100 protein-coding genes, 2 tRNA genes and 1 pseudogene (1 of these 103 running past the window's edge) are annotated in these 115,343 nt (G+C 67.3%); 68 read left to right on the top strand and 35 right to left on the bottom strand.

The features are described 5' to 3' along the window. From G154_RS04485 to G154_RS04470, 4 genes are all read left to right on the top strand, one after another. On the top strand, positions 1 to 1,309 hold the 3' portion of the coding sequence (locus tag G154_RS04485; RefSeq protein WP_031601576.1) for an NAD(P)/FAD-dependent oxidoreductase. The gene continues 449 nt to the left of window position 1, outside the view; only the last 1,309 of its 1,758 coding nucleotides appear in the window; its start codon lies off the left edge, out of view; it ends in the stop codon at positions 1,307 to 1,309. A 100-nt stretch (positions 1,310 to 1,409) separates the two neighbouring features. Beyond that, the gene (locus G154_RS04480; protein ID WP_031601575.1) at positions 1,410 to 6,884 is read left to right on the top strand and encodes a type I polyketide synthase; all 5,475 of its coding nucleotides are present in this window, start codon (positions 1,410 to 1,412) and stop codon (positions 6,882 to 6,884) included. Further along, positions 6,881 to 7,732 (top strand): ABC transporter ATP-binding protein, encoded by an 852-nt coding sequence (locus tag G154_RS04475; RefSeq protein WP_019511459.1) that lies wholly within the window; start codon positions 6,881 to 6,883, stop codon positions 7,730 to 7,732. Before G154_RS04480 ends, G154_RS04475 begins: the two co-directional genes overlap by 4 nt. Then, entirely contained in the window at positions 7,729 to 8,547 is an 819-nt protein-coding gene (locus tag G154_RS04470; protein WP_019511460.1) for an ABC transporter permease, read from the top strand. Before G154_RS04475 ends, G154_RS04470 begins: the two co-directional genes overlap by 4 nt. Before the next feature lie 7 nt (positions 8,548 to 8,554). On the opposite strand, the gene G154_RS04465 is transcribed toward G154_RS04470, so the two are convergent. After that, positions 8,555 to 9,436 (bottom strand): LysR family transcriptional regulator, encoded by an 882-nt coding sequence (locus tag G154_RS04465; protein ID WP_019511461.1) that lies wholly within the window; start codon positions 9,434 to 9,436, stop codon positions 8,555 to 8,557. 65 nt (positions 9,437 to 9,501) lie between these two features. Between G154_RS04465 and G154_RS04460 the strand changes: the two genes are divergently transcribed. From G154_RS04460 to G154_RS04430, 7 genes are all read left to right on the top strand, one after another. Continuing rightward, complete coding sequence (locus tag G154_RS04460) at positions 9,502 to 10,866, top strand: malate:quinone oxidoreductase (protein ID WP_019511462.1); 1,365 nt, start codon at positions 9,502 to 9,504, stop codon at positions 10,864 to 10,866. A 4-nt stretch (positions 10,867 to 10,870) separates the two neighbouring features. Then, a complete protein-coding gene (locus G154_RS04455) occupies positions 10,871 to 11,296 on the top strand; it encodes an NINE protein (RefSeq protein WP_019511463.1) in 426 nt (141 codons plus the stop codon). Further along, complete coding sequence (locus G154_RS04450; RefSeq protein WP_019511464.1) at positions 11,286 to 11,687, top strand: DUF2752 domain-containing protein; 402 nt, start codon at positions 11,286 to 11,288, stop codon at positions 11,685 to 11,687. Before G154_RS04455 ends, G154_RS04450 begins: the two co-directional genes overlap by 11 nt. Positions 11,688 to 11,767: 80 nt before the next feature. After that, entirely contained in the window at positions 11,768 to 16,306 is a 4,539-nt protein-coding gene (gene gltB / locus G154_RS04445) for a glutamate synthase large subunit (RefSeq protein WP_023985958.1), read from the top strand. Further along, the gene (locus tag G154_RS04440; RefSeq protein WP_019511466.1) at positions 16,299 to 17,801 is read left to right on the top strand and encodes a glutamate synthase subunit beta; all 1,503 of its coding nucleotides are present in this window, start codon (positions 16,299 to 16,301) and stop codon (positions 17,799 to 17,801) included. Before gltB ends, G154_RS04440 begins: the two co-directional genes overlap by 8 nt. Positions 17,802 to 17,852: 51 nt before the next feature. Beyond that, entirely contained in the window at positions 17,853 to 19,271 is a 1,419-nt protein-coding gene (gene pyk / locus G154_RS04435; protein ID WP_019511467.1) for a pyruvate kinase, read from the top strand. Between the two features lie 9 nt (positions 19,272 to 19,280). Then, positions 19,281 to 20,147, top strand: coding sequence for an acyl-CoA thioesterase II (locus tag G154_RS04430; RefSeq protein ID WP_019511468.1), 867 nt, complete (start codon positions 19,281 to 19,283; stop codon positions 20,145 to 20,147). On the opposite strand, the gene G154_RS04425 is transcribed toward G154_RS04430, so the two are convergent. The 6 genes from G154_RS04425 to G154_RS04400 form a co-directional block, all read right to left on the bottom strand. After that, positions 20,144 to 20,590, bottom strand: coding sequence for a hypothetical protein (locus G154_RS04425; protein ID WP_019511469.1), 447 nt, complete (start codon positions 20,588 to 20,590; stop codon positions 20,144 to 20,146). The genes G154_RS04430 and G154_RS04425 overlap by 4 nt on opposite strands. A gap of 11 nt (positions 20,591 to 20,601) precedes the next feature. Next, a complete protein-coding gene (locus G154_RS04420) occupies positions 20,602 to 22,107 on the bottom strand; it encodes an ATP-binding cassette domain-containing protein (protein ID WP_023985957.1) in 1,506 nt (501 codons plus the stop codon). Then, entirely contained in the window at positions 22,094 to 23,698 is a 1,605-nt protein-coding gene (gene cydD / locus G154_RS04415) for a thiol reductant ABC exporter subunit CydD (protein ID WP_023985956.1), read from the bottom strand. Before cydD ends, G154_RS04420 begins: the two co-directional genes overlap by 14 nt. 50 nt (positions 23,699 to 23,748) lie before the next feature. After that, the gene (cydB, locus tag G154_RS04410; protein ID WP_019511472.1) at positions 23,749 to 24,798 is read right to left on the bottom strand and encodes a cytochrome d ubiquinol oxidase subunit II; all 1,050 of its coding nucleotides are present in this window, start codon (positions 24,796 to 24,798) and stop codon (positions 23,749 to 23,751) included. Between the two features lie 10 nt (positions 24,799 to 24,808). Next, positions 24,809 to 26,257, bottom strand: a complete 1,449-nt coding sequence (locus tag G154_RS04405; protein ID WP_019511473.1) for a cytochrome ubiquinol oxidase subunit I — start codon at positions 26,255 to 26,257, stop codon at positions 24,809 to 24,811. Between the two features lie 100 nt (positions 26,258 to 26,357). Then, positions 26,358 to 27,011: an HdeD family acid-resistance protein gene (locus tag G154_RS04400; RefSeq protein WP_023985955.1), complete on the bottom strand. Its 654-nt coding sequence runs from the start codon at positions 27,009 to 27,011 to the stop codon at positions 26,358 to 26,360. Positions 27,012 to 27,258: 247 nt separating this feature from the next. On the opposite strand from G154_RS04400, the gene G154_RS04395 reads away from it, so the two are divergent. From G154_RS04395 to G154_RS04365, 7 genes are read left to right on the top strand one after another with little or no spacing between them, the layout of a single operon-like run. Continuing rightward, on the top strand, positions 27,259 to 28,176 hold the full coding sequence (locus tag G154_RS04395; protein WP_023985954.1) for an ABC transporter substrate-binding protein: 918 nt from the start codon (positions 27,259 to 27,261) through the stop codon (positions 28,174 to 28,176). A gap of 30 nt (positions 28,177 to 28,206) precedes the next feature. After that, complete coding sequence (locus G154_RS04390) at positions 28,207 to 29,133, top strand: amino acid ABC transporter permease (protein ID WP_019511476.1); 927 nt, start codon at positions 28,207 to 28,209, stop codon at positions 29,131 to 29,133. A 32-nt stretch (positions 29,134 to 29,165) separates the two neighbouring features. After that, positions 29,166 to 29,918 carry an amino acid ABC transporter ATP-binding protein gene (locus G154_RS04385; RefSeq protein ID WP_019511477.1) on the top strand — a complete coding sequence of 251 codons (753 nt, stop codon included), beginning with the start codon at positions 29,166 to 29,168 and terminating at the stop codon, positions 29,916 to 29,918. 5 nt (positions 29,919 to 29,923) lie between these two features. Further along, a complete protein-coding gene (macS, locus tag G154_RS04380) occupies positions 29,924 to 31,072 on the top strand; it encodes a MacS family sensor histidine kinase (RefSeq protein WP_019511478.1) in 1,149 nt (382 codons plus the stop codon). Then, entirely contained in the window at positions 31,072 to 31,722 is a 651-nt protein-coding gene (locus G154_RS04375; protein WP_019511479.1) for a response regulator transcription factor, read from the top strand. Before macS ends, G154_RS04375 begins: the two co-directional genes overlap by 1 nt. Positions 31,723 to 31,775: 53 nt before the next feature. Further along, positions 31,776 to 33,623, top strand: a complete 1,848-nt coding sequence (locus tag G154_RS04370; RefSeq protein ID WP_019511480.1) for a DUF2339 domain-containing protein — start codon at positions 31,776 to 31,778, stop codon at positions 33,621 to 33,623. Positions 33,624 to 33,651: 28 nt separating this feature from the next. Beyond that, on the top strand, positions 33,652 to 34,140 hold the full coding sequence (locus tag G154_RS04365) for a Dps family protein (RefSeq protein ID WP_019511481.1): 489 nt from the start codon (positions 33,652 to 33,654) through the stop codon (positions 34,138 to 34,140). Here the strand turns inward: G154_RS04365 and G154_RS04360 are convergent. After that, positions 34,112 to 35,407 carry an adenylate/guanylate cyclase domain-containing protein gene (locus G154_RS04360; RefSeq protein ID WP_045546653.1) on the bottom strand — a complete coding sequence of 432 codons (1,296 nt, stop codon included), beginning with the start codon at positions 35,405 to 35,407 and terminating at the stop codon, positions 34,112 to 34,114. The two genes, G154_RS04365 and G154_RS04360, sit on opposite strands and share 29 nt — an antisense overlap. 624 nt (positions 35,408 to 36,031) lie before the next feature. On the opposite strand from G154_RS04360, the gene G154_RS25465 reads away from it, so the two are divergent. Further along, complete coding sequence (locus tag G154_RS25465; RefSeq protein ID WP_162181529.1) at positions 36,032 to 37,927, top strand: cellulase family glycosylhydrolase; 1,896 nt, start codon at positions 36,032 to 36,034, stop codon at positions 37,925 to 37,927. An 82-nt stretch (positions 37,928 to 38,009) separates the two neighbouring features. On the opposite strand, the gene G154_RS04345 is transcribed toward G154_RS25465, so the two are convergent. Both G154_RS04345 and G154_RS04340 read right to left on the bottom strand, forming a co-directional pair. Then, entirely contained in the window at positions 38,010 to 38,675 is a 666-nt protein-coding gene (locus G154_RS04345) for a trimeric intracellular cation channel family protein (protein ID WP_019511484.1), read from the bottom strand. A gap of 51 nt (positions 38,676 to 38,726) precedes the next feature. Beyond that, positions 38,727 to 38,803: transfer RNA gene (locus G154_RS04340), tRNA-Leu, on the bottom strand. 120 nt (positions 38,804 to 38,923) lie between these two features. On the opposite strand from G154_RS04340, the gene G154_RS04335 reads away from it, so the two are divergent. The 6 genes from G154_RS04335 to G154_RS04310 all read left to right on the top strand — a co-directional run bounded on the left by G154_RS04335 (position 38,924) and on the right by G154_RS04310 (position 44,828). Then, positions 38,924 to 39,553, top strand: a complete 630-nt coding sequence (locus tag G154_RS04335) for an ANTAR domain-containing response regulator (protein ID WP_192817325.1) — start codon at positions 38,924 to 38,926, stop codon at positions 39,551 to 39,553. Positions 39,554 to 39,758: 205 nt separating this feature from the next. Beyond that, the gene (locus G154_RS04330) at positions 39,759 to 40,970 is read left to right on the top strand and encodes a branched-chain amino acid ABC transporter substrate-binding protein (RefSeq protein WP_023985949.1); all 1,212 of its coding nucleotides are present in this window, start codon (positions 39,759 to 39,761) and stop codon (positions 40,968 to 40,970) included. A 100-nt stretch (positions 40,971 to 41,070) separates the two neighbouring features. Next, the gene (locus tag G154_RS04325; RefSeq protein WP_019511487.1) at positions 41,071 to 42,081 is read left to right on the top strand and encodes a branched-chain amino acid ABC transporter permease; all 1,011 of its coding nucleotides are present in this window, start codon (positions 41,071 to 41,073) and stop codon (positions 42,079 to 42,081) included. After that, on the top strand, positions 42,078 to 43,247 hold the full coding sequence (locus G154_RS04320) for a branched-chain amino acid ABC transporter permease (protein ID WP_023985948.1): 1,170 nt from the start codon (positions 42,078 to 42,080) through the stop codon (positions 43,245 to 43,247). The genes G154_RS04325 and G154_RS04320 overlap by 4 nt, the downstream gene beginning before the upstream one ends. After that, a complete protein-coding gene (locus G154_RS04315) occupies positions 43,244 to 44,095 on the top strand; it encodes an ABC transporter ATP-binding protein (RefSeq protein ID WP_019511489.1) in 852 nt (283 codons plus the stop codon). The genes G154_RS04320 and G154_RS04315 overlap by 4 nt, the downstream gene beginning before the upstream one ends. Next, the gene (locus G154_RS04310; protein WP_019511490.1) at positions 44,079 to 44,828 is read left to right on the top strand and encodes an ABC transporter ATP-binding protein; all 750 of its coding nucleotides are present in this window, start codon (positions 44,079 to 44,081) and stop codon (positions 44,826 to 44,828) included. The genes G154_RS04315 and G154_RS04310 overlap by 17 nt, the downstream gene beginning before the upstream one ends. A gap of 84 nt (positions 44,829 to 44,912) precedes the next feature. Here G154_RS04310 and G154_RS04305 read toward each other — a convergent pair whose 3' ends face one another. Genes G154_RS04305 through G154_RS04285 form a run of 5 tightly spaced genes read right to left on the bottom strand, consistent with a single transcriptional unit; the run spans position 44,913 to position 48,697 of the window. Beyond that, entirely contained in the window at positions 44,913 to 45,140 is a 228-nt protein-coding gene (locus G154_RS04305; protein ID WP_019511491.1) for a DUF167 domain-containing protein, read from the bottom strand. Between the two features lie 59 nt (positions 45,141 to 45,199). Next, positions 45,200 to 46,399 carry a lipid-transfer protein gene (locus G154_RS04300; protein WP_019511492.1) on the bottom strand — a complete coding sequence of 400 codons (1,200 nt, stop codon included), beginning with the start codon at positions 46,397 to 46,399 and terminating at the stop codon, positions 45,200 to 45,202. Continuing rightward, complete coding sequence (locus tag G154_RS04295; protein ID WP_023985947.1) at positions 46,399 to 46,839, bottom strand: Zn-ribbon domain-containing OB-fold protein; 441 nt, start codon at positions 46,837 to 46,839, stop codon at positions 46,399 to 46,401. The genes G154_RS04300 and G154_RS04295 overlap by 1 nt, the downstream gene beginning before the upstream one ends. 50 nt (positions 46,840 to 46,889) lie before the next feature. Beyond that, on the bottom strand, positions 46,890 to 47,561 hold the full coding sequence (locus G154_RS04290) for an alpha/beta fold hydrolase (protein ID WP_019511494.1): 672 nt from the start codon (positions 47,559 to 47,561) through the stop codon (positions 46,890 to 46,892). Continuing rightward, entirely contained in the window at positions 47,561 to 48,697 is a 1,137-nt protein-coding gene (locus tag G154_RS04285) for an FAD-dependent monooxygenase (RefSeq protein WP_031601572.1), read from the bottom strand. Before G154_RS04285 ends, G154_RS04290 begins: the two co-directional genes overlap by 1 nt. A gap of 70 nt (positions 48,698 to 48,767) precedes the next feature. On the opposite strand from G154_RS04285, the gene G154_RS04280 reads away from it, so the two are divergent. From G154_RS04280 to G154_RS04270, 3 genes are all read left to right on the top strand, one after another. Then, positions 48,768 to 49,649 (top strand): LysR family transcriptional regulator, encoded by an 882-nt coding sequence (locus G154_RS04280; RefSeq protein WP_019511496.1) that lies wholly within the window; start codon positions 48,768 to 48,770, stop codon positions 49,647 to 49,649. A gap of 118 nt (positions 49,650 to 49,767) precedes the next feature. Further along, positions 49,768 to 52,428: a DNA polymerase I gene (gene polA / locus G154_RS04275; protein WP_162269057.1), complete on the top strand. Its 2,661-nt coding sequence runs from the start codon at positions 49,768 to 49,770 to the stop codon at positions 52,426 to 52,428. Between the two features lie 26 nt (positions 52,429 to 52,454). Then, positions 52,455 to 53,699 carry a threonine/serine exporter ThrE family protein gene (locus tag G154_RS04270; RefSeq protein ID WP_019511498.1) on the top strand — a complete coding sequence of 415 codons (1,245 nt, stop codon included), beginning with the start codon at positions 52,455 to 52,457 and terminating at the stop codon, positions 53,697 to 53,699. Here the strand turns inward: G154_RS04270 and G154_RS04265 are convergent. Beyond that, positions 53,678 to 54,832 carry a PrsW family intramembrane metalloprotease gene (locus G154_RS04265; protein WP_019511499.1) on the bottom strand — a complete coding sequence of 385 codons (1,155 nt, stop codon included), beginning with the start codon at positions 54,830 to 54,832 and terminating at the stop codon, positions 53,678 to 53,680. The genes G154_RS04270 and G154_RS04265 overlap by 22 nt on opposite strands. A gap of 235 nt (positions 54,833 to 55,067) precedes the next feature. Between G154_RS04265 and rpsA the strand changes: the two genes are divergently transcribed. Both rpsA and coaE read left to right on the top strand, forming a co-directional pair. Continuing rightward, positions 55,068 to 56,513, top strand: a complete 1,446-nt coding sequence (gene rpsA, locus G154_RS04260) for a 30S ribosomal protein S1 (protein WP_019511500.1) — start codon at positions 55,068 to 55,070, stop codon at positions 56,511 to 56,513. A 146-nt stretch (positions 56,514 to 56,659) separates the two neighbouring features. Next, the gene (coaE, locus tag G154_RS04255) at positions 56,660 to 57,835 is read left to right on the top strand and encodes a dephospho-CoA kinase (protein WP_019511501.1); all 1,176 of its coding nucleotides are present in this window, start codon (positions 56,660 to 56,662) and stop codon (positions 57,833 to 57,835) included. A gap of 4 nt (positions 57,836 to 57,839) precedes the next feature. Here the strand turns inward: coaE and G154_RS04250 are convergent, their stop codons facing one another. From G154_RS04250 to G154_RS04240, 3 genes are read right to left on the bottom strand one after another with little or no spacing between them, the layout of a single operon-like run. Further along, positions 57,840 to 58,394: a hypothetical protein gene (locus G154_RS04250; protein WP_023985945.1), complete on the bottom strand. Its 555-nt coding sequence runs from the start codon at positions 58,392 to 58,394 to the stop codon at positions 57,840 to 57,842. A gap of 10 nt (positions 58,395 to 58,404) precedes the next feature. Next, entirely contained in the window at positions 58,405 to 58,908 is a 504-nt protein-coding gene (locus G154_RS04245; protein WP_019511503.1) for a DUF402 domain-containing protein, read from the bottom strand. A 1-nt stretch (position 58,909) separates the two neighbouring features. Then, positions 58,910 to 59,212: a hypothetical protein gene (locus G154_RS04240; RefSeq protein WP_019511504.1), complete on the bottom strand. Its 303-nt coding sequence runs from the start codon at positions 59,210 to 59,212 to the stop codon at positions 58,910 to 58,912. Between the two features lie 71 nt (positions 59,213 to 59,283). Here G154_RS04240 and uvrB point away from each other — a divergent pair, with 71 nt between their 5' ends. Continuing rightward, positions 59,284 to 61,455, top strand: a complete 2,172-nt coding sequence (uvrB, locus tag G154_RS04235) for an excinuclease ABC subunit UvrB (RefSeq protein WP_023985943.1) — start codon at positions 59,284 to 59,286, stop codon at positions 61,453 to 61,455. Positions 61,456 to 61,521: 66 nt separating this feature from the next. Next, the gene (locus G154_RS04230; protein ID WP_023985942.1) at positions 61,522 to 62,955 is read left to right on the top strand and encodes an MFS transporter; all 1,434 of its coding nucleotides are present in this window, start codon (positions 61,522 to 61,524) and stop codon (positions 62,953 to 62,955) included. A 366-nt stretch (positions 62,956 to 63,321) separates the two neighbouring features. Here the strand turns inward: G154_RS04230 and G154_RS26720 are convergent, their stop codons facing one another. Next, a complete protein-coding gene (locus G154_RS26720; RefSeq protein WP_165589076.1) occupies positions 63,322 to 63,561 on the bottom strand; it encodes a hypothetical protein in 240 nt (79 codons plus the stop codon). On the opposite strand from G154_RS26720, the gene G154_RS25460 reads away from it, so the two are divergent. Both G154_RS25460 and G154_RS04220 read left to right on the top strand, forming a co-directional pair. Next, entirely contained in the window at positions 63,550 to 65,559 is a 2,010-nt protein-coding gene (locus G154_RS25460) for a cellulase family glycosylhydrolase (RefSeq protein WP_019511507.1), read from the top strand. The two genes, G154_RS26720 and G154_RS25460, sit on opposite strands and share 12 nt — an antisense overlap. An 8-nt stretch (positions 65,560 to 65,567) precedes the next feature. Further along, a tRNA-Cys gene (locus G154_RS04220) sits at positions 65,568 to 65,638 on the top strand. Positions 65,639 to 65,680: 42 nt separating this feature from the next. Here G154_RS04220 and G154_RS04215 read toward each other — a convergent pair. From G154_RS04215 to G154_RS04205, 3 genes and pseudogenes are all read right to left on the bottom strand, one after another. Continuing rightward, positions 65,681 to 66,031, bottom strand: coding sequence for a phosphotyrosine protein phosphatase (locus G154_RS04215; protein WP_237742483.1), 351 nt, complete (start codon positions 66,029 to 66,031; stop codon positions 65,681 to 65,683). Further along, positions 66,032 to 67,128: pseudogene (gene arsB / locus G154_RS04210) on the bottom strand (ACR3 family arsenite efflux transporter); the annotation flags it as partial. It abuts the gene before it with no gap. A gap of 50 nt (positions 67,129 to 67,178) precedes the next feature. After that, positions 67,179 to 67,622: an ArsI/CadI family heavy metal resistance metalloenzyme gene (locus tag G154_RS04205; protein ID WP_019511510.1), complete on the bottom strand. Its 444-nt coding sequence runs from the start codon at positions 67,620 to 67,622 to the stop codon at positions 67,179 to 67,181. A 97-nt stretch (positions 67,623 to 67,719) separates the two neighbouring features. Here G154_RS04205 and G154_RS04200 point away from each other — a divergent pair, with 97 nt between their 5' ends. Further along, complete coding sequence (locus G154_RS04200) at positions 67,720 to 68,079, top strand: Rv2640c family ArsR-like transcriptional regulator (protein ID WP_023985941.1); 360 nt, start codon at positions 67,720 to 67,722, stop codon at positions 68,077 to 68,079. A gap of 48 nt (positions 68,080 to 68,127) precedes the next feature. Here G154_RS04200 and G154_RS04195 read toward each other — a convergent pair whose 3' ends face one another. Together G154_RS04195 and G154_RS04190 are read right to left on the bottom strand one after the other, a co-directional pair. Then, positions 68,128 to 68,640: a hypothetical protein gene (locus tag G154_RS04195; protein ID WP_023985940.1), complete on the bottom strand. Its 513-nt coding sequence runs from the start codon at positions 68,638 to 68,640 to the stop codon at positions 68,128 to 68,130. 53 nt (positions 68,641 to 68,693) lie between these two features. Next, positions 68,694 to 69,239, bottom strand: coding sequence for an RNA polymerase sigma factor (locus tag G154_RS04190; RefSeq protein WP_019511513.1), 546 nt, complete (start codon positions 69,237 to 69,239; stop codon positions 68,694 to 68,696). Positions 69,240 to 69,384: 145 nt separating this feature from the next. Here G154_RS04190 and G154_RS04185 point away from each other — a divergent pair, with 145 nt between their 5' ends. The 7 genes from G154_RS04185 (at position 69,385) to G154_RS04155 (ending at position 72,723) form a co-directional block, all read left to right on the top strand. After that, positions 69,385 to 69,861, top strand: coding sequence for an Asp23/Gls24 family envelope stress response protein (locus G154_RS04185; protein ID WP_023985939.1), 477 nt, complete (start codon positions 69,385 to 69,387; stop codon positions 69,859 to 69,861). After that, positions 69,858 to 70,133 (top strand): hypothetical protein, encoded by a 276-nt coding sequence (locus G154_RS04180; protein ID WP_019511515.1) that lies wholly within the window; start codon positions 69,858 to 69,860, stop codon positions 70,131 to 70,133. The genes G154_RS04185 and G154_RS04180 overlap by 4 nt, the downstream gene beginning before the upstream one ends. A 37-nt stretch (positions 70,134 to 70,170) precedes the next feature. After that, positions 70,171 to 70,353 carry a hypothetical protein gene (locus G154_RS04175; protein ID WP_023985938.1) on the top strand — a complete coding sequence of 61 codons (183 nt, stop codon included), beginning with the start codon at positions 70,171 to 70,173 and terminating at the stop codon, positions 70,351 to 70,353. Positions 70,354 to 70,355: 2 nt separating this feature from the next. Beyond that, complete coding sequence (locus G154_RS04170) at positions 70,356 to 71,114, top strand: hypothetical protein (protein WP_019511517.1); 759 nt, start codon at positions 70,356 to 70,358, stop codon at positions 71,112 to 71,114. Then, positions 71,111 to 71,644 (top strand): hypothetical protein, encoded by a 534-nt coding sequence (locus G154_RS04165; protein ID WP_019511518.1) that lies wholly within the window; start codon positions 71,111 to 71,113, stop codon positions 71,642 to 71,644. Before G154_RS04170 ends, G154_RS04165 begins: the two co-directional genes overlap by 4 nt. 48 nt (positions 71,645 to 71,692) lie before the next feature. Continuing rightward, positions 71,693 to 71,902, top strand: a complete 210-nt coding sequence (locus tag G154_RS04160; RefSeq protein WP_019511519.1) for a CsbD family protein — start codon at positions 71,693 to 71,695, stop codon at positions 71,900 to 71,902. Positions 71,903 to 72,279: 377 nt separating this feature from the next. After that, positions 72,280 to 72,723: a universal stress protein gene (locus G154_RS04155; RefSeq protein WP_019511520.1), complete on the top strand. Its 444-nt coding sequence runs from the start codon at positions 72,280 to 72,282 to the stop codon at positions 72,721 to 72,723. Positions 72,724 to 72,812: 89 nt separating this feature from the next. On the opposite strand, the gene G154_RS04150 is transcribed toward G154_RS04155, so the two are convergent. Together G154_RS04150 and G154_RS04145 are read right to left on the bottom strand one after the other, a co-directional pair. Further along, positions 72,813 to 73,307 (bottom strand): DUF427 domain-containing protein, encoded by a 495-nt coding sequence (locus tag G154_RS04150; RefSeq protein ID WP_234713162.1) that lies wholly within the window; start codon positions 73,305 to 73,307, stop codon positions 72,813 to 72,815. Then, positions 73,304 to 73,990: an MBL fold metallo-hydrolase gene (locus G154_RS04145; RefSeq protein WP_019511522.1), complete on the bottom strand. Its 687-nt coding sequence runs from the start codon at positions 73,988 to 73,990 to the stop codon at positions 73,304 to 73,306. Before G154_RS04145 ends, G154_RS04150 begins: the two co-directional genes overlap by 4 nt. Before the next feature lie 85 nt (positions 73,991 to 74,075). Between G154_RS04145 and uvrA the strand changes: the two genes are divergently transcribed. Beyond that, positions 74,076 to 76,994 carry an excinuclease ABC subunit UvrA gene (gene uvrA, locus G154_RS04140; RefSeq protein ID WP_019511523.1) on the top strand — a complete coding sequence of 973 codons (2,919 nt, stop codon included), beginning with the start codon at positions 74,076 to 74,078 and terminating at the stop codon, positions 76,992 to 76,994. A gap of 136 nt (positions 76,995 to 77,130) precedes the next feature. On the opposite strand, the gene G154_RS04135 is transcribed toward uvrA, so the two are convergent. Beyond that, positions 77,131 to 77,436, bottom strand: a complete 306-nt coding sequence (locus G154_RS04135) for a hypothetical protein (RefSeq protein WP_019511524.1) — start codon at positions 77,434 to 77,436, stop codon at positions 77,131 to 77,133. A gap of 107 nt (positions 77,437 to 77,543) precedes the next feature. On the opposite strand from G154_RS04135, the gene G154_RS04130 reads away from it, so the two are divergent. From G154_RS04130 to G154_RS04120, 3 genes are all read left to right on the top strand, one after another. Further along, on the top strand, positions 77,544 to 78,041 hold the full coding sequence (locus G154_RS04130) for a lipoprotein LpqH (protein ID WP_031601570.1): 498 nt from the start codon (positions 77,544 to 77,546) through the stop codon (positions 78,039 to 78,041). 65 nt (positions 78,042 to 78,106) lie between these two features. After that, the gene (locus G154_RS04125; RefSeq protein WP_019511526.1) at positions 78,107 to 79,804 is read left to right on the top strand and encodes a hypothetical protein; all 1,698 of its coding nucleotides are present in this window, start codon (positions 78,107 to 78,109) and stop codon (positions 79,802 to 79,804) included. Beyond that, positions 79,795 to 81,210, top strand: coding sequence for a CHAT domain-containing protein (locus tag G154_RS04120; protein WP_023985935.1), 1,416 nt, complete (start codon positions 79,795 to 79,797; stop codon positions 81,208 to 81,210). Before G154_RS04125 ends, G154_RS04120 begins: the two co-directional genes overlap by 10 nt. Here the strand turns inward: G154_RS04120 and G154_RS25455 are convergent. Continuing rightward, positions 81,159 to 81,797, bottom strand: a complete 639-nt coding sequence (locus G154_RS25455) for a hypothetical protein (RefSeq protein ID WP_019511528.1) — start codon at positions 81,795 to 81,797, stop codon at positions 81,159 to 81,161. The genes G154_RS04120 and G154_RS25455 overlap by 52 nt on opposite strands. A gap of 67 nt (positions 81,798 to 81,864) precedes the next feature. Here G154_RS25455 and G154_RS04110 point away from each other — a divergent pair, with 67 nt between their 5' ends. Both G154_RS04110 and G154_RS04105 read left to right on the top strand, forming a co-directional pair. After that, positions 81,865 to 83,193, top strand: a complete 1,329-nt coding sequence (locus G154_RS04110) for a hypothetical protein (protein ID WP_019511529.1) — start codon at positions 81,865 to 81,867, stop codon at positions 83,191 to 83,193. Next, a complete protein-coding gene (locus G154_RS04105) occupies positions 83,190 to 84,248 on the top strand; it encodes a hypothetical protein (RefSeq protein ID WP_019511530.1) in 1,059 nt (352 codons plus the stop codon). The genes G154_RS04110 and G154_RS04105 overlap by 4 nt, the downstream gene beginning before the upstream one ends. On the opposite strand, the gene G154_RS04100 is transcribed toward G154_RS04105, so the two are convergent. From G154_RS04100 to G154_RS04090, 3 genes are all read right to left on the bottom strand, one after another. Continuing rightward, positions 84,242 to 85,714, bottom strand: coding sequence for an alpha/beta hydrolase family protein (locus G154_RS04100; RefSeq protein WP_234713161.1), 1,473 nt, complete (start codon positions 85,712 to 85,714; stop codon positions 84,242 to 84,244). The two genes, G154_RS04105 and G154_RS04100, sit on opposite strands and share 7 nt — an antisense overlap. A 45-nt stretch (positions 85,715 to 85,759) precedes the next feature. After that, complete coding sequence (gene lysX / locus G154_RS04095) at positions 85,760 to 89,104, bottom strand: bifunctional lysylphosphatidylglycerol synthetase/lysine--tRNA ligase LysX (RefSeq protein ID WP_023985934.1); 3,345 nt, start codon at positions 89,102 to 89,104, stop codon at positions 85,760 to 85,762. Positions 89,105 to 89,177: 73 nt separating this feature from the next. Further along, positions 89,178 to 89,537 (bottom strand): DUF1844 domain-containing protein, encoded by a 360-nt coding sequence (locus tag G154_RS04090; protein ID WP_019511533.1) that lies wholly within the window; start codon positions 89,535 to 89,537, stop codon positions 89,178 to 89,180. 270 nt (positions 89,538 to 89,807) lie between these two features. On the opposite strand from G154_RS04090, the gene infC reads away from it, so the two are divergent. From infC to G154_RS04070, 4 genes are read left to right on the top strand one after another with little or no spacing between them, the layout of a single operon-like run. Further along, positions 89,808 to 90,419: a translation initiation factor IF-3 gene (gene infC, locus G154_RS04085; RefSeq protein WP_023985933.1), complete on the top strand. Its 612-nt coding sequence runs from the start codon at positions 89,808 to 89,810 to the stop codon at positions 90,417 to 90,419. Between the two features lie 23 nt (positions 90,420 to 90,442). Beyond that, on the top strand, positions 90,443 to 90,637 hold the full coding sequence (gene rpmI, locus G154_RS04080) for a 50S ribosomal protein L35 (protein ID WP_019511535.1): 195 nt from the start codon (positions 90,443 to 90,445) through the stop codon (positions 90,635 to 90,637). 48 nt (positions 90,638 to 90,685) lie between these two features. Further along, complete coding sequence (rplT, locus tag G154_RS04075) at positions 90,686 to 91,075, top strand: 50S ribosomal protein L20 (protein ID WP_011560372.1); 390 nt, start codon at positions 90,686 to 90,688, stop codon at positions 91,073 to 91,075. Between the two features lie 11 nt (positions 91,076 to 91,086). Continuing rightward, a complete protein-coding gene (locus G154_RS04070; RefSeq protein ID WP_019511536.1) occupies positions 91,087 to 91,869 on the top strand; it encodes an RNA methyltransferase in 783 nt (260 codons plus the stop codon). Between the two features lie 81 nt (positions 91,870 to 91,950). On the opposite strand, the gene G154_RS04065 is transcribed toward G154_RS04070, so the two are convergent. Both G154_RS04065 and G154_RS04060 read right to left on the bottom strand, forming a co-directional pair. Next, positions 91,951 to 93,189, bottom strand: a complete 1,239-nt coding sequence (locus G154_RS04065; RefSeq protein WP_019511537.1) for an acyl-CoA dehydrogenase family protein — start codon at positions 93,187 to 93,189, stop codon at positions 91,951 to 91,953. Between the two features lie 4 nt (positions 93,190 to 93,193). Beyond that, a complete protein-coding gene (locus G154_RS04060) occupies positions 93,194 to 94,231 on the bottom strand; it encodes an oxygenase MpaB family protein (protein ID WP_019511538.1) in 1,038 nt (345 codons plus the stop codon). Positions 94,232 to 94,580: 349 nt separating this feature from the next. On the opposite strand from G154_RS04060, the gene G154_RS04055 reads away from it, so the two are divergent. From G154_RS04055 to argH, 11 genes are all read left to right on the top strand, one after another. Next, positions 94,581 to 95,357, top strand: a complete 777-nt coding sequence (locus G154_RS04055) for an adenylate/guanylate cyclase domain-containing protein (RefSeq protein WP_081649927.1) — start codon at positions 94,581 to 94,583, stop codon at positions 95,355 to 95,357. Positions 95,358 to 95,393: 36 nt separating this feature from the next. Continuing rightward, the gene (gene pheS / locus G154_RS04050; protein WP_019511540.1) at positions 95,394 to 96,425 is read left to right on the top strand and encodes a phenylalanine--tRNA ligase subunit alpha; all 1,032 of its coding nucleotides are present in this window, start codon (positions 95,394 to 95,396) and stop codon (positions 96,423 to 96,425) included. After that, positions 96,425 to 98,911, top strand: a complete 2,487-nt coding sequence (gene pheT, locus G154_RS04045) for a phenylalanine--tRNA ligase subunit beta (protein WP_019511541.1) — start codon at positions 96,425 to 96,427, stop codon at positions 98,909 to 98,911. The genes pheS and pheT overlap by 1 nt, the downstream gene beginning before the upstream one ends. Positions 98,912 to 98,965: 54 nt before the next feature. Next, complete coding sequence (argC, locus tag G154_RS04040; RefSeq protein ID WP_019511542.1) at positions 98,966 to 99,997, top strand: N-acetyl-gamma-glutamyl-phosphate reductase; 1,032 nt, start codon at positions 98,966 to 98,968, stop codon at positions 99,995 to 99,997. Next, the gene (gene argJ / locus G154_RS04035; RefSeq protein WP_081649924.1) at positions 99,952 to 101,199 is read left to right on the top strand and encodes a bifunctional glutamate N-acetyltransferase/amino-acid acetyltransferase ArgJ; all 1,248 of its coding nucleotides are present in this window, start codon (positions 99,952 to 99,954) and stop codon (positions 101,197 to 101,199) included. Before argC ends, argJ begins: the two co-directional genes overlap by 46 nt. Then, positions 101,196 to 102,083, top strand: a complete 888-nt coding sequence (argB, locus tag G154_RS04030) for an acetylglutamate kinase (protein WP_019511544.1) — start codon at positions 101,196 to 101,198, stop codon at positions 102,081 to 102,083. Before argJ ends, argB begins: the two co-directional genes overlap by 4 nt. Continuing rightward, entirely contained in the window at positions 102,080 to 103,279 is a 1,200-nt protein-coding gene (locus G154_RS04025) for an acetylornithine transaminase (RefSeq protein WP_019511545.1), read from the top strand. Before argB ends, G154_RS04025 begins: the two co-directional genes overlap by 4 nt. A gap of 3 nt (positions 103,280 to 103,282) precedes the next feature. Next, positions 103,283 to 104,206, top strand: a complete 924-nt coding sequence (argF, locus tag G154_RS04020; RefSeq protein ID WP_019511546.1) for an ornithine carbamoyltransferase — start codon at positions 103,283 to 103,285, stop codon at positions 104,204 to 104,206. Between the two features lie 69 nt (positions 104,207 to 104,275). Beyond that, entirely contained in the window at positions 104,276 to 104,752 is a 477-nt protein-coding gene (locus G154_RS04015) for an arginine repressor (RefSeq protein ID WP_019511547.1), read from the top strand. Between the two features lie 27 nt (positions 104,753 to 104,779). Further along, on the top strand, positions 104,780 to 105,979 hold the full coding sequence (locus tag G154_RS04010; RefSeq protein ID WP_019511548.1) for an argininosuccinate synthase: 1,200 nt from the start codon (positions 104,780 to 104,782) through the stop codon (positions 105,977 to 105,979). Between the two features lie 85 nt (positions 105,980 to 106,064). Next, entirely contained in the window at positions 106,065 to 107,474 is a 1,410-nt protein-coding gene (gene argH, locus G154_RS04005) for an argininosuccinate lyase (RefSeq protein ID WP_019511549.1), read from the top strand. 18 nt (positions 107,475 to 107,492) lie between these two features. On the opposite strand, the gene G154_RS04000 is transcribed toward argH, so the two are convergent. Next, on the bottom strand, positions 107,493 to 109,280 hold the full coding sequence (locus tag G154_RS04000; RefSeq protein WP_019511550.1) for an ABC-F family ATP-binding cassette domain-containing protein: 1,788 nt from the start codon (positions 109,278 to 109,280) through the stop codon (positions 107,493 to 107,495). A gap of 127 nt (positions 109,281 to 109,407) precedes the next feature. Between G154_RS04000 and G154_RS03995 the strand changes: the two genes are divergently transcribed. From G154_RS03995 to tyrS, 5 genes are read left to right on the top strand one after another with little or no spacing between them, the layout of a single operon-like run. After that, positions 109,408 to 112,380 carry an acyl-CoA synthetase gene (locus G154_RS03995; RefSeq protein ID WP_019511551.1) on the top strand — a complete coding sequence of 991 codons (2,973 nt, stop codon included), beginning with the start codon at positions 109,408 to 109,410 and terminating at the stop codon, positions 112,378 to 112,380. A gap of 52 nt (positions 112,381 to 112,432) precedes the next feature. Next, positions 112,433 to 112,867: a hypothetical protein gene (locus G154_RS03990; RefSeq protein WP_131701349.1), complete on the top strand. Its 435-nt coding sequence runs from the start codon at positions 112,433 to 112,435 to the stop codon at positions 112,865 to 112,867. Continuing rightward, the gene (locus G154_RS03985; RefSeq protein WP_110807311.1) at positions 112,867 to 113,088 is read left to right on the top strand and encodes a Trm112 family protein; all 222 of its coding nucleotides are present in this window, start codon (positions 112,867 to 112,869) and stop codon (positions 113,086 to 113,088) included. Before G154_RS03990 ends, G154_RS03985 begins: the two co-directional genes overlap by 1 nt. Positions 113,089 to 113,136: 48 nt before the next feature. Next, positions 113,137 to 113,748 (top strand): DNA-3-methyladenine glycosylase, encoded by a 612-nt coding sequence (locus tag G154_RS03980; RefSeq protein WP_019511554.1) that lies wholly within the window; start codon positions 113,137 to 113,139, stop codon positions 113,746 to 113,748. A gap of 17 nt (positions 113,749 to 113,765) precedes the next feature. Then, complete coding sequence (gene tyrS / locus G154_RS03975; protein ID WP_023985930.1) at positions 113,766 to 115,058, top strand: tyrosine--tRNA ligase; 1,293 nt, start codon at positions 113,766 to 113,768, stop codon at positions 115,056 to 115,058. Positions 115,059 to 115,343: the final 285 nt, after the last annotated feature.

Raw genomic sequence — 115,343 nt, 5'->3', positions numbered from 1 at the left:
GCACCGCCGCTGTCTGGCTGCGGGCGTCGAAATACGGTGCGGTCGTGCGCGTTCGGTCGAGCTCCAGGCCGCACCGAGCGTCGTCACCTATCAGACCGACACCGCCGAGGTCGAGGTGTCCGCCCGCTGGGTCATCGACGCCTCCGGGCGCAACCGCACGTTGCCGCGACAGCTGGACCTCAAGCTCACCAACGAGCACCACTGCAACGCCGCGTGGCTGCGGGTCGCCACTGAGATCGACATCAACGCCTGGAGCGACGATCCCGGCTACCACTCCCGGCTGGTCGAGGGCGACCGGGCCATGTCCACCAACCACCTCATGGGCGAGGGCTACTGGGTGTGGCTGATCCGGCTGGGATCGGGAGCCACCAGCGTCGGAATCGTCGCCGACCCGGCGCTACACCCGTTCGACGGGTTCAACACCCTGGACAAAGCCAAGGCGTGGCTCAGCGAGCACGAACCGCAGTGTGCAGCGGTGCTGGCCGAGCACGACGACCAGATCATGGACTTCCGGGTGATGAAGAAGTACAGCCACGGGGTCAGCAAGGTCTATGACGGCGCGCAGCGCTGGGGACTGACCGGAGACGCCGGCATCTTCCTCGACCCGCTGTACTCCTCTGGCCTCGACCTCGTCGCGATCGGCAACGGACTGATCACCGACCTGATCCACCGTGAGATGGCCGGTGAGGACGTCACGGCCCGTGCGGCGGTCAGTGACACGCTGTTCCGGTCGCTGACCGAGATGTGGCTGGCGATCTACCAGGACCAGTACGCCGTGATGGGCACCCCGGCCGTGATGTCGGCAAAGGTGGTCTGGGATATCGGGTTCTACTGGGGATTCATCGGCCTGCTCTACATGAACGATCGTTATGTTCGCCTGACCGACGATCCGGAATTCGTCCCGCAGCTCGACGGATTGATCGCCTTGAGCAACCGGATGCAGAAGTTTTTCCGGGAGTGGTCCGCGGTGGAGGATTCCGGAGTGACGGTGCCGTTCCTGGACCTGTATGCCCCGCTCAACTTCATGGTGACGCTGCACCACGCGATGATGGAAGCCCGACCGGATTTCGACACCCAGTTCGGCGCCAACGCCCGCCTGCTACGCCAGATCGCCGGGCAACTCGTCGAGACCGTCCTTGCGGCCAAGTCGACACATTTCGACGACGACCGGGTGATGCGCCAGGTCCAGGAGTGGCAGCGTGACGGGCTGCTGCGCGAGTTGCGCAACACCTATCGCCGTGAGCAGGACGCCGATCCGATCATCGGCGAATGGATCGTCACCCGGTCGCCGGCGCTGCAGGCAGGCTGATCGCCACGGACATCGGTAGCGGAAAGGAATCGGGGTACCCGTCCAACCCCGTCGCGGCTACGAATGCAGTGGAGCCGTGTAGCGCCGCGAGAAAGTGCCGATGTCTGTGACCGTACTGCCCACCCCCCGTGAACCCCTGGCGATTGTGGGGATCGGCTGCCGCTTTCCCGGCGGCGCCGACACCGCGACCAGCTTCTGGCGCCTGCTGCGTGACGAGGTCGACGCCACCGGCGACGTCCCGTCGACCCGGTGGAACGCCGAGCGGTATCACGATCCCAATCCGGCCAAGATGGGCAAGGTGGTGACTCGCCGGGGCGGGTTCCTTTCCGAAATCGACCAGTTCGACCCCCAGTTCTTCGGAATCTCGCCGCGCGAGGCGCATTCGCTCGACCCGCAGCAGCGGCTCCTGTTGGAGGTCACCTGGGAGGCGTTCGAAGACGGCGGCATCCCGGTCGACCAGGTCGCCGGCACCGATGTGGGCGTGTTCATCGGCGGGTTCACCCTCGACTATCAGCTGATCCAGAACCAGGGGCGGACCAGCCGATATCGGTTCAAGCCGCATTCGGCCACCGGCATGATGATGACGATGCTGGCCAATCGCCTGTCGCATGCCTTCGATTTCCGGGGCCCCAGCATGACCGTCGACACGGCGTGCTCGAGCTCGCTGGTCGCCGCACACCTCGCGGCCCAGAGCATCTGGAACGGTGAGTGCGAGCTGGCCGTCGCTGGCGGTGTCAACATCATGGTGGGACCGAACACCGCGATCGCCGAATCCCGCAGCGGATTTCTCAGCCCGCAGGGCCGCAGCCGCGCCTTCGACGACGCCGCCGACGGCTACGCCCGCGGTGAGGGCGGCGCCGTGGTGATCATCAAACCGTTGCAGCAGGCGCTGCGCGACGGTGACGACATCTATGCCCAGATCCTCGGCACGGCGGTGTCCCAGGATGGGCACACCGACGGCATCACGGTGCCCCGTGAGGACGCTCAGCGGGTGGCGATCAAGGCCGCCCTGCACCGCGCCGAGCTCGACCCGGACCAGATCGGCTATGTCGAGGCGCACGGAACCGGTACCCCCGTCGGCGATCCGATCGAGATGCGGGCGTTGGCACAGGCGCTCACCACGGACCGTCCGGCGAGCAGACCGCTGGTCATCGGTTCGGTCAAGACAAACATCGGCCACCTGGAGGCCGGGGCCGGTGTCGCCGGGTTGATCAAGGCCGCCATGGTGGTCAAACACGGTTTCATCCCGGCCAATCTGCACCTGCAGAATCCGACCTCGCACGTGTCCCTCGCCGAGCTCAAGATCGACATCCCGCCGACGGGCCGGCCCTTTCCGCCGGCGGCACGCCGCATCGCCGGGGTGAACTCCTTCGGTTTCGGCGGCACCAATGCCCACGTCGTGCTCGCCGAACCGCCGGCGTCGACGACCACGCCCACGGCGGTGAATCCGCTGCCGCTGGCCGCGATCCCGATCTCGGCCCGCAGCGCCGAGGCCCTTGTCGCCACCGCGGGCCGGCTGGCCGACCACCTCGAGGCGCGCCCCGATATCGCACTGACCGATCTCGGTTACACACTGGCCCGCCGGCGCACCCATCTGAGTCACCGGCACACCGTCATCGCCGAGGACCTCGCCGACGTCCGCGAGCAGCTGCGTGCGTTGGCCGACGGCGGTACCGTCGAGGCCGATCGAATCGGTTCGGGCACAGCGAAGCTGGCCTTCGTCTGCACCGGAATGGGTCCACAGTGGTGGCGGATGTGTCGCGGACTTCTCGACGTGGCACCGGTATTCACAGAAAGCATCCGCCGTACCGATCGTGAGCTGTCGCGGTACGCCGACTGGTCGCTGATCGAGGAGCTGAATCGCGACGAATCCGAGTCCCGGATGGCAGATACCGAGATCGCCCAGCCCGCCAATTTCGCGATCCAGGTGGCGCTGGCCGCGCAGCTCGCCGAGTTCGGGATCGTTCCCGATGCCGTGATCGGCCACAGCGCAGGGGAAGTGGCCGCCCACCATCTCGCCGGCCTGCTCAGTTTCGAGCAGGCGGTCCGGGTGATCTATCACCGCAGCCGGCTGCAACAGCGCACCAGCGGGCAGGGACGGATGCTTGCCGTGGGGCTGGACGCCGAAACCCTGATGAAGGGCATCGACCAGAAGATCGCCGACGAGTTCGGTCGTCGGGTGTCGATCGCGGCGATCAACAGCCCGTCGGCGGTCACCGTCGCCGGTGACGGTGACGTCCTGGAAGACATCGCCAGGCAGCTCGACGAGGCGGAGATCTTCAACAGGTACCTGGCCGTGCAGGTTCCGTATCACACCCACTACATGGACGCGGTGCGCGCGGATCTGCTCGACTCGTTGGCGGGACTGTCGGCCGACCCGGCGCGCCTACCGCTGTATTCGACCGTCACCGGTGAACTGCTCGACGGTTATGACGCCGGTGCCGCCTACTGGTGGCAGAACACCAGGGCGACGGTGCTGTTCGAGCCCGCGCTGCGCCGCATGCTCGACGACGGCTACACCCACTTCGTCGAACTCGGGCCGCATCCGGTGCTGGCCGCCTCGATCCTGGAAACATCCGGTGCGCAACGCGTTTCGGTGATGTCCACACAACGCCGCGAGCACGACGATCTTCGGACCCTGCTGACCTGCCTCGGCGCGCTGCACAACGCCGGACACGAGGTGGCCTGGGACCGGGTCTACCCAGGCAACCGATCTCAGGTGGCCGGCCTGCCGCATTACCCGTGGCAGACCAAGCGGTACTGGTACGACAACTACGAGGTCGACGAGGCGCTGTTCTACACACCGGTGCATCCGCTGCTCGGTCAGCCGGTACGCGGTGTGCACCCGACCTGGGAGGTCGAGATCAGCACGGCCGCACACGGATTCCTCGAAGGACACCGTATCCAGGGCAGTGTGGTGGTGCCCGGCGCCGTGTACGTCGAGATGGCGATGGCGGCGGGGAGGCAGACCTACGGATCCGAGCACAGCGTCGAGAATCTGGTGCTGCACCGCGCTGTGCTGCTCGATGACCGATGCGACCCCATCATCCGGACCACGCTCAATCAGGACGACGGTACCGTCGAATTCGCGTCGTTCACGGCCACCGGGGACGGCGATCTCAAATGGGCGATCACCGCGACGGCCGAACTCGGCACCTGTCCCACGGTCGCGCACGCACGCCCGGCCGGGACCGGTCCGTCCAGCTCGATGGATGGTGATCAGTTCTACCAGGGCACCCAGGCGATCGGGTTCGACTATGGCGGCGCGTTCCGCTCGGTGACCGCTGTTCGAGCCGGACACGACTGGGCCACCGCCGAATTGCGGGTGCCCGCCGAGATCGCCGGTGAACTGGGCGATTACCGATTCCACCCCGCGCTGATCGACGGGGCATTCCAGACCCTGTTCGGCGCACCGTTCTCCGGTCAGGAAGAGAACGAGGACCCCTACCTGCCGACGCGGATACGGCGCTGCGCGGTGTACGGGTCACCCACACCCAGCATGACCGTGCAGGTGCACGTCGTATCGGCGACCAGGGATGCCGTCGAATGCGATATCACCGTCACCGATGCGCACGATGGGGTGCTCGCGATCTTCGACGGGTTCACCGTGCAATCGCTGAGCTCCTCGTCGCGGATGTCGGTCGACCACATCGACAAGGGGCTCTACGAGCTGCACTGGTCGCCGGCCGACGATACGGGCGAGTACGCACCCACCGCGGTCGACGATTCCTGCTGGTTGGTGTTGACCGACGGTGCGGGCGTGGGGGAGCAGGTCGCCGCCACGCTGCGTGCGCACGGCCGACGGGTGCGCACGCTGCGCCACCGTCCCGACGGAATCGACTGGGCGACAATCATCGACGAGCACGACGGCGACCTCGGCGGCATCATCGACTGCTGGCCGATGGACATGGCCGACGGGTCGCCGGACAATCTCGACGTCGGTCCGTTCAGCATCCTGCGGCTGGTCAAAACGCTGGCCGACCGCCCGACGCTGAAGCCCAAGATCTTTCTGGTCACCGCCAATGCCCAGGCGACGCCGGGTACCGCGGTGGCCAACCTCGATCAGGCGAGCATCTGGGGGCTCGGCCGTGTCATCGGTCATCAGGAGTTCCCGGATATCTGGGGTGGGCTGATCGATATCGATTCCGCCGATGACGGCGCGCACATCGCCACCCGGATATGCGAGCACGTGCTCACAGGCGCGGCCGAGGACCAGATCGCGATCCGGGGTACCACCACCCTGGTCCCGCGACTGCGGCTGTGCGGCGGGCTCACCAAGCCGTTCCCGATGAAATTGTCCGCCGATGCCACCTATGTCGTCACCGGAGGTGCGGGTGCGCTCGGTCGGGTCGTCGCCGGATTCCTGGCCGAGCGCGGTGCCCGGCACATCACGCTGATCGGACGAACAGCGCTGCCGCCCCGGGATGAGTGGTCGGAGCTGTCCGAGGACCATCCGCACATCAAGGCTGTCACCGCATTCCGGTTGATCGAGCGCCTTGGTGCCCAGATCGAGACCGTCAGTGCCGATATCACCGATGCCGAGGAGATGAACCGGTGGTTGACAGGGCACCTGCGCGGCGGCGGCCGGCCGGTCCGGGGCATCGTGCACGCGGCGGGTTCGGTGAACGACCAGCTGATCGTGAACATGAGCGAGCAGGACTATGCGCGGGTGTTGGGCCCGAAAGTCACCGGCGCCAGGGTGCTGCACGATGTGTTCGCCGGGCACGAACTGGATTTCTTCGTGCTGTTCGGGTCGGCCGGATCGACTATCGCCGCGCCGGGGCAGGCCAACTACGCGGCCGCCAACGCCTTCCTCGACGCCTTCGCCGACCATCGGCGGGCACAGGGTGTGCCGGCGCTGACCATCGGATGGGGGCCCTGGTCGGTGGGGATGGTCGAAGAACTGAAGTTGGAGAAGATCTACGCCCAGCGGGGGATCGAGCTGATCACCCCGGCTGTGGGTGCCCGCATCCTGGGCCGGCTGATCAGCCAGCGGATCCCCAGTGTGGTTGCCATCACCGCTGATTGGGACCGTGCCAGGCAGGCAGGCATGGGCGGCCGGTTGCCCGCGATGTTCGCCGACCTCGAATCGGCCGGCTCGTCGGTGACCGCCGAGGGGGCGGGCTCGTCGATCCTCGATGTCCTCGCCGCGACTCCGGAGGCGCAACGACGCAGCCTCATCGCCGAACAGGTGCAGCGCGTGGTTGCCGACGTATTCGATTGTGGGATAGCCGATATCCGCCCCGATGACATGCTCGACGATATCGGTCTGGACTCGATGATGGCGATGGACTTCCGGGTGCGCATCAACGCCGTGTTCTCCATCGACGTCCCCGTACTGGAGATCCTGCGCGGTGTCAGCGTCAACTCGTTGTCCGACCGGATTCTCGGCGAGCTGCATGCCATCCACGGTGCGGTGCCGGTCGCCGAAACCGATTCCAGCGAAGGCGATGCCACCGAAGGCGCCGATGTGGACGATCTGCTGGCAGATCTTACCGACGAAGAGTTGCGCACCCTGCTGGCCGAGCTCGAAGCGGACGGGGAGATGTCCGACGGTGAGGCGACCGCTCCGTGACGGTGGATTTCCCCAACACAGCGGTGCATGTGCGCGGGCTGTCCAAGAGTTACGGCGATCGGTGTGCGGTACGGGATCTGCAGCTCGACGTGGAGTATGGCGAGGTGTTCGCGATCCTCGGCCCGAACGGTGCGGGCAAATCGACGACGATCGAGATCCTGGAGGGTAACCGGCGCCGCGATGCCGGGCAGGTGCTCGTCCTCGGTGAAGATCCCGGCACCGCCGGTCGGTACTGGCGGGCGCGCATCGGCATCGTGCTCCAGGAGGTCAGCGATGCCGGGATGCTGACGGTCGGAGAGACCGTCCGGATGTTCGCCAGCTGCTACGGTGCGGCGCGTCGGCCGCGGGATGTGCTCGGCCTCGTGGGCCTCGACGGTGCCGCCGATGCCAAGGTCAGGACGCTGTCGGGCGGTCAGCGGCGTCGACTCGACGTGGCTTTGGGGATTGTCGGCGAGCCGGAGCTGCTGTTCCTGGACGAGCCGACCACCGGATTCGATCCTGAAGCGCGCCAACAGTTCTGGGAGCTGATCAGACTGCTGGCCGCCGACGGGACGACGATCCTGATGACGACGCACTACCTGGAGGAGGCTGCGGCGCTCGCCGACAGGGTCGCGGTGGTGGCCGCGGGAACCCTCGTGGCGGTGGATTCGCCGACCCGCTTGACCGAACACGTCGACACCGCGGCCACGGTCCGCTGGTTCGACGGTGACATCGAGCGCATCGAACGGACCGCGACGCCGACGGAGTTGATCAGCAGACTCGGCGCCGACGGGCGTGAGCTGACGGGTCTGACGGTGTCGCGGCCGACCCTCGAAGAGGCCTACCTTCAGTTGATCGGTCATTCATGAGCGCCGGCGCGCATGCCCGCCCGGTTCCCTCGGTGCTGCGCATCGGGTACTCCCGGGTGCTGCCCGAGCTGAAGATGTTCTACCGCAGGCCCGAACAGATGGTCCTGACGTTCTCGATGCCCGCCGTGATCTGTCTGCTGCTCGGTACGATTTTTTCGGAGAAGCTGCCGGTCGGCGGGGTCAGCACGGGCTCGGTGATCGCGGCCAGCATGCTCGCCTACGGGATCCTGTCGACATCGTTCGTCAATCTGGGCATCAGCATCGCCGCCGACCGCGATACCGGTGCGTTGCGGCGGCTGCGCGGCACACCGACCACGGCCACGTCGTATTTCATCGGCAAGATCATGCTCGTCCTCATCGTCAGCTTGGCCGAGGCGATCCTGCTCCTTCTGGTGGGGGTGCTGGCCTTCGGGCTCAGGCTGCCCGCCGACCTGTTCGGCTGGTTCACCCTGACCTGGGTGTTCCTGCTCGGGGTCATCAGTTGTTCGTTGCTCGGGGTGCTCATCAGCAATATCGCCAGCAATGCGGTGTCGGCTGCGGCGCTGACCAACGGGCCTGCGGTCGGCCTGCAGTTCGTGTCCGGCACCTACGTCCCGATCATGGCGCTGCCCACCTGGATGCTGGTCATCGGTTCGCTGTTTCCGGTGAAGTGGATGGCGCAGGGGTTCCGATCGGTGCTCTTGCCCCCGGAGCTCGCCGCGGTCGAGCCGGCCGGCAGCTGGGAGCATTGGCGCATCTTCTTCGTCCTGACCGCGTGGTGTATCGGCGGTCTGATCGGTTGTCTGGCGGTGTTCCGGTGGTCGGATCGCGGCTGACGGATTCTCAGAAGTGCTCGCGCAGGAAGCCGAGAAACCGCCGGCCTGCCGGGGTCGCGGCGGTCGGCGACCACGCCAGCGCGATCTCGCGTTGATAGGTGGCGGGGCTCAGCGCGATCTCGGTGGTGCCCGGCGCAACCCGGCCGTCATGGGGTAGCAGGGCGATACCGAGCCCGCGACCGATGAGCTCGCGCATGGTGGCGAACTCGGTGATCTCCAACGCCATGCTGGGTGTGAAACCGGCTGCTTTGCACCAGTTCTCGGTCAGCTGGCGCAGGTTGTAGCTGGTGGGGTTGGCGATGAAGGTCTCATCGCGCAGCTCGGACAGCCGGATCCGACGCCGATTGGCAAGCCGGTGGTCGGCCGGAAGCACCGCCTGAATCGGTTGTATGCCGATCACAGTGTGCTGCAGACGCTGCGGTGCCGGGATGAGGACGGCGACATCGAGTTCTCCGGCACGGACGTCGGCCGCCAATGCCGAGCCGTGGGCCTGTTTGATCTGCAGCCGGATGCCGGGTGCCCGACGATGGAAATCCGCGATCAACGTGGGCAACCGACCCGAACCCATGGTCAGCGGAAACCCGAACCGGACGGTTCCGTGTTCGGCGTCCGCGTCGCCGATGACGGACTCGATACCAGATTCCATGGCACGCAGCGGATCGCGGATTCGACTCGCCAGCCGTATCGCGGCCGGGGTCAGACGCACCGTCCGACCGTCCTGGATCACCAGCGGCACACCGAGTGACTTCTGCAACGCGTGAATCCGCCTGCTCATCGACGACTGCGGGATGCCCAGTCGCTCGGCCGCGCGGGTGATGTGTCCGTCGCAGGCCACCAGCTCGTCGAGGGCCCGCAGGTGCGGTGCCAGCAGGCCTGCCAATTGATCCATATTCGGATGATAATCACCAGAACATTCATTGGACGGATCAATGTCGTCAGGCCGATCCTTCAATCATGACGACGGATACCCGCACCGCTCCGGTCGATGTCGCACTCATCGGTGGCGGCATCATGTCTGCCACGCTGGGCGCGATGCTCGCACTACTACAACCGGATTGGCGGGTCACCATCGTCGAGCGTGCCGACGACATCGCCACCGAGAGCAGTCACCCGTGGAACAACGCCGGCACCGGGCACTCGGGATACTGCGAGCTCAACTACATGCCCGATCCCGCCAACGCCGGCACCCCGGCCGCTGTCGCCGAGCAATTCGCGCTGTCCCGGCGATGGTGGGCACACCTCGTCGACTCCGGTCTGCTCGACCCCGGCTTCGTCACCACCGCCCCGCACATGGATGTGGTCTTCGGTGACCGCGATATCGCCTATCTGCGGCGCCGCTTCGACACGATGCGCACCGTTGCGGCGTTCGCCGAGATGCGGTACTCGCAGGACCCCGCGGTCATCGCCGAGTGGGCACCGCTGGTCATGGCCGGCCGCGACCCCGCGCAGCGAGTGGCCGCCACCTGGCATCCGGCGGGTACCGATATCGATTTCGGGGCGCTCACCCGCGACCTGGCGCGGCTGATCACCGGTGACACCCTGGTCGGCCACGAGGTCCGCACACTGACGCGGACGCCCGCCGGCGGCTGGCGGGTCGCCGGGCGGTGCGGCCGACAGCGATTCCAACTGGACGCCGACCGCGTGTTCGTCGGCGCCGGCGGACACACGCTGACGCTGCTGCAACGTGCAGGCCTGCCCGAGGTCCACGGCTACGGGGTGTTACCGGTCGGTGCGGCCTTTCTGCGCTGTTCCGATCCGGAGATCACGAGACACCACGCGGCCAAGGTCTACGGTCAGGCACCCATCGGTGCGCCACCGATGTCGGTGCCGCACCTCGACCGTCGGGTCGTCGACGGGGACGCCCACCTCATGTTCGGCCCGTACGGCACCTTCAGTACCCGACTGCTCACCAGCGGCCGTTTCACCGACTTCTTCGGCACCGTCCGCCCGCACAACATGCGCGCGTTGATCCGTGCGATCACCGGAAGTCGTGACCTCATCCGGTATCTGATCGGTCAGCTGCTGGCCTCGCGGCGACGCCGATTCGCCCAGCTGCGCCGCTACTACCCGGACGCCGACCCGCGGGACTGGGAATGGATCACCGCCGGCCAGCGCGCCCAACTGGTCGCACCGAACGGCGCGCTGCGCACGGGAACCGAACTGGTCGTCTCGGCCGATGGCACCATCGCGGGTCTGCTCGGCGCCTCGCCAGGGGCGTCGACATCGGTGCCCATCATGATCGACCTGTTGCGACGGTGGTTTCCCCGGCAATGGGAGTCGTGGCGTCACCGCGCCGAGTTCGGGCTTCTGGCATCCTGAGGGCATGACGGATCCGCAGTCCTATCCGCAGTCGCCCGACCCCGGGAACTTCGGCCCACCGCCGGGCTACCAGCCGCCCCAGTACCAAGCCAACCAGTTCCCCCCGCCGTATCCCGGCGGATACCCGGGGCCGGGCGGCCTGCCCGGCTACGACCCGTCGGCCCCGTTCGGCAGGCACCCGGTCACCGGTGAACCGTTCTCGGACAAGTCCAAGACGATTGCCGGTCTGCTGCAGTTGCTCGGGCTCTTCGGCCTGGTCGGGATCGGCCGTATCTATCTCGGGCAGACGGGTTTCGGCATCGCCCAGTTGATCGTGGGGTTGGCGACCTGCGGCATCGGCGCGGTCATCTGGGGTCTCATCGACGCCATCTTGATCCTCACCGACAAGGTGCGCGATCCGCACGGCCGACCCCTGCGCGATGGCACCTAGCACGACCGCCCTCGGGCGGGCCGGTGTCCTCGGGGCCGGGCTCGGCCTGGCCGGTGCACTGACCTATATCGGCCTGGGCAACCCGCACCGGCCCGGTTTCTTCCCGGCCTGCCCGTTCAAGACCCTGACCGGTTTCGAATGCCCGGCGTGCGGTGGCCTGCGGATGACCCACGACGTGCTGCACGCCGATTTCGCCGCCGCCGTGGTCGACAACGTCTTCATGCTCGTCGGGATCCCGATGCTGCTGCTGTGGTTGGCGGTGCGCTGGCGGCAGGGACGCACGCTCATGCCACCCGCCGCCACGGTCACCGTGGTGCTGGCCCTGGTGGCCTGGACGGTGGTGCGGAACTGGCCGGGCTTTCCGCTGGTACCGACGGTTTCCAGCGGGTAGTGAACCTGCTGCGCTGATACACTGGCGGTGCGGGCCGATGCAGTCCCTTCGATTCACCACGAAGACTGCGGAGGCACCGGTTGCTGTTCTCAGCGCTCCCACCAGCTCAGGGTCTCTATGACCCGAACAACGAATCCGATTCCTGCGGCGTCGCCATGCTCGTCGACGTCGAGGGGCGCCGCTCCCACGAGATCGTCGCCGACGGGCTCACCGCCCTGGCGCATCTCGAGCACAGGGGTGCGGCCGGTGCCGAACAAAACAGCGGTGACGGCGCCGGGATCCTGATTCAGCTACCGGTCGAATTGCTCAGGGCGGTGGTGGAATTCGAGCTACCGACCGAAGCAGCCGATGGCACGAACGGCTTCGCCGCGGGAATCTGCTTCTTGCCGCAGGACCCGACACAGCGCGCCGCGGCCCAAGGCCGGATCGAGCAGATCGCCGACGAGGAGGGTCTGCAGGTCCTCGGTTGGCGCACCGTCCCGATCGATCCCGACGGTGCCCAGATCGGCGCCACCGCACTCGGCTGCATGCCGCACATGGCACAGCTTTTCGTGGCGGCGCCCGCGCGTTGCGGTGGTATCGACCTCGACCGCATGGTGTACCCGCTGCGCAAACGGTCCGAATCGGAGAATCTGGGCGTGTACTTCGCGTCGCTGTCGAGTCGGACCATGGCCTACAAGGGCATGCTCACCACCATGCAGCTTCCGCTGTTCTTCCCGGATCTGCGTGACGAACGCTGCGTGAGCGCCATCGCCATTGTGCACAGCCGGTTTTCGACGAACACGTTCCCGTCCTGGCCGCTGGCACACCCGTTCCGGTTCGTCGCCCACAACGGTGAGATCAACACGGTGCGGGGAAATCGCAACCGGATGCACGCCCGCGAGGCGAAACTCGGCGGCACCCTGATTCCCGGTGACCTGGCTCGGCTTTCGCCGATCTGCACGCCCGAGGCGTCTGACTCGGCGTCCTTCGACCAGGTTCTGGAACTCCTGCATCTCGGCGGCCGCAGCCTGCCCCATGCGGTGCTGATGATGATCCCGGAGGCGTGGGAGAACAACACCGGGATGGATCCGGCGCGGCGCGCCTTCTGGCAGTACCACGCCTCGCTGATGGAGCCATGGGACGGACCGGCGTGCGTGACGTTCACCGATGGCACCGTGGTGGGAGCGGTGCTGGACCGCAACGGGCTGCGTCCCGGCCGCTGGTGGCGCACGATCGACAATCGGATCATCCTGGCCAGCGAGAGCGGTGTACTCGACATCCCCAGCGCGCAGGTGGTGGCCAAAGGCCGCCTGGAGCCGGGAAAGATGTTCCTCGTCGACACGGCACGGGGCGCCATCGTCACCGATGACGAGATCAAGGACGAACTCGCCGGCGCCGAGGCGTATGACGAATGGCTACATGCCGGGCTGCTCGATATCACCACCCTGCCGAGCCGGGTGCGGGTCCAGCCCAACCACGATTCGGTGGTCCGGCGCCAGGTCGCGTTCGGCTACACCGAGGAGGAGCTGCGGCTGCTGCTCACGCCGATGGCCGCCACCGGTGCGGAACCGTTGGGCTCCATGGGCACCGACACCCCGCTGGCTGTGCTGTCCCAGCGTTCGAAATTGCTCTACGACTATTTCGTCGAACTGTTCGCCCAGGTGACCAACCCGCCGCTGGACGCCATCCGGGAGTCGGTGGTGACCTCCATGCGCCGGGTGATGGGCCCGGAACAGAATCTGCTCGAACCGACGGCCGCATCATGTCGGCAGATCGCGCTGAGCTGGCCGGTTCTCGACAACGACGATCTGAACAGGATCGTGCACATCAACGACGACGGCGAACACCCAGGACTGCGCACCGCGGTCCTGCGCGCTCTCTACGATGTCGAGCGCGGCGGTGAGGCGATGGCCGAGGCGCTCGATGAACTGCGTGCGCGGGCCAGTGATGCCATCGCCAAAGGCGCACGCACACTTGTGTTGTCCGACCGCGATTCCGACCACACCCGGGCCCCCATCCCGTCGCTGCTGGCCGTTGCCGCGGTCCACCATCATCTGGTGCGCACCAAACAACGCACCTGTGTCGCGCTGGTGGTCGAGAGCGGAGATGCCAGGGAAGTCCACCACATCGCGCTGCTGATCGGTTTCGGTGCGGCAGCGGTCAACCCGTACCTGGCCTTCGAATCGATCGAAGACCTGATCCGCGAGGGTGAACTGACCGGTATCGACCCGGCCGCCGCGGTGCGCAACTACCTGACCGCACTCGGCAAGGGTGTCATGAAGGTGATGAGCAAGATGGGCATCTCGACGGTGTCCTCCTACACCGGTGCGCAGGCCTTCGAGGCCATCGGTCTGGACCGCGCCGTCATCGACGAATACTTCACCGGCACGCCGATGCAACTGGGTGGGGTCGGACTCGACGTGCTGGCCGAGGAGGTCAGATTCCGGCACCGGCGGGCCTATCCGGAGAATCCGACCGAGCGGGCATACCGCAGGCTCTCCGTCGGCGGTGAGTATCAGTTCCGGCGCGACGGTGAGCTGCATCTGTTCACCCCGGAAGTCGTTTTCCTGCTCCAGCATTCGACCCGGACCGGCAGGCGTGACGTCTTCGCGAGGTATTCCGAGGAGGTGAACCGGCTGGCCCGCGAGGGTGGTGCCCTGCGCGGCCTGTTCGAGTTCCGCGCCGGGACGCCGGTGCCGCTGGACGAGGTAGAACCGGTCGCCGATATCGTCGCCCGCTTCAACACCGGTGCCATGAGCTATGGGTCCATCTCCGCCGAGGCGCACGAAACCATGGCCGTGGCGATGAACACCCTCGGCGGGCGGTCGAACTCCGGTGAGGGCGGTGAGGACGCCGACCGGCTCTACGATCCCATGCGGCGCAGCGCGGTCAAACAGGTGGCCTCCGGCCGGTTCGGGGTCACCAGCGACTATCTGGTGAATGCCTCCGATATCCAGATCAAGATGGCCCAGGGGGCCAAACCCGGTGAGGGCGGCCAGCTTCCCGGCTACAAGGTGTACCCGAACATCGCCAAGACCCGGCACTCCACGCCGGGTGTCGGCCTGATCTCGCCACCGCCGCATCACGATATCTACTCGATCGAGGATCTGGCCCAGCTCATCCACGACCTGAAGAACGCCAACGACACCGCCCGCGTCCACGTCAAGCTGGTCAGCTCCGTCGGTGTCGGCACCGTGGCCGCCGGGGTGTCCAAGGCGCACGCCGACGTGGTGCTGATCTCCGGCTACGACGGCGGTACCGGTGCGGCCCCGCTGACCAGTCTCAAACATGCCGGCGCCCCGTGGGAGATCGGGCTGGCCGACACCCAGCAGACGCTGATGCTCAACGGTCTCCGTGACCGGATCACCGTGCAGTGCGACGGTGGCATGCGGACCGCCCGCGATGTCATGGTGGCCGCGCTGCTCGGTGCCGAGGAATACGGTTTCGCGACCGCGCCGCTGGTCGTCGCTGGCTGCATCATGATGCGGGTGTGCCATCTGGACACCTGCCCGGTGGGGGTGGCCACCCAGAACCCGGAGTTGCGTGCCCGTTTCACCGGCAAACCGGAGTTCGTGCAGAACTTCTTCGAGTTCATCGCCGAGGACCTCCGGATGATGCTGTCCGAGCTGGGTTTCCGGAGTCTCGACGAGGCGATCGGACGGGTCGACATGCTCGATACCGCGACGGGCGTGGCGCATTGGAAGAGTGCCGGATTGGATCTCAGCCCGATCTTCGCCGCCCCGTCCGGCCCCCACGGGACGATCGCCCGGCGCCGGCTGCGTGACCAGGACCACGGGCTGGACAAGGCGCTGGACCAGACCCTGATCCAGTTGGCCGAGGGCGCGCTGGAGGATGCCCACCCCGTCCGGCTGGAACTGCCGGTCCGCAACGTCAACCGCACGGTGGGCACCATGCTGGGCGCCGAGGTCACCCGCCGTTACGGTGCGACCGGTCTGCCCGACGACACCATCATGGTCACACTGACCGGGTCGGCAGGCCAGTCGCTTGGCGCGTTCCTGCCGCCCGGAATCACCCTCGACCTCATCGGTGATGCCAACGATTATGTGGGCAAGGGCCTTTCGGGCGGTCGGATCGTCGTGCGACCACCCGATGACGTGCTCTTCCTGCCCGAGGACAATGTCATCGCCGGCAATACGCTGCTGTTCGGCGCCACCTCGGGCGAGGTATTCCTGCGCGGGCGGGTCGGGGAGCGCTTCTGCGCGCGCAATTCCGGGGCGTTGGCCGTCGTCGAGGGTGTCGGTGACCATGCGTGCGAATACATGACCGGCGGCCGGGTGGTCGTGCTCGGCGACACCGGCCGCAACATGGCCGCCGGCATGTCCGGGGGTATCGCATTCGTCCTGGGACTGGACCCGGCCAAGGTCAACACCGAGATGGTGGCATTGCAGAAGTTGGAGGCCGAAGATTTGGGCTGGCTGCACGACGTGGTGAGCAGGCACGCGCAGGCCACCGATTCCACGGTGGCGGTGTCGCTGCTGGCCGACTGGCCCCGGCGCAGTGCCGGATTCACCAAGATCATGCCGATCGACTACGAGCGCGTGCTGCGCGCCACCCGGCTGGCCCGCGCCGAGGGCCGTGATGTGGAGACCGCGATCATGGAGGCGAGCCGTGGCTGATCCCACCGGTTTTCTGCGCGTCGCCAAGCACGATGCCGTCAAGCGCCCGGTCGACGAACGGGTGGGGGACTGGCATGAGGTCTACGAGATCCGGCCGCCCGCCGACCGGGCGGCCGAGGTGTCCCAACAGGCCCGTCGCTGTATGGATTGCGGTATCCCGTTCTGCCACTCCGGAACCGCGGGCTGCCCGCTGGGCAACCTGATCCCGGAATGGAACGACCTGGTCCGGCGTGGTCGCTGGGACGCGGCCAGTGACCGGCTGCACGCCACCAACAACTTCCCCGAGTTCACCGGTCGGCTGTGCCCGGCACCATGCGAGGCGGCCTGCGTGTTGTCCATCGCCGAGCCCGCCACCGGCGGCAGTGTCACGATCAAGCGAATCGAACAGACCATCGCCGACCACGCCTGGCTGACCGGCGCGGTGGTGCCGCAGCCGGCGGCCATCTCCACGGGACGCAGTGTGGCCGTGGTCGGCTCGGGTCCGGCGGGTCTGGCGGCCGCCCAGCAGCTGACCCGGGCCGGTCATGAGGTGACCGTCTACGAACGCGATGACCGCATCGGCGGGTTGATGCGCTACGGCATTCCGGAGTACAAGCTGGAGAAATCCGGCCTCGACCAACGGTTGGCCCAGATGCGTGCGGAGGGAACCAGATTCGTGACCGACTGTGAGGTCGGTGTCGATCTCTCGGTCGAGGCACTGCGGGCCCAGCACGATGCGATCGTGCTGGCCGTCGGAGCGCTGCGGGCTCGCGATACCGAGGTGGCCGGCCGCGAGCTCAGCGGGGTCCACCTGGCCATGGAACATCTGGTCGCGGCGAACAAGGAGTGCGAGGGGGACCGGGCCGCCGAACCGACGGCCGCCGGCAAGCGCGTCGTCATCATCGGTGGCGGTGACACCGGCGCGGACTGTCTGGGCACCGCCCACCGGCAGGGCGCGCTCTCGGTGACCCAGCTCGACTACAACCCGGAACCGCCGCGTACCCGCGACGAGGAGCGCTCGCCGTGGCCGACCTGGCCGCTGGTGCTGCGGACCTCGCCGGCGCACGCCGAGGGTGGGGCGCGCCGGTTCGAGGTCGCGGTGCAGAGTTTTCTCGGTGACGAGCAGGGTGCGCTGCGCGCGGTGCAGATCGCCGAGGTGCGGGTGCAACGCGACGATGACGGCCGCCGCCAGATCGTCCCGGTGGGCGACCCGTTCGAGATCCCGTGTGAGCTGGCGTTGCTGGCCATCGGTTTCGAGGGTGTCGAGCCGATGCCGCTGTTGGCGGGTCTGGGGCTCACCACCAACGGCCGTGGCGCGCTGCCCTGCGGGTCGGACTGGCAGACCGAGGAGCCCGGGGTGTTCGTCTGCGGCGACGCCCACCGCGGCGCGTCGCTCATCGTGTGGGCCATCGCCGAGGGGCGTAGCGCCGCGCGCGCGGTCGACCTCTACCTGATGGGCGAGTCCGAGCTGCCCGCCCCGGTGCGGCCCGGGTCACTGCCCCTGGCAGTCGTCTGACACGCGGTCTGAATGGTCATCTGAATCGATCAACGAGTAAGCTCACCAGACGTGAATAGACGCGGAAAAATCGTCTGTACCCTCGGCCCTGCCACCGCCACCGACGAGTCCGTGCGTGACCTCGTCGAGGCGGGCATGGATGTGGCGCGGCTGAACTTCAGCCATGGTGACCACGCCGACCACGAAGAGTCCTACCGCCGGGTGCGGGCGGCCTCCGATTACACCGGACGCGCCGTCGGCATCCTTGCTGACCTGCAGGGACCCAAGATCCGGCTGGGTCGGTTCGCCACCGGGGCCACGTTGTGGCAGGCCGGCGAGACGGTGCGCATCACCGTCGACGACTTCATGGGCACCCACGACCGGGTGTCCACCACCTACAAGCAGCTGGCCGTGGACGCGGCACCCGGTGACCGACTGCTCGTCGACGACGGCAACGTCGGACTGATCGTCGAGCACATCGACGGCAACGATGTCGTCTGCCAGGTCACCGAGGGGGGCCGGGTCAGCAACAACAAGGGCCTCTCGCTGCCCGGCATGAACGTCTCGGTGCCTGCGCTCTCGGAGAAGGACATCGCCGACCTGGAGTTCGCGCTGCGCCTCGGTGTCGACCTGGTGGCGCTGTCGTTCGTGCGCTCACCGGCCGATATCGAGCTGGTGCACGAGGTGATGGACCGGGTCGGCCGCCGGGTGCCCGTCATCGCCAAGCTGGAGAAGCCCGAGGCCATCGAGAACCTCGAGGCGATCGTGCTGGCCTTCGACGCCATCATGGTGGCCCGCGGTGACCTCGGCGTCGAACTGCCCCTGGAAGAGGTTCCGCTGGTGCAGAAGCGGGCCATCCAGATGGCTCGCGAGAACGCCAAACCCGTCATCGTCGCCACCCAGATGCTGGAGTCGATGATCGAGAACTCCCGGCCTACCCGGGCCGAGGCCTCCGACGTCGCCAACGCGGTGCTCGACGGGGCCGACGCGGTGATGCTGTCCGGTGAGACCTCCGTCGGCAAGTACGCCCTGGAGGCGGTGCGCACGATGGCTCGCATCGTCAAGGCGGTGGAGTCGAACTCCACCGAGGCGCCGCCGCTGACCCACGTCCCGCGCACCAAGCGTGGTGTCATCTCCTACGCGGCCCGCGATATCGGTGAGCGGCTGGAGGCCAAGGCGCTGGTGGCGTTCACCCAGTCCGGTGACACCGTCCGCAGGCTGGCCCGGCTGCACACACCGTTGCCGCTGCTCGCGTTCACCGCGCTGCCCGAGGTGCGCAGCCAGCTGGCGCTGACCTGGGGAACCGAGACCTTCATCGTCCCGCACATGCAGACCACCGACGGGATGATCCGGCAGGTCGACCAGGCGCTGCTGGACCTGGGTCGCTACAAGCGCGGCGACCTGGTGGTCATCGTCGCGGGCGCTCCTCCCGGCACAGTAGGCTCGACCAACCTGATCCACGTGCACCGGATCGGTGAGGACGACCACTAGGGGAGCGACTTGTCGGCGGAACATCTCGAGGAACTGCTGACGGTTCTGGCGCTCCGCCCGGATGGTGAGGATGCGTTCACCGGATCGCACCCGAGCCGCAACCCTGTCCGGACGTTCGGCGGGCAGATGATGGCCCAAGCCTTCGTCGCCGCCAGCCGCACGGTGTCGCCGAAGCTGCCGCCCAGCACGCTGTCGATGCATTTCATCGCCGGTGGTGATCCCACGAAAGACCTGCATTTCCAGGTTGTTCGGTTGCGTGACGAGCGTCGTTTCGCCAACCGGCGCGTCGACGTGACCCAGGACGGTGTGCTGCTCGGGACGGCGCTGGTCTCGCATCTGGCGGGCGGGCGCGGACTGGAGCACAACGTGCCTGCCCCACAGGTGCCGCACCCCGACGGATTGCCGACCATCGAGGACTTGCTGGTCGGCTACGAGCAGACCGTTCCGTTGTTCGTCGAGGCGCTCAAGCCCATCCAATGGCGCTACACCAACGACCCGGCCTGGGTGATGCGGGACAAGGGTGACCGGCTGGAGCACAACCGGGTGTGGATGACCGCCGACGCGCCGATGCCCGAGGACCCGGTGCTGCACGCCGCGGCGCTGGTGTACTCCTCGGACACCACGGTGTTGGATTCGATCATCACCACCCACGGGCTGTCCTGGGGTTTCGACCGGATCTTTGCCGTCACGATGAATCATTCGGTGTGGTTCCACCGACCGATCTGCTTCGACGAGTGGGTGCTCTACGCCACCTCGTCACCGGTCGCGGCCGATTCCCGGGGGCTGAGCAGTGGGCATTTCTTCGACACCGACGGGCGGGTGCTGGCGACCATCGTGCAGGAAGGCATCGTCAAACACTTCCCCGGCGCGGGCTAACCCCTGGCGGTTCCCAGGCCGGAGATGTGCTCGATGCGGTCACGAAATTCGTTCTCGCACTTCTGCTGTGCAGCAGGGTCCGGTGATGTGCCCGATTCGCCGATCGCCTTCTCCATGCAGCCGAGGTAATCGCCCACCCCGGCATCGCCGAGAAATCCCGACCACACCGGTACGGCCGCGATCCCGACGACCACCGCGAGTGCGCCCAGCGCCATGCCCGCGGTCGCGACCGGGCCGTTGTCGGCCTCGCCGCGACGCGCGCGGCGGCGGCCGCTGACACCGAGGACCACCGCGATGATGCCGCCGACGACGCCGCCGATCACACTCCACGAGAACACCAGCGCCGCCACCGCCACCACGAACGCCCCGGCGCCCACTCCGTTGCGGGGTCCGGTCTGTCGGACCGGGTACGGCGGCGCCGCCGCAGCGGGCTGGTAGCTCATGAAGGGCCACGTTACCCGGCAGGTTGCGGCATCCGGATCGTCGGGCAACCGAGGTGTTCGGGTAGGTGATGGGTGGCCACCACGACGGCTCGATGGGCGGCGAACAGGCCGTCGGGGGTGAGTATCGCGGTCAGGAGTCGGTCACTGTCGGCGGCGTCGAGATGCTCGGTGGGCTCGTCGAGCAGCACGATCGGAAAATCGGTGATCACCGCCCGCGCCAGCAGCAGACGACGACGTTGGCCTGCCGATACCGCGGCCACACCTCCGGTCAGCACGGTGCCCAGCCCGTCCGGCAGGCCGGCCAACCACTCGCCGAGCCCGACCTGACTCAGGGCGGCTTCCAGCTCGGCGTCGGTGGCATCACCGCGGCCGACCAGCAGATTGTCGCGCACGGTGGTGTCGAACAGGTGCGCGTCCTCGGCGAAGAATGCTGCGGTGACCGGGTTTTCGGGATACTTCGCGGCGATCGCCATGAGCATGGTGGTCTTACCGCTGCCACTGGGGCCGACGACGGCGATCCGGTCACCGGGGGCTGCAGCGATGGCCGGGACGGCCGGCCGGACCCGGCCGGTGGGATCGGCAGCGGTCAGCTCGGCGAGCTGCTGCGCCGCCAGTGTCGAGCGCACCCATTGCGCGGCGGCCGCCGGCAGCGCGCTGGTGGCCTCGAATGCCGACAGCGGGAGCAACATCAGGATGGCCAGTGCCGTCGGTGTGGTGTGGTCGGCGAGCAGGATGCCGATGAGCACGGCCCCCAGCACCGATACCCCGACTGCGGCGGTGGACACCGCGGCCGCGGCCGCCGCCGGTGCGGCCGCCCGGTCGGTGGCAGCACCGAAGTCTCGGTGCGCGCGTTCGGATTCGGCGATGACCCCGGCCAGGCGCCCCGCCACGCGGAGCTCGTCGGCATGCTCGAGGGCGACCAGGGTGGCGGTGTCACGCGCACCGTGATGCCGGGCGGCCAGCAGTTCGGTGGCCGCGGCCGCCCGCCCGGCCAGTGCGGGCGCCAGCACACCGGCGACGAGCAGGCTGGCGGCCAGCACCAGCGCCGCTGCCGGGGAGATCACCGCGATGACGCCCACTGCGGCGACCGAGAGCACGGCGGCCACACACATCGGCAGGACCGACCGCACCAGCACATCGGCAAGTTCGTCGACCGAGTTCCCGACCCTGGCCACCAGCTCGCCGCCGGCTATCCGCAGCACCGATTCCGCTTGCGCGGCGACCAGTCGGCGGTACAGCCCGACCCGGGCATTGCCCGCGGCGCGCAGCGCGGCGTCGTGGATGGCCAGCCGCTCGCAGTAGCTGAAGATCCCGCGCGAGATCCCCAGCGCGCGGACGGCCACCACGGCTACGGTCAGATCCAGCACCGGCGGCATCTGCCAGGCCCTGGTGATCAACCAGGCGGCCACGGCGGCCAGGGCCAGTGCGCTGCCCAGTGCCAGCGTCCCGAACAGCACCGCCAATGCCAACCGGGGCAGCCTGGGACGCAGCAGCGCGATGACCTCACGGATGGACATCGACGGCACCTCCCAGCGGCACGACCCGGTCGGCGATCCCCAGCACCGGAGCGCGGTGACCCACCACCACGACCGTGCATCCGGCCCGCGCCCTGGACCGAATGGATTCCAGGACAATCATTTCGGCATCGGCGTCCAGATGTGCGGTCGGCTCGTCGAGTAGCAGCACCGGGGCGCAGGATCCCAGCGCGCGCGCCAGCCCCAGCCGTTGCCGCTGCCCGAGCGACAATCCGGTCCCGTCCCTGCCGATCACGGTGTCCAGTCCGTCGGGAAGTGTCGCCAGTACCGAACCGAAATCCGATGCCCGGCATGCGGCGTCGAGGTCGACGAGCGGTCCGAACAGTTCCAGGTTGGCCCGTATGGTGCCGGGTAGCAGTGCGGGCCGTTGCGGTAGCCAGGCCACGCGGGTCCACCACTGGTGCCGATCGATCTCGGCCAGATCGGTGCCGTCGATGAGAACCTGCCCGGCGTCGGGTTCCAGCAGACCCAGGATGGCCTGCAGGGTGGTGCTCTTGCCCGCCCCGTTGGGTCCGGTGAGCACGGTGACCGCACCGGGCCGCAACGATTCGGACAGGCCGTCCGGGGCGGCACCGTCGCGACCGCGCACCGTCAGGTCGCGCAGGTCGATCTCGATGTGCTCACCGGTGCTGTGGTGCGTTCCGTTCGGCCTGCTCGGATGCGTCTGGAGCAGGTGCAGCGCGGCGTCGGCGGCTGTCTTGCCGTCCTGGGCGGCATGGAACTGCACTCCGACCCGGCGCAGCGGCCAGAAGACCTCGGGGGCCAGCAGGAGCGCGGTCAGCGCCGCCACCAGTGTCATATCGCCGAACACCAGGCGCAGACCCACGTTGACCGCCACCAGTGCGACCCCCAGGGTGGCGATGAGTTCCAGCACGGCCGCCGACAGGAACGCGATGCGCAGCGTCTGCATCGCCGAGCGCCGGTGCGCGGCGGCCAGGGTGGCGATACGGTCGGCGGGTCCGCCGGCGCGGCCGAGGGCGCGCAGGGTGGGAATGCCGGCGACCAGGTCAAGTAACCGGGACTGCAATGTCGTCATCGCGGCCAGGGCGGCCGCCGAGCGGTCGGCGGTGAGCTTGCCGATCAGCACCATGAACAGCGGGATGAGCGGCAGGGCGATCGCCACCACCGCGGCGGCCTGCCAGTCCGCGACGGCGATGACGACAACGGTTGCCGGGGTGAGGATTCCGGCCAGTGCGACGGTGGGTAGGTATCCGGTGAAGTACGGCCGCAGACCGTCGAGCCCGCGGGTCACCACCACGGTGGCCTCGTCGAGTACCCGCTGCCTGCGCTGCGGGTCCATCTCGGTCACCGTGCGCAGCACCCGCGCCGACAGGTCGCCGATCGCCGCCGTGGCGGCACGCTGGCTCAGCCGCGCCTGCAGCCATTGCGCCACCACCCGGATCACCCAGATGGCCGCCAGCGCCCCCAGGTGCAGGCGCCAGTGGGCCAGGCTGCGGGTGGCCGGTTCGGTGATGACACCGGCCACGATGTGGGCCAGGATCCAGGCGGCGGCGATGGTGGCCGCCGCGATCACCGTGCCGTAGGCCACCATCGCCGCGATATAGCGGCGCATGCCCGCCTGGGTCGAGCGAAGTGCCTCCGGCAGTCCCGGTGCGGTCGAACTCACGGTATACGCGGTGAGAGCCCGGCCGGGTCGGGGATGCGCTCAGCCGAGATGCGTTGCCGGAACACCCAATACGTCCAGCCCTGATAGATCAGCACGAGCGGGGTCACCAGCACCGCCGCCCAGGTCATGATGGTCAGGGTGTACGGCGAGGACGAGGCGTTCTCGATGGTCAGGCTCCACGCCGGATCCAGCGTCGACGGGATCAGGTTCGGGAACAGGCTGCCGAAGATCAACACCACCACGGCCATCACCACGGCGGTGGTCAACGCGAACGACCAGCCGTCACCGCCGTCGCTGAGCACCAGCATCACCACCCCGAGCTGGCAGATCACCGCGACGCCGAGGACCAACCAGGTCCAGTCGGTGCCGTAGGACAACTGGGTCCACAACCCGAAGGTGGCCAGCACCACCGTGACGGGTATGGCCAGCCTGGCGGCGAAGCGCCGGGCGTCGGCCCGCACCGCGCCTTCGGTCTTCAGGGTGATGAACACCGCCCCGTGCAGCAGGAACAACCCGCAGGTGGACAGCCCGCCGAGCAGTGTGTACGGGTTGAGGATATCGGCGAAGCCCAGGTCGATCTGATGGTCGGCGTCGACCGGCAGGCCGCGCACCAGAGCCGCGAAGGCGACACCCCACAGCACGGCGGGCACCCAGGAACCGACGGCGATCCCGATATCGGCCCAGCGTCGCCACTGTGGATCGTCGACCTTGCCCCGCCATTCGATGGCGCAGATGCGCACGATCATCGAGAGCAGGATGGCCAGCAACGGTAGGTACAGCCCGGAGAACATGGTCGCGTACATCCCCGGGAAGGCCGCGAACATCGCACCGCCCGCGGTGATCAGCCATACCTCGTTACCGTCCCAGACCGGGCCGATGGTGTTCAGTACCGCGCGGCGATGTTTGTCGGGGTCGCCACCTATCCGCCGCGCACTACGTCCCAGCGGCGCCATCAGCATGCCGACGCCGAAGTCGAAGCCCTCCAGCACCAGGAAGCCCGTGAAAAGGACTGCCAGAGTGATGAACCAGAAGATCTGAAGGTCCATGGCACGCCTCCTAATACGCGAACGAGAGTGGCTTGACCTCGTCCTCACCGGGCGGTGTCGGCGGGATGGGTTCGGTGTCGTGCTCCAGCGGGCCCTCGACGACGTAACGGCGGATCAGCCAGAACCAGATGACCGCGAGCAGCGCATAGATCGCCGTGAAGACGATCAGTGAGGTCAGCACGGTGGCCACCGAGTGGTGTGAAACCCCTTGCGACACGGTCAATCGCAATACCGGGTCGCCGGTTGGATTGGGGGCCACCACCCACGGCTGACGGCCCATCTCGGTGAAGATCCACCCGGCGCTGTTGGCCAGGAACGGGGTGGGCAGGGTGAGTAGCGCGAACGTGCCGAACCAACGTTGGTGGGGGACCCTGCCGCCGCGGGTGAGCCACAACGCGGTCAGCGCGAACAGCATCGGGACTGCGAGGAAACCGATCATGGCGCGGAATGACCAGTAGGTGACGAACAGGTTGGGCCGGTAGTCACCGGGCCCGAACTTCTGCTCGTAGGCGGCCTGCAGGTCCTGCACGCCCTGCAGTTCCACGCCGCTGAACGTGCCCTCGGCCAGGAACGGCAGCACGTAGGGCACTTCGATCAGGTGGATGACGCTGTCGCAGTTGTTGTGGGTTCCGACGGTGAGAACGGAGAAGTTCGGGTCGGTTTCGGTGTGACACAACGATTCCGCCGAGGCCATCTTCATGGGTTGCTGCTGGAACATCAGCTTGCCCTGCACATCACCGGTGTAGGTCAGCGCGGCCGCGGAGGCGAAGGCGATCAGGCAGCCGAGGATCGCGGCGGGGCGATGCATGGTGCGTGCGTCGGGACCGTCGGGATTGCGCACCATCCACCAGGCGCAGACGCCCGCGACGAAGGTGCCTGCGACCAGGAACGCACCGGCGACGGCGTGCGGGAAGGCCGCGAGCGCGGTGTTGTTGGTGAACAGCTCGGTGATGCTGGTCAGTTCGGCGCGCCCGGTCTCGGGGTTGTAGCGCGCGCCGACCGGATGCTGCATGAACGAGTTCGCGGCAATGATGAAGTAGGCAGACGCGTTGACCGCGAAGGCGACGATCCAGATGCAGGCCAGGTGTACGAGCTTGGGCAGCCTGGTCCAGCCGAAGATCCACAGCCCCAGGAACGTCGATTCGAAGAAGAAGGCGACCAGCCCCTCCATCGCCAGTGGGGCACCGAAGACGTCACCGACGAATCGGGAGTACTCGCTCCAGTTCATCCCGAACTGGAATTCCTGCACAATGCCGGTGGCCACGCCGAGGGCGAAGTTGATCAGGAAGAGCTTGCCGAAGAACCGGGTGAGTCGATACCACGCGGTGTTGTCGGTGACGACCCAGATGGTCTGGAACACCGCGATCAGCGGCGCGAGACCGATGGTGAGCGGCACGAAGATGAAGTGATAGACGGTGGTGATCCCGAACTGCCACCGTGCGACATCGAGCGCTTCCATGGGCACCAACTTCTCGGCTGTGGGTCGAGCTCCCTTGCTCGACTACGACAGAGTGTAGTAGGTCGATGGTCCCGCCGCGCGTAATCGTGGTGCGGATTACTCAGCTGGTCGGTGGATCCGTCGGCGCGGCCGGCGCTGTCGGTTCGGCGGCCACGGTCTCGGTGGCCGGTGCGGGTGCGGCCGGTGTCTCGTGGACGGAGTCCCGCTTGTTCCAGGCCGAGCGGATGCCCAGCGCGGTCACCACCTCCATCACGCCGATGACGATCAGCCAGATGCCCGTGACCAGGGCCAGTGTGCCGATCGACTCGAACGGTGCGGCCAGCACCACGATGCCGGCGATCAGGCTGATGACGCCGAGGAAGATGTTCCAGCCGCGTGCGGGCAGGGTGGGATCGCTGATCGCCGAGACCGCCGTCGCCACGCCGCGGAAGATGAAGCCGATACCGATCCAGATGGCCAGCAGCAGCACCGCGCTGCCCAGCTGGCGGAACGCCAGCACCGCGAGCACCACCGAGGCGGCACCGCTGATGAACAGCAGCACCCGGCCACCGGCCGAGACGTCGAGGCTGAACGCGAACACGACCTGCGCGATGCCGGTCACCAGCAGGTACGCGCCGAAGAAGATGGCGGCGATCAGGACCGAGATCCCTGGCCAGGCCACCACCGCGATACCGAGGGCGGCCGCCAACACACCTGAGATCAGCGTCGACTTCCACAGGTGCTGCAACAGGCTTGGGGGAGCAGGGGTTTGCATGTGGTGAGTGTCGCACACGGGATGACCGTGCCGCCGGGCATTGTCGCCAGGTAGTCGGCGTTTCTCGGGCAGTTCGGCCCCGGCCATCGCGCGAGTCAGATCGGCGTTCGGCCGACTCGCACGTTACGGCTCCACTACTGTTCCGTTACCGGCGCTGCGCGCCGGATCATCGGTCGTTAACGTCTTCGGCTGGAGCTGTCGACGGACCAGACCGTGACGGCTCGGCAACAGAAAGTAGAGGCACACCGTGTTGGGTGGAATCCAAGAGCGCCGGACCAGGCTCTGGCGCTACGCCGCCGTGTTCGCTGCGACCGGCGCGCTGGCGCTGTCGGGGTGTTCGAGCTCGGAACCGAGTGGTGGGCAAGAGTCCCCGACGGCGGCCGCTCCGGCCGAGAAGGTGGAGGCGATCGCCAACACCGTCCCCGAGGCCATCAAGGCGTCCGGGAAGCTGATCGTCGGCGTCAACATCCCCTACGCACCGAACGAGTTCAAGGACGAGTCCGGCAAGATCGTCGGGTTCGACGTGGACCTGATGAACGCCGTCGCCGGGACGCTCGGGCTGGAGCCCGAATACCGCGAGGCCGACTTCGCGAAGATCATTCCGTCGATCCAGGGCGGCACGTTCAACGTCGGCATGTCCTCGTTCACCGACAGCAAGGAGCGCGAGCAGCAGGTCGACTTCGTCACCTACTTCTCGGCGGGCACGCTGTGGGCCCAGCCCGCCGGTGGCTCGATCAATCCGGAGGATGCCTGCGGCAAGAAGGTCGCCGTCCAGGCGACCACCGTCCAGGAGACCGACGAGTTGCCCGCGCGCAGCAAGAAGTGCACCGACGAGGGCAAGCCGGCCATCGACATCATCCCGTTCGACAGCCAGGACGCCGCCACCAACGCGGTGGTGCTCGGCCAGGCCGACGCCATGTCGGCGGACTCGCCGGTGACGCTGTACGCCATCAAGCAGACCAACGGAAAGCTGGAGCAGGCCGGCGAGACGTTCGATTCGGCGCCCTACGGCTGGCCGGTGGAGAAGGGTTCGCCGCTGGCGCAGTCGCTGCTGCAGGCCCTGGAGCACCTCATCGAGAACGGCAAGTACAAGGAGATCGCCGCGAACTGGGGTCTTGAGGAGGGGATGATCGACAAGCCGGTCATCAACGGCGCGGTCTCCTAGCGATATCGACACACAGGGATATCGACACACATGAGTGATGCCGGCTCGCCGCCACCGTCCAACTCGCCCGAAGCGATCGACGCAGTACCGCTGCGTCATCCGTGGCGGTGGGTGGCGGCGGCCGTCATCATCGTCGTGGTCGGCCTCTTCCTCTACGGTGCGGCCACCAACCCGGCCTACGGCTGGTCGACGTTCACGAAATACCTGTTCAACGAGCGGATCCTGCTGGGTGTCGCCAACACCTTGCAGCTGACCGTCTATTCGATGGTCATCGGCATCGTGCTCGGCGTCATCCTGACGATCATGCGGTTGTCCGACAACGCCGTGCTCAGTTCGGTCGCCTGGGTGTTCCTCTGGGTCTTCCGCGGCACCCCGGTGTACGTGCAGCTGGCGTTCTGGGGCCTGATGCCCACGATCTACCAGAAGATCCAGCTCGGGGTGCCCTTCGGGCCGACCTTCTTCCATATCGACCTGCAGAACCTGTCGTTCCCGTTCGCGCTGGCCGTGATCGGCCTCGCCCTCAACGAGGCGGCCTATATGGCGGAGATCGTCCGCGCGGGCATCACCTCGGTGCCCGAGGGCCAGCTGGAGGCATCGACCGCGCTGGGGATGTCCTGGGGTCTGGCGATGCGGCGCACCGTGTTGCCACAGGCGATGCGGGTGATCATCCCGCCGACCGGTAACGAGGTCATCAGTCTGCTGAAGACGACATCGCTGGTGACCGCGGTGCCGTATGCGTTCGACCTGTACAGCATCGCGACCCGCGAGATCGCCGCCCGGATCTTCGAACCGGTACCCCTGCTGCTGGTCGCCGCGACCTGGTATCTGATCATCACCAGCGTTCTGATGGTCGGCCAGTTCTACCTGGAGCGCTACTTCTCCAGGGGAGCGTCGCGCAAGCTCAGTCCCAAACAACTCGAGGCGCTGGCCAAGGCGCAGATGGGCACGGGTGCCTGAGAGTGTCGCCGGTGAACGAATCAGCACAGCCCATGGTCAAGGCCGAACTCGTCTGCAAGGACTTCGGCGCCCTCAAGGTGCTCAAGGGCATCACTCTGGAGGTGCAGAAGGGCCAGGTGCTGGTCCTGGTCGGGCCGTCGGGCTCCGGTAAGTCGACATTCCTACGCTGCATCAACCACCTGGAAACCGTCAGCGCCGGCCGGCTCTACGTCGACGGTGCCCTCGTCGGCTATCAGGAGCGCGGCGGCAAGTTGTACGAGATGAAGCCCCGCGATGTGGCCCGCCAGCGTCGTGACGTCGGCATGGTCTTCCAGCATTTCAACCTGTTCCCGCACCGCACCGCGCTGGGCAACGTGGTCGAGGCCCCCACCCAGGTCAAGGGGCAGAACAAGAAGCAGGCCACCGAGCGGGCGATGGATCTGCTCAACCAGGTCGGCCTGGCCGACAAGGCCGGCGCCTACCCGGCCCAGCTCTCCGGTGGTCAGCAGCAGCGGGTCGCGATCGCGCGTGCGCTGGCCATGAGTCCCAAGCTGATGCTCTTCGACGAGCCCACCTCGGCACTGGATCCCGAACTGGTCGGGGAGGTGCTCTCGGTGATGAAGAAGCTCGCCTCCGAGGGGATGACCATGCTGGTGGTGACCCATGAGATGGGCTTCGCCCGCGAGGTCGCCGACGAGCTGGTCTTCATGGATGCCGGTGTGGTCGTCGAGCGCGGCAAGCCGACCGAGGTCATGAGCAATCCGCAGCACGAGCGCACGAAGGCCTTCCTGTCCAAGGTGATGTAGCCCCGATGAACGCGGCGACGGTGGACCCGGTCGCCCCGCTGTGGCGGGCCGCGCAGGTGTTCCGGCTGCTCAGCTGGAGCTATGCGCTTTATTTCCAGGTTTCCAAGTACCACGAACTGGACCGGCCTGCATTGAGCTGGGTGTTGTTCGGTGTGTTGACGGCGTGGACCATTGCGTGCGGTGTGGCCTATCTCGGCGGATTCGGCAGGTGCCGCACCTGGGTGATCGGTGAGGCCGCGGTCGTGCTCGCGTTCATGGGGTCCACCTGGTTGGTCGCCTCCGAGCAGTGGGTGCTGGACAACCAGTCGTGGCCGACGACGCTGTGGGCGACCAACGCGGTGGTCTCGGCGGCGATCCTGGCCGGGCCCGCCGCGGGAATGGTGATGGGTCTGGCCGTGATGGGTACCGGCGCGGCGCTCAAGGGGGCGATCGCGGTGGATCTGGTGCGCAGCCCCACCATCCTGATCGAGTTGGCGGTGGGGTTGGCCGTCGGGATGGCGGCGACCACCGCGCGCCGGGCACATGCCGAGTTGGAGCGGGCGACGCGGCTCAGTGCGGCGCTGGCCGAGCGGGAACGACTGTCCAGGCATGTGCATGACGGGGTGCTGCAGGTATTGGCGATGGTGGCCCGACGCGGTCGCGAAATCGGTGGTGAGACAGCCGAACTGGCGGAGGCCGCGGGGGAGCAGGAGCGTGCGCTGCGCCGGTTGCTCAGCACCGAGGACACCCTCGTCGCTCACGCGCCGACAGCGGCGAGCGATCTCGGCGCGCTGCTGCGCAGGCACGGTGCCGACCGGGTGTCGGTCAGCGTGCCTGCCGCCCCGGTGTACCTGGACAGTGCGGTGGCCGCCGAGGTCGACGCTGCTGTGGTCAACGCGCTGACCAATGTGGAACGCCATGCCGGTCCGCAGGCGCGGGCCTTCGTGCTGCTGGAGGATCTCGGAGACGAGGTGGTTGTCAGCATCCGCGATGACGGGCCCGGCATACCCGAGGGACGGCTGGCCGCCGCCGCGGCGGAGGGGCGGGTCGGGGTGAGCAAGTCCATCCAGGGCAGGATGGCCGCACTCGGCGGCCGCGCGGATCTGACCACACCGTCCAGCGGCGGCACCGAGTGGGAACTGACGGTTCCCCGATCGGGCAAGGGAGGACAGTGATGCCGACGGTGATGGTGGTCGACGATCACCCGATCTGGCGCGACGCGGTGGCGCGCGATCTGGCCGATGACGGTTTCGAGGTGGTCGCGACCGCCGACGGCGTGGCCTCGGCGCGGCGCCGGGCCGAGGTGGTGCACCCCGAGGTCGTGGTGATGGACATGCGGCTCGCCGACGGGACCGGTGCCCAGGCCTGCGCGGAGGTGCTCGCGGTGTCGCCGTCCTCGCGGATCCTGGTCTTGTCGGCCTCGGATGAACGCGCCGACGTGCTGGAAGCCGTGAAGGCCGGGGCCACCGGGTATCTGGTCAAGAGTGCGTCGAAAACCGAACTGGGCGAAGCAGTTCGAGCTACCGCGGCGGGCCGCGCGGTGTTCACGCCCGGGCTGGCGGGTCTGGTGCTCGGCGAGTACCGGCGCATCGCGGCCGAACCGGTCGGCGACAAGGCCGGTCCCGCGGTGCCCAGCCTCACCGACCGCGAGACCGAGATCCTGCGTCATGTCGCGAAGGGGCTGACGGCCAAGCAGATCGCCGAGCGACTGTCGCTGAGCCATCGGACCGTCGAGAACCACGTGCAGGCGACGTTCCGCAAGCTGCAGGTCGCCAACCGGGTCGAGCTGGCCCGCTACGCGATCGAGCACGGACTCGACGAATGATCGAGTAGTCCTACTCATCTCATCCGGTGAGTTCGTCGGTCAGGATGTCAGCCATGACCGAACCGCAGCAGGTGCTCACCCGACTGTCCGCCGAGTTCGTGGCCATGTCGCAGCAGCTGGCCCGTGCGTCGGCCGAACTGACGCAACTGTCCGGCGCCCTCGGCCAGTCCGCACCGGCCGCCCCGCAGCAGTTCTGGTGGGGTTACCCGAACCATGCGCAGTACCCACAGCATCCGCGGTACGCGCCGGTCCCGCAGCAACCCGGGTATCCCGCCCCGACCGCGCCGGCGGTGCCGACGCCGGCCGTACCCGCCGCGGTGCCGCCCGTCGCCGCACCGACCGCGCGCCCGCAGAACTGGATCGGGAAGGTGCTGGCCGCCGCCGGTGTGGCGGTGACGCTCATCGGCGTCGTGCTGCTGGTGGTGCTGGCCGCCCAGGCCGGCCTGCTCGCGCCGCCGGTCCGGGTTGCCGCCGGTGCCGTGTTGGCGGCAGGCCTGGTCGCCGGGGCGTTCTGGCTCAACAGCCGATCGGGTGGCCGGGTCGGTGCCATTGCGTTGGCCGCCACGGGTATCGCGACCGCGTACATCGATGTGGTGGCAGTCAGCACAATCTATGAGTGGGTGGCGCCGGTCATCGGACTGGTGCTGTCGGCGGTGATCGCAGGCGGTGGCCTGATGCTGGCGCGGCGCTGGGATTCCGAACAACTCGCGCTGCTGGTGCTGGTCCCGCTGACCGTGCTGGCACCGGTGGTGGTCGGTGATGTGGATCTGCTGCTGATCGGATTCATGCTGGCGCTCTCGGCGGCGACTCTTCCGGTGCAGCTCGGCCGCGACTGGACCTGGATGTATGCGGCCCGGACGGCGGCGGGCAGCGGGCCGGTGTTCCTGGCGTTGGTCGGTGCGGCGTTCGGCTCCCACGACCACGCCTGGCTGGCCGGTGGGGCGGCCATCGCCGCGCTATCGGCCATCGGATCGGCGCTGATTCTGTTGTCGCACAGCACACATCGCGCGTCGATGACGGTGGTGTCGACGGTCGGCGCGGCACCGCTGCTGCTGGTGTCGGTCGCGGTGGACGGTCGGATCGCCGCGCTGATGATCGCGGCGCTGTCACTGTCCTTGCTGGCGGTCGTGCTGCTCGGTGATCACATTCCCGGCCTGGCCGGACCTGTCCGTCAGGTGTGGTCGGCGCTGTCGGTGGTCGCCGCACTGGTCGCCGTCGCGGTGGCCTTCGACGGCCGCGCCGCGGGCCCGCTGCTGTTGGCGCTGGCGGTGGTGGTGGCCGTGGCCGGGCGGCACGACACCGGTGCGCAGATCGCCGCGCTGGTGTTCGGCGCGGTCGGGGGCCTCTACTACCTCGAGCTGGCGGGCCCGGGCACGATCACGACGGCAACCGAGCGGTCCGGCGCCGAGGCGGTGTCGGTGCTGATCTCCAGCCTGCTGGTGGTGCTCTACGGCGCGGCGCAGACGTGGTCTCTGACGCGACGTCACCGCGACGCCGACACCGGACGGCTGCTGCTGGCCGGGGCGGCCGTGCTCAGTGCCTATGCGGTGACCGTGTTCACCGTCACCGCCGGTGTGCTGATCGGTGGAACGGATGGTGGATTTCTGGCCGGGCACATGGCGGCGACCATCAGCTGGATCGTGCTGGCAGCCGGTCTGCTCTGGTACGCCGTGCGCCTGGACCGGGCAGACCGTTCGGTGCCCCTCGGTGGCGGTATGGCGCTGGTGACCGCGGCCATGGCGAAGCTGTTCCTGTTCGATCTGGGCACCCTGGACGGCATCTTCCGGGTCGCGGTGTTCATCGTCACCGGACTGGTGCTGCTCGGTACGGGTGCGGGTTATGCGCGACTGCTGTCTCAGCAGGATCAGCAGCGCGGCGGAGGGTCGAAGAATCTGGAATGATTCCAGAAAAGACGGCGTTGCCTCTCATATGACGACAACACGGCGCACCGAAAGTGATATCCAGGGCTTCCAGGCCTCACCTCAGCTGCAGGCCAGCCTGCAACAGGTTCTGGTCGACATGATCGAGCTGCATCTGCAGGGCAAGCAGGCGCACTGGAATGTGGTCGGTAGCAATTTCCGGGATCTGCACCTACAGCTCGACGAGCTGGTCGACTTTGCCCGCGAGGGCAGCGACACCATCGCCGAACGCATGCGCACGCTCTATGCGGTGGCCGACGGCCGCTCCGACACGGTGGCGGCCACCACCACGCTGCCCGCGTTCCCGCCCTACGAACGCAACACCACCGAGGTGGTGGATCTGATCGGCACCCGCATCTACGCGACCGTCGACACGTTGCGTGGTGTGCATGACGCCGTCGACGCCGAGGACCCCAGCACCGCGGACATCCTGCATCAGCTCATCGACGGCTTGGAGAAGCTGGCCTGGCTCATCCGATCGGAGAATCACAAGGTGTAGGGCCATCGGAGAGCGCGGCGGGGCCGGTGGGATCGTGCGCCGGCCGCCGGCCCACCAGATACCAGGTGTGCATCCAGCCCTTGCCCTTCACGGCGACCTCGCCGCGCTCTTCGAACAGATAGGAGTCGTTGATGCGTTCGTAGACGTCCTGGGGCACCTGGATGCGGCCCTCCTCGTCGGTGCTCTCCATGCGGGAGGCCACGTTGACCGCATCACCCCAGACGTCGTAGAAGAACTTGCGTGATCCCACCACCCCAGCGACCACCGGGCCGGCGGCGATCCCGATGCGCAGCGGTACCTCGCGGCCCTGCGCGTCGCGGAGCCCGTCGACGGCGTGGGCCATGTCCAGCGCCAGGCATGCCAGTGATTCCAGGTGGTCCGGGCGGGGGATCGGCACGCCGGAGACCACCATGTACGAGTCACCGCTGGTCTTGATCTTCTCCAGACCGTGCCGGTCGACCAGGCCGTCGAAATCGGTGTAGAGGCGGTTGAGGAACAACACGAGGTCCGCGGGATCGGTGTCGCTGGCGCGCTGGGTGTACCCGGCGATGTCGGCGAACAGGATGGATGCGTCGGCGAATCCGTCGGCGATCATCACGTCGCGCCGATCCTTGAGTCGGTCGGCGATGGTCGTGGGAAGGATGTTGGCGAGCAGCGCCTCGGATTTGTCGAATTCGGCCTGCAGCGCACTTTCGGCGCGCTCTATCCGGCGCATCGCCGAGGCCACGACGACGATCACCATGAGGCTTGCTGTGCAGGCCGTGATGACGAAGTTGGCACGCATCGCGGCCTCCGAGAAGACCCCGGTGTTGTCGGGCACCAGCCATTCCAATGCGATCGCAAGGACCGGCCCCGAGGCGGCCAACGCCGAGGCGATCACGAGGTGGTCGGTGCCGATCATCAGGATGATCAGCGCCGCGCCGACGAAGAAGTAGAACTGCAGACCGGTATCGGTGCCGAGTTGGCTGCACATGTACGCGGTGCTGGCATAGGCGATGGTGACGAAGGCGGCGAGCGCCACCAACGAGCCGAAGCGGTAGAGCAGTGGAATGGCCAGGAAAAGCGCAGCGCTGACCACGTTGACCAGGCCGATATGCGGTACTTCGGGTACCAGGATCAGCTCGGCAAAGCCGTAGATGCCGACGATCGCGGCCGCGATCCGCGTGCTGACAGTCAGAGTTGCCAGTCGCCGACTGGCCGCATCCTCATACTGCCGGCTGCCCTCGGGAATGTCGGGGAGGCACCGGCCGGGCACCCTCGCTGCCACTCTCGGAGCGTACTCCCCGTGGGGAGGCTCACAGCCGCAGTTTCGGCGGATCCGCGGAGGCGCCTGGCAAACCTTGTCCAAATCTGTGGCTCGGGTGCATGTCCCCCAATCGGGGGACACGACGGCATGTTAGCTGACATTGTCGTCAATATTCGCTGACACGCCGGGCGCATCAAGATCGAATCACTCCTGCGTCACGAAAAGCTAACGGACGTGGGCAAACTGATGTGACTCAGGTCACAAGATGGTTGCAACTCGAATGCGATCTTGAAACACGTTTTCTTTGCCATCTTCGGCACTTTGGAGGCGAATCGTAATTCTGCAGTCTCGGACACGAGTTTGCTGGAAATGGATTATTCGGCACGTAAATCGGCACTTCAGAGCGACTTTTTTACTTATTTGGCAATTTGCTGTCGGGTGGGTTAATTTCATGCGGAGTGCGTAGGCAACGCCGAACGACCAGGTCCGAGAACGGGAGTCGCCATGTGGGACAAGATGCCCAAGGCTGTCCACAGAGTTGCCATCAGAGGAGCGATAGTCCTGATAGCCGCGTCGCTATTCGCGGCAACTTCTAGTTACTTTGTCTTGCCAGCGAGCAAACACAAGTCATATGAAGTGCAGCCCGTGGCCGCCATCGTGGAGTCTCCTTCGACCATTGGCATCGCCGACTCGGAGATCTATATGTCGGCCAGCATCGAGGAGATCAACGAACGCCTCGACATGATGCAGTCGCTCGGGGTGACCAACGTCCGGATCATGGTTCCGTGGGCCGGTGTGCAACCCCTGCACCCCGATACCCCGTTCGGACTGGGTGCCCCGCGTTGGGACCAGCTCGACAAGGTGGTCAATGCCGCGGCGGCTCGCGGGATGGGCATCCTTGGCGTGCTGAACTCGACCCCGATGTGGGCGTCGTCCACCACACCGCTCAACGGTGAGCCCGCCAACTTCGACCAGTTCGCCGCCTTCGCCAAGTCCGTCGCGCTGCGCTACGGCGACAAGATCTCGGCCTACGAGGTGTGGAACGAGCCCAACTCGATCCAGTTCTGGAACACCCTGGACCCGGCCGCGTACACCGCGATGCTGAAGAAGACCTACACCGCGCTCAAGGAGGCGGCCGCTCAGGTCGGCACCGATATCACGGTCATCGGTGGCGTCATCGGCGCAGGTAAGACGTGGCCCGGGCTGACCCTGAACCCGATCGACTTCGTCAAGGGCATGTACGACGCCGGCGCCCACGGCTACTTCGATGCGCTGTCATTCCACCCGTACAACTTCGAGTGGAAGTTCTCCGTCGGCGAGGACCTGGCGTGGAAAGAGGGCATGCCGCTCTACCAGCTCAACAAGATCCGCGAACTGATGGATTCGCACCTGCAGGCGGGTGAGGAGCAGATCAAGATCTGGATCACCGAGTACGGCATCCCCACCAACCGGGTCGACGAGGCCACCCAGGCCGCCTTCGTCCGCGACATCATCGAGTTCTGGCAGACCATGCAGGGCGCGGGTCCGATGTTTCTCTACACCATCAAGGACTGGCTGAACCCGCCGGCCGACAACGACGAGGCCAACCTGGGCATCTTCCGTCCGGACGGCACCATGAAGCCCGTCGGTCAGGTCATCAAGGAACTCATCGAGTTCCTCGGCAACCCGAACAACCCGGGACCGGGTACCGGTCCGGGAACGGGCCCCGGCGCGGGTGCCGAACCGTTCAATCCGATCGCTGCGTTCCTGCAGGCCATCCAGCAGGCGTTCACCAGCTTCTTCAACTTCGGTGGACTGTTCAACGCCATCGGGGCCATGGTGTCGAACTTCTTCAACGGCATCTTCGGGATCCGGCCGACCGCCGCCGCTGAGCCGGCTTCGGCGATGCGGATGGCAGCCGTCGAAGAGTCCGACGCGCCGGCCGAGACCGACAAGGCCGGAACCGAAGCCGCGACGCCGGCACTGTCCGAGCATGGTGTGCAGGCGGGTGCGGTGACCGAGTCGACGCCGGCTTCCGAGCAGGTCGAGGCCCCGGTCGAGGAGACCCCGGTCGCCGAGGTTCCCGTGGAGGAGACTCCGGTTGCCGAGGTTCCCGTGGAGGAGACTCCGGTGGAGGAGACCCCGGTCGTGGAAACGCCGGTTGTGGAGACCCCGGTCGTCGAGGCTCCCGTGGAGGAGACCCCGGTCGACGAGGTCGTGGTCGACGAGACCGCCACCCCGAAGGCTCCCGAGAAGGAGGACACCTCGACGTCGGTGAAGGAATCCGAGAAGGAGACCGCGGCCCAGGAGAAGGACCTCAAGTCCGATCTCAAGGCCGATACCGAGTCCGAGGGCAGCCGGGACGCCAAGTTCTCGGTGCGGTCCGAGGACACCGATGCGGTGCGCCCGAACCTGAAGGCCCGCGACGAGATCAGCGTCCGGAACCCGAAGGGGCCGCGCAGCGAATCGGGCACCGAGGTGCGTACCAGCACCGAGGCGAGCGAGCGTCCGCGCAACAACGAGAGTGTCTCGGCCTCAACGTCTTCTGGTGACAGCGAGTAGCCGACTCTCGATACGCGAGGGGAATGCCGCTGCAGGGTGTGATCACCTGCAGCGGCACTTTCGCGTTCGGCGCCGGCCGGTATCAGCCGCGGTCGCGCCCACGCGCCTGCGGGGCACGCCAACGGAAATGCAGGGCGAGCGCCCGGAACACGAACACCGAGGCCGCGACCGCGCCACCGGTGAGCGCACCGAAGTGCCCAGACTCGATGAGCAACGCCGTGATGGCGGCGCCGAAAAGTGCTGGTATCGCGTAGATCTCCTGATCCGGGCGCAGGATGCTGGGGGTCCGGCCTGCGAGCACATCGCGGATCACCCCACCGCCGACGGCCGTGACCACGCCCAGCAGCGCCGAGGACGCCGGACCGAGGCCGTGGTTGGCCGCAGTGACCGTGCCGGTCACGCAGAACGCGCCGAGCCCCAGCGCGTCGGCCAGGTCCAGGGGGCGGCCCAACAGCCGCGCCGGCGGCGACCACACGAAGACCACCAGGGCGCTCAGGACGGCAACAGCCAGATAGCGCAGATCCACGAACGCGGTGGGTGGCGTCTTGCCGATGATGAGATCGCGGATCACCCCGCCGCCGCAGGCCGTCATGGCGGCCAGGGTGAGCGCGCCGACGATGTCGAAATCGCGGCGGATCGCGAGCAATGCCCCCGATATGGCGAACGCCGCGGTGCCGATCAGATCGCCTGCGTTGCGCGTCCACAGCGCCGCGGAGTCCCAGTCCGTCGCGTAGACCAGTGTGTTCATCGATCCGCCGGGGACGAGTGGAGGTTCATATGGTGGTCCTGACGGTCTTACTGGTGCCCTCGGTGAGATTCGAACTCACACTGCACGGGTTTTGAATCCGTTTCCTCTGCCAGTTGGGATACGAGGGCGAGCGTTCCTGCGGTCTCCTACTTTAAGGGATGCGTGTGGGTGCCTTGACCGCAGGGACCGGCTGGGCCTTGTTCACCCCGCGGTCGCCCGATGTCGGCAATCGCGACACAATGTCAGCCATGATGGCATCCATGACCGAAGCCTCCGCCGCGCGACGCGTGCTGATCGCCGAAGACGAAGCGTTGATCCGGATGGACCTCGCCGAGATGCTGCGTGACGAAGGGTATGAGGTGGTGGGCCAGGCCGGTGACGGTCAGGAGGCCGTCGACCTCGCCGAGAGCCTGACCCCGGACCTGGTGATCATGGATGTGAAGATGCCGCGCCGTGACGGTATCGACGCCGCCTCCGAGATCGCCGCCAAACGCATTGCCCCGATCGTCATCCTGACGGCCTTCTCCCAGCGCGAACTCGTCGAACGCGCCCGTGACGCGGGGGCGATGGCCTATCTGGTCAAACCCTTCTCCATCACCGACCTGATCCCGGCGATAGAGCTGGCCGTCAGCCGGTTCAGCGAGATCTCGGCGCTGGAGAACGAGGTGGCCACCCTCTCGGAGCGGCTGGAGACACGCAAGCTCGTCGAGCGCGCCAAGGGGCTGTTGCAGGCCAACCAGGGGATGACCGAGCCCGAGGCGTTCAAATGGATCCAGCGGGCCGCCATGGACCGGCGCACCACGATGAAACGCGTGGCCGAGGTGGTGCTGGAGACGCTGGACGCCCCCGGCGAGGACGCCGCCGAACCGCAGAAGTAATGCCCCCGCGCGACACCGCGGGTTAAGACTGCGTTTCCGACCCCGCTCTTTGGGCTCCTCGGCGAGCCGATCCGCGCCACACGTCGCCGAACAGCACGCGATACGGCGATGTAGTGGCTAAGGTCGTCGGCGAAGCATCGCCAGATTCGGCCGTTCCGGCCGTTCCGAAGATGCCTGACGGAGAACAGGGAACCGGAGGTGAGACGTGCGCGGTCACGTGGCACGCAAGGCATTTGCGCTCGGCGGGGCGAGTCTGATGGCGCTGGCTATTGCCGGCTGCAGCCAGAGCACACCCGAAGAGGAGGCGGCTCAGACGAATCTGAAGATCGTCGAGAAGGTCCAGATCGACGAGAACGGCGGTGAGGTCGCCGCGACAGCAGGCGCGACCCCGGCCGATCCCGCCGGGGACGGTAAGGCGAGCTGCCCGCCGGTGTCGCTCGCGATGGCCGGTGCGCTCAACGGTCCGGACGCCGCGCTGGGCATCAACATCCGCAACGGCGTCCAGCTCGCCGTCGACAAGCACAACGCCGCCAACCCGGGTTGCCAGGTGCAGCTGAAGACCTTCGACACCGAGGGCGATCCGCAGAAGGCGTCGAACATCGCCCCGCGCATCATCGAGGACCAGTACACGATCGGTCTGATCGGCCCGGCCTTCTCCGGCGAGACCAAGGCCACCGGCGGCGTGTTCGACCAGGCCGGCCTTGCCGCGGTCACCGCATCGGCCACCAACGTCACGCTCTCGGAGAACGGCTGGAAGACCTTCTTCCGCGGCTTGGCCAACGACGGTGTCCAGGGACCCTCGGTCGCCAACTACCTCAAGAACACGCTGGGCCACAAGAAGGTCTGCGTCGTCGACGACAGCACCGACTACGGTCTGGGCCTGGCCACCGCGGTGCGCGACACGCTCGGCCCGGTCGCCGATTCAGCCTGCAACATCTCGGTCAAGAAGGGCGATAAGGACTTCTCCGCCGCGGTGACCCAGATCAACGGCGCCGCACCGGATTCGGTGTTCTTCGGCGGGTACTACGCGGAGGCCGCCCCGCTGGTGCAGCAGCTGCGTGACAGTGGCTTCGGCGGCACCTTCGTCAGTGCCGACGGCAGCAAGGACAACGAGTTCGTCAAGCAGGCGGGCGAGTCCGCCAAGGGCGCGCTGCTGGCCTGCCCGTGCGGCCCGGCCACCGGCAGCTTCGCCCAGGAATACACCGACAAGTTCGGGCAGGAACCCGGCACGTACAGCACCGAGGGTTACGACCTGGGCACCATCCTGCTCAAGGGCATCGACTCGGGTGCCATCACCCGGCCGGCCTTGCTGGACTACGTGCGCAACTACAAGGGGCAGGGAGTCGCCCGCGAATACCAGTGGACGCCCGTGGGTGAACTCACCTCCACGCTGATCTGGGTGTACGACGTCCAGTAATCGCCGACGCGAAGCGCGTCCGGGAGCGCCTGCCCTCGGACGCGCTTCGTTCGTCTCGGACCATTGCGAGCCCACGACACACTGAGGAGCCCCGTCCCGGATGAACTTGGCCGCCAACATCAATTTCAACGTCGGTGCGCTGGTCGACAGCTTCTGGCAGTTGACGATCGACGGCCTGTCATGGGGCGCGATCTATGCATTGGTCGCCGTCGGCTACACGCTCGTCTTCGGTGTGCTGCGACTGATCAACTTCGCGCATTCCGAGATCTTCATGCTGGGGATGTTCGGTGCCTACTTCGCCCTCGACGTCATCCTGGGCTTCACCCCGAGCGGTAATGCCTACAACAAGGGCATCGCGCTGACGATCCTGTACCTGGCCGTGGCCATGCTGTTCGCCATGCTGGTCTCCGGCGGTGCGGCGGTGGGGTTGGAATTCATCGCCTACCGCCCGCTGCGCAAACGAAACGCCCGTGCGCTGACCTTCCTCATCACCGCCATCGGCATGTCCTTCGTCCTGCAGCAATTCGTGCTGTTCATCCTGCCGACGCTGATCCCCGGCTATGGCGGACCCAACGCCCAACAACCGATCGTGTTGGTGCAGCCCAGAACCCAGTTCGAGATCTTCGGGGTGGCGATCTCCAACACCACCATCGTCATCATCGGGGCGGCGCTGGTGCTGGCGCTGCTCACCGATCTGGCGCTGAACCGGACCAAGCTGGGACGCGGGGTGCGCGCCGTCGCGCAGGACCCCAATACCGCCACCCTGATGGGGGTTTCGCGGGAGCGGGTCATCATGACGACCTTCCTGATCGGCGGCCTGCTCGCCGGTGCCGCGGCCCTGCTGTACACGTTGAAGGTGCCCCAGGGCATCATCTACTCCGGCGGATTCCTGCTCGGGATCAAGGCCTTCTCGGCGGCGGTGCTCGGCGGTATCGGCAATCTGCGCGGCGCACTGCTCGGCGGATTGCTGCTCGGGGTGATGGAGAACTACGGGCAGGCCGTCTTCGGCACCCAGTGGCGCGATGTGGTCGCCTTCGTCCTGCTCGTGCTGGTGTTGTTGGTCAGACCGACCGGCATCCTGGGTGAGAGCCTCGGAAAGGCACGCGTATGAGCGACGGCACGGCTAGCCCCTGGGCGAAGGTCATGGACTGGTGGGACGGTCTGAATCGCCCGCAGAAATGGGTGTTCGGCGTCGTGCTGTTCACCGGGTTGGCGCTTTCACCGCTTTTCACACCGGGTTTCATCGACACACCGGGCATCAGCTTCGGTGGCACGATGGCGCAGTTCGCGATGATCGCCATCATCGCCATCGGGCTCAACGTGGTGGTCGGTCAGGCCGGACTGCTGGACCTCGGCTATGTCGGGTTCTATGCCGTGGGTGCCTATACGGTGGCGCTGCTGACCAGCCCGGAGAGTCCGTGGAACCAGATGAGCGCCTCGGGCTTCTTCAGCACGCCGTGGGCCTGGGTGTCCTGCCTGCCCATCGCGATGGCGATCACCGCGCTCAGTGGTTTGATCCTCGGCACCCCGACGCTGCGGCTGCGCGGCGACTACCTGGCCATCGTCACCCTCGGGTTCGGCGAGATCATCCGGTTGCTCGCCGACAACCTCTCCGATGTCACCAACGGCCCGCGCGGCCTCAACGAGGTGGCCTTCCCGCACTTCCTGGAAACCGAGCAGCACCCAGAGGGCGTGTTCTCGGTATCCAACTCCGGCGGTGACACCAACTACGGAACCTGGTGGTTCTGGCTGGGTCTCGTGCTCGTCGTCATCATCCTGCTGCTCGTCGGGAACCTCGAGCGCAGCCGCGTCGGCCGCGCGTGGATCGCGGTCCGCGAGGACGAAGACGCTGCCGAGGTCATGGGCGTCAACGCATTCAAGTTCAAGCTCTGGGCGTTCACCATCGGCGCGGCCATCGGAGGACTGTCCGGTGCGCTGTACGCGGGCCAGGTCCAGTACGTCGCACCGCCCACCTTCAACATCATCAACTCGATGCTGTTCCTGTGCGCCGTCGTGCTCGGCGGGCAGGGCAACAAACTGGGTGTCATCCTCGGCGCGTTCATCATCGTCTACCTGCCGAACCGACTGCTCGGTGTGCACTTCCTCGGCATCGACATGGGCAACCTCAAGTACCTCTTCTTCGGACTGGCGCTGGTGGTGCTCATGATCTTCCGGCCCCAGGGCCTGTTCCCGGCCCGTCAACACCTCCTGACATACGCGAAGGCGGCACGAAAACTGTTGCGGGCCAACCCGACCGACATGGAGTCGGCCAAATGAGCGCGCCGGAGAACTTCGAGGACAACGTCGCCGAGATCGCCGGCGTGCACCGTGAGATCCAGACCGACCAGGGCGACATCCTGTTGCAGACCAACGATCTCACGGTCAAGTTCGGTGGCCTGACCGCCCTGGACGCGGTGACGTTCGACATCAGACGCGGTGAGATCCTGGGCCTCATCGGACCCAACGGTGCGGGAAAGACCACCTGCTTCAACGCCATCACCGGGGTGTACCGGCCCAGTTCGGGATCGGTGACCTTCGACGGGTCACCCATCGGGCGTATCAAACGCCACCAGATCACCCGCCTCGGCATCGCGCGGACCTTCCAGAACATCCGGCTGTTCGGTGAGATGACGGCGCTGGAGAACGTCATGGTGGGCACCGATGCGCGGCACCACACCTCGGTGCCCGGCGCCCTGTTCCGGTCGAGTAGGCACCGCCGGGAAGAGAAGTCGGCCATCGAGCGTTCGGCGGCGTTGCTGCACTTCGTGGGGATCGCCCATCGTGGTGAGGAGAAGGCGAAGAATCTGCCCTACGGTGATCAGCGTCGCCTGGAGATCGCCAGGGCACTGGCCACCGAACCGAAGCTGTTGTGCCTCGACGAGCCCGCGGCCGGGTTCAACCCGAGCGAGAAGTCGGCCCTGATCGACCTGATTCGCAAGATCCGCGATGACGGGTACACCGTGTTGTTGATCGAACACGACATGCGGCTGGTGATGGGGGTGACCGACCGCATCGTGGTGCTGGAGTTCGGCCGCAAGATCGCCGACGGCCTGCCCGCAGAAATCCGCGAGGATCCGGCGGTCATCGCCGCTTACCTGGGAGTGCCCGATGACGAACTCGCATGAGGTCGATACCCGCAAGGTCCTGCTCGAGGTGCGCGATATCGTCGTGCACTACGGCAGGATCCGAGCCCTCAACGGTGTGTCGCTGACCGTGCACGAAGGCGAGTTGGTGACCCTGCTGGGATCCAACGGCGCAGGCAAGACCACCATGATGCGGGCCATTTCGGGTCTGCTCTCGTTGACCTCGGGCTCGGTCTGGTTCGACGGCGTCGACATCAGCAAGGTCAAGGCGCACAAGCGGGTTGCCGACGGACTCATCCAGGCTCCCGAGGGTCGCGGGGTGTTTCCCGGCATGACCATCATCGAGAATCTCGAGATGGGTTGCTACGGGCGCAAATTCCCGTCCAAGGCCGAACATGACGAGAAGCTCGACTGGGTGCTGACGACGTTCCCGCGGTTGGCCGAACGACGCGCGCAGGTCGGTGGCACGCTCTCCGGTGGGGAACAGCAGATGCTGGCCATCGGTCGGGCGCTGATGGCGCGGCCCAAGGTGCTGTTGCTCGACGAGCCGTCGATGGGGTTGGCGCCCATGGTGATATCGCAGATCTTCAAGATCATCTCCGAGATCAACAGTCAGGGCACGACGGTGCTGCTGGTCGAGCAGAACGCCCAGCAGGCGCTCAGCCGTTCGGACCGCGCGTACATCCTGGAGACCGGTGAGGTGACCCGCACCGGGGTCGCCCGCGACCTGCTGCACGACGACAGCATCCGCGCCGCCTATCTCGGCGTCGCCTAACTGCCCCTGTTCCCACTTTCCGGCGAGCGTGCGTGTCTGCAGCCCGACTCGCCGGGTTCGCGGCGGAGTTCACGCACGCTCACGTCAGGCGATGCGGTATCGCTTCACCCGCGCGGTTGCCCCGGACACCAGCTCCAGCCGACTGCGCGGTACCCCCAGATGGGCGGCGAGCAGCTTGGTGACGGCCGCGTTGGCCTTTCCGTCCACCGCGCGCTCGGGCACATAGACGGTCAGCTCCCCGTCATCACCGACCTCGACGAGCGGACCCTTGCGGCTGCCGGGTTTGACCCGTACGACGACGCTCTCGCTCACGACACCATCTTTGCGCGAGCGTGCGTGCAGTGGCGTCGCGGCCCGGTGGGGGATCGGCGTTAGGTGGCGATGATGACGGAGGAGCCGTGGCCGAAGAGGCCTTGGTTGGCGGTGATGCCGACGGTGGCGTTTTCGATTTGGCGGCCGGTGGCTTGGCCTTTGAGTTGCCAGGTGAGTTCGCAGATTTGGGCGATGGCTTGGGCGGGGATGGCTTCGCCGAAGGAGGCAAGGCCCCCGGAGGGGTTGACCGGGATTTTGCCGCCGATGGTGGTGGCGCCGGAGCGCAGCAGGTGTTCGGCGTCGCCTTTGGCGCAGAGTCCGAGGTGTTCGTACCAGTCGAGTTCCAGTGCGGTGGATAGGTCGTAGACCTCGGCCAGGGAGAGGTCTTCGGGTCCGATGCCGGCTTCGGCGTAAGCGGCGTCGAGGATTTGGTCTTTGAACACCCGATCCGGCCCGGGCACGACCGCGGTGGAGTCGGTGGCGATATCGGGGAGTTCGGGTAGGTGTTGGGGGTATTGGGGGGATTGCAGGCTGACCGCGCGCACGGACGGGACACCGGCAACCGAACCGAGGTGCTTCTCGGTGAACGCCTTGGAGGCGACGATGACGGCGGCGGCGCCGTCGCTGGTGGCGCAGATGTCGAGCAGCCGTAGTGGGTCGGAGACGACGGGGGAGGCCAGGACGTCGTCGATGGTGGCTTCTTTGCGGTAGCGGGCGTGGGGGTTGTTCAGGCCGTGGCGGGCGTTTTTGACTTTGACGTTCGCGAAGTCTTCGACGGTGGCGCCGTAGAGGTCCATGCGGCGTCGGGCGAGCATGGCGAAGTAGACGGTGTTGGTGGCGCCGATGAGGTGGAAGCGTTGCCAGTCGGGGTCGTTGCGGCGTTCGCCGCCGACGGGGGCGAAGAAGCCTTTGGGGGTGGTGTCGGCGCCGATGACCAGGGCGACGTCGCAGAGGCCGGCCAGGATGTGGGCGCGGGCGGATTGTAGGGCTTGGGATCCGGAGGCGCAGGCGGCGTAGCTGGAGGTGATGGGGATGCCGTTCCAGCCGAGTTTTTGGGTGAAGGTGGCCCCGGCGACGAAGCCGGGGTAGCCGTTGCGGATGGTGTCTGCGCCGGCGACGAGTTGGATTTGGCGCCAGTCCAGGCCTGCTTCGGTCAGGGCAGCGCGGGCGGCGACGACGCCGTATTCGGTGAAGTCGCGTCCCCATTTGCCCCAGGGGTGCATGCCTGCGCCGAGGATGTATACCGGTTCGGTTGCCATTACTGAGCGATCCTCCAGGCGTGGGTGGTGCGTGCGGTGCCGTCGTCGTCGGTGTAGAGGGTCATGGTGGTCAGTTCCATTTCCATCCCGACCTTCAGGTCGGCGGCCAGGGTGCCTTCGACGACTTTGCCGAGCACGATCAGTCCTTCGGCGGCCAGTTCGACCGCGGCGACGGCGAAGGGTTCGAAGGGATCGGGGGAGGGATAGGGCGGGGGTGGGGCGTAGCGGTTTTCGGTGTAGCTCCATACGGTGCCGCGCCGTGACAACGGCACCAGGGCCAGGGTGTCGCTGTCGCAGCCGGGGTTGGGGCAGTTGTTTTCCCGGGGTGGGAAGACATAGGTGGCACACGCGGTGCACTTACCGCCGATCAGATGCGTGGCCCCGGACTCATCGGTGGCGAACCACCCTTCCACCGCGGGAGCTGTCGATGCTGCTGGCACGGACGTCAGAATACCCAGACCGAGCGCAAAACTGAAACGTGTTGCAGTTCTCAGGTCGAGCCCAGCAGGATGCGCAGCAGATCGTCGGGGTTGTCGCGCATGAGATTGTGCTTGCCGTCGAGCTCGTGGACCACCCAGCTCGGGTCGTCACGCACCCGTTCGTAGGAGGGCCGCAGCGGCGAATCACCCGGCCAGCCCAGGGCGTAGATGAAGACCCGTCGACGAAACCGGTTCAGATCGCCGTCGAGTCGCAGCGGCTGCAGGACGGTGGCCAACGGGTGCGCGGTCGCGCGGTCGTCGAAGAACGGCATCGGTGGGACGCCGAAACCGGTGGCGTCGACGCCGACATACCACTGACGTTCCTCCTCGTTGACCAGATCCCAGCAGGACTCACCGTCGTGGGGGACCACCGCGTCGACGAACACCAGGGATGCCACCCGGTGCGGGATGCGGTCGGCGACGCCGGTGATCACCATCCCGCCGTAGCTGTGCCCGACCAGGACGAGTTCGTCATCGCCGTCGGCACCGGCGTCGATGGCCGCGATCACGTCGAGGATGTGGGTGTCCAGGTTGACCCCGCTCGGCAACAGGTGGGCTCGTTCGGCGACACCGGTGAGCGTCACCGCCAGCACGCGGTGGCCCGCGGCACGCAGTGCCGCGGCCAGATCGTCGAAACACCAGGCGCCGTGGCACATCCCGGGAATCAACACATAGGTGGACATCAGTGGTTGCTCCTTGCCGTGTCGTGGCGGTATTTGGCGGTGATGCGGCGCAGATCGGCCGAGGTGTGGCCGAGCGCGCGATGCATATCGCGGTTGGCGACGATCACCTCGGCGGTCTCATGGCGTCGCTGCTCGGCGTAGCGGCGCAGCCCGGGGATCCCGTGCACGGCATACGCGTCGGCCAGCACCCTGGCGTCGACGATCGACTGAGATCCGCCGTTGGCGCCCACCGGATACATCGGGTGGGCCGCGTCGCCGAGCAGGGTCACCCGATCGGTTCCCCAGTGCGGCAGCGGTTCCCGGTCGACCATGGGGTACCGGTAAATCTGTTCGGTCGCCTCGACCAACGCCACCGGGTTCAGCCGGTCCAGCCGCCATTCCGCGATATGCCTGCGCACCTGTGCGGCGTCGGCCGCCGAGTTCCACTGTGCGTCAACGTCGAGCACGCCCGCAGATCCGATAGGGACCTGCAGAACCCAGTTCACCAACCGCTCGCCGATCGGGTAGGCCACCAGTTCGATTCCGCCATCACCCTTGACGATCACCATGGTCTGCCCATCGAGGAATGCCGGGGTGTCGGCGACCCCGCGAAACATCGTGATACCCGACCACATCAGCGGGTCGGCCCCGGGGTGAAGGGTGCGGCGTACCGCCGAGTTGATTCCGTCCGCGCCGATCAGCGCTGCGCCGCAGATCTTTCCGGCCGTGGTGTGCACCTGGACGCCGTCGGCGCTCTGGGCGAATCCGGTGACACCGACTCCGGGTCGGACCGCGTCATCGCCGATGCGCTCGGTGACGGTATCGAGCAGCAGCATCTGCAACGTGCCGCGATGTACCGACAGCTGCGGGTGGCTGTCGCCGGCGGCCAGCCCGCGCGGTTCGCGGAACAGGAGAGCGCCGGAGGAGGCGTAGAACTCGATCGAATGCGGTGCGATCGCGATATCGCGTACGGCGGTGGACAGTCCGAGTTCGTCCAATTCCCGGACCGCGTGAGGCAGCAGGTTGATCCCCACGCCGAGGGGGCGCAACGTGCTCACGCGTTCGAGGTTGACGGTGCGGACACCGCGTGCGTGCAGGGTCAACGCGACGCTCAGGCCGCCGATTCCGGCTCCGGCGATCACGATCTCTTCGTCCATGTCACCACCCTGCGTGAACAGCGTGAATAACTCCAATACATGTTTGTTCTGATATCTATAATCAAAAGTTATGGAGTTGCGGCAGCTGGAGTACTTCGTGGCGGTGGTCGAGGAGCGCAGTTTCACCAGGGCCGCCGAGCGGGAGCGGGTGGCGCAACCGGCGGTGAGCGCGCAGATCCGGCGCCTGGAGCGCCAGGTCGGCCAGACGCTGCTGATCCGCTCTAGCCGGGATGTCCGGCTGACCCAGGCCGGTATCGCGCTCCTCCCGCATGCGCGCGCCGCGCTGGCCGCAGTGCGCTCGGCCCGACGCGCGGTCGACGAGGTCGCCGGCCTGATCCGGGGGGCGGTCGCGATCGGCACGGTGACCCTGCATCCGGTGGATATCGCCGGACTGATCGCGGACTTCCACACGCAGTACCCGGCGGTCGAAATCACCTTGGCGACCGACAATTCCGATGCGTTGTTGGCGAAGCTCGCCGATGGACGGCTCGATCTGGCCATCGTCTCCCTCGGCCTCGACGAGCATCCACCCGGGCTGGATGTCCACACGGTGACCGACGAGGCCGTCGTCGCGGCGGTGGCCGCGGATCATCCGCTGGCCGGCCGGGCGACGTTGCCGGTGGCCGAACTGTCCGGCCACCCGCTGATCTCTCTGCCGGTCGGGACGGGACTACGGACGCGTCTGGACAATGCCTGTGCCGAAGCGGGAATCACCGCGAACGTGGCGTTCGAGGCGAGCAGTCCGCGGGAGCTCGCCGACCTGGGCGCACATGGGCTCGGCGTCGCGATCCTGCCCGAGTCGATGGCCCGCAACCGCTCCGGACTGCATGCGATCGACCTCGACCCGGCGCTGCGGGGACGACTGGTGTGGGCGTGGCGACGTGACATGAGCGGTCCGGCCGCGCGCCTGCTGCGTGATCGGGCGACCGCAGGCCGGGATGGCTCAGGGTAGCGGTGCGGAACTGTCGGAGCGGGTGCCTAGAGTTGGGTGCGTGAGCCCCGCGAAGACCGAGAGCACCGCCAAGAATCCGGCCGGCGACGCGTCGACCGATGGTCAGAAGCCGACCCTGATGCTGTTGGACGGCAACTCGCTGGCCTTCCGTGCTTTCTATGCGCTGCCCGCCGAGAACTTCAAGACCCAGGGCGGTCTGACCACCAATGCGGTCTACGGATTCACCGCGATGCTGATCAACCTGCTCCGCGACGAGCAACCCAGCCATATCGCCGCCGCGTTCGACGTCTCCCGGCAGACCTTCCGCAAGGAGAAGTACCCGGAGTACAAGGAGGGCCGCTCGGCCACTCCCGACGAGTTCCGCGGGCAGATCGACATCACCAAGGAGGTGCTCGGTGCGCTGGGCATCACCGTGCTGGCCGAGCCCGGATTCGAGGCCGACGACATCATCGCCACCTTGGCCACCCAGGCCGAGGACGCCGGGTACCGGGTGCTGGTCGTCACCGGAGACCGGGACTCACTGCAGTTGGTGAGTGACGATGTCACCATCCTGTACCCGGTGAAGGGCGTCAGTGAACTGACCCGGTTCACCCCGGAAGCGGTGGCGGCGAAGTACGGCCTCACTCCCGCGCAGTACCCGGATTTCGCCGCGCTGCGCGGCGATCCGAGTGACAACCTGCCGGGCATCCCGGGGGTGGGGGAGAAGACCGCGACCAAGTGGATCGTCGAGCACGGCTCCCTGCAGGGTCTGGTCGACAACGTGGACAAGGTCAAGGGCAAGGTCGGCGACGCGCTGCGCGCCAACCTGTCCTCGGTGGTGCTCAACCGGGAGCTCACCGAGCTGGTCAAGAACGTGCCACTGCCGCACACCCCGGACACCCTGCGGATGCTGCCCTGGGACCGCGATCAGATCCACCGGCTGTTCGACGACCTGGAGTTCCGGGTGCTGCGCGATCGGCTCTTCGACACGCTGGCCTCGGCGGACCCGGAGGTCGACCAGGGTTTCGACGTGCGGGGCGGGGCGTTGGCGCCCGGCGAGCTGGCGGCCTGGCTGGCCGAGCACAGCCTGGGCAACCGGTTCGGTGTCGCCGTGGTCGGTACGCACCTGGCCTTCGACAGTGATGCCACCGCGCTGGCGATCGTCGCCAACGACGGTGACGGGCGCTATATCGACACCGCGACGATCCATCCCGATGACGAAGCCGCCCTGGCGGCCTGGCTGGCCGACCCGGGCCCGCCGAAGGCGCTGCACGAGGCCAAGCTCGCCATGCACGACCTGGAGGGTCGCGGCTGGAAGCTGGCCGGCGTCACCTCCGATACCGCGCTGGCCGCCTACCTGGTGCGGCCGGGCCAGCGCAGCTTCGCACTCGATGACCTGTCGCTGCGCTATCTCAAGCGCGAGCTGCGCGCCGAAAACCCCGAGCAACAACAGCTTTCGCTGCTCGATGACAACGAGGGCGTGGACGAGCAGGCCGTGCAGGCAGTGCTGCTGCGGGCGGCAGCGGTGATGGACCTGGCCGATGCGCTCGACGAAGAGCTGGCCCGGATCGACTCTTCCTCGCTGCTGGAACGCATGGAGCTGCCGGTGCAGCGGGTGCTCGCCGAACTGGAGAGCACCGGGATCGCGGTCGACGTGGACTTCCTGCGCGGGCTGCAGAACGAGTTCGGCGACTACATCCGCGACGCGGCCGAGGCTGCCTACGCGGTGATCGGCAAGCAGATCAACCTCGGGTCGCCCAAGCAGCTGCAGGTCGTGCTGTTCGACGAGCTCGAGATGCCCAAGACGAAGAAGACCAAGACCGGCTACACCACCGATGCCGATGCGCTGCAGGGGCTTTTCGACAAGACCGGGCATCCGTTCCTGCAGCACCTGCTGGCCCATCGGGATGCCACCCGGCTCAAGGTCACCGTCGACGGACTGTTGGCATCGACGGCCGCAGACGGCCGAATTCACACCACGTTCAACCAGACCATCGCGGCCACCGGCCGGCTCTCGTCGACCGAGCCGAACCTGCAGAACATCCCGATCCGCACCGAGGCCGGCCGTCGGATCCGCGACGGGTTTGTCGTGGGCGAGGGTTACACCGAACTGATGACGGCCGATTACAGCCAGATCGAGATGCGCATCATGGCGCATCTGTCGCGGGACGAGGGCCTGATCGAGGCGTTCAACACCGGTGAGGATCTGCACTCGTTCGTCGCGTCACGGGCCTTCGACGTGCCGATCGATGAGGTCACCCCGGAGCTGCGCCGCCGGGTCAAGGCGATGTCCTACGGCCTGGCCTACGGGCTGAGCGCCTACGGTCTCTCGGCGCAGCTGAAGATCAGCACCGAAGAGGCCAAAGAACAGATGGACCAGTACTTCGACCGGTTCGGCGGCATCCGCGACTACCTGCGTGATGTGGTCGACCAGGCCCGCAAGGACGGTTACACCTCCACGGTGCTGGGCCGCCGCCGCTACCTGCCCGAACTGGACAGCAGCAACCGCAATGTCCGGGAGGCGGCCGAGCGGGCCGCGCTCAACGCCCCGATCCAGGGCAGCGCCGCCGACATCATCAAGGTGGCCATGATCAACGTCGACCAGGCCATCAAATCGGCCGGGCTGACATCCCGGATGCTGCTGCAGGTGCACGACGAGCTGCTGTTCGAGGTCTCAGAAGGGGAACGGGGGGAGCTCGAGAAGCTGGTGCGCGAACACATGGGCAACGCCTACCCGCTCGACGTGCCGCTGGAGGTTTCGGTCGGCTTCGGACGCAGCTGGGACGCCGCGGCGCACTAGCGCCGCGTCAGGGCGGCCCCGTGCCGATGAACTCCGACAGCGATCAGCAGATCCGCTTCCTGGCCCGGCTGGGTGCGGCCATGTGCGCTGCGAACTACCCGGTGACGCTGGTGCGCCAGACGCTCGACCGCACCGCGGCCCGGTTCGGGGTGCGCAACGACGGCATCGCGCTGCCCAATCACGTCCAGGTGGTCGGACCGGACGGCTCCGGCGGCACGGCGGTGCACGGTGCCCGGGTGGACGCCGACCTGCGGTTCGACCAGATCTTTCCGCTGGCCCGCCTGGTCTCGGATGCCCTGGCCGGCCGGGTGTCCGCCGAACAGGGTGAAAGTCGACTGGACGCCATCGGCGCGGCCGCCCGGCGTTATCCCTCCTGGGTGACCGTCATCGGCTACGGGATCCAGAGCGCTGGGTTGTCCCTGGTGCTGGAACCCACATTTCTCAACGTGCTGGCCGCGCTGGCGCTTGGTGCCATGGTCGGCGGTCTGCTGGTCGCCGGTCAGCGCGTCCCGATACTGGCCCAGTTGGTGCCCGCGATCAGTGCCTTCGCCGTCGCCTCGATCTGCATCGTGGCCGCACTGCGGCTGGACCTCGATCATGTCGGGCTGCGTGCATTGATACCGCCGCTGGCGGTGTTCCTGCCGGGCGCGGCGATCACACTCGCGGTCATCGAGCTGACCTCGCGTGATGTCATCGCCGGCACGAGCAGATTGATCGCCGGCTTCGTGCAGATCATCCAGCTGGCGTTCGGGATCCTCATCGCCACCCAGTTGCTCGGCATGCGCGAGGACCAGCTGAGCTCGGAGGCGGTCAACCACATCGGCCCGTGGGCCCCGTGGCTCGGCGTCGCCGTCTACAGCCTGGGCGTGCTGTTGTTCCTGGCACCACCGGTGTCGTTCCTGCCCTGGTTGCTGCTCATCACCTACACCGCCTTCACCGCGCAGTACGCCGGCGACCTGCTGCTCGGCAGCTACGCCAGCGGCTTTTGCGGCGGTCTGGCGCTGACGCTGGTGGCGCTGGCGGTGTCGCGACGGCGCGGCGCGCCGCCCGCGATCACCATGATCCTGCCGGGGTTCTGGTTGTTGGTTCCGGGCTCGATGGGGCTGATCGGTGTCACCGAGCTGTTCGGCGCCGACGGGGATTCTGCGCTACCGGCCACGTTGATATCGATGATCTCGGTGGCCTTCGGTCTGCAGGCCGGGCTGGTGTGCTGGCAGATCGTCCGGCGGGGCCGCCGCGCCGGCCTGCGTCAGGGACCGGGTATCCGGTAGGCGGCCAGGTACTGCAGTTCCGGTGTGGCGGCCCGCGCCGCGTGCACCCGATGGGCTTCCTCGGTGAGCATCGCCTGCACCCGGGCGTCGCCGAACCCGCGGTCGATGCGGTCCCGCACGAACGCGAGCTCCACGACCTGGGAGGCGAAACCCTTCACCGCCTTGCCCGCGGCCTTGCCGCGATATCGGGTGACCTCGGCGACGGCCAGCTTGCGGGTCCGGATGGACCGCAGCCAGCTGGCCTCGTTCGCGGTCACCAGGCCGGCGGCCACCATGTTCGGCAGCTTGGCGGCCACCACCTGCTGCTCGCGGTGCCTGCTCTTGACCGCCAGCCAGATCGCCAGCACGAACACCGGCATCATCCAGAACACGTACACCAGGAAGTACGCCTCGATGCTGATCACCGACGACCCGTTCCACATCGCGTGCAGCACCACCGCGCCGACGTAGCCGGCCATGATGCAGCCCAGCTTGGCCAGCGGGTTGCGCCGGTGCAGCGCGAAGTACACCCCGACGGCCAGCGCCGAGACGAACAGCGAATGGGCGAACGGCGCCATGATCAGCCGCAGCGCGGCGGTCACCAGCGAGCCGGCCAACGACTCGCTGTTGGCGATGTAGAGGATGTCCTCGAACCACGCGAAACCCGCTCCGACCAGGCCGGCGTACACCAGGCAGTCGGTCAGCGAGTTCAGCTCGTGGCGGCGCCGGCCGGTCATCATGATCAGCAGGAACAGGCCTTTGGCGGCTTCCTCGATGATCGGTGCGCGCAATGCGGTCGACTCGAAACCCTCCGGCAGACCCGGGGTCGGGATGAACACGGCATCGGCCCACAGCTCAAGGACCAGCGACAGGATGATGGCCACCGAGGCGCCCCACAGAAAGGCCAGGATCAGCAGCCGCGGGGGTTCGGGCTCCCAGCGGTCCAGCCACAGATAACACAGCACCACCAGGGTGATCGCGATGCTGGACAGCACGAAACCGATGGCGGTGCCCACCGGGTTTGTCGCGGTGAGCAGGATCATCAGCAGCCCGACGATGACGCTCAGGCCGATGATCACCGCCAGTGGGGCGCCGACCTTGCGAACGGTCGGCGGCCAGATCGGTAGGTGCGAAGGTGGCGTCAGCGCGGGCACGTGAGGAGACTAACCACCGCCGGCCGCGGGGGTCGGGTTTGTCCAGCGTGTACCACCTCTAGTACCCTCGAACAGTACCTGTGCGTTCCGTCATGTCTCGGACCCCGCGGGAACACCGCATCATCGAAAGAGCCTGGTGTCGAATCTGCCGCCCGGCCCGCGCGATTGTGCAGCACGACCACAAAGCAGAAACTCATTGTCCCTACGATTGAACCTGTCCGGAGCAAGCCACCACATGCCAAGTCCCTCCGTCACTTCCCCGCAGGTAGCCGTCAACGACATCGGCTCCGCGGAAGACTTCCTCGCCGCTATCGACAAGACCATCAAGTACTTCAACGATGGCGACATCGTCGAAGGGACCATCGTCAAGGTGGACCGCGACGAGGTCCTGCTCGATATCGGCTACAAGACCGAAGGTGTCATCCCTTCCCGCGAACTGTCCATCAAGCACGATGTCGACCCCAATGAGGTCGTTTCCGTGGGCGATGAGGTCGAAGCCCTGGTCCTCACCAAGGAGGACAAGGAAGGCCGCCTGATCCTGTCCAAGAAGCGGGCTCAGTACGAGCGCGCCTGGGGCACCATCGAGGAGCTCAAGGAGAAGGACGAGGCCGTCAAGGGCACCGTCATCGAGGTCGTCAAGGGCGGCCTGATCCTCGACATCGGCCTGCGCGGCTTCCTGCCCGCATCGCTGGTCGAGATGCGTCGCGTCCGCGATCTGCAGCCGTACATCGGCAAGGAGATCGAGGCCAAGATCATCGAGCTCGACAAGAACCGCAACAACGTGGTTCTGAGCCGTCGCGCCTGGCTGGAGCAGACCCAGTCCGAGGTGCGCAGCGAGTTCCTCAACCAGCTCACCAAGGGCGCCATCCGCAAGGGTGTCGTGTCCTCGATCGTCAACTTCGGCGCCTTCGTCGATCTCGGCGGCGTCGACGGCCTGGTGCACGTCTCCGAGCTGTCCTGGAAGCACATCGACCACCCGTCCGAGGTCGTCACCGTGGGCGACGAGGTCACCGTCGAGGTGCTCGACGTCGACATGGACCGCGAGCGGGTTTCGCTGTCGCTCAAGGCGACTCAGGAAGACCCGTGGCGCCACTTCGCCCGCACCCACGCCATCGGCCAGATCGTGCCGGGCAAGGTCACCAAGCTGGTGCCCTTCGGTGCGTTCGTCCGCGTCGAAGAGGGCATCGAGGGCCTGGTGCACATCTCGGAGCTCTCCGAGCGCCACGTCGAGGTCCCGGACCAGGTGGTCCAGGTCGGCGACGACGCCATGGTCAAGGTCATCGACATCGACCTGGAGCGTCGCCGGATCTCGCTGAGCCTCAAGCAGGCCAACGAGGACTACACCGAGGAATTCGACCCCTCGAAGTACGGCATGGCCGACAGCTACGACGATGCGGGGAACTACATCTTCCCCGAGGGCTTCGATGCCGACACCAACGAGTGGCTCGAGGGCTTCGACAAGCAGCGCACCGAATGGGAGGCCCGGTACGCCGAGGCCGAGCGTCGGCACAAGATGCACACCGCGCAGATGGAGAAGTTCGCCGCTGCCGAGGCCGAAGAGGCTGCCCGCCCGTCGTCCTCCAGCAGCTCGTCGCGTTCCGAGGGTGAGTCGGCCGGCGGTTCGCTGGCCAGCGACGCCCAGCTGGCCGCTCTGCGGGAGAAGCTCGCAGGCAACGCCTAGCAGTTCTGAAGTACGAACGCCCCGGCCCCTTGGGTCGGGGCGTTCGTCGTCTCCGGGCTTCGTGGCGAGCAGACGAAGAACTGCTCAAATCGCCCAGATTTCGGCACTTTTGCGTCTGCTCGCGGGGCCCTGACAGACTGTCGGGCGTGCTTCGTATCGGACTGACCGGCGGTATCGGCGCCGGCAAATCGACGGTGTCCTCGACCTTCAGCGAGCTGGGCGCGATCATCGTCGACGGTGACGTCATCGCCCGCGAGGTCGTCGAACCCGGCACCGAAGGGCTGGCCGCCCTTGTCGATGCGTTCGGCCACGACATCCTGCACGCCGACGGTCCCGATGCCGGCGCCCTGAACCGTCCCGCACTGGCCGCCGTCGCGTTCAGCGACGAGAACAAGCGCAAGACACTCAACGGCATCGTCCATCCGTTGGTGGCACACCGCCGTTCGGAGCTGATCGCCGCCGCCTCCGAGGACGCCGTGATCGTCGAGGACATCCCGCTGCTCGTGGAGTCGCAGATGGCGCCGCTGTTCCCGCTGGTCATCATCGTCAACGCCGATGTCGAACTGCGAGTCGCCCGGCTCATCGAGTATCGCGGCTTCTCCGAGGCCGACGCCCGGGCCCGCATCGCCGCGCAGGCGACCGAAGACCAGCGCCGCAAGGTGGCCGATATCTGGCTGGACAACTCCGGTTCACCGGGTGCGCTCGTCGAGCAGGCCCGCGGCCTGTGGCATGAGCGCATCCTGCCGTTCGCGCACAATCTGGAGGCGGGTCGTCCCGCCCGGCGCGATGCCGCGGTCGTACCCTACGACGCGAGCTGGCCGGATCAGGCGCAGCGGATCCTCGCCCGGCTGAACACGGCCTGCGGGCATCGCGCGACCCGTATCGATCACATCGGGTCGACCGCTGTCCCCGGGATGGATGCCAAGGACGTCATCGACATCCAGGTGACGGTCCCGTCGTTGGAGGTCGCCGACGAACTGGCCGACGCGCTGCGCACGGCCGGCTATCCCAGGGTGGACGTCCTCGACGCGGACACCGCGCACAGTGACGATCCCTCGTTGTGGCGCAAGCGGTTTCACGCCTCGGCCGACCCCGGACGGGCGACCAATGTGCACCTGCGGGTGCAGGGGTGGCCCAACCAGCAGTTCGCGCTGTTGTTCGTCGACTGGCTGCGGGCCAACCCCGGTGTGCGCCAGGACTACCTGGCCGCCAAGCGGCGTGCGCTGACGGCGCCGGACTACGCCGTGGCCAAGGAGCCGTGGTTCCTCGACGCCTACCGCCGCGCCGCCGAGTGGGCGAAGACCACCGGCTGGAGCAGCTGAGCTGTCAGGCCGGCGGCGGAGGCGCGGGCTGTCCTGGGTAGCCGGGCAGCGCCGGCACACCGGCGGCCGCGGCACCGGCGGCCGGATCGTTCAGCGGCGCACCACACTGGATCGTGCCGTACAGCGGATCGTCCTTGGGCCGGAAGAGCCGCGGTGCGATGAACTGGTCGGCCTGGGCGACGATCTGATCGTCGACCAGGATCTCGCAGTGCAGGTTGGACCCGTACGGCCATTCGATGGACAGCTCAAGGCCCGCCAGTTTCGGGTCGGTCATCACGGTGTTGACCTCGAACGTCTGGCCCGGCAGCAGAGTCGGCTGCTCGCTGTTGACGTTCTGATCATCGGCCTTGTAGGCCACGGTCGCGCCGCGTGAGGTGCCGTCGGCCCGCGCGCGGTAGGTGATGTTGTGCAGCAGCGGCGCCGGGGCGGAGTCGGTGGCCGCCGGCTGGGGCTGTTCGGCGTCGGGCTCGGCAACCGCCGAAGCCGGGAGGAGCTGTCCTGCCAGCAGTAGCCCCGCTGCCGTGGCAGCCAGCACCGCTGCGTGCCTGCGAACACTCATGACGGTGACTTTACGCCCGCCACGTCAGCACCACACCGTGCCCGGCCAGCCAGCGGTCCAGGTCATAGCCGTTGCGGGCCAATCCGTCGACGGTCGCCGTGGCGACGGTGATCGCGCGCTCCGCGACCGTCGGGGCCACCAGCTGCTCACACACCGCGGCGATCAGCTCGTCGGTGTCGGTGAGGAGCACCTCGCGGCCGGTACGCACGATCAGGTCGAGATAGTGGTCTTCGGCCGACCACCCGTCCACGCCGGCGGTGTAGTCCCCGATATCGAGGTAGAAGTCCTGGTCGCGTTCGTGGCCCGGGTTGAAGTGGAAGATGGTGGCGCGAAGGTTCAGCGCCGGCAGCAGCCACGACTCCAGGTAGTGGAACTGGTCCCGCCCGGGGGCGGGCCGGGCCATGTAGAGGCCCCAGGGGCGCACGTCGAACACGTCGACATCGCGCACGATGCCCTTCGGGTCGGTATTGGTGCCGGCGCGCAGGTCGAAGTATTCGCGTTTGGGCGGGTGCATATCAGCGCCCTCGACGCAGATTGCGCAGGTCGAGCACGAGCGGCCCACGTCCGGGCGGCCGGGTGACGATGCGCAGCACAGCCCCGATGACGATCGCCAGCCCGCAGCCGGTCCACAACAGGTCGGCGGCCTCCAGCCAGCTGCACTGGCGCGACGGGCCGAGACCGCCGTCGCCGCAGGTAGAGCCCAGCCGAGCCGCGATCTCACCGGGACCCGGCCACACCAGCAGAACCGCGCAGACCACGCCCACCACCAGCAGAATCAGGCCGAGGAGTCGCAGGGTGATGCGCGCGGGTTCGGACACCGCGTCACGGTAGCGCGGCCCGGGTGGTCGCGGGGAATGAACTTGTCGGTACCCGCGCTTAATCTGGAGATATGGCTTTTGCTACCGAACATCCTGTGCTGGCGCAGTCGGAATACCGGCCTGCCGCCGACGCCGTCGACGGCATCGTGCGCTCGGGTGGCAAGTTCGAGGTGGTCAGCGAGTACCAACCGGCGGGTGACCAGCCTGCGGCCATCGACGATCTGGAACGTCGGGTCCGCGCCGGCGAGCGTGACATCGTGTTGCTCGGCGCCACCGGCACCGGCAAATCGGCGACGACGGCCTGGCTGATCGAGCGGTTGCAGCGGCCGACACTGGTCATGGCGCCCAACAAGACCTTGGCCGCCCAGCTGGCCAACGAGTTGCGGGAAATGTTGCCGCACAATGCCGTCGAATACTTCGTTTCGTATTACGACTACTACCAACCCGAGGCGTACATCGCTCAGACGGACACCTATATCGAGAAGGACAGCTCGATCAACGACGATGTCGAGCGGCTGCGGCACTCGGCGACCTCGAGCCTGCTGTCGCGGCGCGATGTCGTGGTGGTGGCCTCGGTGTCGTGCATCTACGGTTTGGGCACCCCGCAGTCCTACCTGGATCGCTCGGTCGAGCTGAAGGTCGGCGATGATGTGCCCCGCGATGGCCTGCTGCGGCTGCTGGTCGATGTCCAGTACGACCGTAACGACATCTCGTTCACCCGTGGATCATTCCGGGTGCGTGGGGACACCGTCGAGATCATTCCCGCGTACGAAGAGTTGGCCATTCGCATCGAGTTCTTCGGTGACGAGGTGGAGGCGCTGTACTACCTGCACCCGCTGACCGGTGACGTGGTTCGCAAGGTCGATTCGGTGCGGATCTTCCCGGCCACCCACTATGTCGCGGGGCCGGACCGGATGGCCGTGGCGATCTCCAGCATCGAGGCCGAGCTCGAAGAGCGGCTGGCCGAGCTGGAAGGCCAGGGCAAGCTGCTGGAGGCGCAGCGGCTGCGGATGCGGACCAACTACGACCTGGAGATGATGAAGCAGGTCGGGTTCTGTTCGGGTATCGAGAACTACTCGCGGCATATCGATGGCCGCGGTGCGGGCACGGCCCCCGCCACCCTCATCGATTACTTCCCCGAGGACTTCCTGCTCGTCATCGACGAGTCCCATGTCACGGTGCCGCAGATCGGTGGCATGTACGAGGGCGACATGTCGCGCAAGCGCAACCTCGTCGATTTCGGGTTCCGGTTGCCGTCGGCGGTCGACAACCGGCCGCTGACCTGGGAGGAGTTCGCCCAGCGGATCGGCCAGACGGTGTATCTGTCGGCCACGCCCGGCAATTACGAGATGGCCCAGGCGGGCGGTGAGTTCGTCGAGCAGGTCATCCGCCCGACCGGGCTGGTCGACCCGCAGGTGCATGTCAAACCGACCAAGGGCCAGATCGACGATCTGATCGGCGAGATCCGGTTGCGTACCGAACGTGACGAGCGCGTGCTGGTCACGACGCTGACGAAGAAGATGGCCGAAGACCTCACCGACTACTTGTTGGAGATGGGTATCCGGGTGCGGTATCTGCACTCCGAGGTCGACACCCTGCGTCGTGTGGAGCTCCTGCGGCAGTTGCGGCTCGGCGAGTACGACGTGCTGGTCGGTATCAACCTGCTTCGTGAGGGCTTGGACCTGCCCGAGGTGTCGCTGGTGGCAATCCTCGACGCCGACAAGGAGGGCTTCCTGCGGTCGCCGCGCAGCCTAATCCAGACCATCGGCCGCGCCGCGCGCAACGTGTCCGGTGAGGTACACATGTACGCCGACAAGATCACCGACTCGATGAAAGAGGCGATCGACGAGACCGAGCGCCGCCGGGCCAAGCAGATCGCCTACAACGAGGCCCACGGCATCGACCCGCAGCCGTTGCGCAAGAAGATCGCCGACATCCTCGACCAGGTGTACCGCGAGGCCGACGATACCGAGAACGTCGAGGTGGGCGGGTCGGGCCGCAACTCCTCGCGTGGCAGGCGTGCGCAGGGTGAGCCCGGGCGCGCCGTCAGCGCCGGCATCGTGGAGGGGCGTGACACGGCGAACATGCCGCGTGCCGAGCTCGCCGATCTGATCAAGGATCTGACCGAGCAGATGATGACCGCTGCGCGCGATCTGCAGTTCGAGCTGGCAGCGCGCATCCGCGACGAGATCCAGGACCTGAAGAAGGAGCTGCGCGGCATGGATGCCGCCGGCTTGAAGTAGGGGAGTGGCGACCGTCGCGCGATGCCGACTTGAGCTCAACCGCGGTTGAGCTTCTAAGTTGGCGTGGTGACCGACACCCGTATCTCGAGCAGCAGCAGCTGGCGTGCGCTGCTCGGCCCGAAACACCTTGGCGTATCGACGGTTCTGGCCGGCGGGGTGGCACTGTATGCCACCAACGAGTTCCTGACCATCAGCCTGATGCCCAGCGCCGTCGCCGAGATCGGCGGGCAGCGCTTCTATGCGTGGGTCATGACGGTCTACCTGGTCGCTTCGGTTGCCGCCGCGACGACCGTCAGCGCGGTGCTGGCGCGGTTTGGCCCGCGGTCGGCGTATCTCGGCGCGTTGACGGTCTTCGGGTTGGCCGGTATCGCCTGTGCGTTGGCGCCGACGATGGAATTGCTGTTGGTGGGCCGCACCGTCCAGGGCGGGGCCGGCGGACTACTGGCGGGGCTGGGCTACGCGGTGATCAACACCGCGTTACCGCAGGCGCTGTGGACGCGGGCATCGGCGCTGGTATCGGCGATGTGGGGTGTAGGGACGCTACTGGGGCCGGCGGCCGGCGGGATGTTCGCCCAGTTCGCCTCGTGGCGTTGGGCTTTCGGCGCCCTGGTGATACTGACCGCGGTGATCGCGGCGCTGGTCCCGATATCGCTGCCCCGACGCACCCGCGGTGATCGGGCCGCGGCAAGCAGGGTTCCGATCTGGTCGCTGGTTCTCTTGGGCGCCGCGGCCCTGCTGGTCAGCGTGGCAGGTCTGGCGTCCGACCTGCTCGTGACCGGTCTGATCCTCGCGCTCAGCGGGGCGCTGATCGGTGCGTTCATCGTGGTTGATCGCCGGGCAGCGCTGGCGACGGGCAACCCGGCGATGGGTTACTCGGTTCTGCCGCGCACGGCTTTCCGGCGCGGGCCGCTGAAGTGGATGTATCTCACGCTGGGTCTGCTGATGGCCTCGACGATGGTGGACATGTATGTGCCGTTGTTCGGCCAGCGGCTCGCACACCTGGCACCGTTGGCGGCCGGCTTTCTGGGCGTGGCATTGGCCGTGGGCTGGACCGTCAGCGAGATCCTGAGCGCTTCGGCCGATCGTCGCGCGGTCGTGGGCCGGATCGTGGTCGCCTCGCCCGTGGTGATGGTCGTCGGTCTGGTGGGCTCGGCGGTGATGGTCGAGCAGTCGATGGCGGGTTGGTCGGTCGGGTTATGGGTGGCGGCGTTGGTGATTACCGGAACGGGGATCGGGATGGCCTGGCCGCATCTGTCGGCGTGGGCCATGGGCGGTGTCGACGATCCGGCGGAGGGGCCCGTCGCGGCCGCGGCCATCAACACCGTCCAGTTGATCTGCGGTGCGTTCGGGGCCGGGCTGGCGGGCGTCGTCGTCAACCACTCCGCGACCGACGATGTGCACGCAGCCCGGGTGCTGTTCATCGTGTTCGCGGCGCTGGCATGTGTGGCCGTCGTCGCGGCTTGGCGCGCCACCCGACTGGACCGACACATCCGCGATTGAGGCGGCATCTCATATGTCAAGACAGGTGTCGAGAAGTGACACCGTGTCCGGTATCGGCACTCGTTGTCCACACCCGGGGGTGGACTTTGCCCGCACCGTACGCACGGCGGTGGCGGACTTAGCTGGAGAGTGAGTGATGGTACGGCTGAGTTCTGCTGTGGCGGCGGTCAACCGTTGATGTTCCTGGGAAGCCTGCTCCCAGCTGGACCATTGCGTCTGCTGTGACCCTCGGCGGCGTAGGCGTCGCAGTGGGGCTGATTTGTGTGACATTTGCCAGAATCGGCGCCCGCGGAGAAAACTATGAAAATTACCGACCTGAAAATTATTTGCTGACGGATGGTCCAGTTATGTACCACTGAGTAATCCTCACATTACTTTTGAGTAAGTTGCGCGAAAGGCGGTCCGGTCGGCTAATTTCCCTGCATTGTCGATCCCTGCAGGTTCGACGCCATTACTGGAGAGCTGGGTGGTCACATGTGGGGTCGCGGTGTTCGACTGGTACGCACTTTTACCAACCGAATCGTTATTGGCATCGCAACGGTTGCCTTGGTTGCGGCCACCGTTAGTCAATTTGCTATCCCCGCCACCCATCGCGTGGTTGCTCATGAGGTCGTCAACGTCGCTGCGATCGTCGAGTCTCCGTCGACCGTCGGCATGGCCGACTCGAACATCTACTTCACCGACAGCCTCGAGCAGGTGATCGAGCATCTCGATCTGATCGAGTCGCTCGGGGTGAAGAACGTCCGGCTGCTGGTGCCGTGGATCTTCGTCCAACCCACCGACCCCATGGGTGCTCCGGTCGACTGGGAGGCCGACCTGGACTGGGCCAAGCTCGATCAGATCGTCTACGAGGCGGACCGTCGGGGAATGGGCATCCTCGGTGTCCTGCAATGGTCGCCCGACTGGGCGACCGACGGTCCGACCGGCAGCGGGCATCCGTCCGATGTGCAGGACTTCGCCGACTTCGCGGCCGCCGTCGCCGATCGGTACCGCGACAAGATCACCGCCTACGAGGTGTGGAACGAACCGAACTCATCGTTCTTCTGGAACCCCATCGACCCGGTCGAGTACACCCGACTCTTGCAGGCGACCTACACCTCGCTCAAGTCGGTCAGTCCGGATATCACCGTGGTCGGCGCCGTCGTCAGCGCCACTCTCACCTGGGGCGATGCCACGATGAACGCCGTCGACTTCGTGGAGGCGATGTATGCCGCCGGCGCCGACGGGTTCTTCGATGCGATCTCGATTCACCCCTACAACTTCGATACCAAATTCTCCGAGCAGGGCGAGCTGGACTGGCGCGAACTGATGCCGCTGTTCCAGATCCAGAAGATCCGCGAGTTGATGGATCAGCATCAGCAACCGGGCGAGGAACAACTCAAGATCTGGATCAGTGAATACGGTCTGCCGACCAGCGTGGTCACCCCGGAAAAGCAGCTGGCGTTCATCACCGATCTGCTGAATGCATGGCAGTCGTTCTCCGGCGGCGGTCCCATCTTCATGTACACGACCAAAGACGATATGAATGCCATTGGCGACGAACGCTTCTTCGGCTTGTTCGACGAATACGGCAACTTCAAGGGCAGCCCCGAGGCGCTGCGCGACTTCCAGCGGCTGATCGATTGCCTGGACGGATGCTCGCCGGGTAATCCGGGCAACCCGTCGAATCCGTTGGGCTCGCTGCTGGAACTCATCCAGCACGTGGTGACCCAGGTGTTGAGCTTCGTGCCGAATCTGGTGGCCGGGGTGGTCTCGGCGGTCACCAACCTGCTCGGGTCGATCCTCGGCGGGCTTACCGGTGCGAGCACGACGACCGAACCGGTCGGTGTGGGCGCGGGCATGCGTGCCATGGCGGACCAACAAGCCGGAACGGACGCACCGGCAGAGGTCGACGCACCGGAGGCGCTCGACGCCCCACGGTCGCTCGGCGCCGCGGCCACCGAACCGCTGGGCGAGGCGGTGTCGGCGGAACCGCCCGTCGCAGTGGAGGAAACCGTTGGTGGGGTGGGTGTCGAACCGGCGACCGATCCGTTGTCGGCGGATCCCGTTGTCGGCGAACCTGTTCTGGAAGAGCCCATCGTCGAAGCCGTTGTCGAACCCGTTGTCGAAGCGCCTGTCCAGGAAGTCCCGGAAGTGGACGTGCCTGTGGTGGACGAGCCTGTTGTCGACGAGCCCGTGGTGGACGAGCCGGTGGTGGAGGAGCCTGTCATCGACGAGCCGGTGGTGGAGGAGCCCGTCGTCGAAACCCCGGCGCTGGAACCGGTTCTCGAACCGGCCAATGATCCGTCGGCGTCCACCGACACCGAGGAGACCACCCCGACGCGCGCGGAGTCCGAGCCATCCGAGGCGTCGATCAGGGCGGAGCTCACCAGGCCCTCGAGTCGGTCGTCGGCAGACGACAGCTCAGCGGGCAAAACCGACCGCCCGGCGGTGGGTCGGGAGCCGAGTCGCACCGAGGCCAGCGCCGTCGAACCGGGGATGCGGTCCACGGAACGCCCGGTGGGTCGGGAGAACGACGGTGCGACAGGGGTGACCGGAGATCGAGGAAGTAGCGATCACGGCGAGCGCAACTCTGTGACCTCGTCGCCGTCGGTGGCAGATTGAGCGGTGCTGCGGGTGTGGCTGAGTGGCTAGGCACCGGCCTGCAAAGCCGTTTACACGGGTTCGAATCCCGTCACTCGCTCGTAGCCGTATCGACGGCGGTTGGTCCCTGGCCGCCGGCGGATCAGATCCGCCGGCGGACACCGAGTTCGTCCAGGAGCACTCGAACGCGGCGTTCGATATCGTCGCGGATGGGACGGACCGCGTCTATGTCCTGGCCGGCCGGATCGGCGAGTTCCCAGTTCTCGTAACGCTTGCCGGGAATGTAGGGGCATTCGTCACCGCAGCCCATGGAGACCACGACATCCACCCTTTCGACGATGTCGTGGGTCCACCGCTGCGGCTGCTCGCCGGAGATGTCGATGTGCTTTTCGGCCATCGCGGCCACGGCGGCAGGATTGAGTGCGGCGGCCGGTTCTGATCCACCCGAGTACACGTCCGCGCGATCGCCGGCGAGGCAGCGGAAGAAACCCATGGCCATCTGGGAGCGCCCGGCATTGTGGGTGCATAGAAACAGGACTGCGGGTCTGGTGTCGCTCATGTGGTCGGTGCTTTCGTCTGGGGCCAGAAGCGCTTGCGCAGGAACAGGGATACGTAGACGAGGGCGACCAGGACCGGTACTTCGATCAGCGGGCCGACCACCCCGGCGAGCGCCTGGCCGGAAGTGGCTCCGTAGGTGGCGATGGCCACGGCGATGGCGAGTTCGAAATTGTTGCCGGACGCGGTGAACGCGAGCGTGGTGGTGCGCTCGTAACCCAGTCCGAGCGCGGCCCCGAGCAGGTATCCGCCGCCCCACATGACGGCGAAATAGATCAGCAGGGGAGCGGCAATGCGCACCACGTCGACTGGTCGGCTGGTGATCTGTTCGCCTTGCAGCGCAAAGAGGATGACGATGGTGAACAGCAAGCCGTAGAGCGCCCACGGCCCGACCTTCGGCAGATATCGGGTTTCGTACCAGGTGCGGCCTTTGGCTTTCTCGCCAAGTCGCCGGGACAGATAGCCCGCCAGGAGCGGGATGCCCAGGAACACCAAGACGGATTGGGCGATCTGCCACGGTGAGGCGTTGATGGACGCGGTGTCCCAGCCCAGCCACCCCGGCAGCACCGACAGGTAGAACCAGCCCAGCACGGCGAACATGACGACCTGGAACAGCGAGTTGAGCGCGACCAGCACGGCCGCGGCTTCCCGATCACCGCAGGCCAGGTCGTTCCAGATGATGACCATGGCGATGCAGCGTGCCAGGCCGACGATGATCAGCCCGGTGCGGTATTCGGGCAGGTCGGGCACCAGCAGCCAGGCCAGTGCGAACATCAGCGCGGGACCGATCAACCAGTTCAGGACAAGGGAACTCAGCAACAGCTTGCGGTCGCCGGTGACGGTGTCCAGCCGGTCATAACGGACCTTCGCCAGCACGGGGTACATCATGATCAGCAGGCCAAGGGCAATGGGGACCGAAATGCCCTGCACCTGAACACTGTTGAGGGCGGTGCTGACGCCGGGAATCAGCCGGCCCAGCAGCAGACCTGCGACCATGGCGGCACCGATCCAGACCGGGAGAGATCGGTCGAGCATCGAGAGTTTCCCGACGACGACCGATTCGCCGCCGGCATCGGTTTTGGATGTCACGCGCTGTCGGCGGTGCAGCAGGTTCCTGCCCCGCTGCCATCGGTGACCGGTGCGCTCGTGCCGGTGCCGAAGGTGTCGGAGTCGGCCAGCACGGTGTAGACCTCCCATTTCTCACCTGCCGGGCCGGTCACCCACACCTTGTCCTGGGTGGCGAAACAGCAGGTGGTGCCGATTTCCTCTTCGGTGAACATGCCTTCGTCGGTGAGGCGGGCGATTTCGGCATGGACGGCCTGGCTGGATTCGACTTCGACGCCGAGGTGGTTGATCGTTCCGCCGTGGCCGGGGTTTTCGATGAGCACGAGTTTCAGCGGAGGTTCGGTGACCGCAAAGTTGGCGTATCCCGGTTTCACCTTGGCCGGGGATGTGTTGAACAGTTTGGAGTAGAACGTGATGGCCTGATCGAGGTCATCGACGTTGAGGGCGAGTTGGGCGCGGGACATGACCGCCTCCTACCTTTGTGGCTTATGTCGAACTGCAGACGCTGCTGATCCTGCCACCTCTTCGATATTTGTCAATAAGGTGTGGCAGGATGGGTTCATGCCGAAAGCGCTGCCGACCATCGACGTATCCACGCCGGTCTGCTGTTCGCCGGTCGCCGCCGGTCCGGTCGATGACGATGCGGCGTTGGAGATTGCGTTGCGCCTCAAAGCGTTGGCCGATCCGGTGCGGGTCAAACTGATGTCGTTGCTGTTCAGCAGCCGCGAGGGTGAAGTGTGCAGTTGCGATCTGGCAGCGGCGGTGGAGCTATCGGAATCGACTGTGAGTCATCACCTGTCACAGTTGCGGCGAGCGGGCTTCGTCGAGTCGCAACGGCGCGGAATGAATGTCTATCACCGCGCCCGCCATGAGTCCTTGATCGCACTGTGTTCGGTGCTCGACCCGAACTGTTGCCGCTAGATCACCGGCAGGCCGCTACCCGGTCCGCGTGCTCATTCCGGCACGGTTTCACCGACCGGTGACGACCACGTCATCCCAGGTCGCGGTGATCTCGGCGGTGTCGACACCGATCGTCTCGCGCAGCACCACGGCCGCATCGCGGCGCAGTGAATCGCCGTCCTGCAGATAGGTGTGTCGTCGCTGCTCGGCGCCGATGCCGATGAGGTGGATGTGAACGGCGGTCAGGACATCGTCCTGCACGCTGAGCTCGACATCTGCGACGGCCGCGGCGACCTCGGCTGCCGGTTCGGCCAGCGCCCAGGTGAGCAGCTTGGCCAACGCGATATGTGTGACGCCGATGCCCTCGCGTGCGGTGCGGATCAGCTTGCCTCGCCGCGGTAACGCCGAAATGCGTTGGGCGATGCCACTTCTCAGTTCAGTCAGAGCCGAACCGGTTTCGGCCCAACGGGTGTCGCTCTCGGCCTCCGGTTCGCGCAGACCGGCAAATCGGCGGGTGGCATCGGCGATCCAGGCCGCCGCCTCGGCGGTGGCTTCGTAATCGTCCCGCGCTGCCGTGCTCATATCGTCTCCAGTGTTGCGCACCGAGGCACCACTGTAAAACCGGCCGGTCGTCCTCATGGTCGGAACTCCTCCAGTGTGGTGGCCAGACGTTTCCGGGTGCGCTGCAACAATCCTCGGACCGAACCCTCGGTCGTGTGCAGCACCGTGGCGATTTCGGCCACCGGCAGGTCATAGACCTCGCGGAGCCACCACGCGGCGCGCGCCGGGTAGGGCAGCTTGGCCAGTTCGCGGTTCAGGGTCGTCAAGAACGCGGCGTGCTCGGCCCGCTGGCCGGGCCCAGGTCGGAAGTCGGGGGTCTCCGGCGCCGAGTCCAGATCGTTCTGTGGTCGCCGGCGGCGCATCGCATCGACGGTCTTGCGAGACGCCAAGGAGTACAGCCACGTTCGGAACGCGGAACGGAATGCGAAGTTGGGCAGCGCCTTCCATGCGGCGATGAAGGTCTCCTGGACGATATCGTCGCAGTCGCCGGACTCCGGATACGTTTGCCTGACGAACTTCAGCAACGCCGGTGCATGCCGGACGACCAACACGTCGAACGCTGCCGAATCACCCCGCTGAGCGCGTCGGGCGAGCGTCTCATCGGACAGCGAGTCGAGCACCTGGCACTAGTTGTCCATTTGGCGCACATTTCAAACCCGCTGTGTTCTACATCTCCCGTGCGTGCGCTTCACGCACTCGGCCCCGACTAACCATGTGAGCCGGACAAAATGTTCCGAGCTGGAGGAACTCGTGAAGGAGACTCAGATGACCACCGCAACACCGTCCCGTGAGGTCAGCTCCGCAGCCAAGGCGGACAGCGCAGGCAAGGAGTTGGAGAAGCTGGCTTCCGACCATGGCGTGACCACCATCGCCGACGTCGTCGTGTCGAAGATCGCCGGCATCGCGACCCGCGAGGTCGACGGCGTCTACGACCTCGGCGGCCAGGCCGCTCGGGTGGTAGGGAAACTGCGCGAGACTTTGCCCGGTACCCAGAACCTCACCCAGGGCGTCAATGTCGAGGTCGGCGAGCGCCAGGCGGCCGTCGATATCGGCATCGTCGCCGAGTACGGGGTGGCCATTCATGATCTCGCCGACGGCATCCGCAACAACGTCATCTCCGCGGTCGAGAACATGACCGGACTCGAGGTGACCGAGGTCAACATCACCGTGCACGACGTGCACTTCGCCGATGACGACAACGGCGAGGAGATCGCGACCGACGCGCAACCCCGCGTCCAGTGAGCGCCGCGAGTGAGCGGGTCGATCGCGTCGTCGCGGCGGTGACCGCCGTCGACGGTGTGGTCGGCCTGCACTCCGGCCCCGGCGTCCCGACCACGTATCTGCCCGGCCGCACGGTCGGCGGGATCCGGTTGGGCCCCCAGGACGGCAAGGTTCACGTCGTCCTTGCGCTTCGGGGGAACCTTCTCGACACCGCCACCCGGGTGCAGCAGGTGGCAAGCGCCGCCGCCGGGGTGCCGGTGCAGGTGGTGGTCGGAGATGTGGCGGCCCCGTGATCAGAGCTGCCGGACGTTAACCCTAGAGGAGAAGACAATGACTGAAAAGTATGTGATACCAGGGCTTTTCGCGGGCCTGCTGGTGGCCATCGCGGCGGTGACCGGCGGGCTGATCGGCTTCCTGCTGGCCCTGGTGCTCGGTGCCGCAGGTGCGGCCATCGGCGCCCACCTCGACGGCACCATCGACCTGACGGCGCTCGGTCGCAGGTCGGGGAGCTGATCATGTCGAGCGAGGCGGTGACGCGTGTGGCGGAGCCGACCACCCGCGGGCGCACGCTGATCGACGACCGGGTGCGCGAACGCGTGATCGAACGTGCCGTACTGGCCACGCCGGGCGTGGTGGCCCACCGGACGATGGTGCCCGGGCGGACTCTGCCCTCGGTCACCATCGCCGATCACACGTCGGGCGTGGATGTCCAGATCGCCGCGGCCTGGCCCGTCGACAGCGCCTCGGTGCTGGCCTCGGCGCGCTCGGCGGTGGTGCGCGAACTGGCCACCACGCTCGGTGAGCACCCGGATCGGGTCGAGGTGACCATCACCCGCGTCGAATCGGAACGGACACCGGCCCAAATCGCCGATGCCTACTCGGATGTTTGCGCCGAGGTCCCGGTACCCGATTCCGTCGGTGCCGCGCCACGCCGCTTCGCTCCGCGCCGGATCGCCGGCGCCACCTACTGCGGCGTGCTCGTCGCAGTTCTGCTGATGGCCCTCGGCGCGGTGGCCCTGCGAGACGCACTGACACCCGATGACCCGTGGATCGCGCCCATGCTCTCGGCACTGGCCGACGCGCACTGGCAGTGGTGGACCTGGCCGGGCGCGGTCGCGGCGGCGCTCATCGGGGTGGTCTTTCTGATCACTGCACTGAAGCCGCGCAAGCGCACCCATGAACCGGTCGATGACCTCGTCTGGGTTCGGCGCGGCCGACAACGGCAATGGATCGATGAACAGGACTTCGGGGACGACGGGGGGAGTGTGCGATGAGCACGGCACTGCGCGTATTCGACCGTGTGCTCACGGCATTGGTGGCTGTGCTGATTCTGACCGGTGCGGCCTGGGTGATCGGTTACGGCGCCGATGTCGCCGTGGCCAGGGACGCCGCGGCGCGCATCGACCCCGCCGCGCTCGGACGCGCGACCGAGTGGCACCTGTGGTCGCCGGCGCTCGGTGCCGGTGGCGTGGTCCTGCTGTTGATCGGTGCGTGGCTGACCCTGTCGCACCTTCGACCGCGTTCGGTGCGGACGGTTTCGACCGCCCACGACGGAGCCGTCGATCTGGCTCGGTTGGCCGATGCGGCGGCGGCAGATCTGGGTAACCACCCCGCGGTGACGTCGGCGAAGGCGGCCACCCGCACCGTATCCGGACGCCCGGTGGTCCGCATCAGCGCCGAGTTCCCGGTGACCACCGACTCGGCCCGGATCCGCCAGCTCGCGCATCGGTGCGCGCACGACCTTCGTCGCGCCGCCGACACCGATCTCGAATTCCAACTGCTGGCCGAAAGGGCAGCGAAATAGGCCGAGACCGCAGAACCCTGCGGGCTCACACACGAAGAGGAGAGAAGAATGGGAATCGCCGACAACGCCAAGAACAAGGCCGAGGATCTCAAGGGCCAGGCCAAGGAGAAGGTCGGTTCGGCCACCGGCAACTCGGATCTGGAATCCGAAGGCCAGGTCGACCAGGCCGTCGCCGCGGTCAAGGATCACCTCACCAATGCCGCCGACAAGGTCAAGGACGGTGTCGAAGCCGTCAAGGACAAGCTCACCGGTAAGTGAGATCGCCTGACAGACAGGTAAATCCAGATACGGGCGGTACCGGGCACGATCCCGGTACCGCCCGTGCTGCGTCCCGGCCGGGTGGTGTCGCGCGCTCTCAGCAAACGAGGCACCCGCGTGGGGCGTGCTGTCGAGCATGGTGTCGGACATCACCGGGGCGGGGGTGCTGCGATACGGCAGATCGGGCTGCTGGCCTGGTCATCTCGGTCACGGAACGGTTTGCGCAGGGCTCGTCGGGGCTACGATTCGACATGACGAACACTGCCGAGGTGTCGCCCGCCGCGGGTCGTGTGGCCAATTGCGCCCGTGCCCGTCCGGCGAGGCGTTAGGGTCTCGGTGGCTAGCTATCGATTTGACATCGAACTTGGAGGGCATGAATGAGCGCCTATCGGACCGTCGTGGTCGGCACGGATGGATCGGACTCGTCGTTGCGTGCGGTGGATCGTGCGGGCGAGATCGCCGCGGGGTCTGGAGCGAAAGTGGTTATCGCCACCGCGTACTTCCCGCAGAGCGAGGACCATCACGCCGCCGACGTCTTGAAGGATGAGGGCTACAAGACCACCGGCAATGCGCCGATCTACGCAATCCTGCGTGAGGCCACCGACCGGGCAAAGGCCGCCGGTGCCAAAGAGGTCGAGGAGAAAGCCGTCGTCGGTGCACCCGTCGATGCGCTGGTCGACCTCGCCGAACAGGTCAAGGCCGACCTGCTGGTCGTCGGCAATGTGGGCCTGAGCACCATCGCCGGCCGGCTGCTCGGGTCGGTGCCCGCCAATGTCGCGCGCCGTTCCAAGGTCGACGTGCTGATCGTGCACACGTCCTGATCGCACTGTGAAGCCGTGAGCCCGGTGTCCGCCGCGAGTGCGGGCGCCGGGCTTTTTGGTGTCCGGGCGGTGTTCGGTTGGTGTGCCGGTCACCAGCCCATCGACCCAGGGATGCCCTTGAACGGTCCCCTCACCCAACTGGTGATCCACCCGCCGTAGAAGCCGCCCGGCTGGGGCAGCACGGTCTCGCCGTTGACCGTGCAGCGCTGGACTGCGGCGGCCATCACCGCGATCGCGCCGGCGATGGGCTCGAAACCGCGCGTCGGCGTCGGGTAGGTCCAGGCTGCCCGCCGGCTGACGGTATCGCCCGACACCAGGTCGAAATAGCTGGCCTGCCCCTTCCACTCGCACCAGGACGAGCCGCTGGCTGCGCGCAGTGCACCGGGGCGGAAGGCCTCGGCGGGCAGATAGTAGGTGGGCGGATGGCTGGTCTCCAGCACGCGCCAGCCGCGTTGGGTCGTGGCGATCTCGGTCCCGCCGAGCTCGACGGTGATCGAGCCGCGGAACTCTTCGAGCCGGGGTGGACGCGGGTAGTCCCACACCGACTCCTGGCCGGGGCCGGGCTTCTCGGGTACCGGCCTCACCAGCCGCGCTCCTTCCACTCGGCCAGGTGCGGGCGCTCGGCACCGAGCGTTGTGTCATCACCGTGGCCGGGGTAGACCACGGTGGAATCCGGGTACACGTCGAACAACTTGTCGGACACGTCGCCGAGCAACCGGTCGAAGTCACCGTCCTTCCAGGTCTTGCCGACCCCGCCGGGGAACAGGCAGTCCCCGGTGAACAGGTGGGTGGTCTCGCCGTCGGCGCCTGTCAGTGCGAGGGCGACCGAGCCCTCGGTATGTCCCTGGAGGTGGATCACGGTGAGGTCGAGGTCGCCGACGGTGATGGTGTCGCCGTCGGCCAGGATGCGGTCGGGGGTGACCGGCAGGGGTTCGGCGTCCAACGCGTGCGCGGCGGTCGGCGCCCCAGTGGCCTTCGCCACCTGTTCCAGGGCCTGCCAATGGTCGTAGTGCTGGTGGGTGGTCACGATCAGCGCGACGTCCGGGGCGTGCTGGGAGATCAGCGCGACGAGGGCATCGCCGTTGTTCGCGGCGTCGATGAGCAGTGTCTTCCCGGTCGTGGAACAGGTCACCAAGTAGGCGTTGTTGTCCATGGGACCGACGGAAGCCTTGATGATCGTCGCCGCGGGCAGGGTGCGCCGAGCGGCGGCGCCACTGTCGACGTGGCCGGTGTAGGACTCGCTGAGCGGGATCTGGGGGCTGGTCACACCCCCACGCTAACCGGCTCGACTCGGGCTTGTCGGTGGGTGCACCTAGCATGGGCCGTGAATTCTGTCTTGGGAGGAAAACCCGTTGTCTGACCGTCTGATCGTCAAGGGCGCGCGCGAGCACAACCTGCGTGGAGTCGATCTTGATCTACCCCGCGACGCCCTGATCGTGTTCACCGGCCTGTCGGGCTCGGGGAAGTCCTCGCTGGCCTTCGACACCATCTTCGCCGAGGGGCAGCGCCGCTACGTCGAGTCGTTGTCGGCCTATGCCCGCCAGTTCCTCGGCCAGATGGACAAGCCCGATGTGGACTTCATCGAGGGACTGTCGCCGGCGGTCTCCATCGATCAGAAGTCGACCAACCGCAACCCGCGGTCCACCGTCGGCACCATCACCGAGGTCTACGACTATCTGCGCCTGCTCTACGCCAGGGCCGGCACACCGCACTGCCCGGTCTGCGGTGAACGCATCGCCCGCCAGACCCCGCAGCAGATCGTCGACCAAGTGCTCGCGATGGAGGACGGCACCAAGTTCCAGGTCCTCGCACCGGTGGTGCGCACCCGCAAGGGTGAGTTCGTCGACCTCTTCGACAAGCTCAACAGCCAGGGTTACAGCCGCGTGCGGGTCGACGGCGTGGTCTATCCGCTGGCCGAACCGCCCAAGCTCAAGAAGCAGGAGAAGCACGATATCGAGGTGGTCGTCGACCGCCTGACCGTGAAGGCATCGTCCAAGCAGCGGCTCACGGACTCGGTGGAGACGGCGCTGGGTCTGGCCGACGGCATCGTGGTGCTCGACTTCGTCGACCGCGAGGATGATCACCCGCATCGCGAGCAGCGGTTCTCCGAGAAGCTCGCCTGCCCGAACGGCCACCCGCTGGCCGTCGACGACCTCGAGCCGCGGTCGTTCTCGTTCAACTCCCCATACGGCGCCTGCCCGGAGTGCACCGGTCTGGGCATCAAGAAGGAGGTCGATCCCGACCTCGTCGTGCCCGATCCGGACCTGACGCTCGCCGAGGGCGCTGTCGCTCCGTGGTCGATGGGGCACACCTCCGAGTACTTCACCAGGATGATGTCGGGCCTGGGCGAGGAGCTGGGGTTCGACGTCAACACCCCGTGGAAGAAGCTGCCTGCCAAGGCGCGCAAGGCCATCCTCGAGGGCTCCGACCACCAGGTGCACGTCCGCTACAAGAACCGGTACGGACGTACCAGGTCGTACTACGCCGACTTCGAAGGTGTGCTCGCCTTCCTGCAGCGCAGGATGGAGCAGACCGACTCCGAGCAGATGAAGGAGCGCTACGAGGGCTTCATGCGCGATATTCCCTGCCCGGAATGCCAAGGGACGCGGCTCAAGCCGGAGATCCTGGCGGTGTCGTTGTCGGCAGGAGCGCTCGGTCCCAAGTCGATCGCCGAGGTTGCCGAACTGTCCATCGCCGACTGTGCGGAGTTCCTCAACGCACTCACCCTGGGGGCCCGTGAGACGGCTATCGCTGGGCAGGTGCTCAAGGAGATCCAGTCCCGGCTGGGCTTCCTGCTCGATGTCGGTCTGGAATACCTGTCCCTCTCCCGCGCGGCGGCCACGCTGTCCGGCGGTGAGGCACAACGTATCCGGCTGGCAACCCAGATCGGTTCGGGTCTGGTCGGCGTGCTCTACGTGCTCGACGAGCCCTCCATCGGCCTGCACCAGCGCGACAACCGCAAGCTGATCGACACTCTGGTCCGGCTCCGGAATCTGGGCAATACCCTGATCGTGGTCGAGCATGATCTCGACACCATCGCGCACGCCGACTGGGTGGTCGACATCGGCCCGGCGGCCGGCGAGCACGGCGGCCGGATCGTGCACAGCGGCTCCTACAAGGATCTGCTGCGCAATCCCGAATCACTCACCGGCGCCTATCTTTCCGGTAAGGAGAGCATCGAGGTGCCGGCCATCCGGCGGCCGGTGGACCGAAAGCGCCAGCTCACTGTCGTCGGTGCCCGCGAACACAACCTCAAAGAGGTCGACGTGGCGTTCCCGCTCGGGGTGCTCACCTCGGTCACCGGGGTCTCCGGTTCGGGTAAGTCGACGCTGGTCAACGACATCCTGGCCACCGTGCTGGCCAACAAGCTCAACGGGGCCCGGCAGGTTCCGGGTCGGCACACCAGGATCAACGGTATTGATCAGCTCGACAAGCTGGTGCGGGTGGACCAGTCGCCGATCGGGCGGACGCCGCGGTCCAACCCGGCCACCTACACCGGGGTGTTCGACAAGATCCGTACGCTTTTCGCCGCCACCACCGAGGCGAAGGTCCGCGGCTACCAGCCGGGCCGGTTCTCGTTCAACGTCAAGGGTGGCCGGTGTGAGGCGTGTTCGGGCGACGGCACGTTGAAGATCGAGATGAACTTCCTGCCCGATGTCTATGTGCCCTGCGAGGTATGCCATGGCGCGCGGTACAACCGCGAAACCCTCGAGGTGCACTACAAGGGCAAGACCATCTCCGAGGTGCTCGACATGCCGATCGAGGAAGCCACCGAGTTCTTCGAGCCGATCTCCTCGATCCACCGCTATCTGAAGACACTGGTGGATGTCGGGCTTGGATACGTCCGGCTCGGCCAGTCCGCGCCGACACTGTCCGGCGGCGAGGCGCAGCGGGTGAAGCTGGCCGCCGAACTGCAGAAGCGTTCGACGGGCCGCACCGTGTACATCCTCGACGAGCCGACCACCGGCCTGCACTTCGAGGACATCCGCAAGTTGCTCAAGGTGATCAACGGCCTTGTGGACAAGGGCAACACGGTGATCGTCATCGAGCACAACCTCGACGTCATCAAGACCTCGGACTGGATCGTGGACATGGGGCCCGAGGGCGGCGCCGGTGGCGGGACCGTTGTCGCGCAGGGGACTCCGGAAGATGTCGCGGCCACGCCCGAGAGTTACACCGGCCAATTCCTGGTGGAGATGCTCGACCCGCCGCCGGTCGAGGAGGCGCCTGCGCCCAAGACGCGACGGCGCCGCAGCAAGGTCAGCGCCTGACGGTAGCCGGCCACGATGCACTTCCAGAAGTAGTACTACCGGCAGTATCACGCGCCGGGTAGTACCGCCGGTCGTACCACTTCTGCAGTGCACTATCACCCGCGCCGCAGGATCGGTGGGTGACCGCCACGCCGCGTCAGTCCTGGTCGGACTTCATAGATTCGCGGATCTGCGCCAGCCGATCCGCGGCGGCGCGCTGCCGCGCCTCATATTGCTCGGCCACGTTCCGGCCCTCCGGTGTCTCCTCGGCCAGCTCCGCCCCACCGATCGCGGTGCCCAGGCGGGTCTCGATCTTCTCGCGGACCGAGTCGAAGGTCGGCACACCCGCGTCGGTGTAACCGGTGTCGGCAGGAACCGACACCGGAGGTAACGGCGACGGATCGACCGGCACAAGGTCGACGTCGAGCGGCTCATCGGCACAAGACTGCTGCTCATCGGCCATGTCGTCACGGTACCCGCACCGAAGTTTGGGATCGGTAGCAATCGGCGGTCGATGTACTGATCCCACGACGGCGCCACAGGGGCGACGGGCGAATGAAGGGGACACACATGACGAAGAATCGCGTTCTGGCCGCCGGAATCGGAGTGCTCGCCGCAACGACCATCCTGGTCGGCTGCTCCGATGACAAGGGCAGTGAGCCGGCCGCGTCGTCGAGCGCGGGCAACAGCACCGCGCAGGTTGCCACCGGCGGCGACACTGAGGTCAAGGTGGAGGGCCAGGACCTGGCCGGCCTGGATCTGAAGTCGGTGACCTGCGTCAAGGCGGGCGGCAAGATCAACGTCGCCAGCGCCGCCGTGGGTGGCCAGCAGGGCCTCGGCGTGGTGATGACCGACGAAGCGACCCCCAAGGTCGAGTCGGTGGGCCTGGTGGTCGACGGTAACGCGCTTGCGGTTGCCGCCATGGGCGGTGCGAGCACCGGGTCGGCCGAGGTCAAGGTCGACGGCAGCACGTACACCATCACCGGTGAGGCCGCGGGCGCGGACCTGAAGAATCCGATGGCCGGGATGATCACGAAGAAGTTCGAGATCAAGGTCAGCTGCAACTGACGCCGAAGAGCCGGCGGCGGACGCGCATCTGCGTCCGCCGCCCGCTGCCGTCCTATGATGACGCCGTGTCGATCACCGATGCGCTCGGCCGGGCCCGGCGGCTGGCGTGGGCATCCGACGAGTCGGCGGCCAAGGACCTGCTGCTCGCACAGCTCCCGCTGATCGAGGACGCCGACCGCGACGATCTGGCGCTGGAGGTGTTCGCCCAGCTCGGCGAGATCTACCTGGTGCGCACCGCGTATGCAGGTGTCGTCGAATGCATCACCCGGATCCGGGACTGCCTCGCCGCCTACCGTGCTCAGCCCGGTGCCGGCGCCGAGACCGCACACATGATGTGCCGCTACGCCCGCCGCGCCGATTTCCTGCAGACCGGGATGCACGCCGCCCGGGGCGAGCATGAACAGGCCGCCGCCGTGCTGGCCACGTTGGCCGCGTCATCCGGACCTGCCGATCTGGCTGCCGAGCAACGCTTTCTGGTGGCCTGCGCCCAGATCCTGTGCGCCCAGGCGCTCGCCGACGACGATCTGCACCATATGGCCGTCCCGCTCTGGGATCAGGTGCTCGACGGTCTGGACCTCGCGGCTGATTCCGGAGGTCACCACGACCGGCTGCTGGTACTGGCCGGAATCGGCTACGGCGGCTTCTGCGTACAGACCGGTCGGCTTGCCGAGGCCGAACCGTGGCTGCGCCGTGCAGGAGCCCGCGCCGAGCTGAACGGATGGGAACTCGACACCGCCAGGACACAATTGGAACGTGCGGTCGGCAACTGGTCGCGCGGCGACCACACCTCGGTCGAGCAATTGATCAACGAGGCCTACCCTGTCATCGCGCGCTACGCCCGCGCCCATGATGTGTCCCGCTGCTTGTTTCACCTCGGTCTGACCAAACTCGCCGCGGGCGCCCTTGCCGATGCCGATCAATGTTGGGAGCATGCCGAGCGGCATTGGCGCGAACTCGGAAAGCCCCTGCACATTCATCGGATCCTGTTGCAACGCAGTTGGATACCAATATTCTTCGGCAGGTTCGGCGCGGCGGTCGAGCTCATCGCGCAGGCGCGCACCCTGCTCGACGACTGGCCGCGCAGCACCTGGCTGCAGTACGCGCGGTGTGATGACCAGCTGGGCACCGTGTGGCGTGCCGATGCGCTGGCAGACCTGGGATTCGACGGCTCCGGCGACCCGGACGACAGCTGGGACGAGGTGGAGGCCAAGCATGCCGCCTCGCTGGGTACCACTAACGCCGAGACCGACAGCCCGGGCTTCGTCCGTGCCATGGCCAAACTGGAACAGGCCTCCCTGCTCAAGGTGCCCGCCGCCCTCGCGGTGGATTCGGTGCGCCACACCATCGCCGACGCCGATGCCCGCGCACACTGGGCGGCCCGGGTGTCGGCCCCGATGTTGGCCGGCGCCTTCGCCGTGGCCTGGGAGTGGGAGAACACGGCGCTGATCGCCGAACTCATCGAATATCACAGTGCCCGAGGTAGTTTCGCCACCGCAGACGGTCAGGAGGCCGAGGCGCCGGTGTGGGCCGGGGCGCAGGCGGTGCTGGTGGACAGTGAGCCGAAGCTACCCGAGCCCGAACTGGCCGATGTCGCCTCCGGTTCGGTCACCGGGGGACCGTCGCTGACCAGGCTCGGGCCGCTACCGCCGCTGCAGATGGATCCCGGCGCCGAACCCATCCTGGCCCAGTACCGGCAGCTGGCCAGGCAGCGCTACCGCCGGCGCATCACCGCCGATGAACCGGCCTGGCCGACATGGGGATGAGCGACCGGCCGGCTCTGATACTGCGGTACGCCGACGTCGGGATCGCCACCTACGCCAGCCTGCGCGTCGTCGGTCACCCCGAACTGACCGCCACCTGGGTGGTCGAAGAGACCATCCTGCTGGCCGCGCTCGAGGAGATCGCGGGTGCGCTTCCGGATCCCCGCGGCTCCGAATCCCCGGCCGACGCGCTGGAGCGGGCGCTGACCCGCGGCGCGTTCACCGATCCCGCGTCCGAGCTGATGCTGGCCTACCGGCTCGGGGTGCTGCTCATCGGATCCGAAGGCTGGCAGCTGCTCGACGCGTATGCCGATCGGGCCCCGGTGCTGCACATCGCGCCGAGCGCACGGCTGGGTCGCATCCCGTGGGGTCTGTTGGCGCGACCGCTGTTGCGCCCCGATGTGACCGCGATGCTGCAGGCGCGCCAGGACGCCATCACCCCCGACGGCCCGCAACCCGCCGCGATTCCCTGGCCGGCCGGCGCGCTGACCGCGCTGAGCTCCGGTGCGCGGCTCATCGAGCTCGCCGACGTCGTGATGGCCGTTCCGGCCAATATCGCCCGGATCCGCCGCATCAATCAGCCTCGACCGCAGGGAGATCCGCTATTGCTGCTCGACCCACGGGTGCCGGGTCAGCGGCCCGACTCCGCGCTCGGGTCGGTGCTGGGACGCCCGTCCGCCGACACCGTGCTGGCGCGGCACTACGCCGAGCTGATGCGCAGCCGGACGGTGTTGCCCCGGGTCGAGTCCGCCGTCGAGTTGTTCCGCAGGACCGATACCGACCGGCACTGGCTCGCCGCAGCCCTGGCGCAGCGGCCGGGCAGGCTCGTCTTCGTCGGGCATGCCAGCGTGGGCGACAGCACACAGCAAGCCGGCACCGAGGCCGGTGTGGGGCACGCCGAACGCGCGGCGCTGCATCTGGCCTGCCGGTCGTCGGTCCCCGGCTATGCCGATCCGATCGGCGATCACCGACCGTTGACCGCTGCCGACCTGCTGGTCGCCGATCTGACCTTTCCGACTCGGGTCGCCCTGCTCGCTTGCGCTTCCGGCGGTGACTATCGGTTCGACGAGGCCACCGGTCTGGTGGCGGCCATGGTCCTGGGCGGCGCGGAGTTGGTGACGGCGACGCTGTGGTCGCTACCGACGAGCGCGGGGTACCGTCGCTTCACCGACGGGGCGCATCCGGATCCGATGGGCGCGGTGATCGCCGCGGTGGACACGGCCCACCAGGAGATCGCCGATTTCGATGCAGCGTGTGCGGTGAACCGTTGGCAGCGGGCACAACTGCAGCGGTGGCGGGCCGGCGACCGGCTGGCCGCCCCGGTGTACTGGGCGGCGCTGGCGACCTTCGCCGTCGGTCAGGCGGGCGGGATGCACACCGCCACCGAGGATTCGTCGTCACGCAGATAGTAGGCATCGATCACCGCACCAGGGGAGACCCGGCGCAACGCGGTCACGGGGATCAACGCCGTCTCGTGTGCGGGGAACTGCCCGCCCTCGGGCCGGCGGACCATCAGATCGAGCACGACCTCGCAGTGATCTTCCCGGCCGGTGCCGGTCGGACGAGCGGCCGTCACCACGCCGGTTCCTCGTACCCCGCGCCGGATCAGGTCCGCCTGCGATTCGGTGACCAAACCCTTGCCGATCAGCATCCGGTCGAATGCGGCCCGGATGGCCGCCATGTCGTCGGGCAGCGAAAGATCCTCGCGCGCTTCGGGGTCGAACGCCACCAACAACACCACGCCGGGCCGGATGCCCGCTGCCACCGGGTCGTCCGGCACCAGCAGCCGCCCGGTGAACGTCCCGGCGGTCACGCTGTGCACCTCCACGGTGATGGTGTCGCTGCCCGGCGGCACGGAGGCCACCGTGCCGATACCCACAGATGTCCCCGCCGGCGCAGCAGGGCGCCGGGGGCGACTGCGGCCGGCAGCGACCAGCAGTGCCAGGCCGACGGCCATGACGATGGCGAACAGGACGAGAAGCGGGTGCGCGGACATGAGGTCCAGGTTCGCCCCGTGGCGGCGCTACCGAACCCAACTTTTCTGCCGTGCCTATCCTGATCGAGTGAGCACCGTGCCCGAGACGACGCCACGGGTCGCCGATGTCACGCCCGCGTATCCGCGGCGTGCCGTCATCGATCGCGCCTGGCGGGCGATCGGGCCCGGCGTGGAGGTGCTCAGCACCGCGGACGGCGGCCCGCTGAGTCGTACCGTCAAACGCATTCTCGATCCGCTGGTATTGCGTTTGCGGTCCAATCCCCAGTTCTCCGCCCCGGTGGTCTCCGGCGCGGTGGCCCAGCAGATGCACCGGGCGATACTTGACCATTCCGTGGCGCTGTGCGCCGCTGCCGAATGGTTCACCGTGCTCAAGACGCACCGACGCAAGCTGCGATTGACCACCGGTAATGCCCAAGAGTTGTACTTCCCGGTGTGTTTCGAGCTTGCTGTCACCAAAGGTGCTCCAGTTCAAGGTGATTCAGATACCGCGGTGAGTGTGTTGCGTGGTCTGCACGACGACCGCGACCGTAACGCCATCGAGGTGCTCAACCGTCATATCGCCGACGAACCGACCGTCCGGGCACTGGCGGTCCAGGTGGAGCGCAGTTGGGCCGACGTGACGCCGTCGCCGGCCATCACCGGCCCGTTTCTTGCCGGGTTGGCAACGGTCCTGGGCGATGCGGTGACACATGGCGAATCTGCTGCCAGACAACGTGTCTGGGAGGCTCTTGTGTCCGATGCGACGCCTTATAATCTCGGCGCCCGGGCCCACTGTGCGGAACCCGACCTGCCGTGGTCACTGACCGCGATCGGCCTCAGCTCGACGGTGCCGCAGCCGCCGCCCCCGATCACCGGCGGTGGCGAAACCGACCGGCCGCTGGACCGCAGTGTCTCCGACCGGGTGCGGGCCACGCTGCGGCGGGCAATGGATCGTGACGAGCTTCCGGATGTGCCGCTGCTGCTCGCCGAAGAGGTCGACCGGGCGTGTGCCCCGTGGGGCCTGCTGGCCGAAGACATCCAAGCCGCGCTGGTTGCCGGCATCGAGGTGGCTGTCGAGCTGGCACCGTTGCGGGAGGCGACGATGCCGCGCTACCCATTGGCGGCCCGGATCCAGGCGCGGCTGCGCAAGGAGGCCTACGTGTTGCACGCACGTCGGCTCCTGGCCGCCGGTGAGGTGCTGCATCCGCGCCAACAGCAGGTCACCGAGGACCTTGCTGCCTTCGCCCGGCCCTACCTGAGCAGGTTGTGGGCGCGTCTGCACGGCCGGGATGTGTGGCAGGAGAGCTGCCGGGACGTCGAGGAGATGCGTGCGTTGCTGGAGGGGGTGGCCCGGTCGGTCAGCCTCGACCACCGGCAGCGCATCAAATCGATGCTGCAACTGGAGGCCACCCGATGAAGCTGGTTGCTCAGGATGGTCTCTGGACGACCGGTGGTGCGCCGGCCGAGCCGCCCGCGGTGGCGGTGCTCGAGGTCACGGGCGCCGTGTTGGCCTGGACGGTCGATGATCCCGCGGCTCCCGTTCACTTGACCTTCACCGATATCGGTGCGGCAGATTGGCTGTGGCGGGTGGTCGGTGCGTCCGGGCACGTCGCACTGGCGGCCGCCGTCGGCGACGCGGTGCCGGAGCCGTCCGCGGTCATCGATGTTCCGGGGGTGGCGCTGGCCGTCGAGGCGCTGGCCCCGCTGCGGCGGTTGGCGTTGGGGCACTGGCTGCGTCGATGGTGGCCGGCGAGCATGCGCGACTCGATCGTCGGACTCGATGCCGTGGTGCTGGATGCGGAGATCGCGACCCTGACGGCGGCCGCCCAGGACTTCTTCGTCGAGGACACCTTCGACAGCGATGTCGAGGAGCTGCTGCGTCCCCACCGGGCCGCACTCGCCGGTCTCGGCAGTTCGGCCGACCCCCGCATCACCGAACTTCTGCAATCCTGCGCCGAACTGATGGATCTGCCGGATCCGGCCGATGTCCCGATACCGGGTCGACGCGATGACTATGCGTTGGCCGCCGGGGGAGTCGGCACGGTGGCGCAGGCGTCCATCGCCGGCGGGACCGCATCGATCAGTTGGGGTGCGGTGCCACCGTCGGTGTTCGACGCGGCCGAGGACACCGTCGACTGGGCGGTGCACGCCGACGGTGCGGGCCGGGTCGTCCTGACCGTGCGCGCCGCGGTCACGGCTCCCTCCGACGGCATTGCCGTGCGGTTTCGCAGCGATGGGATCACCGCCGACGCGGTGCTGGCCGCCGATGGCACCGCCACCGTCGAGTTGGCGATCGCCGAGCCTGCCGCGTGGAACCACGACTGGAGTGCCGCGTCGCTCACCGTGGGTGGCCCGGCTACCGAGGACCGCGCCGCCAGGGACCGAATTCGGGCATTCGTGCGGGGTCGGTTACGGGGTGGCGCTCCTGATGCCTTCCTTGCCGAGGTGCTGGCCGCAGAGAGCGATTACTGAGCGGCCCGATGGTTGGCCACCGGCTGCACCGCCGGAACCGCGGGTGCGGTGTGCATCGGCATCGCCGGTAGCGGTGCGGGTGGACCTGGCGGGGGCGCCGGGACCGGGGCAGCGGGTGCGACCGGCGCCGCGGGAGCGGGACCGCTCGGCGCCGCGGCGGGTGCCGGCGCACCGGTGGGTATCGCAACCGGGGCGACCTCGGGGGTGTGCACCTTGGCCGCCAGCCACGGCAACGCCTCGGCAAGGGCCGAACCGGCGTAGGCCCAGTCGTGGTTTCCGGGTCGGGTGACGATGCCGCACTCGATACCGTGGGCGGTACCCACATCGCACAGTGTCTTGGCGGCACCGGCCTGCGGCGGTGGCGGCGAGACACCCGCACCGTTGATCGCGAACCAGCCGGACACCCCGGAATACTGTCCGTGCCGGGTCATCACTGTTACCGGATCGAACTCGTCGTAGGCGGCTGCGTTGCCGCCGAAGAGGCGATCGATGGTCTGTTCCCGGTTGCCGGTGTTCGGCGCGATATCACCGGCGATGTCGACGAAGCTGGAGAAGTGGTCAGGGTGCATGGTGACGAGGTTCACCGCGCAGGTGCCGCCCATCGAGAAGCCGGCCACACCCCAGTTCGCCGGGTCGGCGCTCACCCCGAACTTCGAGATCACAAACGGCACAACATCCTTGGTGAGGTGGTCGGCGACGTTTCCGCGAACTCCGTTGACACATTCGGTGTCGTTGCTGAACGCACCGGCCACATCGGCGAACACCAGCACCGGAGCGTTCCCGTGGTGCTGGGCGGCGAAGTTGTCGGCGGTCTGCACCGCCGCGCCGGCCCGCGCCCAGTCTTCGGGCGTGTTCAGCTCGCCGCCGATCATCATCACCGCGGGCAGCCGTGGTGGTGGATTCGAGGCGAACCAGGCCGGCGGTAGATAGACCAGCTCACCGCGGTGTTTGAAACCAGAGTTGGCATTGCCGGTGTCCACGGCGATCAGGGATCCCTTGGGCGGCAGGGAATGTCCGATGTGGTAGGCGGTCAGCGTGGCCAGGTCGGTCTGGTCGGGCAGTGGTTCGTCGGTCAGTTGGCCCCAGGCCGAACCGACGGTGGGGAAGTAGCCCGTCCAGACGTTGACGGCCAATGCCACACAGACGGCGCAGAGCGGAACGGCGCTGAACATCGCGGCCCGGCGCAGGAACCGGGCGCCGCGCCAGCCGGCAAGCAGGGCGCAGCAGGCGAATCCGGTTGTCCCCACCCAGATCCACAGCGCCGGTGGCGCGGGTTCATCGGCCAGACCTTGGCTGTTGATGTACCAGTTGGTCGCGAGGATCGCGGCGAGGCCGACGGCGGCCGCGGCGATCAGTACGCGCGGGCGCTGCTTGCGGAGTGCGATCAACACGATGGTGCCGGTGACGATTTGGATCGTCGTCGGTACCGAACCGTGGGTGAGCGACATCAGCGTCGGATGGGTCACGCCTCCTATGTTGACGGGCTTGGCTGGAAAGTAGCTGTGAACCCCTCAGCGCGGCTTGGCCAGTGGGAACGGCAAGGTCTCCCGAATGCTGCGCCCGGTGATCAGCATCACCACCCGGTCGACACCCACACCGAGGCCGCCGGTCGGTGGCATCGCGTATTCGAGCGCTTGCAGGAAGTCCTCGTCGAGTTCCATCGCCTCGGGATCTCCGCCGGCGGCCAACAGCGACTGCTCCTGCAGGCGGCGCCGCTGCTCGACCGGGTCGGTGAGTTCGCTGTAGGCGGTGCCCAACTCGACCCCCCAGGCAACCAGGTCCCACCGTTCGGCCACCCCGGGAATGCTGCGGTGCGGCCGTGTCAGCGGTGACACCGAGGTGGGGAAGTCCTTGTAGAACGTCGGGTGCTCGGTCTGACCTTCGACCAGTCGTTCGTAGAGTTCCAGCACCACCGCACCGGCATCCCAGTGCGTCAGGTACGGCACCCCGGCGCCATCGCACAACCGACGCAGTGTCTGCAGGTCGGTGTCGGGGCCGATCTCAGTGCCGAGCGCCTCGGACACCGCACCGTGCACCGTCTTGACCGGCCAGTCCCCGGAGATGTCGACCGCCTCCAGCGCGCCGTTGGCGCCGGGGCGCAGCACGACCTGCGACCCGTTGGCGGCCTGCGCGGCGTTCTGGATCAGTTCACGGCAACCGTGCATCCAGACGTTGTAATCGGCATGCGCCTGGTACGCCTCCAGCAGCGTGAACTCGGGATTGTGGCTGAAGTCCACCCCCTCGTTGCGGAACGCACGACCCAGCTCGAAGACGCGCTCCACACCACCCACGCACAGCCGCTTGAGGTACAACTCGGGCGCGATCCGCAGGTACAGGTCCAGATCGTAGGCATTGATGTGGGTGATGAACGGGCGGGCGTTCGCGCCGCCGTGGATCTGCTGCAGGATCGGTGTCTCCACCTCGAGAAAGCCCTTGCCGACCAACGTCTCCCGGATGGCATGCAGGATCCGGCTGCGCGCGGTGATCAGATCCCGCGCATCGGTGTTGATGGCCAGGTCCACGTAGCGGGTGCGCACCCGGGCCTCCGGGTCGGTCAGACCCTTCCACTTGTCGGGCAGGGGGCGCAGGCATTTACCGATCAGGCGCCATCGGGTCACCAACAGCGATGGTGTCCCGTTGCGGCTGTGCCCCATGGTTCCGGTGACCTCGATCAGATCGCCGAGGTCGATCGCCGCGGTGAAATCGGCGTTGCGCCCCTGGATCAGTCGCGAATCGTCGAGCAGCAACTGCACTTCGGCCGACCAGTCCCGAAGCTGGACGAACAGCACGCCGCCGTAGTCGCGTAGCCGCAGGATCCGCCCCGCCACCGTGACGGTCTCGTCGGGAGCCGTGGTCGCCAACGCCTGGGCCACCGTGTGGCTGGGCGCTTCGCCGACCGGGTAGGCATCGATCCCGCTGTCCTGCAGGGACTTCAGCTTCGCCATCCGGACCCGAACCTGCTCGGGCAACCGGTTCTCCCGCCCGCCGGGCAGGTCGTCGGCCAATGGGCTCGCATCGGGCGCACTGCCGTCTTCGTGCAGGACGCCGCTGTCCACCAGAGCTTTCGGCGCGGCGACATGTTCGCCGGTGTGTTCCTTGCGCCGCGAGAAGGGCAGGACCAGGAAGCCCTCCGCGATCACCGAGGCCACTCCGACACGCGGGATCTCGCGGGTCTCTTCGTAACAGGCGTACCGCGGCACCCACTCCGGCTGGTACTTCATGTTGGACCGGTACAGCGTCTCCAGTTGCCACCAGCGGGAGAAGAACACCAGCAGCGCGCGCCAGAGCCGGGCCACCGGCCCGGCACCGAGCTGGGCACCTTGTTCGAACGCGGACCGGAACATCGCGAAGTTCAGTGAGATCCGGGTGACCCCCAGGTCCTCTGCCTGCAGGCACAGTTCGCTGACCATCAGCTCGATGGTGCCGTTGGGCGACTGCGGCGAACGGCGCATGACGTCCAGGGACGCGCCGTTGGCGCCCCAGGGCACCAACGACAGCATGGCGACGACCTGATCCTCGGAGCCGTCCGCCGCGCCCTCGGATACCGCCTCGACCAGTAGGCAGTCACCGTCGGCCGGATCGCCGAGCCGCCCGAGCGCCATCGAGAAGCCGCGCTCGGTTTCGGTGTCGCGCCATTCGTCGGCCCTGGCGATCACCATGGCCATCGCGTCGGCGGTGAGATCACGGTGCCTGCGGATGCGTACCGTCAGCCCGGCCCGGCGCGCGCGGGTCACCGCCTGGCGCACGGGTTTCATGTCCGGCCCCGAGAGTCTGAACCGGTCGGGGTAAAGGATCGCTTCGTCGCCGAGTTCCACGGCGTTGAGCCCGGCCTCGCGGAACGCCTGGGCGGCGGTGGCGCTGGCGCCCATCACGCCGGGTGCCCACCCGTAGGACTCGCACAGCTTGAGCCAGGCCGCGATGGCCGCGGGCCAGGCCCGCGGATCGCCGACCGGGTCACCGCTGGCCAGACAGACCCCGACCTCCACCCGGTAGGTGATGGCGGCGCGGCCGTTGGGCGCGAAGACCACCGATTTGTCGCGCCGCGTCGCGAAGTATCCGAGCGAGTCGTTCTTGCCGTACAGCTCGAGAAGGCCGCGGATGGCGGACTCGTCTTCACCGGTCAGCGCATTGGTCGCCCGCTGAGAGCGGAACAGCACGATGGCCGCGACCATCAGTGCCAGCGCGCCGAAGAGGCCGAGCAGTGCCCGCACGAGAACGCCGGGGTGCTGACCGTCGAAGACCTCGGCGTCGACTCCCGAGAACGCGACCACCCGGTTGGCGGCGTAACCGAGCCGGTAGTCGGGCTCCAACGAACCGGGGAACAGTTCGAGCAGGCCCCAGCCGATCAGGATGCCCACCGCCATCCCGGCCACCAGCGTGCCCACCGCCTTGATCAGCGCACCGCGCCGGACCTTGGCCCAGAACTCGTGACGCGCCAGCACCAGGAAGCCGATCGCTGCCAGGTGGAACACCAGGCCGACGATCTCGCCGATGTCCTCCATGACCGTCTCGTCGCCGGTCACCAGGTCGGCGACGTTCAGTGCCGCGGCACTGACCATGTAGAGCACCAGGATCCACCACGCGATGCTCTTGCGGGCGGCCAGCGCAGCGGCCAGCAACGCCAGCACGAATGCCCACGCGAAGCTGGTGTCGGGAAAGTTGAAGATGTAGTCGTTGACGAACTCGCGTGGTATCCGGATGACCGCGCGGACGAATGGCGAGATGCTCGCCACCAACGACAGTGTGGCGATGACCCCGACGATCCAGCCCGCGGCGGTGGGCACCCAGGCGAAACCCGATGGCCGGCGGGGTGTCGCCGCAGGATTGGGCGAGGGCACAGCTGAGGTGGCCGTCATGGGCGCGAGAATATGCGCTAACCGGACGGGACGGGTGATTCTGGGGGCTCCGGGTGGTGTGTCGAGGCCGGGATCACCAGACCGGGCCGGTGTACTTCTCACCCGGTCCGTGTCCCGGCTCCTCGGGTGCGGCGCTGGCCTCGCGGAACGCCAGTTGCAGGCTCTTGAGGCCGTCGCGCAGGGGACCGGCGTGCAGCCCGAGGAACTCCGCCGAGGCCGTCACCAGGCCGGCCAGTGCGGTGATCAGACGGCGGGCTTCATCCAGGTCGCGGTGCGGACTGTCATCGGGGTCTTCAGACCCAAGACCCAGCTTTTCGGCGGCCGCGCTCATCAACATGACGGCCGAACGGGTGATCACCTCGACGGCCGGGATTTCCGCGAGCTCTCTCACCTGCGGGTCTTCGGCGGACTGGGTTTTCTGATCGTCGGTCATGCCTGATAGAGTGGCATGATCGACCGTCCCGGCGAACGCCAGGGACAGTAAGTGGAGTCCCGCTCCCACCGCTGACCATACCGGTCCAGCGGTCCGGTCACAGGCATCTGCGGATGCCCTGTTCTGCGTTACGCAGACGGCGAAAGCCGTGATCGGTCGGCATCGGGCCCTGCTATATGCAGGGCCTTTCTGCTGATGGCGTGGTGTTCTTCCGCTACTGACCCGGTGTTCCACACGGTCGTGGCACGAGAAGACAACGTAGGAGGCCCCATCAGCACTGAGACCCGCATCAACGAGCGTATTCGCGTACCTGAAGTCCGCCTGATCGGACCCAATGGCGAACAGGTCGGCATTGTTCGCATCGAAGATGCCCTCCGCGTCGCCGTCGACGCCGATCTCGACCTAGTCGAAGTAGCCCCGGATGCCAAGCCTCCGGTGTGCAAGATCATGGACTACGGCAAGTTCAAATATGAGACGGCACTCAAGGAACGCGAGTCTCGCAAGAACCAGCAACAGACCGTCGTCAAGGAACAGAAGCTGCGGCCGAAGATCGACGACCACGACTACGAGACGAAGAAGGGCCACGTGGTCCGCTTCCTCGAAGCCGGGTCGAAGGTCAAGGTCACCATCATGTTCCGCGGTCGCGAGCAGTCCCGGCCCGAGTTGGGCTACCGACTGTTGCAGCGCCTCGGCGCCGACGTGGCCGACTACGGCTTCGTCGAGACCTCGGCCAAGCAGGATGGCCGCAACATGACGATGGTGCTGGCGCCGCACCGTGGTGCGAAGACTCGCGCCAAGGCGGCCCACGATGCCGATATGCCGACGCGCCGCCCAGCTGCTGAGGCACCCCCCGCAGATACCGCAGAGCCCACGCAGAACTGATCCACCACACGAACTGAGGACACATGCCCAAGGCAAAGACCCACAGCGGCGCATCCAAGCGCTTCCGCGTCACCGGAAGCGGCAAGGTCGTCCGCCAGAAGGCCGGTAAGCGCCACCTGCTCGAGCACAAGCCGAGCAAGCAGACCCGTCGCCTCGACGGCCGCACCGTGGTGGCCGCCAACGACACCAAGCGCGTCAAGAAGCTGCTGAACGGTTAATACCGCTTCACCGACCAACTTTCACCCCGTAAGACAAGGAACACTCTCATGGCACGCGTGAAGCGCGCAGTCAACGCTCAGAAGAAGCGGCGCACAGTACTCAAGGCGTCCAAGGGCTATCGCGGACAGCGTTCGCGGCTCTACCGCAAGGCAAAGGAGCAGCAGCTCCACTCGCTCACCTACGCCTACCGCGACCGCCGTGCGCGCAAGGGTGAGTTCCGCAAGCTGTGGATCTCGCGTATTAACGCCGCGGCCCGCGCCAACGACATCACCTACAACCGCCTGATCCAGGGTCTCAAGGCCGCGGGCGTCGAGGTGGACCGCAAGAACCTGGCCGAAATCGCCGTCAGCGACGCGGCCGCGTTCACCGCTCTGGTCGAGGTCGCCAAGGCGGCCCTGCCCGAGGATGTCAACGCGCCGTCGGGCGAAGCCGCCTGAGACACCGCTGAATGAGTGGCTTCTCCACGCCGCTCACCGAGCGCGCAGATCGGGTAGCCGCAGCGATCAAGCTGCAGCGACCTGTCGAACGTCGCCGCGCCGCACGCTTTCTCGCCGAGGGACCCAACCTTGTCGAGGCGGCGTTGCGGCGCGGAGTCGTTTCCGAGGTGTTCGTCACCGAGGACGCGGCGGTTCGCTTCGCGTCTCTGCTGGGCGACGCGCCGACCCACATCGTGACCGACAAGGCCGCAAAAGCGCTGTCGGACACCGTGAGCCCCGTCGGATTGGTGGCGGTCTGCCGCATTCCCGAGGTGTCACTGACCGACCTGCTCGCCGGTTCTCCGCGCCTGGTGGCGGTCGCCGTGGAAACCTCGGACCCGGGTAACGCCGGTACCTTGATCCGCCTCGCCGACGCGATGGGCGCCGACGCGCTGATCCTGGCCGGTAACAGCGTCGACCCGTACAACGCGAAATGCCTACGCGCATCGGCGGGCAGCATCTTCTCGGTGCCGGTGGTGTCCGCGGACGACACACTGGCGTTGATATCGGATCTGGTCTACGCCGGCCTGGTGGTGATGGCCACGACGCTGGACGGCGAGGCCTCGCTGGCGACCCTCGACCTCGACGTGCCGACAGCGTGGCTGTTCGGCTCGGAAGCCCACGGACTGCCCGGCGAGGTGGCCGCCGCGGCCGATGTCCGGGTGCAGATCCCGATGAAGGGCGGCGCAGAGAGCCTCAATGTGGCTGCCGCCGCGGCGATCTGCCTCTACGAGAGCTCGCGGGCGCTGTCCTGACCAGGGCATGTGCCACCGAGATTCACATCAGGGACGGCGCCGGGCCGCAGTCCGTCCCTGACGTGAATCTCGCAGCGGAAGTCAGGCGAGCAGCCCCTTGGCCACATGGGTGATCTGCACCTCGTTGGACCCCGCGTAGATCATCAGCGACTTCGCATCGCGGGCCAGCTGCTCGACCCGGTACTCGGTCATGTATCCGTTGCCGCCGAACAGCTGGATGGCCTCCATGGCGACATCGGTGGCGGCCTGCGAGCAATACCATTTGATCGCCGAGGCTTCGGCCAGCGAAATGGGGGAGCCCTTCTGGGCGGACTCGATGACCCGGAACAGCATGTTGCGTACGTTCATCCGGGCCACCTCCATGTTGGCCAGCTTGAGTTGGATCAACTGGAACTGGCCGATCTCCTTGCCCCACAGCACCCGCGTCTTCGCATAATCGACCGATAGCCGCAGACATTCCTCGATCACCCCGAGTGCCATCGCCGCCACACCGATCCGCTCGGCGGAAAAACTCGATCGCGCGCTGTCCCTGCCGTCACCGGCGGCGCTGTTCTCGGTCTCGCCGAGGAGCCGATCGCGGCCCAACCGCACGTTGTTGAAGAACAACTCACCGGTGCGTGAGGAGTGAATACCCATCTTCTGGAACGGTTTCGATTGCACGAAACCCTCCATGCCGCGGTCAAGTACGAAGGTGAGGACCTTCCGGTCGCGCCGGTCCGTCCCGTCGCCGGAGTCGAGCTTGGCGTACACCACCACCACATCGGCGTCGGGGCCGTTGGTGATGAACGTCTTCTGCCCGTTGAGGATGTAGTCCTCACCGTCGCGCACGACATAGGACTTCATGCCGCCGAAGGCGTCGGAACCCGAATCCGGCTCGGTGATCGCCCACGCGCCGATCTTCTCGTAGGTGACCAACCCGGGCAGCCAGCGTTCCTGCTGGGCCAGGGTGCCGCGACTCTGGATGGTCGGCACCGTCAGACCCAGGCTGACGCCGAGCCCGGTGACCAGGCCCATCGACACCCGGCAGAGCTCACTGATCAGCACAAAACCCATGCCTGCCTGGTCGGGTCCGCCGCCGAACATGCCGCCGGAGGATTTCGGCTGGCCGCCGGGGCTGCCATCGCGGAGCCGGGAGAGCCTGCGCTCCAAGGATTCCCGTGCCATCGCATCGATACCGAAGGCGGCGAACAGCTTGCGGATGATGGGATAGGGCTCCATATCGCCGCTCTCCAGCGCGTCGATGTTGGGCCGTATTTCCTTGTCGACGAACTCGCGCACCGCATCGCGCACGGCGATGTCGACATCAGACCATTCCAGCATCGAGTCAGGCAGCCTTTCGTTTGGCGGCCGGACGCAACCCGGCCAGTGAGAATGTGGTGTGCAGTAGAGAGCCCGCGCGGTCGAGCAGCGACTTGTGCGGGGGCTGGTAGTGCATCGACAGACCGCGACGGTCGGACGGGGGAGCCATGAAGCCCGGCGCCTCCACCAGCGGTGCGTCGGCGGCGATTCGTCCGTCGGCCCGCCGGTAGGCCGACACCGCCCGCGGATGCAACCGGATCTCGTCGGGGACCGCGACGAACGCGAGTTCGACGGCCTTGCCGAGCAGCCGCAGGATGATCTCATCGCCCGCGGTCCAGCGCATCCCGGCCTTCTCGCGCAGGGCCGGATCGAACACCCCGGCGGCCACCCACCGTTGGGCGCCGACGAGCGGTCGGAAGATCTGGTCCCACAACGGAGTCGGCACCAGCACGAACCAGGGTTTGGGGATCCGGATCGAGAAGATGTCGAGGGTGGCCTTGTTGATCTCCAGTTCCTCGCGGCACGTGTGGTCCCAGTACTGGCAGAACTCCTCCCAGGAGCCGGGCACGGGACGCATGCTCATGCCGTACATCCGGTACCACTGCACATGCTCGTCGAAGAGCTGATGCTTCTCGGCTTCGGTGAGTCCTCCGCAGAAGTACTCGGCCGTCTTGATGATCAGCATGAAGAATGTGGCGTGCGCCCAGTAGAAGGTCTCCGGGTTCAGGGCGTGATAGCGCCGCCCCTGCCCGTCCACTCCTTTGATGTCGTGGTGAAAACTCTTGATCTGCGCGCCGGTGTCCGCCGCGCGGTCGCCGTCGTAGACGACGCCCATGATGGGGTACACGGATCGGGCGACCCGCTGCAACGGCTCGCGCAGCAGGATCGAATGATCCTCCACGCCCGCGCCGAGCTCGGGGTACATGTTCTGGATCGCACCGATCCACACGCCGAGCAGCCCGGTGCGCAGGTCGCCGAAATACTTCCAGGTCAACGAGTCGGGGCCGAGCGGTATCGGCTTGGGAACAGCGGTCCGGTCGGTGCCGGCAGATGCAGCGGTCATGGGCGTCCTCGTCGAGCCTCGAAAACCACGGGTGTCCGGCCACGATATGCCTGACAACACCCGTTGTCTACGCTGCCGCACGCGGCGGCGGAGTGTCGTTACCGGTCGGCGATACCGTTGCCACACCGCCGTGACCAGGACCTTCCCCGCCGGCGGCGCGATGTGATCAAGGTCGTCACGCAACGTCGTTGCCGGTACCGGCGGTGCCACCTAGGGTGGCGCTGTGGCCGCCGAATCGTTCGAGGAACGATCCGCGCACACCCCGGCGGTGACGCCGCCGGAGATACCGCGTCCGGCCGGTCCCTTCGGATGGCTGTCGGCCACCAACCACAACCCCGGCGTCGTGGCGATGATCAGGCGTGCGCGGCGCGCATTGCCCGGCGATCCGGAGTTCGGCGACCCGCTGTCGGCCGCCGGGGAGGGCGGCCCGCGTGCCGCCGCCCGGGCCGCGGACCGACTTCTCGAGCGCGAGGCCGTCTCCCGGGAGATCAGCCTCGGAGCCCTGCAGGTCTGGCAGGCGCTCACCGAACGTGTCTCGGGCAAACCGGCCAATCGGGAGATGACGCTGGTCTTCACCGATCTGGTCGGCTTCTCGGCGTGGTCATTGCGCTCCGGGGACGACGCCACGCTGCGACTGTTGCGCCGCGTCGCACAGGTCACCGAGCCGCCGCTGCTGGCCCAGGGCGGACACATCGTCAAACGCATGGGCGACGGTGCGATGGTCGTGTTCACCGATCCCTCCACCGCCGTCCGCGCGGTGCTGGCCGCGCTCGACGCGGTGCAGTCCGTCGAGGTGGATGGGTACACACCGCGCATGCGGGCCGGCATCCACACCGGGCACCCGCAGCGCATCGGGTCCGACTGGCTGGGTGTTGACGTGAACATCGCCGCACGGGTGATGGAGCGGGCCACCCGCGGCGGACTCGTCATCTCGCACACCACCCTTGACGCGGTCGGGGGCGCGGACGCGCTGGCCGCGGTCGGGGTCTCGGTCAAACGAGTGCGCAAGCAGTTGTTCGCCACCAAGCCCAGCGGGGTTCCCGAGGACCTGGTCATGTACTGGGTCAAACCGCTGCCGAAGCCCGCCGCCCCTGGCGCGGCCGTTGACGACCCCGAGGGTGCGTGACGTCGCTCTCAACAGGGCATCACCTATGATCGCCGGGTGACGGAGCTCTCAGAAGATGCCCTGATCAGCGCAGTTGCCGCGGCCCGGCAGGCCTTCGACGCCGCCGCGGACCTGGAAGCGCTGGCCAGGGCGAAGACCGAACATCTCGGGGATCGTTCCCCGATCGCCGTGGCCCGTCAGGCGCTGGGCACCCTGCCCAAGACCGAACGCGCCGACGCGGGCAAGCGGGTCAACATCGCGCGCACGGAGGCGCAGCAGAGCTTCGACGAGCGGCTCGCCGCATTGCGTGCCGAGCGCGATGCCGCGGTGCTCGTCGCCGAACGCATCGACGTGACGTTGCCCTCGACGCGACGCCCGGTCGGGGCGCGCCACCCCATCACGCTGCTCACCGAGCGGATCGCCGACACCTTCGTGGCGATGGGCTGGGAGCTGGCCGAGGGCCCGGAGGTCGAGACCGAGCAGTTCAACTTCGACGCGCTGAACTTCCCGCCCGACCACCCGGCCCGCAGCGAGCAGGACACCTTCCAGATCGCCCCCGAGGGATCACGGCAGGTGCTACGCACGCACACCTCACCGGTGCAGATTCGTGCGCTCCTGGAACGCGAACTGCCGGTCTACATCATCTCGCTGGGGCGGACGTTTCGCACCGACGAACTCGACGCCACCCACACCCCGGTCTTCCATCAGGTCGAGGGTCTGGCCGTCGACAAGGGCCTGACCATGGCCAACCTGCGCGGCACCCTGGACGCGCTGGCCCGCGCCGAATTCGGCCCGGCCGGCCGGACCCGGTTCCGGCCGCACTTCTTCCCGTTCACCGAGCCCTCGGCCGAGGTGGACGTGTGGTTCGAGAACAAGAAGGGCGGCCCGGGCTGGGTCGAGTGGGGTGGCTGCGGCATGGTGAACCCGAATGTGTTGCGCGCCTGCGGTATCGACCCCGCCGAATACTCCGGCTTCGCATTCGGCATGGGATTGGAGCGAACTCTGCAGTTCCGCAACGGTATTCCGGACATGCGTGACATGGTCGAGGGCGACGTGCGCTTTTCGCTGCCGTTCGGGGTGGGTGCCTGATGCGCGTTCCGTACAGCTGGCTGCGCGATACCGTCCGGCTCGGCAACCCCGGCTGGGACGTCTCGGTCGAGGAACTCGAACAGATCCTCATCCGGATCGGCCACGAGGTGGAGGAGATCATCCCGGTCGGACCGGTCACCGGGCCGCTGACCGTCGGCCGCGTCGCCGAGATCGAGGAACTCACCGAGTTCAAGAAGCCCATCCGCGCCTGCAAGGTCGATGTCGGTGAAGCGGAACCTCGCGATATCGTCTGTGGTGCAAGCAACTTCGCCGTCGGCGATCTGGTGGTCGTCGCGCTGCCCGGCACGGTGCTGCCCGGCGATTTCGCGATCGCCAAGCGCAAGACCTACGGCCGCACATCCGACGGCATGATCTGTTCGGCCTCGGAGCTGAACCTCGGTGGTGACCACTCCGGGATCATGGTGCTGCCCGCCGGCACCGCCGAGCCCGGAGCGTCGGCCATCGAGGTCGTCGGTCTCGACGATGTGGTGTTCCATCTGGCGATCACCCCGGACCGGGGTTACTGCCTGTCCATGCGTGGCCTGGCTCGCGATATCGCGTGCGCCGCCGACTTGGAATTCGTCGACCCGGCAGACGTGCCGCCATTGCCCGCAGAGGGCGAGGCATGGCCGCTGACGATCCAGCCGGGAACCGGTGTGCAGCGCTTCGGACTGCGTCCGGTCACCGGTATCGATCCGGCGGCGGTATCACCCTGGTGGCTGCAGCGTCGGCTGCTGCTCTCCGGTATCCGGGCCATCTCACCGGCCGTGGACGTCACCAACTACGTGATGCTCGAACTCGGCCACCCGATGCACGCCCATGACCGGTCGTTGATCACCGGCGGCTTCGACGTCCGGTTCGCCGCGGCGGGGGAGCAGGTCACCACGCTCGACGATGTCACGCGCACGCTCAACGACACCGATGTCCTGATCGTCGATGATGTCGCGACCGCGGCGATCGGCGGGGTGATGGGCGCGGGCACCACCGAGGTGCGGTCGTCGACCACCGATGTGCTGTTGGAGGCCGCCGTCTGGGATCCGGCCGCGGTGTCGCGCACCCAGCGCCGGCTCCGGCTGGTCAGCGAGGCAGGCCGGCGCTACGAGCGCACGGTCGACCCGGCCATCTCGGTGGCCGCACTGGACCGCTGCGCCACGCTGCTCGCCGAGATCGCCGGCGGGACCGTCGATCCGACGCTGACCGACTGGCGTGGCGACCCGCCGCGCAACGACTGGTCACCGGCTCCGGTGAGGATGCCCGCCGACCTGCCCGACCGGGTCGCCGGGGTGACATATGCCGCGGGGGTGGCCGTGCGCCGGCTCACCCAGATCGGCGCGCAGGTGAGTGAGGCCGACGGCACCATCACCGCTACACCGCCGAGCTGGCGGCCCGACCTGCGCGAGCCTGCCGATCTGGTCGAGGAGGTGCTGCGGTTGGAGGGGCTGGATGCCATCCCCTCGGTGCTGCCGCTGGCCCCGCCGGGGCGAGGTCTCACCCCGGTGCAGCGCCGTCGCCGAGCCGTCGGCAAGTCGTTGGCGCTGGAGGGTTTCGTCGAGGTGCTGCCGACACCGTTCCTGCCGGCAGGGGTGTTCGATGCCTGGGGCCTCGATGCCGACGATCCCCGGCGAGCGGTGGTCACACTGCTCAACCCGCTGGAGGCCGACCGGCCCCAGCTGGCCAGCACGCTGCTCCCGGGACTGCTGGAGGCGTTGACGCGCAACGTCTCCCGTGGTGCCGTGGACACCTCGTTGTTCGCGATATCGCATGTCGCCGTGCAGACGGCCGAGACCCGTGCGGTACAACGCATCCCCACCGACCGCAGGCCCACCGACGAGGAGATCGCCGGGTTGGACCGCTCGCTGCCGCACCAGCCCGAGCATGTGGGCATCGTGATGGCCGGGCTGCGTGAGCCGGCCGGGCCGTGGGGCCCGGGCCGCAAGGTCGAGGCCGCCGACGCTTTCGAGGCGGTACGGGCCATCGGTCGGGCGGTCGGGGTCGAACTGACGCTGCGTTCCGACGCGCAGCTGCCCTGGCACCCGGGGCGGTGTGCGGCGGTGCTCGTCGGAGACGTTGTCGTCGGTCACGCCGGCCAGTTGCATCCGGCCGTCATCGAGCGGGTGGGGCTGCCGGCGGGTACGTGCGCGGTCGAGATCGATCTCGACGGCATCCCGATCGTCGAACGGCTGCCCGCGCCTTCGGTGTCCCCGTTCCCGGCCGTCTTCCAGGACATCAGCCTCGTCGTCGCCGACGAGGTGGCCGCGCAGTCGGTGATCGACGCCGTCCGCGGCGGTGCCGGTGCGCTGTTGGAGGATGTCCGGTTGTTCGACGTCTACACCGGTCCGCAGATCGGAGAGGGGCGAAAGTCGCTGACCCTGGCGCTGCGGTTCCGGGCCGCGGACCGGACGTTGACCGAGGACGAGGCCAGCGCCGCAAGGGATGCCGCCGTCGCCGCCGCGGCCGAGCGGGTCGGCGCGGTCCAGCGGGCCTGACACGCGCTGTAATGAGTTTGCATTCGCCTGCATAACGATGCAAAGATCGCACTCATGACATCTGTAGCTGTCGCCGGCGCCAGCGGATACGCCGGTGGCGAGATCCTGCGTCTGCTGCTCGGCCATCCGGCCTACGCAGACGGTCGACTGACCATCGGGGCGCTCACGGCCGCGGCCAGCGCGGGCAGCACCTTGGCCGAGCATCACCCGCACCTGCTGCCGCTGGCAGACCGGGTGCTGCAGGCCACCGACGCCGCCCTGCTCGCCGAGCACGACGTGGTGTTTCTCGGTCTGCCGCACGGCCACTCGGCCGCGCTGGCCGAACAACTCGGCGACACCGTCATCATCGACTGCGGTGCCGACTTCCGGTTGACCGACGCGGCGGACTGGGAAAAGTTCTACGGCAGCGCGCACGCCGGCACCTGGCCCTACGGGCTGCCCGAACTTCCCGGTGGCCGTGCGGCGCTCGCCGGGGCCACCCGCATCGCCGTACCGGGCTGCTACCCGACCTCGGCGCTCCTGGCGCTGCTCCCGGCCATCGAGGCGGGCCTCGCCGAACCCGCCGTCACCGTCGTCGCGGTCAGTGGCACCTCCGGTGCGGGCAAGTCCGCCAAGGTCGACCTGCTCGGAGCCGAGGTCATCGGATCGGCGCGGGCATACAACATCGGCGGGAAACACCGGCACACCCCCGAGATCGCCCAGGGCTTGCGCAAGGTCACCGACAAGCCGGTGACGGTGTCGTTCACCCCGGTACTCATCCCCACCTCGCGTGGCATCCTGGCCACCTGCACCGCACCGACCCGGGCATCCGAATCCGAGATTCGGGCGGCCTATGAGAAGGCCTATGCCGACGAACCATTCATCCATCTGCTGCCCGAGGGGCAGCTGCCCAAGACCGGATCGGTGATCGGCAGCAATGCCGCCCAGATCGCCGTCGCCGTCGACGCCGACGCAGGCACCCTGGTGGCCGTCTGCGCCATCGACAACCTCACCAAGGGCACCGGCGGTGCCGCGGTGCAGTCGATGAATCTGGCATTGGGATGGCCCGAAACCGAAGGACTGTCGACCGTGGGAGTGGCACCGTGAACCGGGCAGTGGGCAAGCTTGTGCGTACACAGGGCGTCACCGCCCCGGCCGGCTTCCGGGCCACCGGTATCTCCGCCGGTATCAAGGCTTCCGGAGCGCTCGATCTGGCGTTGGTGTTCAACGAGGGGCCCGATCATCACGCCGCCGGCGTGTTCACCCGTAACCAGATCAAGGCCGCACCCGTGCAGTGGTCGCAGCAGGTGCTGACGACCGGCAGGCTGCGCGCGGTCATCCTGAACTCCGGCGGTGCCAACGCCTGCACCGGTCCCGGTGGATTCCAGGACACCCATGCCACCGCCGAGGCGGTCGCCGCGGCACTGAGCGACTGGGGCACCGAGACCGGCGCCATCGAGGTCGCGGTGTGCTCGACCGGCCTGATCGGTGACCGGCTCCCCATGGACAAGGTGCTCGCCGGGGTCACCGAGATCGTGCACGAGATGGCCGGTGGCCTGACCGGCGGCGAAGAAGCCGCCCGGGCCATCATGACCACCGATACGGTGCCCAAACAGGTTGCGCTGCACGCGGACAACTGGACCGTCGGCGGGATGGCCAAGGGCGCGGGCATGCTCGCACCGTCGCTGGCGACCATGCTGGTGGTGATCACCACCGACGCCGTGGCCGGTGCGGCGTCGCTGGACACCGCGTTGCGGCGGGCCACGGCGCGGACCTTCGACCGCCTCGACGTCGACGGCAGCTGCTCCACCAACGACACCGTGCTCCTGCTGGCCTCCGGCGCCAGTGAGGTCACCCCGAGCCAGGACGACCTGGACGCGGCCGTCTTCGCCGTCTGCGACGACCTGTGCGCGCAGCTGCAGGCCGATGCCGAAGGTGTCACCAAACGCATCACGATCACCGTCGGCGGTGCCGCCTCCGAGGATGACGCGCTGGTGGCCGCGCGGGCCATCGCCCGCGACAGCCTGGTCAAGACCGCACTGTTCGGGTCCGACCCCAACTGGGGCCGCGTGCTGGCCGCCGTCGGTATTGCGCCGGTGGCGCTCGATCCGCACCGGATCAGCGTGTCGTTCAACGGGTCTCCCGTCTGCATCGACGGTGCCGGTGCCCCCGGCGCCCGCGAGGTCGATCTCTCCGGTGACGAGATCGAGGTACTGGTCGACCTGGCGTCCGGCGATGCCTGCGCGTCGATCCGAACCACCGACCTGTCGCATGCCTATGTCGAAGAGAATTCGGCCTACAGCTCATGAGTGACATCGGCGAAGAGCATTCGACGCGGGCGAAGGCGGCGATTCTCGCCGAGGCGTTGCCCTGGCTCAAGCAGTTGCACGGCAAGATCGTCGTGGTCAAGTACGGCGGCAACGCCATGACCGATGACGCGCTCAAGGCGGCCTTCGCTGCCGACATGGTGTTCCTGCGCAACTGCGGGATCCGGCCGGTCGTGGTGCACGGCGGCGGGCCGCAGATCAGCGCGATGCTCAAGAAGCTGGGCATCCCAGGCGATTTCAAGGGCGGGTTCCGGGTCACCACACCGGAGGTGCTCGACGTCGCCAGGATGGTGCTGTTCGGTCAGGTGGGCCGCGAACTCGTCGGCCTGATCAACGCGCACGGCCCCTACGCGGTCGGTGTCACCGGCGAGGACGCTCAACTTTTCACCGCGGTCCGGCGCAGCGTGACCGTCGACGGTGTTGCCACCGATATCGGGCTGGTCGGCGACGTCGAACGCGTCAACGCCGATTCGCTGCTGGATCTCATTGCCGCAGGTCGCATTCCGGTGGTCTCCACCATTGCACCCGATATCGACGGTGTGGTGCACAACATCAACGCCGATACCGCGGCCGCGGCGTTGGCCGAGGCGCTCGGTGCCGAGAAGCTGCTGATGCTCACCGATGTCGAAGGCCTCTACACCGATTGGCCGGACCGTAACTCCTTGGTCAGCGAAATCGACAGTTCGGCGCTGACGCAGCTGCTGCCCAAACTCGAATCGGGCATGGTGCCCAAGATCGAGGCGTGTCTGCGCGCCGTCGACGGCGGTGTGCCCAGCGCACACGTCATCGACGGTCGCGTCGAACACTGTGTGCTCGTCGAGCTTTTCACCGACGAAGGAACCGGAACAAAGGTGGTGCCCGCATGACGCTCGCCAGCCGCTGGGAAGCGGTCATGATGAACAATTACGGCACCCCGCCCCTGGCGCTGGTCGCCGGCGACGGCGCCGTCGTCACCGACGAATCCGGCAAGAGTTATCTGGACCTGCTCGGCGGTATTGCGGTCAACCTGCTCGGCCACCGTCATCCGGCCGTCATCGAGGCCGTCACCGCCCAGCTCAACACACTGGGGCACACCTCGAACCTGTATGCCACCGAGCCCGGTATCGCCCTGGCCGAGCGGCTCGTCGATCACCTCGGAGCGTCGGGGGCGAGCGAAGCGACGGGGGATGTCACAGCAAGAGCGTTCTTCTGCAACTCCGGTACCGAGGCCAATGAGGTTGCGTTCAAGATCACGCGGCTCACCGGACGAACCAAAGTCGTTGCGGCAGAAGGCGGCTTTCACGGTCGCACAATGGGGGCGCTGGCGCTGACCGGCCAGCCCGCCAAGCGCGCACCCTTCGAACCGCTGCCCGGACAGGTCAGCTTCGTGCCCTACGGCGATATCGACGCGCTGCGCGGCGCCGTCGACGACGAGACGGCCGCGGTGTTCCTGGAGCCGATCATGGGGGAGAGCGGCGTGGTCGTCCCGCCGCCCGGCTATCTGATCGCGGCCCGGGAGATCACCGCCGCACACGGCGCCCTGCTCGCCCTCGACGAGGTGCAGACCGGCGTCGGGCGCACCGGAGCCTTCTACGCCCACCAACACGACGGCATCACCCCCGATATCGTCACCCTGGCCAAGGGGCTGGGCGGTGGGTTGCCGATCGGCGCGTGCCTGGCCATCGGCGCAACGGCAGACCTGTTGACCCCGGGCCTGCACGGCAGCACGTTCGGCGGCAACCCGGTGAGCACCGCGGCCGCCCTGGCGGTGCTGCAGACGCTGGCCGCCGAGGACCTGGTCAATCGGGCCGGTGCGGCGGGCAAGACGATCAGCCACGGCGTCGAGGCGATCGGCCATCCGCTGGTCGACCACGTCCGCGGCAAGGGTCTGCTCATCGGCATCGCGCTCACCCAGGACAAGGCCAAGGCCGTGGAGGCGGCCGCCCGCAAGGCCGGCTTCCTGGTCAACGCCGCCGCGGCCGACGTGATCCGACTGGCCCCGCCGCTGATCATCACCGATGCCCAGATCGACGAGTTCCTCACCGCACTGCCCGCGGTACTCGACAACGGAGCCAAGGGGTAAAGCATGACCCGACATTTCCTGCGTGACGACGACCTGACGCCCGACGAGCAGGCCGAGGTGCTCGCGCTGGCCGCCGAACTCAAGGCCGCGCCGTTCTCGCGGCGCCCGCTGGAGGGTCCGCGCGGCGTCGCGGTCATCTTCGAGAAGAACTCCACCCGCACCCGGTTCTCCTTCGAGATGGGCATCGCCCAGCTCGGCGGGCACGCCGTCGTCGTCGACGGCCGCAGCACCCAGCTCGGTCGCGAGGAGACCCTGGAGGACACCGGCGCGGTGCTCTCGCGCTATGTCGACGCCATCGTGTGGCGGACCTTCGCCCAGGAACGCCTGAGCGCCATGGCCTCCGGGTCGACCGTCCCGATCGTCAACGCGCTCTCCGACGAGTTCCACCCGTGCCAGGTGCTCGCCGATCTGCAGACCCTCGCCGAGCGCAAGGGCGCGCTGCACGGCCTGACCATGACCTATCTGGGTGACGGCGCCAACAACATGGCGCACTCGCTGATGCTGGGCGGGGTCACCGCCGGGATCGACGTCACCATCGCCGCACCTGCGGGTTTCGAACCGCATCCGCAGTTCGTCGACGCCGCCCGCCGCCGCGCCAGTGAAACGGGAGCGACCGTATCCGTCAGCGCCGACCCGAGGGCCGCCGTCGACGGTGTCGACGTCCTGGTCACCGACACCTGGACCTCGATGGGCCAGGAGAACGACGGCCTGGACCGGGTGCGCCCGTTCCGTCCGTTCCAGGTCAACGCCGACCTGCTGAAGCTTGCCGACCCCGATGCCGTTGTCCTGCATTGCCTTCCGGCGCACCGCGGACACGAGATCACCGACGAGGTCATCGACGGCCCGCAGAGTGCGGTGTTCGACGAGGCCGAGAACCGGCTGCACGCCCAGAAGGCGCTGCTGGCCTGGCTGTTGGAGCGTGCCTGACATCATGAGCGACGCTTGCGGAGCGAATCGACGGCCGATATGCGGGACCCGAGCCTGCGAGGGAACCGCATGAGCACCCCGACCCGGGCCGGCCGCCAGGCCCGCATCGTCACGTTGCTGTCGTCGAACGCGATCAGCAGCCAGACCGAGCTGGCCGCCCTGCTCGCCGCCGAGGGTATCGATGTCACCCAGGCCACCCTGTCGCGGGACCTGGAGGAACTCGGTGCGGTGAAGCTGCGCGGGGCCGACGGCGGTGTCGGGGTGTACGTGGTGCCCGAGGACGGCAGCCCGGTGCGGGGCGTCTCCGGCGGAACCGAGCGGGTCACGAAGCTGCTCGGCGAACTGCTGGTCGCCACCGATTCCAGTGCCAACCTGGCCGTGCTGCGCACCCCGCCCGGGGCGGCGCATTACCTGGCCAGCGCCATCGACCGGGCATCGTTGCCCCAGGTTGTCGGCACCGTCGCCGGTGATGACACCATCTTCGTGATAGCCCGTGAGCCGATGACCGGCGCAGAGCTCGCGAGCATGTTCGAAAACTTGAAGTAACAGTTCACTAAAAAGGGAGATCAACCAATGTCCGAGCGCGTCATCCTGGCGTATTCCGGCGGTCTGGACACCTCGGTGGCCATCAGCTGGATCGGCAAGGAAACCGGCAAGGAGGTCGTCGCCGTCGCCATCGACCTCGGCCAAGGCGGCGAGGACATGGATGTCGTGCGTCAGCGCGCCCTGGACTGCGGCGCTGTCGAGGCCGTCGTCGTCGACGCGCGCGACGAGTTCGCCGACGAGTACTGCCTGCCGACCATCCAGTCCAACGCGCTCTACATGGACCGTTACCCGCTGGTGTCGGCCATCAGCCGGCCGCTGATCGTCAAGCACCTGGTCAAGGCCGCGCGTGAGCACGGTGGCGGCATCGTGGCACATGGCTGCACCGGCAAGGGCAACGACCAGGTCCGGTTCGAGGTCGGATTCGCGTCGCTGGCACCGGATCTGCAAGTTCTGGCCCCGGTTCGTGACTATGCCTGGACCCGCGAGAAGGCCATCGCCTTCGCCGAAGAGAACGACATCCCGATCAACGTCACGAAGCGTTCGCCGTTCTCGATCGACCAGAACGTGTGGGGCCGTGCGGTGGAGACCGGGTTCCTGGAGCATCTGTGGAACGCGCCCACCAAGGACGTCTACGACTACACCGAGGACCCCACCATCAACTGGAGCAGCCCCGACGAGGTCATCGTCGGATTCGACAAGGGTGTGCCGGTCTCCATCGATGGCCGTCCGGTCACCGTGCTGCAGGCCATCGAGGAACTCAACCGGCGCGCCGGCGCCCAGGGCGTCGGCCGGCTCGACGTCGTCGAGGACCGGCTGGTCGGCATCAAGAGCCGCGAGATCTACGAGGCGCCCGGCGCCATGGTGCTGATCACCGCGCACACCGAGTTGGAGCACGTCACCCTGGAGCGCGAGCTGGGCCGCTACAAGCGCGGCACCGACCAGAAGTGGGGCGAGCTGGTCTATGACGGCCTGTGGTACTCGCCGCTCAAGCGCGCGCTGGAGTCGTTCGTCGCGCACACCCAGGAGCACGTCACCGGCGAGATCCGACTGGTCCTGCACGGTGGGCATATCGCGGTCAACGGCCGTCGCAGCCCGACCTCGCTGTACGACTTCAACCTGGCCACCTACGACGAGGGTGACAGCTTCGACCAGTCCAGCGCCAAGGGCTTCGTGCACGTGCACGGACTCAGCAGCAAGATCTCGGCCAAGCGCGACCTGGGCCTGTGACCCCACTCCTTCGCGAGCGTGCGCGTCTGCGGGCGACACGCCGCCGCCAGACCGGAGTTCACGCACGCTCGCGGAAGGAATCTGTATGAGCACCAACGAAGGATCGCTGTGGGGCGGACGGTTCGCCGACGGACCGTCCGACGCCCTGGCCGCGCTGAGCAAGTCGACCCACTTCGACTGGGCGCTGGCCCCTTATGACGTCACCGCCTCCAAGGCGCACGCGAGGGTCCTGCATCGCGCCGGCCTGCTCACCGACGAGCAGCGCGACGGCCTGTTGGCGGGTCTGGACAGTCTGGGCGCCGATGTGGCCGACGGCAGCTTCGGGCCGCTGCCGACGGACGAGGACGTGCACGGGGCGCTGGAGCGCGGTCTGATCGATCGGGTCGGACCCGAGCTCGGTGGCCGTCTGCGTGCCGGCCGCTCGCGAAACGACCAGGTGGCCACATTGTTCCGGATGTGGTTGCGCGACGCCGTCAAGGCCGTCGGCGACGGGGTACTCGACGTGGTAGCGGCGCTGGCCACCCAGGCAGCCGCACACCCGACGGCGATCATGCCGGGCAAGACGCACCTGCAGTCCGCGCAACCGGTGTTGCTCGCCCACCATCTGCTGGCCCATGCGCACCCGCTGTTGCGCGACGCCGAACGCCTCGTCGACCTGGACAAGCGGACCGCGGTGTCGCCGTACGGTTCCGGAGCGTTGGCCGGATCCTCGCTGGGGCTGGACCCCGACGCGATCGCCGCCGAGCTGGGCTTCGACGCCGCTGCCGACAACTCCATCGACGCCACGGCGGCAAGGGATTTCGCGGCCGAGGCGGCCTTTGTGTTCGCGATGATCGCGGTGGATCTCTCCCGGTTGGCCGAGGACATCATCCTGTGGAGCACCACCGAGTTCGGTTATGTGAAGCTGCACGACGCCTGGTCGACGGGCTCCTCGATCATGCCTCAGAAGAAAAACCCGGATATCGCCGAGCTGGCCCGCGGGAAGTCCGGGCGGCTCATCGGCAACCTGACCGGTCTGCTGGCGACGCTCAAGGCGCAGCCGTTGGCCTACAACCGGGATCTGCAGGAGGACAAGGAACCGGTCTTCGATTCGGTGGGGCAGCTGCAGCTGCTGCTGCCGGCGATGGCCGGTTTGGTTGCCACCCTCACCTTTGACACCGACCGGATGGCCGACTTGGCGCCGCTGGGCTTCACGCTTGCGACCGATATCGCCGAATGGATGGTGCGCCAAGGTATTCCGTTCCGCGTTGCACACGAGGCGGCCGGCGCGGCGGTCAAGGCGGCCGAGGCCCGCAACGTCGGGCTGGAGGAACTCGCCGATGATGAGCTCGCGGGTATCCACCCAGGGCTGACGGCCGAGGTGCGCGCGGTGTTGACCATCGCGGGGTCGGTCGACTCGCGGGATGCGCGTGGCGGCACGGCGCCGGTTCAGGTGGCCCGTCAGCTTGCCGTGGTGCGCGATACCGCCGACCGGCTACGGATCAGGTTGCGCTGATCCGGCTTTAGCGTCGGCTCAGCCTACGCTGTCGGACAACTCGAGCCAGCGCTCCTCCAGGGCGGCGACCTCGGATTCCAGCTCCCGCAGCCCACCGCTGAGCCGTTGTAGCCCTTCGTAGTCATCCTGATCGTGCTCGGCGAGCCGGACATGGGCGGCGTCGATCTGGCTGGCGAGCTTCTCCAGTTTGCGTTCGATCGCCGAGATCTCCTTCTGTGCGGTGCGCAGGTCGGCACCCGACAACCCTTCCTGGACCGTCGGTTTCGCGGCCGCCGGACCGGTCTGCGACGCATGCGCGGCCCGCAGCCGTAGATACTCGTCGACCCCGCCGGGCAGATGCCGCAGGTGCCCACCGAGGATGCCGTATTGCTGGTCGGTGACGCGCTCCAGGAAGTACCGGTCGTGGCTGACCACGATCAGTGTGCCCGGCCACGAGTCGAGCAGATCTTCCATCGCCGCCAGCATGTCGGTGTCCAGGTCGTTGGTCGGCTCGTCGAGGATCAGCACATTGGGCTGCTCCAAGAGGATCAGCAGCAGCTGCAGACGCCGCTGCTGGCCACCGGACAGATCCTTCACCGGAGTCGACAACTGCGCGCTGCCGAACCCGAGCCGCTCGAGGAGTTGGCTCGGGGTGAGCTCCTGGGCCTTGGAACCCGCCCCGAACGTGTAGGTGGTGGCCAGCCGGCTCAGCACCACCCGGACCGGTTCGTCGAGATGGTCGGCCAGCCGGTCCGAGCCCTGGGTCAGGGTGGCGATATGGACCGTCTTGCCGGTTTTGACGCGCCCCTCGGTGGGGTGTACGGAGCCGTCGACGAGACCGAGCAGAGTGGATTTGCCCGCACCGTTCACCCCGAGAATGCCGGTCCGCTCACCCGGTGCGATCCGCCATTCGACATCGCGCAGCACGGCCCTCTCGCCGTAGCTCACCGAGACGTCCAACAGGTCGACCACCTGCTTGCCCAACCGGGTGACCGCCAGCGATTGCAGGGCGACCTTGTCCCGGATCTCGGGTACGTCGGCGATCAACGCGTTGGCGGCGTCGATACGGAACTTGGGTTTGGAGGTCCGTGCCGGTGCGCCGCGCCGCAACCAGGCGAGTTCCTTGCGGGCCAGGTTCTGCCGGCGCGCCTCGATGGTGGCGGCCTGCCGGTCGCGTTCCACGCGCTGCAGGATGTAGGCCGCGTAGCCCCCGTCGAACGGCTCGACGATCCGGTCATGCACCTCCCAGGTGGTGTTGCACACCTCGTCGAGGAACCAACGGTCGTGCGTGACGACCAGCAGCCCGCCCGCCGAAGCCGACCAGCGTCGTTTGAGATGTTCGGCCAGCCAGGTGATGGCCTCCACATCGAGGTGGTTGGTCGGCTCGTCGAGTGCGAGCACGTCGTGGTCACCGGCCAGCAGTCGGGCCAGCGCAACCCGTCGCCGCTGACCGCCCGAGAGCGTCCCGAGCACCGCATCCCAGCTCAGGTCGCCGAGCAACCCGGCGATGACATCGCGTCCGCGCGGGTCACCTGCCCACACATGTTCGGCGACGTCGCCGACGACGGCGTGCCCGACGGTGTCCTCGGAATCGAGCGTGTCGGCTTGATCGAGCACCCCGACGCGCACCCCGCCGCGGACCGTCACCCGGCCCGAATCGGGTCGCACCCGGCCGGCCAGCATGGCCAGCAAGCTGGACTTTCCGTCGCCGTTGCGTCCGACGATGCCGATCCGGTCGCCCTCGTTGACCCCGAGGGAGACCGAGTCGAAGACCACCTTGGTGGGATATTCCAGATGTAGGGCCTCGGCCCCGAGAAGATGCGCCATGTCGGAGTCCAGGTTAGGCGGGGCCGCGCTGGACATTCGCGGCGGCCGACCAGTGGCGCTGTGCCATGATGTCGGGGCAATCGGGGGATTGGCGCTGGTGTCTGGACTCATACGGTAGGGGAGCTCTGTGGTGGATTTCTCACTGGTCACCGGTCCGGTGAGCCGCTTGCTGGCCACCGCGCAGAACGGTATCGAGGTGCTGCGCTACGGGGGCCTGGAGACCGGAGCGGTGCCCTCGCCGTACCAGATCATCGAGAGCGTTCCGATGTACCGGTTGCGGCGCTATTTCCCGCCGGACTCCAGGCCGGGCACCGCCCCCGCGGGCCCGCCGGTGCTGATGGTGCATCCGATGATGATGTCGGCCGATATGTGGGATGTGACGCGTGAGGACGGTGCCGTCGGCATCCTGCGCGCCGCGGGCATCGACCCGTGGGTGATCGATTTCGGTTCACCCGATCAGGTCGAGGGCGGCATGCAACGCAACCTGGCCGACCACGTGGTGGCGCTCAGCGAGGCCATCGACACGGTGAAGCGCGTGACCGGCAGTGATGTTCACCTTGCGGGGTACTCGCAGGGCGGCATGTTCTGCTACCAGACCGCGGCGTATCGCAGGTCCAAGGATCTGGCGAGCATCATCGGGTTCGGGTCCCCGGTCGACACCCTGGCCGCCTTGCCGATGGGTATACCGCCCAATGTCGGTGCGGTCGCCGCCAACTTCATGGCCGACCACGTGTTCTCCCGGATCGACATCCCGGGGTGGTTGGCCCGCACCGGGTTCCAGATGCTCGACCCGATCAAGACGACCCAGGCCCGGCTGGATTTCCTGCGTCAACTCCATGACCGCGAGGCGCTCCTCCCGCGCGAGCAGCAGCGCCGGTTCCTGGACTCGGAGGGTTGGATCGCCTGGTCGGGACCGGCCATCTCGGAGCTGCTCAAGCAGTTCATCGCGCACAACCGGATGATGTCCGGCGGGTTCAACATCCGTGGTGAGCTGGTGACGCTCGCCGATATCAAATGCCCGGTGCTGGCCGTGGTCGGCGAGGTCGACGATATCGGCCAGCCCGCGGCGGTACGCGGGATCAAAACCGCGGCGCCACAGGCCGACACCTACGAATACCTGATCCGCGCAGGGCATTTCGGATTGGTCGTCGGGTCCAAGGCGGCCACGCAGACCTGGCCGACGGTGGCGTCCTGGGTCAAGTGGCGTAGCGGTGACGGCGAGCTGCCCGAGGCCGTCGTCCCGATGGGTGAGCAGCCTGCCGAGTCCTCCGACAGCGGTGTGGCCCTGGCCTCACGCGTCGCGCACGGCGCGGCGGCCGCTTCCGAGCTGGCCTTCGAGCTGGCCCGCTCGGCCGCCGATGCGGTTGTCGCGACCAACAAGTCGGCGCGCACGCTGCTCGTGGAGACCGCGCGCACCCTGCCGCGGCTCGCCCGGCTCGGCCAGATCAACGACCACACCCGGATCTCGCTGGGCCGGATCATGACCGAACAGGCGCTCGGTCATCCCGACGGCGAGTTCCTGCTGTTCGACGGTCGCGTGCACACCTATGAGGCGGTCGACCGGCGCGTCAACAACGTCGTGCGCGGTTTGATCGACGTCGGTGTGCGCCAGGGCGTGCGGGTCGGGGTGCTGATGCAGACCCGGCCCAGCGCCCTGGTCGCGATCGCCGCGCTGTCCCGCCTGGGCGCGGTCGCGGTGCTGATGCCCCCGGACGCCGATCTGGCGTTGGCGGCCCGGCTCGGCGGAGTGGTCGAGATCCTGACCGATCCGGCGAACCTGGAGGCGGCCCGGACACTGGATCGTCGGGTGCTGGTGCTGGGCGGCGGCGAGACCCGTGAGCTGCAGTTGCCCGAACCGGGCAGTGGTTCCGCCGAGGTGATCGACATGGAGCGCATCGACCCGGATCGTGTCGAGCTGCCCGGTTGGTACCGCCCCGATCCCGGCTTCGCCCGCGATGTCGCCTATATCGCCTTCGCCACCGTCAACGGCGAACTGGTGGCCCGCCAGATCACGAACTATCGCTGGGCGCTCTCGGCGTTCGGCACCGCGTCGGCTGCCAACCTCGGCAACCGCGACACCCTGTACTGCCTCACCCCGCTGCATCACCCCTCCGGATTGTTGGTCAGCCTCGGCGGCGCCGTGGTCGGCGGCGCACGGATCGCCCTGTCGCGCGGGTTGGCCCCCGACCGCTTCCTGCACGAGATCCGTCAGTACGGCGTCACCGTGGTGTCCTACACCTGGGCGATGCTGCGCGAGGTCATCGACGATCCCTCATTCGCGCTCAACGGCACGCTGTCGGTACGCCTGTTCATCGGTGCCGGCATGCCGACCGGGCTGTGGCGGCGGGTCAGCGAGGTGTTCGCCCCGGCCCACGTCGTCGAATTCTTCGCGACCACCGACGGGCAGGCCGTGCTGGCCAACGTGGCCGATGTGAAGCCCGGCTGCAAGGGCCGCCCGTTGCCGGGCGGGCCGTTCATCGAGCTGGCGGCCTATGACGTCGACGAGGATCTGATCCTGGAGGACGAGCGCGGTTTCGTGCTGCGGGCCCAGCCCGGCGAGGTCGGTCTGTTGCTCGCGCGCCCGCGAGGTCCCATCGATCCGACCGCCTCGGTCAAGCGAGGCGTCTTCGCGCCCGCCGACACCTGGGTGTCCACCGAGCAGCTCTTCCGGCGTGATGACGACGGTGACTACTGGCTGGTCGACAGCCGCAGCGCGGTGATCCGCACCCCGCGCGGTGTGGTGTTCACCGCCGCGGTCAACGATGCCGTCGGCCGGATCGGCGCAGTCGATCTCGCGGTCACCTATTGCGTGGACGGTCCGGACGGGCCGCTGGTGCTGACGGCGGTGGCCTTACGTCCCGGCGGCAGCGTTCCCAGCGCGGAGGTCACCGAGGCACTTGCCGCCATGCCGGTCGGCCGCGGCCCTGATGTGGTCTATGCGGCACCGGAGATGACCCTCGGTGCGTCGTACCGGCCCGAGGTGGGTCCGCTGCGTGCGGCGGGCATCCCGAAGTCCACGCGTAACGCCTGGTACTTCGACGGCGATACGTTGCAGTACAAGCGCATGACCGCTGCGGTGCGCGCCGAGCTGGGTCTGTGAGACCGAGCCCGACGTGCGGTGCGCTGTTAGGCTCCCGGCTAGGAGGATCGTGATGACATCATTCACTCGGCGTTCGCTGGCGGCAGCCATGATCGCCGCCGGGTTGTTGACCGGCGGCACCACCGCGACCGCACATGCCGACATCTTGGACAGCCTCGCCGATATCTACGCCTCCGGCTCCTCCGGCGGTCAGGTGTCCAAGCTGCTGGACTCCGCGATCACGCTCCGCAATCGTGGCATCCCGCCGTCGCCGGGAAATCAGGCGGCGTTGCGGGCGGCGATGGATCAACGTCCCAACCTGGTGCCGTTGACCGAGGCGCTGCAGGCCACCGTCGCACAGCAACGGCAGGCCTTGCAGCGTGCTGCGGCAGGTAAGGCGAGCCCGGCGCCGGTCGGTCCGGCCGCGCCGTGGGTGCCGCCGGACCCCGACAATGATCAGCCGCTGGCGCCTCCCGGGTGGGGCAGCAGCATCGCGCCGTTCGGCTGATCGTGACTCTGGACGCCAAGCTTCTGGAGATCCTGGTCTGTCCCGAGGATCGCGGCCCGCTTCATCATGTCGCCGGCGAGTGTCTGTACAACCCTCGGCTGCGCCGTGCCTACCGCATCGACGACGGTATTCCGGTGCTGCTGATCGACGAGGCGGTCACCATCACCGATGACGCCGAGCACGCGCGCCTGATCGGCTCGGCGCAGACAGACCCGCGCTGACGCAGCGCGGTTGGTGACGACGGATCCGGCTGCGGGCACAATCGGTGCGTGAGCGCCGCCGAGTTGTCCGGAGACCCGGTGCACTCGGCACGTCGGCTGGTCGGTGCGCGACTGTTCGGACGCGGGGTCAGCGCCACGATCGTCGAGGTCGAGGCCTACGGAGGACCGCCAGACGGACCGTGGCCGGACCCCTCCGCGCATTCGTTCCGTGGGATGAGGCCGCGTAACGCGGTGATGTTCGGTCCCGCCGGTCGGCTTTACACCTATCGCAGCCACGGGATCCATGTGTGCGCCAATGTGTCCTGCGGACCCGATGGGGTTGCCGCCGCAGTGCTGCTGCGCGCAGCGGTGATCGATGACGGTGAGCCGGTGGCGCGATCGCGGCGCGGTGTCGTCGCACCCGATCACGGTCTGGCCAGAGGCCCGGGAAACCTGTGCTCTGCACTGGGAATCACCATGCACGACAACGGTATTGACCTTTTCGAGCAGACCGCGGCGGTGCGTCTTGAGTTGGCCGATCCGACAGTCGCCGTCGACGGACCGCGGGTCGGGGTCAGCACCGCCGCCGATCGCCCCTGGCGGTTCTGGTTACCCGAACGGCGGGAGGTGTCGGCATACCGGCGCAGCCCGCGGGCACCCGCGCCGGGTGACAGCGACTGATGGGCGAAGATGGCAGCGTGAGTACGGGCATCCTGGAAGAGCTGCAATGGCGCGGACTGATCGCGCAGTCGACCGACTTGGAGGCGCTGGCCGGCGCGCTGGCCGACGGCCCGTTGACGCTGTATTCGGGTTTCGATCCGACCGCGCCGAGTTTGCATGCCGGTCATCTGGTGCCGCTGCTGACGTTGCGCCGGTTCCAACAGGCCGGGCACCGGCCCATCGTCTTGGCCGGCGGGGCCACCGGAATGATCGGCGACCCGCGCGACAGTGGCGAGCGCACCATGCAGACCGTCGACACCGTCGCCGAGTGGGCCGATCGCATCCGCGGTCAGCTGGAACGATTCGTGCAGTTCGACGAGTCCGCGACCGGCGCCGTGGTCGAGAACAACCTGTCCTGGACAGGGCCGATGTCGGCCATCGAGTTCCTGCGCGACGTGGGCAAGTACTTCTCGGTCAACGTCATGCTCGACCGTGACACGGTCCGCCGCCGATTGGAGGGCGACGGCATGTCCTACACCGAGTTCAGCTACATGCTGCTGCAGGCCAACGACTTCGTGCAGCTGCACGACCGGCACGGATGCGCACTACAGATCGGCGGATCCGATCAGTGGGGCAATATCGTCGCCGGTGTGCGCCTGGTGCGCCAGCAGCGCGGGGCCACTGCCCACGCACTGACCACACCGCTGGTCACCGATTCGACGGGAAAGAAGTTCGGCAAGTCCACCGGCGGCGGGAATCTGTGGCTGGATCCGGAGCTGACCAGCCCGTATGCCTGGTACCAGTACTTCGTCAACACCGCCGACGCCGATGTCGTGCCCTATCTGCGCTGGTTCACCTTCCTGAGCAGGCAGGAGATAGACGAGTTGGCCGAGGCCACCGAATCACGTCCGCACGAACGAGCCGCCCAACGCCGGTTGGCGCGCGAGCTCACCACCCTTGTGCACGGTCAGGCCGCCACCGACTCCGTCGAGCTGGCAAGTCAGGCGTTGTTCGGTCGCGCCGAGTTGGCCGATCTCGATGAATCGACATTGGGTGCGGCGTTGAAGGAGGCCGGTGACGGCGCGGTGGCCGAACTGCCGGCCGGTGGGGCCGACGGCATCCTTGACCTCTTGGTGGCCAGCGGTTTGGTGGCCAGCCGCGGTGCTGCGAAACGCACGCTCGCCGAGGGCGGTGTGTACGTGAACAACGTGCGAATCGAAAGTGACGAGTGGATACCACAAGCATCGGACTTTTTGCACGATCGTTGGCTGGTGTTGCGACGTGGCAAGCGCAACATTGCCGGGGTGGTGCGGGTGGCCGCCGGTTCGTAACCGGACCGGCGCTCTGACCAGCGAAGATGTCGAGCTGACCAGGCGATTTGACTCGCTGTTAGCCCTGCCGTAACTTATTCCAAGTCAGAGCGACACGGCCGCAAGCCGGAGAGCGAAGACCAAATCCGAGAGAGAAACCCTTAACCGGGGAGTACCTCACTGCCCGCACTACGGACCGCGGCTTTTAGCCGCGGACTTGTTGCGCGGTCGGAATCGGGCGTGTTGTTTGAGAACTCAATAGTGTGTTTGGTGGTTTTTGTTTGTTGTTTTTTGCCATCTTGGTGG

It is taken from the genome of Mycobacterium sp. VKM Ac-1816D (genome assembly GCF_000416385.1).
GTDB classification, from domain to species: domain Bacteria; phylum Actinomycetota; class Actinomycetes; order Mycobacteriales; family Mycobacteriaceae; genus Mycobacterium; species Mycobacterium neoaurum_A.
The sequence above is the reverse complement of the archived record's forward strand: the minus strand, read 5'-3'. Positions and strand labels throughout refer to the sequence as shown.

Coding starts and splice junctions, on each gene's coding strand:
- G154_RS04480 (WP_031601575.1), top strand. CDS start 1,410: ATGTCTGTGACCGTACTGCCCACCCCCCGTGAACCCCTGGCGATTGTG.
- G154_RS04470 (WP_019511460.1), top strand. CDS start 7,729: ATGAGCGCCGGCGCGCATGCCCGCCCGGTTCCCTCGGTGCTGCGCATC.
- G154_RS04465 (WP_019511461.1), bottom strand. CDS start 9,436: ATGGATCAATTGGCAGGCCTGCTGGCACCGCACCTGCGGGCCCTCGAC.
- G154_RS04460 (WP_019511462.1), top strand. CDS start 9,502: ATGACGACGGATACCCGCACCGCTCCGGTCGATGTCGCACTCATCGGT.
- G154_RS04455 (WP_019511463.1), top strand. CDS start 10,871: ATGACGGATCCGCAGTCCTATCCGCAGTCGCCCGACCCCGGGAACTTC.
- G154_RS04450 (WP_019511464.1), top strand. CDS start 11,286: ATGGCACCTAGCACGACCGCCCTCGGGCGGGCCGGTGTCCTCGGGGCC.
- G154_RS04425 (WP_019511469.1), bottom strand. CDS start 20,590: ATGAGCTACCAGCCCGCTGCGGCGGCGCCGCCGTACCCGGTCCGACAG.
- G154_RS04420 (WP_023985957.1), bottom strand. CDS start 22,107: ATGTCCATCCGTGAGGTCATCGCGCTGCTGCGTCCCAGGCTGCCCCGG.
- cydD (WP_023985956.1), bottom strand. CDS start 23,698: ATGCGCCGCTATATCGCGGCGATGGTGGCCTACGGCACGGTGATCGCG.
- cydB (WP_019511472.1), bottom strand. CDS start 24,798: ATGGACCTTCAGATCTTCTGGTTCATCACTCTGGCAGTCCTTTTCACG.
- G154_RS04405 (WP_019511473.1), bottom strand. CDS start 26,257: ATGGAAGCGCTCGATGTCGCACGGTGGCAGTTCGGGATCACCACCGTC.
- G154_RS04400 (WP_023985955.1), bottom strand. CDS start 27,011: ATGCAAACCCCTGCTCCCCCAAGCCTGTTGCAGCACCTGTGGAAGTCG.
- G154_RS04390 (WP_019511476.1), top strand. CDS start 28,207: ATGAGTGATGCCGGCTCGCCGCCACCGTCCAACTCGCCCGAAGCGATC.
- G154_RS04385 (WP_019511477.1), top strand. CDS start 29,166: ATGGTCAAGGCCGAACTCGTCTGCAAGGACTTCGGCGCCCTCAAGGTG.
- macS (WP_019511478.1), top strand. CDS start 29,924: ATGAACGCGGCGACGGTGGACCCGGTCGCCCCGCTGTGGCGGGCCGCG.
- G154_RS04375 (WP_019511479.1), top strand. CDS start 31,072: ATGCCGACGGTGATGGTGGTCGACGATCACCCGATCTGGCGCGACGCG.
- G154_RS04370 (WP_019511480.1), top strand. CDS start 31,776: ATGACCGAACCGCAGCAGGTGCTCACCCGACTGTCCGCCGAGTTCGTG.
- G154_RS04365 (WP_019511481.1), top strand. CDS start 33,652: ATGACGACAACACGGCGCACCGAAAGTGATATCCAGGGCTTCCAGGCC.
- G154_RS04345 (WP_019511484.1), bottom strand. CDS start 38,675: ATGAACACACTGGTCTACGCGACGGACTGGGACTCCGCGGCGCTGTGG.
- G154_RS04335 (WP_192817325.1), top strand. CDS start 38,924: ATGATGGCATCCATGACCGAAGCCTCCGCCGCGCGACGCGTGCTGATC.
- G154_RS04325 (WP_019511487.1), top strand. CDS start 41,071: ATGAACTTGGCCGCCAACATCAATTTCAACGTCGGTGCGCTGGTCGAC.
- G154_RS04320 (WP_023985948.1), top strand. CDS start 42,078: ATGAGCGACGGCACGGCTAGCCCCTGGGCGAAGGTCATGGACTGGTGG.
- G154_RS04315 (WP_019511489.1), top strand. CDS start 43,244: ATGAGCGCGCCGGAGAACTTCGAGGACAACGTCGCCGAGATCGCCGGC.
- G154_RS04310 (WP_019511490.1), top strand. CDS start 44,079: ATGACGAACTCGCATGAGGTCGATACCCGCAAGGTCCTGCTCGAGGTG.
- G154_RS04300 (WP_019511492.1), bottom strand. CDS start 46,399: ATGGCAACCGAACCGGTATACATCCTCGGCGCAGGCATGCACCCCTGG.
- G154_RS04290 (WP_019511494.1), bottom strand. CDS start 47,561: ATGTCCACCTATGTGTTGATTCCCGGGATGTGCCACGGCGCCTGGTGT.
- G154_RS04285 (WP_031601572.1), bottom strand. CDS start 48,697: ATGGACGAAGAGATCGTGATCGCCGGAGCCGGAATCGGCGGCCTGAGC.
- G154_RS04280 (WP_019511496.1), top strand. CDS start 48,768: ATGGAGTTGCGGCAGCTGGAGTACTTCGTGGCGGTGGTCGAGGAGCGC.
- polA (WP_162269057.1), top strand. CDS start 49,768: ATGCTGTTGGACGGCAACTCGCTGGCCTTCCGTGCTTTCTATGCGCTG.
- G154_RS04270 (WP_019511498.1), top strand. CDS start 52,455: ATGAACTCCGACAGCGATCAGCAGATCCGCTTCCTGGCCCGGCTGGGT.
- rpsA (WP_019511500.1), top strand. CDS start 55,068: ATGCCAAGTCCCTCCGTCACTTCCCCGCAGGTAGCCGTCAACGACATC.
- G154_RS04250 (WP_023985945.1), bottom strand. CDS start 58,394: ATGAGTGTTCGCAGGCACGCAGCGGTGCTGGCTGCCACGGCAGCGGGG.
- G154_RS04245 (WP_019511503.1), bottom strand. CDS start 58,908: ATGCACCCGCCCAAACGCGAATACTTCGACCTGCGCGCCGGCACCAAT.
- uvrB (WP_023985943.1), top strand. CDS start 59,284: ATGGCTTTTGCTACCGAACATCCTGTGCTGGCGCAGTCGGAATACCGG.
- G154_RS26720 (WP_165589076.1), bottom strand. CDS start 63,561: ATGAGCAACCACGCGATGGGTGGCGGGGATAGCAAATTGACTAACGGT.
- G154_RS04215 (WP_237742483.1), bottom strand. CDS start 66,031: ATGGGTTTCTTCCGCTGCCTCGCCGGCGATCGCGCGGACGTGTACTCG.
- G154_RS04205 (WP_019511510.1), bottom strand. CDS start 67,622: ATGTCCCGCGCCCAACTCGCCCTCAACGTCGATGACCTCGATCAGGCC.
- G154_RS04200 (WP_023985941.1), top strand. CDS start 67,720: ATGCCGAAAGCGCTGCCGACCATCGACGTATCCACGCCGGTCTGCTGT.
- G154_RS04195 (WP_023985940.1), bottom strand. CDS start 68,640: ATGAGCACGGCAGCGCGGGACGATTACGAAGCCACCGCCGAGGCGGCG.
- G154_RS04185 (WP_023985939.1), top strand. CDS start 69,385: ATGACCACCGCAACACCGTCCCGTGAGGTCAGCTCCGCAGCCAAGGCG.
- G154_RS04175 (WP_023985938.1), top strand. CDS start 70,171: ATGACTGAAAAGTATGTGATACCAGGGCTTTTCGCGGGCCTGCTGGTG.
- G154_RS04170 (WP_019511517.1), top strand. CDS start 70,356: ATGTCGAGCGAGGCGGTGACGCGTGTGGCGGAGCCGACCACCCGCGGG.
- G154_RS04165 (WP_019511518.1), top strand. CDS start 71,111: ATGAGCACGGCACTGCGCGTATTCGACCGTGTGCTCACGGCATTGGTG.
- G154_RS04160 (WP_019511519.1), top strand. CDS start 71,693: ATGGGAATCGCCGACAACGCCAAGAACAAGGCCGAGGATCTCAAGGGC.
- G154_RS04155 (WP_019511520.1), top strand. CDS start 72,280: ATGAGCGCCTATCGGACCGTCGTGGTCGGCACGGATGGATCGGACTCG.
- G154_RS04135 (WP_019511524.1), bottom strand. CDS start 77,436: ATGGCCGATGAGCAGCAGTCTTGTGCCGATGAGCCGCTCGACGTCGAC.
- G154_RS04130 (WP_031601570.1), top strand. CDS start 77,544: ATGACGAAGAATCGCGTTCTGGCCGCCGGAATCGGAGTGCTCGCCGCA.
- G154_RS04120 (WP_023985935.1), top strand. CDS start 79,795: ATGGGGATGAGCGACCGGCCGGCTCTGATACTGCGGTACGCCGACGTC.
- G154_RS25455 (WP_019511528.1), bottom strand. CDS start 81,797: ATGTCCGCGCACCCGCTTCTCGTCCTGTTCGCCATCGTCATGGCCGTC.
- G154_RS04105 (WP_019511530.1), top strand. CDS start 83,190: ATGAAGCTGGTTGCTCAGGATGGTCTCTGGACGACCGGTGGTGCGCCG.
- lysX (WP_023985934.1), bottom strand. CDS start 89,104: ATGACGGCCACCTCAGCTGTGCCCTCGCCCAATCCTGCGGCGACACCC.
- G154_RS04090 (WP_019511533.1), bottom strand. CDS start 89,537: ATGACCGACGATCAGAAAACCCAGTCCGCCGAAGACCCGCAGGTGAGA.
- rpmI (WP_019511535.1), top strand. CDS start 90,443: ATGCCCAAGGCAAAGACCCACAGCGGCGCATCCAAGCGCTTCCGCGTC.
- rplT (WP_011560372.1), top strand. CDS start 90,686: ATGGCACGCGTGAAGCGCGCAGTCAACGCTCAGAAGAAGCGGCGCACA.
- G154_RS04070 (WP_019511536.1), top strand. CDS start 91,087: ATGAGTGGCTTCTCCACGCCGCTCACCGAGCGCGCAGATCGGGTAGCC.
- G154_RS04065 (WP_019511537.1), bottom strand. CDS start 93,189: ATGCTGGAATGGTCTGATGTCGACATCGCCGTGCGCGATGCGGTGCGC.
- G154_RS04060 (WP_019511538.1), bottom strand. CDS start 94,231: ATGACCGCTGCATCTGCCGGCACCGACCGGACCGCTGTTCCCAAGCCG.
- G154_RS04055 (WP_081649927.1), top strand. CDS start 94,581: ATGATCAGGCGTGCGCGGCGCGCATTGCCCGGCGATCCGGAGTTCGGC.
- pheT (WP_019511541.1), top strand. CDS start 96,425: ATGCGCGTTCCGTACAGCTGGCTGCGCGATACCGTCCGGCTCGGCAAC.
- argC (WP_019511542.1), top strand. CDS start 98,966: ATGACATCTGTAGCTGTCGCCGGCGCCAGCGGATACGCCGGTGGCGAG.
- argJ (WP_081649924.1), top strand. CDS start 99,952: ATGGCCCGAAACCGAAGGACTGTCGACCGTGGGAGTGGCACCGTGAAC.
- argB (WP_019511544.1), top strand. CDS start 101,196: ATGAGTGACATCGGCGAAGAGCATTCGACGCGGGCGAAGGCGGCGATT.
- G154_RS04025 (WP_019511545.1), top strand. CDS start 102,080: ATGACGCTCGCCAGCCGCTGGGAAGCGGTCATGATGAACAATTACGGC.
- argF (WP_019511546.1), top strand. CDS start 103,283: ATGACCCGACATTTCCTGCGTGACGACGACCTGACGCCCGACGAGCAG.
- G154_RS04015 (WP_019511547.1), top strand. CDS start 104,276: ATGAGCACCCCGACCCGGGCCGGCCGCCAGGCCCGCATCGTCACGTTG.
- G154_RS04010 (WP_019511548.1), top strand. CDS start 104,780: ATGTCCGAGCGCGTCATCCTGGCGTATTCCGGCGGTCTGGACACCTCG.
- argH (WP_019511549.1), top strand. CDS start 106,065: ATGAGCACCAACGAAGGATCGCTGTGGGGCGGACGGTTCGCCGACGGA.
- G154_RS04000 (WP_019511550.1), bottom strand. CDS start 109,280: ATGGCGCATCTTCTCGGGGCCGAGGCCCTACATCTGGAATATCCCACC.
- G154_RS03990 (WP_131701349.1), top strand. CDS start 112,433: ATGACATCATTCACTCGGCGTTCGCTGGCGGCAGCCATGATCGCCGCC.